Genomic DNA, 103,698 nt, shown 5'->3' with positions numbered 1-103,698 from the left:
GTGCAAACGCCACGCTTCTGGGGGCAGCCCTCCAGGGCCGGCACCTTGTTGCGCTTGGACGCCGGCTCGCGGCCCTTGGCGATCAACTGGTTAATGGTCGGCATATCTCATCCTGCTACGTGTTCAAAGCCCGGATTCCAGGGCTGGGATCGGGTCTGTCCATAAGAAAGCGCCGCTAAGGTGGTATGGAACCCTACCTTACGGACTGCTTATCCAGCACGCGGCCTAGGTGCGTGATTTCCGCACGGCGCCGCACGCGCCAGATTTTTACAGACGACCCGGCCCCGGAAGTCCGGAACCGCGAGAGCGCTCTCCTTAGAAGCGGCCTTCCCCCAAGTCAAGCGATTCTCCTGCGCCAAATCGTAAGAAAAACGCAGAGTTCCGGAATCTTCATGGCTACTCGGGCGGGATCGCAACTCTCGGCGTGCGCCGGTTTCGCCATCAGGGGTGAAAGCAAGGCCCGACTCCTCATGAATCCATCCCGAATCAAAACGGCACCCCGAAGGGTGCCGTTGCGACGCCTATATATAAAGAACCGAGTCGAGCCTCTCGGACATCGCGCAAGGCCCCCAAGGCGCGGATCAGGCGGCTCTCGCCGCCTGATCTTATTCCGCCGCCAGATCCGGCTTAGGCGCGGCCCCACCCTTGCTGCCCAGCGCCTGCCGGTCGCGCCCGGCCGCGATGGAGCGCAGACGGTTCATCACCGAGCCCGTGCCGGCGGGGATCAGACGGCCGACGATGACGTTCTCCTTCAGACCGGTCAGCATATCGTTCTTGCCGGCTGTCGCGGCCTCCGTGAGAACGCGCGTGGTCTCCTGGAAGGAAGCGGCGGAGATGAAGCTCTGCGTCTGCAAGGAGGCCTTGGTGATGCCCTGAAGCACCGGCAGGGCCACGGCCGGGCGTTCATCCACGGCCAGCTTGGCGTTCTCCTGCTCAAACTCCACCCGATCCACCAGCTCGCCGACCAGGAAGGTCGTATCGCCGGCTTCGGTGATCTCGACCTTCTGCAGCATCTGGCGGACGATCACTTCAATATGCTTGTCGTTGATCTTCACGCCCTGCAGCCGGTAAACATCCTGGATTTCGTTGACCAGATAATCCGACAAGGCCTCCACGCCCAGCACGCGCAGAATGTCGTGCGGCACGCGCGGACCATCCACCAGCGGATCGCCCAGACGGACATAATCCCCCTCCTGCACGGAGACATGCTTGCCCTTGGGGATCAGATATTCGGTCTCCTCGCCGGTCTCATCGTTCTTCACGATGATGCGGCGCTTGGCCTTGTAATCCTTGCCAAACTCCACGCGGCCATCGATTTCGGCGATGATCGCATGATCCTTCGGACGGCGCGCCTCGAACAATTCCGCCACGCGCGGCAGACCACCGGTAATGTCGCGGGTCTTGGAGCCTTCGCGGGGGATACGCGCCAGCACGTCGCCCGCCGCCACCGTGGCACCGGATTCGATCGACAGGATCGAGTCCGGCGACAGGAAGTACCGGGCCTCGGTGCCATTGGCCAGACGCAGGATCTCGCCGTTGGAGTCCTTCAGGAGCAGGCGCGGCCGCAGATCCGCCCCACGGGCCGACTGCTTATAGTCCACCACCACCTTGGAGGTGAGGCCGGTGACCTCGTCGGTCCGCTCCACCAGGGTCACACCCTCGATCAAGTCGGCATATTCCACGATACCGGCGCGCTCGGTGATGATCGGCAGGGTGTACGGATCCCACTCGGCCAGCTTCTGGCCACGCGCCACCTCCGCTCCCTCATCCACCAGCAGGCGGGCGCCGTAAGGCACACGGAAGCGGGCACGCTCGCGCTTGCCGGCATCCGTGAGGATGATTTCACAGTTACGGCTCATCACCACCGGCACGCCGGCGGAGTTGGTGACAACCGCGCGGTTGCGGATGACCACGGAGCCATCGTGGCTGGCCTCGACATTGGATTGCTCGGCGCCACGCTGAGCCGCGCCGCCAATATGGAAAGTACGCATGGTGAGCTGCGTGCCCGGCTCGCCGATGGATTGCGCGGCGATCACCCCCACGGCCTCGCCCACATTCACCGGCGTGCCGCGCGCCAAGTCGCGCCCATAGCATTTCGCGCAGACGGCGATCTTGGTGTCGCATGTCAGCACGGAGCGGATCTTCACCGTCTCGATACCCGCCTTTTCGATCTTCTCGGCATGCGCCTCCTCGATCAGCTCGTTGCGGGCCACGATGACTTCGCCACTATTATGGTCCACCACGTCCTCGGCCGCGGTACGGCCCAAAACGCGCTCGGCCAGGCTGGCGACAATCTCACCGCCATCGCGCACCGCGCTAACGGTCAGGCCACGCTCAGTGCCGCAATCATCCTCGATGATGATGCAATCCTGCGCGACATCGACCAGACGACGGGTGAGATAGCCGGAGTTCGCGGTCTTCAACGCCGTATCCGCGAGCCCCTTGCGGGCGCCGTGGGTGGAGTTGAAGTAATCGAGAACCGAGAGACCTTCCTTGAAGTTCGCGATGATCGGCTGCTCGATGATCTCACCCGAGGGCTTGGCCATCAGGCCGCGCATGCCAGCAAGCTGAGACATCTGGGCGGCGGAACCACGCGCACCGGAATGGCTCATCATCCACACGGAGTTGGTGGGCCGGCCCGCCTCCTGGCGCGAGATCTCCTTCATCATCGCGGTGGCGACGAGATCCTTACATTTCGACCAGGCGTCGACCACCTTGTTGTAGCGCTCGCCGGCGGTGATCAGACCGTCCTGATATTGCTGCTCATATTCGCGGACCTCGGCGAGGGTGGTGGACACCAGATTCGCCTTGGAATCGGGGATGCGCATATCGTCCTTGCCAAAGGAGATCCCCGCCCGCGCCGCGTGACGGAAGCCGAGCCCCATCATGCGGTCGCAGAAGATCACCGCCTCCTTCTGTCCGCAATGGCGGTAGACGAGGTCGATCACGTCCTGCACGTTCTTCTTGGTCAGCATGCGGTTGACGACCGAGAAGTTCAGGTTCGTGTTCAACGGCAGCAACTGGCCGATGAGCATGCGCCCTGGCGTGGTGACGACGATGGAGCTTTTCACCTCGCCATCGGCATTCATGTTCTTCATGCGGGCGCGGATCTTGCTGTGCAGCTTGAGCGCCCCGGCGGACAAGGCGAACTCGATCTCGCCCACGGAGCCGAAGGCCGGCGCCTCCTCGTCCTTGGCGGCCAGGAATTCCGGCGTCTCCAGCGACAGATAGTACAAGCCCAGAACGATGTCCTGGCTCGGCACGATGATCGGCTTACCGTTGGCGGGGCTGAGGATGTTGTTGGTGGACATCATCAGCACGCGGCCTTCCAGCTGCGCCTCGATGGAGAGCGGCACATGCACCGCCATCTGATCGCCGTCGAAATCCGCGTTGAAGGCGGTGCAGACCAGCGGGTGAAGCTGGATGGCCTTGCCCTCGATCAGGATCGGCTCGAACGCCTGGATGCCCAGACGATGCAGCGTGGGGGCGCGGTTCAGCATCACCGGATGCTCGCGGATCACCTCTTCGAGGATGTCCCACACTTCCGGGCGCTCTTTCTCCACCATGCGCTTGGCGGCCTTGATGGTGGTGGCCAGGCCGTATTTCTCCAGCTTGGCGTAGATGAAGGGCTTGAACAGCTCCAACGCCATTTTTTTCGGCAGGCCGCATTGGTGCAGCTTGAGTTCAGGCCCCACCACGATGACCGAACGACCGGAATAATCGACGCGTTTGCCGAGCAGGTTCTGGCGGAACCGGCCCTGCTTACCCTTCAGCATATCCGAGAGGGATTTCAGCGGGCGCTTATTGGTGCCGGTGATGGCGCGGCCGCGCCGGCCATTATCGAACAGCGCGTCCACCGATTCCTGCAGCATGCGCTTCTCGTTGCGCACGATGATGTCCGGCGCGCGCAGCTCCATCAGCCGCTTCAGACGGTTATTGCGGTTGATGACGCGGCGGTACAGATCGTTCAGGTCGGAAGTGGCGAAGCGGCCGCCATCCAGCGGCACCAGCGGGCGCAGCTCGGGCGGGATCACCGGGATCACGTCCAGCACCATCCATTCCGGATGGGTGCCGGATTCGAGGAAGTTCTCGATCAGCTTCAGCCGCTTGACCAGCTTCTTGCGCTTGGTCTCGGAATTGGTCTCCTTCAGCTCAAGCCGCATCTCGGCGCGCGTCTCGGCAAGGTCGATACCCATCAGGATGGACTTGATGGCCTCGGCGCCGATGCCCGCGCGGAACGCATCCTCTCCAAACTCATCCTGCTTGTTGAACATCTCGTCCTCGGAGATGAGCTGGTGCAGCTTGAGATCGGTCGTGCCCGGTTCGAGAACGATATAGCTCTCGAAATACAGCACCTTCTCGACATCCTTCAGGGTCATGTCGAGCATGGTGGCGATGCGGGACGGCAGGGATTTCAGGAACCAGATATGCGCGACCGGGGAGGCCAGCTCGATATGGCCCATGCGCTCACGGCGCACCTTGGCCAGCGTGACTTCCACGCCGCATTTCTCGCAGATGATGCCACGAAACTTCATACGCTTGTACTTGCCGCACAAGCATTCATAATCCTTGATCGGCCCGAAGATGCGGGCACAGAACAGGCCGTCGCGCTCGGGCTTGAAGGTCCGGTAGTTGATCGTCTCAGGCTTCTTGATCTCGCCGTAAGACCAGCTGCGGATCTGCTCCGGGGAAGCGATCTGGATCTTGATCTGGTCGAAGGACGCGGTCTGGCCCGCGTTCCCGAGAATCTTCATCAAATCATTCATTACGCAACATCCTTATCTTGGCCTGGCATCCTGCACTCGTTCCGGAACACCGGCCTCAAGAGGCCGACTGCTCCAGATCGACGTTCAGGCCCAAGGATTTCAGTTCCTTCAGCAGCACGTTGAAGCTTTCGGGGATACCGGCTTCAAAGTTATCCTGCTCGCGCACGATCGCCTCATAGACCTTGGTGCGGCCAGAAACGTCATCGGACTTCACGGTCAGCATTTCCTGCAACGTGTAGGCCGCGCCATAGGCTTCCAGCGCCCACACTTCCATCTCACCGAAGCGCTGACCGCCGAACTGCGCCTTGCCGCCCAGCGGCTGCTGGGTGACGAGCGAATACGGGCCGATGGAGCGGGCATGGATCTTGTCATCGACGAGATGGTGCAGCTTGAGCATGTACATATATCCGACCGTGACCTTACGCTCGAACGGCTCCCCCGTGCGGCCATCGATCAGCGTGCTCTGGCCGGAGACATCCACACCGGCCTTGGCCAGCATCTCCTCAATGTCCGGGATACGGGCGCCATCGAACACCGGGGTGGCGATGGGCACACCCTTGGTGACGTTACGGGACAGCTCGACCAGCGCATCGTCATCGAGATCCTTGATCTGCTCCTCGAAGATCTCCGCGCCATAGGCGAGTTTCAGCCGCTCCAGCAGTTCCTGGCGGGCTTCGCCGGTGCGGCGATACTCCTCCACCGCGCGGCCGATCTGCTTGCCAAGATTGGCGCAGGCCCAACCCAAATGCACTTCCAGGATCTGCCCCACATTCATGCGCGAGGGCACGCCCAGCGGGTTCAGCACGAGGTCAACCGCCGTGCCATCCTCCAGGAAGGGCATATCCTCCACCGGCACGACGCGGGAGACGACACCCTTGTTACCGTGACGCCCGGCCATCTTGTCGCCAGGCTGCAGCTTGCGCTTCACCGCCACGAACACCTTGACCATCTTCATCACGCCGGGAAGCAGCTCGTCGCCGCGCTGAAGCTTCTCGACCTTGCTTTCGAAGCGGTCCTGAAGCTTCTTCACGGCGGCGTCGAATTCGCGCTTCATCAGCTCGATATTCGCCATCACCGCATCGTCCTGCACGACGATGTTACGCCAGGCGCCGCGCGGATGCTCGGCCAGAACCTCGGAGGTAATGTCCGTGCCAGCCTTGAGCCCCTTGAAGCCAGACCCCGCGACCTGACCGATCAGCGCCTCGCGCAGACGGTTGAGGAAGGCACGCTCCTGAATGCCCTTCTCATCGTCGCGGTCCTTGGCCAGGCGCTCGATCTCGGCGCGTTCGATCGCCAGGGCGCGCTCGTCCTTGTCCACGCCGCGGCGGTTGAACACGCGCACATCGACGATGGTGCCGGACGTACCGGGCGGCAGCCGCAGCGAGGTATCGCGCACATCGGAGGCCTTCTCGCCGAAGATGGCACGCAGCAGCTTTTCTTCCGGCGTCATCGGGCTTTCGCCCTTGGGCGTCACCTTGCCAACCAGAATATCGCCCGGATTCACCTCGGCGCCGATATAGACGATGCCCGCCTCGTCGAGGTTGCGCAAAGCCTCCTCGCCGACATTCGGGATATCCCGGGTGATTTCCTCCTGACCCAGCTTGGTGTCGCGGGCCATCACCTCGAACTCCTCGATATGGATCGAGGTGAAGACGTCATCCTTGGCGATCCGCTCGGAGATCAGGATGGAGTCCTCGAAATTATAGCCGTTCCAGGGCATGAAGGCGCATAGCGCGTTCCGGCCCAGCGCCAGCTCGCCCAGCTCGGTGGAGGGACCATCGGCGATGATGTCGCCGGCGGCAACCCGGTCGCCCACCTTCACCAGCGGACGCTGGTTGATGCAGGTGCTCTGGTTGGAGCGCATATATTTACGCAGCCGGTAAATATCGACACCCTGGGTCATGCCATCCTCGCCGGTGGCCCGCACCACGATGCGGGCACCGTCGATCTGGTCGACAATTCCCGAACGCTTGGCGACGATGGTGGCGCCGGAATCGCGGGCCACGGCGGCTTCCATGCCGGTACCGACGATTGGCGCGTCCGAACGGATCAGCGGCACCGCCTGGCGCTGCATGTTGGAGCCCATCAGCGCACGGTTGGCGTCGTCGTTCTCAAGGAACGGGATCAACGCGGCGGCAACGGAGACGAGCTGCTTGGGCGACACGTCGATTGCGGTGACATCGTCGGGCTTGACCATCAAGAAGTCGCCATTGCGGCGCACGGAGACGAGGTCGTCCTTCAGTGTGCCGTCCTCGCCCTTATGAGCATCGGCCTGGGCCACCACCAGACGTTCTTCCTCCATCGCGGAGAGATACTTGTACTCCGGCTGCACCACGCCTTCCTGCACCAGCTGGTACGGGGTTTCGATGAAGCCGTACTTGTTCACCTTGGCGTAGGTGGCCAGCGAGTTGATCAGACCGATATTCGGGCCTTCCGGCGTCTCGATCGGGCAGATGCGGCCATAATGGGTAGGGTGCACGTCGCGCACCTCAAAGCCGGCGCGCTCACGGGTCAGACCGCCCGGCCCGAGGGCGGAAAGGCGGCGCTTATGCGTCACCTCGGAAAGCGGGTTGGTCTGGTCCATGAACTGGCTGAGCTGGCTGGAGCCGAAAAATTCGCGCACGGCGGCGGCGGCGGGCTTGGCGTTGATGAGGTCGTGCGGCATCACGCTGTCGATGTCGACGGAGCCCATGCGCTCGCGGATCGCGCGCTCCATGCGCAGCAGGCCGACGCGGTACTGATTCTCCATCAGCTCGCCGACGGAACGCACGCGGCGATTGCCGAGATTGTCGATGTCGTCGATCGCGCCGCGCCCGTCCTTCAGCTCATTCATGATCTTGAGGGTGCGCAGAATATCGTCCTTGCGCAGCACGCGCACGGTGTCCGGCACATCGATGCCCAGGCGCATATTCATCTTCACGCGGCCCACGGCCGAGAGATCATAGCGGTCGGCATCGAAGAAAAGCCCCTTGAACAAGGCTTCGGCGGTCTCGGAGGTCGGCGGCTCACCCGGGCGCATGACACGGTAGATGTCGATCAGCGCATCCTCGCGGTTGGCGTTCTTGTCCGCCGCCAGGGTGTTGCGGATCCACGGGCCGTTCTGCTGGTCGATGGCCAGCGTCGGCAGCTCGTCGATCCCCTTATCTTCCAAGGCCGTCAGCTTCTGCTCGGTCAGCTCTTCCCCGGCTTCGCCAAAAATCTCGCCCGTGTTGGGGTCGTAGATATCCTCCGCCAGGAAACGGCCGGCCAGATCGGCGCGGGCGACCAGCACATTCTTGGTTTTTTCCGCGATCTTGCGCACGGTGCGCGCGGTCAGCTTATCCTCGACCTTGGCGACAACCTCGCCGGTCTCGGCATCCACCAGATCCTCGATCAGCTTGACATTGCGGAAGGCCTCGGCCTCGAACGGGCGAGACCATTGCCCCTTCTGTTTGGTGAAGATCACCTTGCCATAGAAGAAATTCAGGATTTCCTCGGAATCCATCCCCTTGATCTCGCCGATCTCGACCGTCTCGCCCTTGGCCTCGCGTGCTTGGGCCAGCGCCTCGGTGGCGGCGGAGGGCAGCGCATAGAGCAGCGTGGTGACCGGCAGCTTGCGCTTGCGGTCGATACGCACATAGATCAGATCCTTGGCGTCGAACTCGAAATCGAGCCAGGAACCGCGATAGGGGATGACACGGGCGGTGAAGAGATATTTGCCCGAGCTATGGGTCTTGCCGCGATCATGGTCGAAGAACACGCCCGGCGAACGGTGCATCTGCGAGACGATCACGCGCTCGGTGCCATTCACCACGAAGGTGCCGTTATCGGTCATCAACGGCATGTCGCCCATATAGACAGGCTGCTCTTTAATGTCGCGGATGGAGCGCGCGCCGGTATCCTCATCCAGATCCCAGACGATCAGACGCAGGATCACCTTCAGCGGGGCGGCATAGGTCATGCCGCGCTGGATGCATTCCTCGACATCGTATTTCGGCTCTTCGAGCTCGTAATATACGAACTCCAGGCGCCCCCGCCCGGCGAAATCATCGATCGGGAAGACCGACTTGAACACTTCCTGCAAACCGGAATTGGTGCGCGCATCCGGCTTCACATTCATCTGCAGGAAGGAATCGTAGCTCGCCCGCTGCACGTCGATGAGGTTCGGCATCGGCGCGACCTCAGGGATACGGCTGAAGCTCTTGCGAATGCGCTTGCGGCTGGTGAAAGACCCTTTGCCAAAACCATTGATCGCGTTCATCGCATCACCCTCGGTCAGATTTGATCGTCGTCTAAAAAGCGTCGTCTTGTAAAAAACGGGTGGCAGGCGGCCACCAAAAGGTCACCGCCTGTCCCTTTATCCTATACGCGCCACGGCAATATCACGCCGGGACGGAAAGCGGGGTTACTTGACCTCGACAGTCGCGCCCTGCTCTTCCAGCGTCTTCTTGATGGTCGCGGCCTCATCCTTGGAGACATTCTCCTTGACGGTCTTCGGCGCACCCTCGACCAGATCCTTGGCTTCCTTGAGGCCCAGGCCGGTGATGGTGCGGATTTCCTTGATCACGTTGATCTTCTTGTCGCCACCGGCGGCGAGGATCACGGTGAACTCGGTCTGCTCCTCGGCCGGGCCAGCGGCGGCACCGCCACCAGCGGGAGCGGCGGCGGCAACAGCCACCGGCGCGGCGGCGGAGACGCCCCACTTCTCTTCAAGCAGCTTGGAGAGCTCGGCGGCCTCCAGCACGGTCAGCTTCGACAGCTCTTCAACGAGCGCGTTCAGGTCAGCCATTTAAAAAATCCTTCGATAAGATAGGCTTTGTTTGGTTCAATGCAAGGCCGCACCACGCGGCCCCGCGAAAAAGCGGCAAGCGAGCGATAGAATTCAGGCCGCCTCGCCCTTCTGGGAATCGGCATACGCCGAGAAGACCCGCGCAAGTTGTCCGGCCGGAGCCTGCAGAACGCCGGCCACCTTGGTCGCCGGGGCTTGGATGAGCCCCAGGATCTTGGCGCGCAGGCTGTCCAGGGACGGCAGCTCGGAGAGCGCCTTGATGCCGTCGGCATTCAGAACCTGATTGCCGAGGGCACCGCCCAACAGAACGAACTTGTCATTGGTCTTGGCGAAGTCGACGGCAACCTTGGCGGCGGCGACCGGGTCTTGCGACCAAGCCAGCGCCGTGGGCCCCTTCATCAGGGGCGCGATACCGTCGAACCGGGTTCCTTCGAGAGCAAGAAGGGCCAGACGATTCTTCGCAACCTTGAAGCTCACGCCCGCCTCGCGCATCTTGCGGCGCAGAACGGTCACATCCGCCACCGTCATCCCCTTGTTCTGGGTGACGACGACCATGGACGTGTCCGCGAACACCGCAGACAGCTCAGCGACGAATTCACGCTTCTCTATGCGATCCACATCCGTCTCCAACTTGATGGACAGCTTGGCGTTGCCGCCGCCCTGCCCAGGTTACCCAAGCAACCGGGACCATCCCGGCCGCTTTCGCCTGTCCTTTGTCAGAACCACCAAAACCTCGCCGCGAAGCGAAACATTGGCACCCCTCTACCGCGTGCGGGCGAACCCATTAAACCCGAAGGTGCATACGGTCTTGGACAGGTCGGGAGCCTCGCGGCCCCCTGCCCGTTCCGGCCCATGGGCCGGAACGTATCCTCAACCTCCGTCAGGCGACGGAGGAAACATCCACATGCACGCCGGGCCCCATGGTGGAAGAGAGCGCAACCTTCTGCAGGTAGGTCCCCTTCGCGCCCGTCGGCTTCGCCTTCTGGACAGCGTCGATCAGCGCCTTGGCGTTCTCGACCAGCTTGTCGGCCTCGAAGCTCGCCTTGCCGATGCCGGCATGGATGATACCGGCCTTCTCGGCGCGGAACTCAACCTGACCGGACTTGGCGGCGGTGATGGCGCCCTTCACATCCATGGTCACGGTGCCAAGCTTGGGGTTCGGCATCAGGCCGCGCGGGCCCAAGATCTTACCCAGCTTACCGACCACGCCCATCATGTCCGGGGTGGCGATGCAGCGGTCGAACTGGATGTCGCCAGCCTGCACCTTCTCAGCCAGATCGTCGGCACCCACCACGTCCGCGCCAGCGGCCTGGGCTTCCTCGGCCTTGGCGCCGCGAGCGAACACGCCCACGCGCAGGGTCTTGCCCGTGCCGTTCGGCAGCGAGATCAGGCCACGCACCATCTGGTCGGCATGGCGGGGATCGATGCCAAGATTGAGCGAGATCTCGATGGTCTCGTCGAACTTGGCGGTGGCGTTCTTCTTGGCCAGCGCCACGGCGTCGGTCAGGGCGTAGAGCTTGTTACGCTCAACGGTCGCGCGGGCGGCGTTCAGACGCTTGTCATGTGCCATCTTATCAGCCCTCCACCACGGTCAGGCCCATGGAGCGGGCGGACCCCGCCAGCATGCGCACGGCACCGTCAACATCGTTCGCGTTCATGTCCTTCATCTTGGTCGCGGCGATCTCGCGCAGCTGCGCGATGGTCACCTTGCCCACGGCCGCGCCCTTGCCCGGGGTCGTGGTACCCTTGTCGATTCCCGCCGCCTTCTTCAGGAAATAGGTGTTGGGCGGGGTCTTCATGATGAAGGAGAAAGTGCGGTCGGCAAACGCGGTGATCACCACCGGCACCGGCATGCCCGGCTCCATCTGCTGCGTGGCCGCGTTGAATTCCTTCACGAACTGCATGATGTTCAGACCGCGCTGGCCGAGCGCGGGACCCACCGGCGGCGAGGGATTCGCCTTGCCCGCGGGGATCTGCAGCTTGATATAGCCGACAATCTTCTTCGCCATTTCTGGCTCCTTTCATCCCATGAACAGCCGGAACATCCGACCGTCATTGGACCGCGGTTCTGGCGGCCGGGCACACCTGTCCCCTGCCTCCCGCGTTCCGAGGGGCGGAGCCTTAGCTCAACCCCCGGCTCCTGTCTAGCGCCTCTTGAAATTTTCCACTTAGATACAAGCCATGCAAAAACACACCGCCCTCATCGTCGTCGATCTCCAACCCGATTTCTGCCCCGGCGGGGCGCTCGCCGTGCCGGATGGGGACAGCATCGTGCCCTTGGTCAACGAGCTCGGCCAGTCTTTCGAGACCGTGGTGCTGACGCAGGACTGGCACCCGGCGGCGCATGTCTCTTTCGCGGCCAATCATCCCGGCAAGGCGCCGTTCGACAGCATCGACCTCCCCTATGGCCGTCAGGTTCTATGGCCCACCCATTGCGTGATGGACAGCCCCGGCGCCGCGCTGCATCCGGGGCTGAATATCCCCCATGCCAGCCTGATCATCCGCAAGGGCAGCCACAAGGACGTGGACAGCTATTCCGCCTTTCTGGAAGCCGACCGCGCCACCCGCACTGGACTGGATGGCTACCTCGCCTCACGCGGGATCACCGACTTATATATATGCGGCCTCGCGCTGGATTTTTGCGTGGCCTGGACGGCGGAGGATGCAAGGCGATTTGGCTTCGCCGCCGCCATCATCGAGGATGCGGCCCGCGCCATCAATCTCGACGGCTCCCTTGCCGCCGCCTGGACGGGGCTGGAAAAAGCCGGGGTCAGACGGCTGCACAGCTCAGATATTTTCAGCCATGCTTGACCATGTCTCATTGAGGGTGGCCGATTTCCCGGCGAGCCTCGCATTCTACAAGGCGGTTTTTCCGGTCCTGGGCATCACCCTGCTCTATGGCGACAATGCAACCTACGCCGGATTCGGCGTCGCTCCGGAGGCTTTCTTCTGGATCAACGCCTCCGGAACGCCGGGAACCGGCACCCATATCGCCTTCACCACGCGCGACCGCGACACCGTCGACACATTTTACCGCACGGCCCTGGCCGCCGGGGCCAGGGATAATGGCGCTCCAGGATTGCGGCCGCATTATCACCCGGATTATTACGGCGCCTTCGTGTTCGATCCGGATGGCTATAATCTGGAGGCCGTCTGCCATGCCCCTTGAACGGGCGACAGGCGGACGAGCAATAAAAAACCCCGCTCGCGCGGGGTTCTTCGTGATAAAACAGGCGTTCAGCCCAGGCTGATCTCGGAGACCTCGGGCCCCTTGGCGCCCTGAACCACGCTCATCTTCACCGACTGACCTTCCTGCAGCGGGGAAAGACCAGCCGTTTCCAGCGCGGTGGCGTGCACGAACACGTCCTTGCCGCCGCTCTCCGGGCTGATGAAACCGAACCCCTTGGTCGCATTGTACCATTTCACCACACCGACCATTTCCACCGCCGGGCCGGAAGGCTGCTGGCGGGGCGGACGCGGGGCACGGGGACGGTCGAAACCGCCGCCGCCGAAACCGCCGCCACCGCTACGCGGCGGGGGGGCCTCACCCTCGGTCACGGAGATGACTTGATTGACCTGACGGCCCTTCTGGCCCTGGCCAACGCGAATTTGCAGGATGGAGCCCGGCGTAACCGACTGGTAACCCGCGCTTTGCAGGGAATTGGCATGCAGGAACACATCGCCCGAGCCATCGGCCATCTCAACGAAGCCGAACCCCTTTTCGGGATTGTACCACTTCACCGTGGCCTTTGCTTCCGGTGCCGAGGAGGTCGCTCCAAACCCCGAGAAAGACGGCGGGAAGGAAGGAGCGTTGCCATAAAAATTATCGTCGTCGAAACCGCGACGGCGATTCTGCCGCTGCCGGTCATTTTTGGGGGGTCGCACTATAAAAACTGTCCTCTAAAAGACTTTTCGGGGCACCGGGCACAAGCCAAGCGCGAGCAGCATAAGGCAGCCCGTGACAGCCTTCAATCCCGAAATGCAACGCTAGCACGGGCATTTTGGCCAAAATACCCGCCTTTTTCGCATACCAAGCGGCCAAGCCCTGCGTTTACGCCACAAACCGCGCATCTGCCCGGCTAATCCACCGCTTGTTCCCCGGGCGGCCAACCCGTAAGAGCCGCGCCCATGGCCTTTCCCGTCACCAATCCCAGCCTCGCCAAAGCCCTCTCCCAACGCGGCTATGCCGACCCCACCGCGGTGCAGAGTGCCGTCCTGGCCCCTGAAACCAAAGAACGGGACCTGCTGGTCTCCGCCCAGACCGGATCCGGCAAAACCGTCGCCTTCGGGCTGGCGCTGGCCGACACCGTTCTGGGCGAGAGCGAGCGCATGCCCGCCACCCAAGCGCCGCTGGTGCTGGTCATCGCCCCGACACGCGAGCTGGCCTTGCAGGTGCATGCGGAACTCACCTGGCTTTATGAATTCACCGGCGCGCGGATTCTGTCCTGCGTCGGCGGCATGGATCCCCGCCGCGAGGCCCGGCTGCTGGCGGGAGGCTGTCATTTCGTGGTCGGCACGCCGGGGCGGCTGAAGGATCATATCGAGCGTGGCAATCTGCGGCTGGACGAGCTGGAAGCCGTGGTGCTGGACGAGGCGGACGAGATGCTCGATCTCGGCTTCCGGGAAGAGCTGGAATTCATCCTCGGCGCCGCGCCGCAGAGCCGGCGCACCTTGCTGTTCTCGGCCACCATCGCGCGCGAGATCGCGGCGCTCGCGCGTACCTATCAACAGAACGCCCTGCGGATCGACACCGTGGCCGCCAACCAGCCGCACGCGGACATCGAATACCGCGCCGTGCGCGTGGCCGGGCATGAGCTGGAAGGCGCGCTGGTGAATATCCTGCGCGCGCAGGATAGCCGGGCTTTGGTATTCTGCGCCACACGCGACAATGTGCGCACCCTGCACACGAACCTGGTGGCGCGCGGCTTCACCGCCGCCGCGCTGTCTGGCGAGCTTTCCCAGGCCGAGCGCAATGCCGCCCTTTCCGCCCTGCGCGAGGGCCGCGCCCAGGTGTGCATCGCCACCGACGTGGCGGCGCGCGGGCTGGATCTGCCGGACCTCGATCTCGTCATCCATGCCGATTTGCCAACCAACAAGGCCACCTTTCTGCACCGTTCCGGCCGCACGGGGCGCGCCGGGCGCAAGGGGGTCTCGGTGCTGCTGGTAGCGCCAATGCGCCGCCGCCGGGCCGAGATGCTGCTGCGCGAGGCCAATGCCGAGGCGATCTGGGTCGATCCCCCGACGAAGGAGGATATCCGCGCCAAGGACGAGGAGCGGTTGCTAAACCATGCATTGCTGCGGGGCACGCCCAGCGAAACCACCCTGGCCCTGGCCGCCAAGCTGCTGGAACGCGCCGCGCCGGACGCGGTCGCGGCGGCCTTCGTGACCTTGGCCCAGGCCAATCTACCTGTCCCGGCGGATGTGACCATCCTTCCACCGGAACCCACCCGCCCGGCCCGCGCGCCGCGCGCGGCCAATGGCGCGCGCAAGGAAACGGGCAATGGCACATGGTTCCGGGTGGCGCTGGGGCGCAAGCAAAACGCCGATCCGCGTTGGCTGGTTCCGCTGATTTGCAAGGCGGGTGGCATCACCAAGCAGGAGATCGGCAGCATCCGCATCTTCGACCGGGAGACGAAATTCGAGATCGCCCCGCATGTTGCACAGGCATTTGCCCATGCCGCCGCCGGGCAAGGCGAGGCGCGAATCGAACCCGCCGCCCCTCCCGGCGTGGCCCGGCCGCATTATGACGGGCCAGCCAAACCCGCCTTCAAGCCAAAATCCCCGGGCGACAAGGCGCCTAATGCCAAGCCCGGCGGCAAGCTGAGCGAACAGCAGCGGCGGCGGCGCAATCAAACCAAGAAATTCTAAACGGCGCGCCGCCGCCCTCACGGGGCCGGTGCCCCTCTTTTTGAACGCGCGCAAGATTTCAAGGGGTTGGGGCGACTTTCACAAGCGCCCCACCCGCCGTGAAAATCGTAAATGATTTCAGGCTATCGACTGACCAGCCCCTTGGAGCGGCGGCTCAGTCCAAGCCGCAAAGACTTTAATATTGCCGGAGCAGCGCCACCAGCCGGCCCTGCACGCGCACGCGTTCAGCCGGAAAAATCCGCGTCTCGTAATTCACATTGGCGGGCTCCAGGGCGATAGACTGCCCCTTCCGGCGCAACCGCTTCAGCGTCACCTCGTTCTCATCGACCAGCGCCACGATGATCTGCCCGTTATCGGCATTGTCTCCACGGCGGATGATGACCGTATCCCCATTCAGAATTCCGGCCTCGATCATCGAATCGCCCTCAACCGTGAGGGCGAAATGCTCGCCCCCGCCCAGCAGGGACATCGGCACTTCGACCGTTTCCTCATTGTCGCGCAAAGCCTCGATCGGCAGGCCGGCGGCGATCTTGCCATAAAGCGGCAGGGAAATGGCGCCTGCTTCCGCCGCCTCGGCACGCAAACCCGGCAGACGGGAGGAAAAATTACCCTGGATCACATTGGGCGCGAAGCCGCGCGCCTCCGGCTGGCGGGGGCTGAGATCCTGCGGCAGTTTCGTGACCTCCAGAGCGCGGGCGCGATGCTTGTGGCGGCGCAAAAACCCCCGTTCCTCCAGCGCCGAGATCAGCCGGTGAATGCCGGATTTGGAGCGCAGATCCAGCGCCTCCTTCATCTCCTCGAAGCTGGGGCTACAACCGGTCTCGCGCAGATGTTTGTCGATGAATAACAGCAATTCATGCTGCTTGGGGGTGAGCATCGAACGTCTCCGGGAATGAAAGCCTTTGGAAAAAAGCGTAAACTCACAGATGTTCTAGTTTAGTTCTCGTTTTCGCGTCAACCCTGTCAAGCCATGCCGAGGCGCAAAATCTCGACATTTTCACCCGCTTCCGCCGCGGGAGCATGCGCGGGGCGACGAATCAGCGCCTGAGCTCCAGCCAGGGCGAGCAACATGCCGGAATCCTGCACCCGCAGCGGTGTCGCCACCCAGCCAGCACCGTCGTACACCAAATGCGCGCGGACATAATCCTCCCGCCGGTCATTCGCCTTCATGGGCACCCCCAGCCGGGCCTGCTCCAGCACGGGCCCGGCCGTCGGCACCCCACCCAGCAGATCCATGGCACCCGCCAGGAACAAAACCGCGCAAACATAGGCTGAAACCGGATTGCCGGGCAGCCCCAGCACGGGCAGCCCATCGATGGCACCGAAGATCAGCGGCTTGCCTGGACGCATGGCGATTTTCCAAAAATCCAGCGCGAATCCCTGGCACTTCAACCCGGCCAGCACCAGGTCGTGCGCGCCCACGCTGGCCCCACCAGTGGTCACCAGCAGGTCCGCGCCGCGCGCCTCGGCCGCGCCAAGCGCCACCGCATCCTCGGTGTCTCTGGCGATGGGCAGCAACAGCGCCTCACCGCCCCAGGCCGAGACAAAGGCCGCCAGCAGCCCGGCATTGGCATTGACGATGCCCCCCTCCGGCACAGGCTCACCCGGCAAGGCGATTTCATCGCCAGTGCAGAGAATCGCAATACGCGGACGGCGATGCACGCAAAGCCAGGGATGCCCCGCCGCCGCCGCCACCCCGATATCGCGCGCGGAAAGCCGCTGCCCCGCCGGTAACACCTCGTCACCGGCGACGAAATCCTGCCCGGCGCGGCGTATATGCCGCCCCGCCCCGACAGGTTCGTTCACCAGAATATCCTCGCCCTCCACCAGGGTGTTTTCCTGGATCAGCACCGCATCCGCGCCCGCCGGCAGCACACTGCCGGTGAAAATCCGCACAGCCTCACCACCGCCGACACCGCCCGCGAAAGGATGCCCCGCCGCCGCCTGCCCGGTCACCCGCAGCCTGGCCCCCGCCCGCGTGTCATCCGCGCGCACCGCATAGCCGTCCATGGCCGAGAGATTGGCTGGCGGCACGGTAAAGCGTGCCACCACGGGCTTGGCCAGCACCCGCCCATGCGCCTGGGCCAGCCCCACCATCTCCACCGGCACCGGTTTCAGCGCGGCGAGAATCCTGGCCCGCGCTTCCTCGACGCTGATCATGCCCCGGTGCTCATGGCGCTGAAAACTCTCCGCTCTTGCCACCGCTCTTGCGGGTGAGACGTACCGCCTCGATGCTCATGCACCTGTCCACGGCCTTCATCATGTCATAGATGGTCAACGCCGCCAGGCTCACCGCCGTCAACGCCTCCATCTCCACGCCAGTGCGCCCGGTGGTGCGGGCGACGGCGACAATCTCCACCGAAGCTTCCTCCACCGTGAGGCCGACCGTTACCATGTCCAGCGGCAAGGGATGGCAGAGCGGGATCAGCTCGCCGGTTTTCTTCGCGCCCATGATGCCCGCGATCCGCGCCGCCGCCAGCACGTCCCCCTTGGCGGCTTGGCCGTCGCGGATCAGAGACGCGGTTTCGGGCTTCATCATCACCCGGCCCCTGGCCTCGGCCTCGCGCGCCGTGACCGGCTTGGCCGAGACATCGACCATCCGCGCCGCGCCATCGGCCCCAATATGGGTCAGGTCGCTCAATGTCCTAGCAGCGCGCGCACGGCGGTGCTCACATCATCCTGGCGCATCAGCGATTCGCCGACCAGGAAGCCTTGCACGCAGACCTTGCGCAGCCGCTCGACATCCGCATGGGTCTTGATACCGGATTCAGAAATCAGAAACTTGTTCGGCGGGCAGAGGCTGGAGAGCGTCTCGGTGGTGGCGATGTCCGTCACCATGGTTTTCAGGTTACGGTTATTGATGCCGAGCAAGGGGGTTTGCAGCAGCAGCGCGCGCTCCAGCTCCTGTTCCTCATGCACCTCCACCAGCACGTCCATGTCCAGCGCCCGGGCAAGCCCTTCCAGCTCGCGCGCCTTGGTGTCGTCCAGCGCCGCCATGATCAGCAGGATACAATCCGCCCCCATCGCGCGGCTTTCATAGATCTGATACTCATCCAGCATGAAATCCTTGCGCAGCACGGGCAGTTCCACCGCTTCGCGCGCCGCGCGCAGATGTTCCGGCGTGCCTTGGAAATATGTCTCATCCGTCAGCACGGACAAACAGGTCGCCCCCGCCGCCTCATAGGCACGGGCCAGAGTCGAGGGGTCGAAATCCGGACGAATCAGCCCGCCGGAAGGCGAGGCTTTCTTGATCTCGGCGATCAGGCCCGCCCGATCCTCGGCCGCCTTGTCCATCAGTGCCCTGGCGAAACCGCGTGTCTTGCCCGCATCCCGCGCCTCGGCCTTCAACTCGTCCAGCGGTTTCGCGGCCTGACGCTCGGCGACCTCCGCGCGCTTATGGGCACAGATCTTCGCCAGCACGTCGTCAACCATCATGTTCATATCTGCTCTCCGGACACACTCTTCAGCCGTTCAAGAACCGCCAGAGCCGTACCTTCATCAATTGCCTTCGCCGCCTGGGACACACCCTGGGGCAATGTCTCCACCCGCCCCGCCACCACCAAAGCGGCGGCGGCGTTCAGCAGCACCGTATCACGATAAGCCCCTTTTTCTCCGCGCAGCAGGGCCAGAAGCGCGTGAGCGTTATAGCTGGCATCGCCGCCCTTCAAGGCCGCCGAGGGGGCCGAAGCCAGCCCGGCCTCCATCGCCGTGACGCTAAACACCTCGATGCGGCCCGCCTTGAGGGAGACGACATCGTTCCTTCCCTCCAGGACCAGCTCGTCCATGCCGCCGCCATGCACCACCCAGGCGGATTCGGTGCCAAGGTCGCGCAGCGTCTCCGCCACCGGGCGCAGCCAAGCAGGATCATACACCCCCATCAGCTGGCGCGTCACCCCGGCGGGATTGGCCATCGGACCGGTGAGATTGAACAATGTGCGCGTGCCCAGCTCCACCCGCACCGGTGCGGCATGACGCAGCGCCGGATGGTGGCGCGGCGCGAACAGAAACACGCATCCCACATCGCGCAAAATCCCCGAAAGCCGGTCCAGCGGCGGCTCGATCGCCACGCCCAGGGCCGCCAGCACATCGGCGGCTCCCGAACGCGAGGACAGCGCCTTGTTGCCATGCTTGGCCACCGGCACGCCGCAGGCCGCCAGCACGAAGGTGGCGGCGGTGGAGATATTGAGGCTGGCGGCACCATCCCCGCCCGTGCCGCAGACATCGATGGCGCCTTCCGGCGCCTCGATCCGCGTCATGCGCTTGCGCATGGCGGTCACGGCGCCGGTGAGTTCCGGCACCGTCTCGCCGCGCACGCGCATGGCCATCAGCATCCCGCCGATCTGCGCCGGGGTGGCCTGCCCGTCCATCACCACGCCGAAGGCATCCTCCGCCTCGGCGGCGGACAAGCTTTCACCGCGGCCCAGCCGCGCCAATACCGGTTTAAGCGAGGTACTCACGCGCCAACCGGCGCCTTTACCCCCGCCAGACGCAGGAAATTGCGGAGAATATCATGGCCATGGGACGTGGCGATGCTCTCCGGATGGAACTGCACGCCATAAATCGGCAATTCCTCATGACGCAGCCCCATGACGATGCCATCCTCCGTCCAGGCGGTGGGCACCAGGCTGGCGGGCAGGCTGGAGCGCTGCACGATGAGCGAATGATAGCGCGTGGCGGTGAACGGGTTGGGCAGCCCGGCGAACACATCCGTATTATCGTGAAAGACCGGGCTGGTCTTGCCATGCACGGGTTCAGGGGCGCGCACCACCTGCCCGCCAAAAGCCTGCCCGATGGCCTGATGCCCCAGACACACGCCGAACAAGGGGATTTTCGCCTCGGCGGCGGCCTGCACCATGGGCAGGCAGATGCCCGCCTCGTTGGGCGTGCAGGGGCCAGGCGAGAGCACCACCGCCTCCGGCGCCATGGCCAGCACGTCCCGCGTGCTCAGCGCATCGTTACGTTTCACCACGCAATCGGCGCCAAGATCGCCGAAGAACTGCACCAGATTGAAAGTGAAGCTATCGTAATTGTCGATCAGAAGAATCATCGCTCAAACCTCCGGCGCGGCGACATAACGCACCGCATCCTCGGCGGCGCGGAACAAGGCCCGCGCCTTCTGCACGCTTTCCATATATTCGGCCTCGGCGTCGGAATCGGCCACCACGCCGACCCCCGCCTGCACATACATCTTGCCGTCCTTCACCAGAGCCGTGCGCAGGGCGATGCAGGTATCCATATCGCCATTGGCGGCGAAATAGCCGATGCACCCCGCATAGAGCCCGCGCCGCGAAGGCTCCAGCTCCTCGATGATCTGCATCGCCCGCACCTTCGGGGCGCCGGAGAGCGTGCCCGCGGGAAAACCGGCAATCAGGGCGTCCAACGCCTCCAAGTCCGGTTTCAGCTTGCCCTCCACGGTCGAGGAAATATGCATCACATGCGAAAACCGTTCGATGGCGAAGCTTTCCGCCACCCGCACCGAGCCGGTTTGGGAGACACGGCCGACATCGTTGCGGCCGAGATCGAGCAGCATCAGATGCTCGGCCCTCTCCTTCGGGTCGGCCAGCAGATCCTGCTCCAGCGCCACATCTTCCTCGGTGGTGGCGCCACGCTTGCGCGTCCCCGCCAGCGGGCGGATCGTCACCGTGCCCTCGCGCAGCCGCACCAGAATCTCCGGCGAGGAACCGACGGCCTGAAAAGCCCCAAAATCCAAGAAGAACAGGAAGGGGGCGGGGTTGATTCTGCGCAAGGAGCGATACAGCGCGAAGGGCGGTAAGGAGAACGGCGCCTCGAAACGCTGGGAGGGCACGATCTGGAAGGCATCGCCCGCGCGGATATAGTTCTTGGCCGTCTCCACAACGCCCAGAAACTCGTCCTTCTCCATGTTGGAGCTTTGCTCAATCGGCGCCAGCAGCCTGCCGGTGAGCGGCGGCACTGGTTTTTCCAGCGCCTGCGCCAGAGCGTTGAGCCTGGCCTCGGCGGTGGCGTAGGCCTGGGCGGCGTCCACCCCCGCGCGCGGATAGACCGGGGCGGCCAGCGTGATCTCATCCGTCACGCCGTCGAACACGATCAGCAGGCCGGGACGGGTGAGAATGGCCTCGGGAATGCCGAGCACATCCGGCTTTAACGCCGGCAGCTCCTCCATCAACCGCACCATGTCGTAGCCAAGATAGCCATGCAGCCCGCCAATGCCCGGCGGCAGCCCTTCCGGCACTTCAAGGCGCGTCTCGGCGATCAGGCCACGAAGATTTTTCAACGGCGCTTCCAGCACCTGGGTAAACGCCTCCGGCGCTTGCGCGGCGTCGCGGTTTACCGAGACCACGCCATGCTCGCATTTCCACACCAAGTCCGGCGCCATGCCGATGAAGGAATAGCGCCCGCGCGCCGCGCCGCCTTCCACGCTTTCCAGCAGGAAGGAATAAGGCTGGCCATGCGCCACCTTCAGGAAGGCGGCGACGGGGGTAAGCAAATCCGCGATCCCGTGACGCCAGACCAGCGCGCCACGGCCCTGATCATAGGCGGCGCGGAAAGTCTCGAAACGGTCTGGCGAAACGGCGTTCATATCATCCTGCTTACTGATAGAGTTGCGAAAATAGTTTCTGGTTCACTGTCACCTTGTCACGTGCCTGAAGCCCGGCCAGGAAACTCCCGCCCAGATCATCCTGCAAGGATTTATTGAGATTCTCCCGCAGCCGCGCATAGCCGGCCGGGTCGCTCTGCGGGGTCGGCTCCTGCACCTGGGTCAACACCGCCACGGTAAAGCTCGTGCTGTTATTGAGCATCGTCGCCTCACCCTGTTTCAAGCTGAACAGCACCGGCACCAATTGCGACGGTTCGCCCTGCGGCTGCGCCCCGCTGGTATAAGGCGGGCTTTGCGTGACGCTCAACCCATCCGCCGCCGCCGCCATATTCAGATTCGCACCGCTATTGACCGCATGCATCAGGTCGGCGGCCTTCACCTCGGCCTCGCGTTTTTGCTGCTGGCGTGTCCAGACCGCAAGCACATGCGCCCTGGCCTGGGCGAAAGGCGTCACCGCCGGGGCGGTCACATCCTGGACGGCCAGCGCGTAATAGCTGCCATCGGGCCCGCTCTGCAGTTTCGGCGCCTGACCTTTCGACGCCGCGAAAGCAGCCTTGACGATGGCGCTCTTCAACGCGTTCCCGCCGGGAATCGGCGCGGCGGCGCCATCCGGCGCATTGCCGTCGGCATCCAGCGTGCCTTCCACCGCAACCAGCCCGAGATTGCCAGGAAGCTGATTCAGCGGCGTCTGCCCGGCCAGCGCGTCCTGCAGCGCATCCAGATTTTTCGCCACCGCCGCCTGGGCCATCTGCAACTGCAATTGTCCCGTCACCTGCGTGGTGAGCTGCGCCTTGTCGGGGCCGCTCTGGCCGGTGGCGGTCACCTTGAACACATACATGCCCAGGCTGCCCGCGATCGGCCCCACCACCTCTCCCTTCTGGGCGGAAAACACCGCCTGCGCCAAGGAGGCTGAGGGAATCTGATCCTGCTGCATCTTGCTCAACGGCACCGGCGTGGCGTGATATTGCTTGGCCAGGGCCTGCATCCTGTCCCAGCTCGCCCCTTTCTGCCAGGCCGCCATGAGCTGCGAGGCATCGGCCAGATCCTCCACCGACAGCACCTCGGCGCTGCGCACCGGCACGCTGGGGCTGGTGGCCTCGGCACGCGCCACGGCGGCGTCGATCTGCGCCTGTGGCACGGTTTCATCTGGCGCCAGCAAAGCCGGCGACAAGATCACCACCTGCACCTTGCGATATTCCGGCGCGGTGAAATCCCCCTGATGGTTCAACCAGTAACGGTGCAGCACCGCGTCGGCGGGCGCGGCGGGTGCCGCCTGGGCCGCCACCGGGATATTCACGAGCGAGGCCGTGCGCTGCTCATCAAGCAGGGCGAAAATCGGGTTCAGCATGGTCTTGGGCACCGCCGCCCCATTGACCAGCGGCGTGATCAATTGCCGTTCGATCACCTCGTCCTTGATCTCGTCGATGAAACTATCCTGCGAGATGCCGTTCTGCGCCAGCAACTGGGTGAACTTGGCCTTGTCGAACACGCCATTGGTCTGGAAGGCCGGGATTGTGTCCAGCACCGCGCGCACGGCGGCATCGGGCACGCCCAACCCATATTGCACGGCGGCCTGGCGCAATATTTCTTGGCGGATGGCATCCGACAACGCCTGCTGGGCAAGCTGGCGCCGCACCATCTGGTCCGGCTGGCGCCCCTGCTGCTGATACTGGTTCAGCGCGCGCTGATACGCCGCCTGCACCACGCTGATATCAACGGGCTTGCCCGCGACCGTGGCCACGGCGGTGGGACTCCCCGTCAAAGTGAAGACGTTGGAAACGCCCCAAAAGACGAAAATCACAATGAGCAGCACGAAAAAAATCCGCGCCACCCAGCTTGCCATTAAATTCCGGACCCAGACCAGCATCGTCTCTCTTTACCCAAAACCGCCGCCTCTATAGCTAGGCGGCATGAACTGGGCAATTCAGAGGCTACGGTATACCGGCCGCGCGCCATTGCGCGGCATGCTCACGGCCGGTATCCCAAATGGCTCAATACAGCCCCTGCAAGGCAGCGGCATCGAGCACCTGACGGGCGGGGGCATGGGAGATACGGGCGCGCGGCGGGCGCGCCTCGGTGGCGGGTTTGACGCCGGAAACAGCCATGGCGCGCACCATCAGCAGCGACACGGCGGCAAGGGCCAGGATGGCCAGAAAGAACAGCATCCGAAATTCTCCTCTACTGGAAACAGCCTCAATATGCTGCGCCGCAGCATCGGAATAAAAGCGGTTTTGCTGCATGGCAGCAAAACCAAATCCTCAAGCAACGTGCAATATTAATCAGAAGGGAACGCGGCATGCGGCAACTTATTGCGGGCAACTGGAAAATGTTCGGCAAGCTGGCGGATGTTCCGGCCTATGCCAGCGCGGTTCTCGCCGCCCCCACGCATGTGGATCTGCTCGTCTGCCCGCCCTTCACCCTGCTGGACCGTTTTGCCGCGGCCCTGAAAGGCAGCCAGGTGGCGCTGGGTGGGCAGGATTGCCACGCCAATCCGCAAGGCGCACATACAGGCGACATCGCCGCGCCAATGCTGGCCGAGGTCGGCGCGCGCTATGTGATTCTGGGCCATTCCGAACGGCGCAACGACCATGGCGAGGCCAATGCCGTGATTCGCGCCAAGACGGAGGCGGCCATGGCGGCCGGGCTCATCCCCATTGTCTGCGTGGGCGAAACCGAGGCCGAGCGCGAAGCCGGCGAAGCCATGCAAGTGGTGCGCAGCCAACTTCAGCACTCCCTGCCCGCCGGATTCGCGGGCGTCGCGGCCTATGAGCCGGTCTGGGCCATCGGCACCGGGCGCACCCCCACGGAAACCGATATAACCGCCATGCATGCCGACATCCGCGCCGCCCTGCTGGCGCAGCTCGGGGAGGCGGGCGCGAAAATCCAGATTCTCTATGGCGGTTCGGTGAAACCCGGCAATGCCGCCAGCCTGCTCGCTTTGCCCGAGGTCGGCGGCGCGCTGGTCGGCGGCGCCAGCCTGAAGGCGGAGGATTTTCTGGCCATCGCCAATGCGGCACCGCGCGGTTGAACTATCCGCGCCCAGGCTCTAGAAGCGCGCCTGATTTTATTTTCCGGATTTTTCGATGATCAAGGTTCTTCTCGTGCTGCATGTGTTCGTCACCGTGGCGCTGATCGGTGTTGTGCTGATCCAGCGCAGCGAGGGCGGCGGTCTGGGTCTTGGCGGTGGCCAGGGCATGGGCAACTTCATGACCGGGCGCGGCACGGCGAACCTGCTCACCCGCACCACCGCCATTCTGGGCACGGCCTTCTTCGTGCTCTCCCTGGCGCTGGCACTGCTCTACAAGGGCAGCACCACCAGCGGCAACGCGGCGATCCTGAACGGCCCGGCCCCGGCATCCCCCTCGGCGCCAGCCCCCAGCGGCACACCGGCGGCCCCCGCCACGGCCCCCGCCGCCAACACGCCCGCCGTGCCTTCGCCCTCCTCCTTGCCGCAAACCCCGGCCGACGCCGTGCCCGCGCCGGCTACCCCCGCGTCTGGCAAGGCGCAGTAATACCGCGCGGCCCTCTTCTCTCCCTTGGCGCGACTCATGTAAGGTTGGATTCCATGACGCGGTTCGTTTTCATCACCGGCGGCGTGGTTTCGTCCCTCGGTAAGGGCATTGCCTCGGCGGCCCTCGGTTCCCTGCTGCAAGCCAGGGGTTATTCGGTCCGGCTGCGCAAGCTGGACCCCTATCTCAATGTCGATCCGGGCACGATGAGTCCCTACCAGCATGGTGAGGTGTTCGTGACCGACGACGGGGCGGAGACCGACCTGGATCTCGGCCATTATGAGCGCTTCACCGGCGTGCACGCCAACAAGGCGGACAATGCCACCACCGGCAAGATCTACTCCGAGGTCATCGCCAAGGAGCGCCGGGGCGATTATTTGGGCGCCACCGTCCAGGTCATTCCGCACATCACCGACGCCATCAAGGAAACCATCCTCAACCAGACGGATGGGCTAGATTTCGTACTGGTCGAGATCGGCGGCACGGTGGGCGACATCGAATCCTTGCCCTTCCTGGAGGCCATCCGCCAGCTTGGCAACGAGCTGACCCCGGCGCAGGCAATGTTCGTGCACCTGACCCTGGTGCCCTATATTCCCTCCGCCGGCGAGCTGAAGACCAAGCCGACCCAGCATTCGGTGAAGGAGCTGCAAAATGTCGGCATCCAGCCGCACATGCTGATTTGCCGCTGCGACCGTCCGATTCCGGAAAATGAACGTCGCAAGATCGCCAGTTTCTGCAATGTCCGCCCGGAAGCCGTGGTGCCCGCCCTGGATGTGGACACGATCTACACCGTGCCCATTTCCTACCATGAGGCCGGAATGGACCGGGAGGTGCTGCGCCATTTCGGCCTGCCCTTCGAAACCGAGCCCAACCTCTCGCGCTGGCGCGACATCATCGAGACCGTGCGCTTCCCCGAGGGGGAGGTGCGAATCGCGGTGGTGGGCAAATACACCAACCTGCTGGACAGCTATAAGTCCCTCGCCGAGGCGCTGGCCCATGGCGGCATCGCCAATAAGGTGAAGGTGAAGCTGGACTGGATGGATGCCGAGATCTTCGAGCAGCCGGACGCCGTGGAACAGCTGGAAGGCGTGCACGGCATCCTGGTACCGGGCGGCTTCGGAGAGCGCGGCAGCCAGGGCAAGATCGAGGCGGTGCGCTTTGCCCGCGAGCATAAGGTGCCGTTCCTTGGCATCTGTTTTGGCATGCAGATGGCCGTGATCGAATGCGCGCGCAATCTGGCGGGTATGGAGAGCGCCTCCTCCACCGAGTTCGGCCCCTGCGAAACCCCCATTGTCGGGCTGATGACCGAATGGGCGCGCGATAACGAGATCGAACGCCGCCGCGCGGACGGCGATCTGGGCGGCACGATGCGCCTGGGCGCCTTCCCGGCCATGCTCGCCCAAGGCTCGCTGGTGCGCGAGGTTTACAACGGCGCCGCCAATATCGAGGAGCGCCACCGGCACCGTTACGAGGTGAATATCCATTATCGCGACCAGCTTGAGGCGAAGGGGCTGCGCTTCTCCGGCCTTTCACCCGATGGGGTGCTGCCGGAAATCGTCGAATATCCCAGCCATCCCTGGTTCATCGGCGTGCAATATCATCCCGAGCTGAAATCCAAGCCCTTCGCGCCGCACCCGCTCTTCCGGGGGTTCATCGCGGCGGCGGTCAAACAGTCTCGGATGGTCTGAGACCTTCTCCACATGCCGCCTTTTCCGGGACAGGCGGCCAGTTCACGCAAGGCACGGAGGCGTTTCGGATATCCGGCTCTATTCCGCCGAATAGACCGAAACCCCCTCCGCCTTCAGCCCCGCCTCGTACTGGCGCGCATAGCGCTTGGCGAGCACGGCGCAGACCATGAGCTGCATCTGATGAAAAATGATAAGCGGCAGCACGATCAGCCCCACCGTGGAGGCGCTGAACAGCACGTTCGCCATCGGCACGCCCGTCGCCGCGCTTTTCTTGGAGCCGCAGAACACGATGGCGACCTCCTCCGGCTTGGCAAAGCCCAGCAGGCGGCTGCCAAAGGTGGTGATGAGCAGCACCAGGGCCAGCAGCACGGCATTGGCGACGACGATCTCGGCAAAACCAGACAACGGCAATTGATGCCATAGCCCGCGCATCACCGCGGCGCTGAAAGCCGTGTACACGACCAGGATAATCGAGCCACGATCAGTGATCTTCAGGATATTCCTGTTACGCGCGGCCCAATCGGCGATCCAGGGGCGCAACAGCTGACCGATGAGGAAAGGCAGCAATAATTCCAGAAACACCGCCCCCACACCGCGCAACCCGTCATCGCCGCCCCCCGCCCCTTGCGTGTTGAGCAGCAGGCCCGACATGAGCGGCGTCACGATCACGCCCAGCAGGGTCGAGAATGTGGCCGAACAAATCGCCGCCGGTACATTGCCATGCGCGATCGAGGTGAAGGCGATCGAAGATTGCACGGTGGAGGGCAGCAGCGAGATATAGAGCAGCCCCACCATCACGGCCGGGCTGATGAGATGCGGGAACAAGCCCCGGAACCCGAAGGCCAGGGCCGGAAAAATCACGAACGTGCTGAACAGGATGGTCAGATGCAGCCGCCAATGGGCCAGCCCCGAAATGACGGCCTCCCGCGACAGCCGCGCCCCCTGCATGAAGAACATCGCGGCGATGGCCAACGTCGTCAGATGGCTGAAAATAACGGCCCCGATGCCATGGCAAGGAACGATCGAGGCGACAATCACCGTCGCCACGATGGCCAAGGTAAAGCCATCAGGGAGAAACTGCATGATTTTCTTCATATGGGCCTCATAGACGCCCGGCTTGGCTCAACGAAAGCATGGCGATGGCGCCAAGGGGCGAAAAGCCCGGGCAGCAGCCATGCGCCCCATGCCCGGCTTGGCCCTCCCCCCCCCCCTCACCCGAGATTTTTCCGGGTGAAATCCAGATGGCGCGTCTCCTCGCCAAACCTCACCACCGCCTCGCGCGGCGCGCTCTCGGCCAGTATCGCCCCCCGCCGGATCACATAAAGCCGCTCCGCGCGCAAGCGGATCGCCTCCATCTCGTCCTCGGCCTGCAATATCACCAGATCCGCGCGGCAGCCTGGTTCCAACCCGTAGCCTTCGAGGGCCATGATCCGGGCGGGCACCTCGGTCACCGCGCCGAAACAGGCGTCGATCTCCTTCAGCCCGGTCAATTGCCCCACATGCAGCCCCATTCCGGCCACCTCCAGCATGTCGTGGCTGCCCAGGCTGTACCACGGGTCCATCACGCAATCATGGCCGAACCCCACGGGCACACCCGCCTGCATCAGCTCCTTCACCCGGGTCATGCCCCGCCGCTTCGGGTAGGTATCGTTCCGTCCTTGCAGGGTGATGTTGATCAGCGGATTGGCGATGGCGGCGATTCCCGCCTCGGCCATCAACGGAATGAGCTTCGTGACGTAATAATTATCCATCGAGTGCATTGAAGTGAGATGCGAGCCCGCCACCCGCCCAGCCATGCCATGACGCCGCGTTTCCGCCGTGAGCGTCTCAATATGGCGCGAGAGCGGATCGTCCGTCTCGTCGCAATGCATGTCCACCAACCGCCCCTCATCGGCGGCGATCCGCATCAATGCCTGCACCGAGAGCCGGCCATCCTCCATGGTGCGCTCGAAATGAGGAATGCCACCCACGACATCGAGCCCCATTTTCAACGCCTTGCGGAGATTTTCCTCAGATTTTCCATAGCGGTAGAACCCGTCTTGCGGAAACGCCACCAATTGCAGATCGATCCAGGGGGCGATGTCGCGCTTGAGCTGTACCAGGGCCTCCACCGCCAGCAGCCGGTCGTCGCACACATCCACATGGGAGCGTATGGCCAGCGTGCCGCGCGCGGCGGACCAATAGCAAAGCTTCCTGGCGCGCTCGTAAATCGCCTCCTGGGTGAGATGCGGTTTCAGCTCGCCCCAGAGGGCAATGCCTTCCAGCAACGTGCCGGAGGCATTCAGGCGCGGCAAGCCGAGCGACAGGGTGGAATCCATATGCACATGCGAATCGACGAAGGGCGGGCAAACCAGCCGGCCCGTGGCGTCGATCTCCCGTGCCGCCTGCCCTTGCAATGCCGCCCCCACCGCCGCGATCCGCCCCTGGCGCACCGCGATATCCACCCCCTTGCGCCCACCGGGCAGATTCGCGTTGCGGATGAACAGATCGTACATGGACTTCGCCTCAACTACCGGAAACCTCGCGCCAGCATGGCCTCCGGCTTGTTGCCGCGCAAGCGGCCTGCGACTACATGTTGCATATGCGCCGCGCCCTTTTTTTGCTCCCCGCCCTCGCCCTGGCCTCCTGCGCCCCGCTGGGCCGCCAGACATTCGCCCCCAACCCCGTGGGAGCGGACACGCAAAGCATCGCGGCGGCGGATGCCTTCAAGAACCGCATTCCCCTGGTCTCCATCCTGCCCGATACGCGGGATTTCCAGGCGCCGCTGAAAAGCGCCGTGAAGCAGGCCTTGGCCATCAAGCCGGACGCCAGCTTCGAGGTGATGGCCGAAGCCCCCGCCACCGGCAATCCCGATGCCGACGCCAAGACCCTCGCCGGCCTCGCGCCACAGGCCAAAGCCATCGCCAAATCCATCATCGCCGATGGCGTACCCGCCACACGTGTGAGTTCCGGCGCCAAGACCGCTGGGTTGGACGCGGTTATTCTCGTCTATGTGAAATGATCCTCGCGCCGCCCTTCCTGATGCCGGCCCTGCGCAGGCTGGACCCCGAACGCGCCCATACTCTTTCGCTCCTGGCCTTGCGCTGGGGGCTGGCCGGCCGGGACACACGGCCGGATGCGCCCATTCTCTCCACCCAGGCCTTTGGCCGATCTCTCAGCAACCCCATCGGCCTCGCCGCCGGGTTCGACAAGAATGCCCAGGCCGTCACCGCCCTGGGGCGGCTGGGCTTTGGCTTCGTGGAAGCGGGCACCGTCACACCGCGCCCGCAACCGGGCAACCCGCGCCCACGCCTGTTCCGCCTCACCGAGGACAAGGCGGTGATCAACCGCATGGGCTTCAACAATGCCGGTCTGGAGGCCTACATCGCCAATCTCAGGCAGGTCGACCGCAGCGCCCTGGTGCTGGGGGCGAATGTCGGCATCAACAAGGAAGGCGCCGATCCGGAACGCGATTACCCCGCCCTGGTCACGGCGGTCGCCCCTCATGCCGACTATATCACCATCAACATCTCCTCACCCAACACACCGGGCCTGCGGGATCTTCAATCCGAACAGCGCCTCGCCGCGATCCTCGAAGGCATCGCCAGCCCTAAGCCGGTCTATGTGAAAATCGCGCCGGATCTTTCGGAAGAGGGGCTGGAGGCGGTGATCGCGACCGCCATGCGGCACAATGTCGCCGGGCTGATCGTCTCCAACACCACCATCGCCCGGCCGGACAGCCTGAAAAGCCCGCTTAAGCGCGAAACCGGCGGGCTGTCCGGCGCGCCCTTGTTCGCCCCCTCCACCGCCATGTTGGCGCGAGCCTATAAGCTCGCGGGCAAACATCTGGCCTTCATCGGCGCGGGGGGCGTGTTCACGGCGGAAGACGCCTTGGCCAAGCTGCTGGCCGGCGCCTCTCTGGTGCAGATCTATTCCGGTTTCGCTTATCAGGGCCCCGCGATGCTGCCGAAGCTGAAGGCCGGGCTGGCCGGGCTGCTGCGCCAGCGCGGCTTCTCCAGCGTCTCCGAAGCGGTGGGAGCGGGTTTATGAGCGGTTTCGGCGCGCTGGCACGGCATTATGACGGGTTCATCGTCGATCTCTGGGGGGTGGTGCATGATGGCTTCACCCCCTATCCCGGCGTGCTGGATTGCCTGGAACGGCTGCGCGAGGCCGGAAAACGGGTGGTGTTTCTCTCCAACGCCCCGCGCCGTCCGCACGGCATCGCGCGCATGCTCGCCAGCATGGGGGTCACGCCAGATCTCTATGCGGGCATCATGTCCAGCGGCGAGGCGGTGCATCTGGGCCTCAAGGAACGTCCAGCGGAATTCGCCACATTGGGCAGACGGCTATATCATCTCGGCCCGCCGCGCGACCGGGACGTGTTCGACACACTGAATTACGAGGAGGCCGCGGCCCCGGAGGCCGCGGATTTCGTGCTGAATACCGGGCCAGACGATGAGCTTGGCCCTCATGACCCCGCGCTGTACCGCCCGGTTCTCTCCGCCTGCCTGCGCGCCGGGCTGAAAATGATCTGCGCCAACCCCGACCTCGAAGTGATCAAGGGTGGGGAACGCATCATCTGCGCGGGGTATCTCGCCCAGCTTTACGAGGCCGATGGCGGCCAAGTGATCCAACGCGGCAAGCCAGACGCCGCCATTTACCAGCCCACGCTGGACATGCTCGGCACCGTGCCCGCGCGCACCCTTGCCGTCGGCGATTCGCTGCGCACCGACATAGCCGGCGCCAAGGCCGCCGGCCTGGATAGCTGCTGGGTTCTCTCAGGCATCCATGCCGCGCAGCCCGCGCAAGCCCCCGCGGAGGCCGCCGCCTCCGGCCTGCATCCCGCCGCCATCCTGCCCGGCCTCTCGTGGTAGAAGGCGAAACAACGAAAAGAGAGAGGAAGATCATGAAAACAATTCTGATAACCGGCGCCACCGCCGGGTTCGGCGCCGCCTTCGCTCGGCGCTTCATCAAGGACGGCCATTGCGTTATCGCCACCGGACGGCGCACCGAGCGGCTGGGAGCCTTGAAAAAAGAACTCGGGGGCGATTTGTACATCGCGCCGCTGGACGTGACCGACAAGGACGCCATCGCCGGGTTCATCCCCTCCCTCCCATCGGCCTGGCAGCATATCGACGTGCTGGTGAACAATGCCGGGCTGGCGCTTGGCCTTGGTCCGGCCTGGGAGGCCGAACTCACCGACTGGGACACGATGGTGGCCACCAATGTCACCGGACTGATCCATATGACCCGCGCGGTCCTGCCGCAAATGGTGGAGCGCGATGACGGGCTGATCCTCAATCTCGGCTCCGTGGCCGGCGAATATCCCTACCCAGGCGGACATGTCTATGGCGGCACCAAGGCCTTCGTGCGGCAATTCTCGATGAACCTGCGCGCCGATCTGGTGGGCCGCAATATCCGCGTCACCGATATCGAGCCCGGCATGGTGGATGGCTCGGAATTCTCCCAGGTGCGCTTCGGCGGCGATGAAACCAAGGCCCGCTCGGTCTATCAAGGCACCAAATCACTGAACCCGGACGACATCGCCGAAACCGCCTCATGGCTCGTCTCCCTGCCCAAATACATGAACATCAACCGCATCGAGATGATGCCAACCTGCCAAGCCAGCGGCCCTTTCGCGGTGAAACGCGACTAGTCTGCCGAAGCCGAACGCCAGCGGCGTTGGACAGCGCCATGATGTGCAACGCCTATAGACAATTTTAAATTGTGTTAATAATCTAAAAACCACCATAGGTGGAACGATCATGGGCATCGCGCGCGTCAATTCCTTCGCATTTTCCGGGATCGAGGCACAGCGCGTCGAGATCCAGGTCCAGATTGCCTCTGGCCTGCCGGCTTTTCTCATGGTGGGACTTCCGGACAAGGCCGTGGGCGAAGCGCGGGAGCGTGTGCGCGCGGCGCTGACCTCCATGGGGCTCTCCCTGCCGCCCAAGCGGATCCTGATCAATCTCGCCCCTGCGGACATGCTGAAGGAGGGCAGCCATTTCGACCTGCCGGTGGCGCTGGCGGTGCTGGCCGCCATGGAGGTGCTGCCGGCCGAGGAACTGGCGGACTATGCCGCGCTGGGCGAGCTTTCCCTGGATGGCGGCCTGCACCCCACGGCGGGCGTGCTGCCCGCCGCCATCGCCGCCCAGGGGCGCGGTTGGGGATTGATCTGTCCGGCCGCGCAAGGGCCTGAAGCCAGTTGGGCCGGGGAGTTGAATATCCTTGCCGCCTCCGACCTGATCAGCCTGATCAATCATTTCCGGGGTACACAATTATTGAGCCCCCCGCCCCCCGGCGAGCTTGGCGCGGGCGCGTCCAGCCTGGATCTGGCGGATGTAAAAGGCATGGAAACCGCACGCCGAGCCTTGGAGATCGCCGCGGCGGGCGGGCACAACATGCTGATGATCGGCCCGCCTGGCGGCGGTAAATCCATGCTCGCCGCGCGCCTGCCCGGATTGTTGCCGGACCTCACGCCGCGCCAGGCGCTGGAGGTCAGCATGGTGCATTCCGTGGCGGGCATGCTGGCGAATGGCCGGCTTGTCACCCGCCCCCCCTTCCGCGAACCGCATTTCTCCGCCAGCCCCGCCGCCATCGCGGGGGGCGGCCTGCGCGCCCGGCCAGGAGAAATCTCCCTGGCCCATCGCGGCGTCCTGTTTCTGGATGAGATACCGGAATTCCCCCGCGCCACGCTGGAAGCCCTGCGTGCGCCGATGGAAACCGGCCAGACCACGGTGAGCCGCGCGAGCGCGCATGTCACATATCCGGCGCGCTTCCAGCTCGTGGCGGCGATGAACCCTTGCCGCTGCGGTTATCTGGGAGACGGCGCGCGTGAATGCGGCCGCGCGCCACGCTGCGGGGAAGACTACCAGAACAAGCTCTCCGGCCCGCTGCTGGATCGCATCGACCTGACGGTGGAGGTCTCCCCCCTTTCCCCCAAGGAGCTTGCCTGGGCACCGCCCGGCGACAGCAGCGCCACCGTGGCCGCCCGTGTGGCCCTGGCACGCGAGCGCGCCTTGGACCGTTTCGGGATGGATGGGCCGTCTCGCAACGCCGAAGCCCCTCCGGAGCAACTGCCCACCAGCCATGAGGCGCGCGGCTTTCTGGAGATCGCGGCGGAAAAATTACGGCTATCCGCGCGCGGGCAGATCCGTGCCTTGCGGGTTGGCCGCACCATCGCCGACCTCGCCGGGCAGAAAGAGACCCAGAAGACGCATATCGCCGAAGCGCTGAGCTATAGATACAAAATCCCCAGGCAGGCGATTCTGGAAAAATAGCCGCCCAGCAAGACGCCTCTCAGGCCGGCAGGATCGCCCGGATTTGCCGGCTGAAGGCTTCCGCCCCATGCTCCTCAACGAGTCGCTTCAGCGCGCCCACGCGCAACCGCGTCCACAGCTCCTCGTCGTGATAAAGCCGCGCGATGGCCGCCGCGAACGCGCCGGGCTTGTCGACAGGCACGGCCAGCAGCTCCTCCCCATCGCGCCAGCCCAGTTGTTCAGCCAGCAAGCTGGTAACCACGCAGGGCACCCCCATCGCCGCGGCTTCGTAGATCTTGTAAGGTGTGCCCGCTGCGAAACGTGTCGGCGCCACGAACAGCCGGGCCGTTTCATAAAGCGGCCTAGTCTCGGCGACTTCTCCCAAAAGCCGAACGGCCCCGCCCAGTTCAGCCAGCTCAAGCCCCGCCGCCAGATGCCCCGCCACGTTCAGCACCGGCGGCGTCTGCATCAGCCGGGCCAAAACGGGCTGGATATGATCCGCATAGAAATGCAGCGCATCCTCGTTTGGCGCGCCGGGTTGGTGAATGGCCCCGATGAACAGCAGCCCCTCCCGCGCGGCAAAGGCCGCCTGTGTCGGCTCCGGTACGCGCGAAGTGCCCAGCACCGCCACATTCCGCTGGCCCGCTCCGCGCAGCAACACCGCTTCCGCCTCACTCACGGCCAGGATTTTCAGCGTCTCCGGCAACCCGGCGAACTCCTCCATCAACGCTTTTGCGAAATCGAACGGCTTGCCCGCCAGCGCGGCCTGGGTCGCCTCACGCCGGCTTACCAGCGCCTCGGTATCCAAAATCACCGGCGCCCGCAGCCCGGCCTTGGCCAATGCGCCGCTCACCCGGCGTAGATTATGCGTGCGCGCCACCCAGACCAGGTCGTACAAATCCCGCCGCTCGGCCAGAAACGGCTCCAGCCCCATGAATGCACGGTCATACAGAATCTCCGCGCGTTCCGGCATATCCCCCAGCAGGCTCACCAGCTCGTAAGGCGCGCCATTGAGGGGGAAGACATGCACCTCATACCCCGCCGCATCGAGCGCGTGCACGATGTCATTGGAACGCACGAAGCCCGACCCCAGCCTGCGCAGCGGCACGGTGTCCTCCATGAACAAGAGGCGCTTGCGTCCCGGCCGGGCGCGAGCGCGCGGCAGATTCTGCTCCCCGCTCCGAGGTTGGGCGCGCAGAAACGCCTCATGCTTCGCGCGGAAAATCCGCCGCCCGCGCCGCATCAGCGCCATCGAGGCCTCCGACGTGGCGGCGCTGCCGAATTCCAGATGCTCCAGGGTCACGGCGGGGTCGTACAAAATCCGATAGCCCGCCTTGATCATCCGCGTGCAAAGATCGGCATCCTCGTAATAAGCGGGCATGAAATCCTCGTCGAACCCGCCAAGCCGTTTCACCAGATCCGCGCGGCACAGCAGGAACACCGCCGAGCCGAAATCCACCTCCCGCACGAAATTCGCCTCCGGCGCCAGCGGCGATGCCTCACGCAGATAGCCACTGGCGGTGCCGTCGCTCCAGATGATCGACCCCGCCTCCTGCAAGCGCCCATGGGTCCGCGTGATTTTACCACATACCGCGCCGGTGTCTGTCGCGTCTCGCAGCCGCCGCAACGCCGCCGCCACCGCGCCGTATCCTAGCTCCACATCGTTGTTCAGATAGAGAAGGGCCGGTGCGGCGACATGGGCCAGCGCTTGGTTGCAGGCCTTTAGAAAACCGGGATTTAACCCGTTGCGCAGCAGCACCGCGCCGCGAACATGTTGGCCGATATGGCGGGTTTCATCGACCGAGGCGTTATCCACGAAAATTAGCTGCATCGGCCCCGCGAAATTGCGCCGCAGCGAGGCCAGCCCGCGCATGGTCAGCTCAAAACGGTTATGCGCCACCATGATCACGGCCAGATCCGGCTTGCCCTTATAGGTGAAATCCAGCATCTGCCGGGCAAACAGCGCCAGATCCGCCCGTGCCTTGCGGATGAAGGCTTCGCGCGCGGGGTATTCCTCCAGCGCCTGGACCTGCGCCGGGGGGCTGTAATCCAGCCCCGCCGCCAGCCCCACCAGCCGCAAATGCGCGAAGGCATCGCGCAGCGCTCCGGAATTCAGATCGTCGCGCACGCCACGGTGCATGTCCCGGTAATAGGCCAGATCGATCTCCGCCGCCGGCTGACGCAGCTCGAAACAACCATGCTGGACGAATTGCTGATAGGCGTTGCGATACATTCCCGCCGCGATGGCGGCGGCAATGTCAGGATAACGCCGGCGATAGAAGGCTTCGGAGAATTGCGCCACGGGGTCGAAGGATTCAGGCGAGGGATTGGTAAGGTAGTGATGAATCGCGGCCACGTACCGGCCTTGCAAAATCTCCGCCTTCGCCGCCGGGTGATGCTCCACATACCAGCCCGGATCGAAATAGACCGAAGGCGGCAGCTCATCGCGGCCGGACCCTAGGCAAGCCAGGAAATGCGCATATGGTCCCGGCCCGTCGATTTCACCGTCCGTGACGCCCGAGGTCAGGGCCTGGGCGCGATAATAAGACGCATCGAACAGATAATGCCCGATCCGCCGCTCCCGCTGGCCGGATCTCAGATAATGGTCATAACGCCCGAAACAGCCATGGAGTTCGAGATTCTCCAGCGTCATGTCATCGTAAAGCTCGCCATAGAGCGCATCGTCGAACAGCCAATGCGGTGAGACGCCGCGCCAGCCATGCTGGCAATAATGATCGAACCCGCAAGCATAGCGGCCTGCCCGCACCAGTTCCGCCACATCCGGGTTGCGGCTGAGATAATAAGCCTCGTCGAACAAGGGGGATGGGCTATGGCTCAGCCGCGCGCCCACATGCAGATAATAATCCAACGCCGCCTCCGGCGGCTGCGCCGCGCACAAGGCGCGGGCATCGGCGTAATGATGCAGATACCAGCCCCGGTCGAATACCGCCCAGGCCGGTTTTACCGGGCAGTCTGGTTGCAGAAGCTCTTGAACAGGGCGGGGCATATTACCCGCATAGGTTGCAATTTGTTAATGTCAGGTCAAGCGGCTTCCGACAGAACCTTGTGGATGGCCCCGGTCAGGCGGGACAGATCTTCAGGTGAAATCGTAAAGGAAGGCGTCAGATACACAATGTCCCGGAAGGGGCGTATCCATACCCCTTCTTTCAACAATGTCTGACGCAGGGCAGGCGGGTCTTTGATGCCGTGCATCTGCACCACGCCGATAGCCCCCATCACCCGCACATCCTTCACCCCCGGCAAGTTCCGGCAGGGTTCCAGTTCACGCGCCAATTGCGTGGAAATCGCCGCCACCTGCACCAAGCGCGGCTCGGACTCGAACAGATCGAGCGAGGCATTGGCCGCCGCACAGCCCAGCGCGTGGGCCATGTAAGTGGGCCCATGCATCAAGGCCGTCATTGGGCTGTCCGAGAGAAATGTCTCGAACAGCCGGTCGGTGGCGATGGTCGCGGCCAGCGGGCTGGTGCCGCCGGTCAACGCCTTGGAGAGCGTGACGATATCCGGCATCACCCCGGCTTGCTCGAACGCGAACATCGCGCCGGTACGGCCGAATCCGGTAAAAATCTCATCGAAAATCAACGTCAGCCCATAATGGTCCGCCGCCACGCGCAAGCGTTGCAGCACCTCTGGGCCATGAAACACCATGCCACCAGCCCCCTGCACCAGCGGCTCCACGATGATCGCGGCAAGGGTTTTGTGGTGACGCTCCAGAAAGGCCTCGAACGCGGCGATGCTGGCCGCATCCTTCGGCAGCGGCACCACGGGGTTGTCCGGCAGCAACCCGGTGAACAGGCTGTGCATCCCCTCCTCCGGGTCGCAAATCGCCATCGTGCCGATTGTGTCGCCATGATAGCCGCCGGAAAATGCCAGGATCTTCGTGCGCCCGCGCACCCCCTGATTAAGCCGGGATTGCACGGCGATCTTGATCGCCACCTCCACCGCCACGGAGCCGGAATCGGTGAAGAACACCCGGTTCAAATCCCCCGGCATCAGCGCCGCCAGCCGGGTGGAGAGCCGATAGGCCGGCTCATGCGCCAGCCCGCCGAACATCACATGCGGCATGGCCTCCAACTGCGTCGCCACGGCCCGCCGGATATGCGGGTGGTTATAGCCATGACAGGCTGTCCACCAGCTTGCGATACCGTCGATCAGCTCGCGCCCATCCTCCAGGATGATGCGCGCCCCTTCCGTGCGGGCCACGGCCATCGGCAAGGGGGCCGTCCGCATCTGCGCGTAAGGCAGCCAGACATGGCGCCAGCCTTCTTCCAGCCATGACATCACGCGTGCGCCGGTTGCAGCCCCAGCTTGGAAAACAGCGCCTCGTCGTGCGGCACGGTGGCGTTCTTGGTGGTGAGCAGCTTCTCACCATGGAAAATGGAATTCGCCCCGGCCAGAAAGCAGAGGGCCTGGGCTTCGTCGGTCATTTTCTCACGTCCGGCGGAAAGACGCACATAGCTTCCGGGCATGGTGATGCGCGCGGCGGCAACCACGCGCACGAAATCGATGGGGTCGATCTTCTCGGCCTTCGCCAGCGGTGTGCCCTCCACCGCCACCAAAGCGTTGATGGGCACAGATTCCGGCGGGGTGGGCAGGCTGGCCAGCGTGGCGATCAGCCCGGCGCGATCGCTCTCATCCTCCCCCATGCCGACGATGCCGCCACAGCAGATATTGATGCCGGCATCGCGCACGGCGTCCAGCGTGTCCAGCCGGTCCTGATAGGTGCGGGTGGTGATCACCTTGCCGTAATATTCGGGTGAAGTGTCGAGATTGTGGTTGTAATAATCCAGCCCCGCATCCTTCAGTTTCCGGCTCTGGAAGGGATCGAGCATACCCAGCGTCACGCAGGTTTCCATACCCAGCGCCTTCACCCCCTCGATCATCTGGCAGACAGTGTCGAGGTCATGCTCCTTCGGGCTGCGCCAAGCCGCCCCCATGCAAAAACGCCCGGCCCCTTTTTCCTTGGCGGCGCGGGCCTCGGCCAGCACGGTCTCCACCGCCATCAGCTTCGAGGCCTTGGTGCCGGTTTCATAATCGGCGGCCTGGGGGCAATAGCCGCAATCCTCGGGGCAACCGCCGGTCTTGATGGACAGCAAGGTGGAGATCTGCACCTTCGTGGGGTCGAAATGCTCCCGATGCGCGCTCATCGCCCGGAACATCAGCTCCGGGAAAGGCAGCTCCAGCAGGGCCGCCACATCGGCACGGGTCCAGCGGGGGCGAATCTCGATATGGCTCTCAGGCACCTTGGCAAACTCCAAACGCGGCAATATCGGCCAGACTACCGCCAAGGCCGGGCGGATGGAAGGGCGACACAATCCGCCCTACATAGCGCGTCATGAATAGCTATTTCGTCACCGCCACCGGCACGGATATCGGCAAGACCTTCTGCACCGCCGGGCTGCTGCGCGCCAACCCAACCTTAAGCGCCATCAAACCCCTGCTCTCGGGCTATGAGGAGGAGCAAGCGGAAAGCTCCGATTCCGGGCAATTGCTGGCCGCCATGGGCCGGGAGGCGACCGGGGCGAATATCTCCGCCATCACGCCCTGGCGGTACAAGGCGCCGCTGTCTCCGGACATGGCGGCGGCCCGGGAAGGGCAAAGCATCGATTACGCGGCATTGCTGGGATTCTGCCGGGCAGAGCTGGCAAAGGGGCCAACGCTGATCGAAGGCGCTGGCGGAGCCGCCGTGCCGCTGACACCAACCAAGCTGACCGTGGACTGGATCGCGGATCTTGGTCTGCCGGTGCTGCTGGTCACCGGCAGTTATCTTGGCGGCATCAGCCATTGCATCACCACGGCGGAATTTTTGCTGCGGCGGCACATTTCGATCCATGCGGTTTTGCTGAATGAAAGCCCGCAAGCGCCAGTGCCGGAAGCGCAAACCCAGGCCACGCTGGAACGTTATCTGCCCTGCCGGATTTTTCCCGTGCGGCGCGACGCCGGCGCGGAGGATTTCAGGACGCTGGCATTATAGGCGGATATATACAGCGTCTTTCTGAAGTCGACGGAAAGTGGTGCCGGACCATGAAACCTTGAGCGGCCCCCTAGCCGCCAGAATACTCATGGCCGCGCCCAACCCCTTTTCGTTCCAAGACCGGCTCGATGGCGGGGGGCGAGGGCCTTGCGCTCAGCTCCTATAGGAGCCGTTAATGTCGATATAACCATGGGTTAGATCGCAGGTCCAAACCGTGGCGTGACCGTCCCCCAAGCCGACATCGACCGTGATCTCGATCTCCCGGCCTTGCATATGCTTCACAACCGGGGTTTCGTCATAGCCTGGCACAATGCCGCCGGCCTGCGCCATCCAGACGCCGCCCACGGCCACGCCGAGCTTATCCCGATCCGCCGGCTCGCCCGCCTTGCCCACGGCCATCACGATGCGCCCCCAATTGGCGTCCTCTCCCGCGATGGCGGTTTTCACCAGCGGGGAATTGGCGATGGCCATGCCGATCCGCTTGGCGGAAGCATGGCTCACCGCGCCCTCGACCTTGATGGTGACGAGCTTCTGAGCCCCCTCGCCGTCACGCACCACCATCATCGCCAGTTCGTGCAGCACTTCGTTCAAGGCACGGCGGAAATCCGCGAGCGCGCCGGGGTCTTCGGTTGGCTTATTGCCCGCCTGGCCGGTGGCGAAGAGCAGCACCGTGTCGGAGGTTGAAGTGTCGGAATCGATGGTGACGCAATTGAATGTATTCTCCACCCCCTTGGCCAGCATCGCCTGCAAGGCCGGAGCGGGAATGGCCGCGTCCGTGAAGATAAAGCTCAGCATCGTCGCCATGTCCGGCGCGATCATGCCCGACCCCTTGGCGATGCCGTTGATCCGCACCTCCACCCCGCCCAGCTTAGCGGTACGGGTGGCGCCCTTGGGGAAGGTGTCGGTCGTCAGAATGGCGCTGGCAGCCTCTGCGAAACGGTCCGCCATGAGATCCGCCTTCAGTTCCCCCATCACCGCGACAATTTTTTCAGCCGGCAAGGGTTCGCCGATCACGCCGGTGGAGGCCAGAAACACTTCGCCAGGGCCGGTGCCCAACGTGGCCGCGGCGGCCTTGGCGGTGGTTTCCACCGCGCGCGCCCCGGCCGCGCCGTTGAACACGTTGGCATTGCCCGCATTCACCACCAAGGCGCGGGCAGTGCCGCCGGGCAGCACCTGACGGCACCAGGTGACGGGCGCGCCCGGACATTGATTGCGGGTGAACACACCCGCGACCGTGGTCCCCTCGGCCAGTTCGGCCAGCAGCACGTCCGTGCGCCCCTTGTAACGGATCCCCGCCGCGGCGGTGGCCATGCGAACCCCCGCGATGGGCGGCAGCACCGGCATGGGAAGCGCCAAGGGAGAGACGGGAAGCTGGCCGGCCATGCTGGCTTGCGTCCGGTTTACTTAGCGCTGCTGGAAGACGCCGCGGCCGGCTTTTCCTGCGGCAGCGGTTTACCGTCGGCATCGAAGACCTGGATCTTCACTTGGCCGCGCACCTTGTTCAGCGTATCCTGCACCGCCTGATCGGCCAGCTTCTGGCGAATCTCCTGCTGCACGTCGGCCAGGGCCGGTGTCGGCGCGGTACGATGGCCCTCGCACAGGATCACATGCCAGCCGAACTGGGTATGCACCGGCGTCTTGGTGTACTCGCCCGTCTTCAGCGCGAAAGCGGCGTCGGCGAAGGAGGGCACCATCTCGTCCTTGGAGAACCAGCCCAACTGGCCGCCATTCTTGGCGCCGGGGTCGATGCTGTCCTTCTCGGCGAGCTTGGCGAAATCGGCGCCATTATTGAGCTGCTTGATAATGGCCTCGGCCTCGGCCTCGGTGGAGACCAGAATATGCCGGGCCTCGACCTGCTCTGGCCCCGGCTTGCCGGCATAATTCTGGTTGTAATAAGCCTGCACGGCGGTGTCGGTCACAGCCGCGACCACGGCTTTCTGCACATAGGCGTTTTCAAGCTGAACATTGGCGGCGGCCTTCATGCGCGCGGCCACGGCGGCATCCTTCTCCAGCCCCTCTTTCTGCGCGGCGATCAGCAGCGCCTTACGGTCCACCGCCTGGTTCACCAGCATCGGCAGAAGCTGGTCGGCGGGAAGCTTCTGCATCTGCGGCGGCAGATTCTGCGCGTCGGCCTGGATGTCGCTCAAATGGATCTTGATATTATTGACCGTGGCAACCACCGGGTCGGACGCCGCTGGCGAGGAAGCCTGGGTCTTGTCGGCCGACGGCGCGGTCTGCGCGAAAGCAGCCGGAGCCGCCAGGGCCAGAGAAAGAGCTAGGACGGAAAGCGTGGACAAATGGCGCATCTGTCGAACCTTATTCTGAGATGCGGCTCCTATGGGCCAAAGCCAGGCATCCGGCAAGGCTTGGCCCTTTTCCCGCCCAGGGTGTATGGGCGCGGCATGATCGTCCGTCCCCGCCCGGCCGGCCTCGGCCTGATCTTCGCCATGCGCGGCTCGATCTTGCCCGTGGTCGCCCCCAGACTCGTGGTTATCCTGCTGATTTCCGGCCTCGCGGTCTGGTTGCACCACGTCTGGCCCGGCTATTTCGGGGTGGATAGCGCCGCCCCCTTCACCCTGCTTGGCCTCGGCCTGCCCATTTTTCTCAGCTTCCGGAACAGTGCCTGCTACGACCGCTGGTGGGAAGGGCGCAAGCAGTGGGGAGCGCTGCTGGCCGAATCCCGCAATATATTAAGAAACATCCATGCGCTTTTGCCGGCGGACGATCCTCTGCGCCGTCCCGCGGCACACCGGGTGGGGGCCTTTGCCCATGCGCTGCGCGCGCATTTGCGCGGCAGCCAGGATCCCCCGCCCCGGGACTGGCTGCCCGCGGGCGGCTGGGTCAGACGCACGCATAACCGGCCCGGCACATTGCTGACCGAACTGGCCGAAATATTCGCCGGACGGCTGCGCGAAGGGCAAATCACCGACATCACCTACCGCCTGTTCTCCGACCATTTGTCGGTGATGAGCGACATCCAGGCCGCCTGCGAACGGCTGCGCGCCACCCCCATGCCCTTTGCCTATTCGCTGATGCTGCACCGCACGGTCTGGCTGTTCTGCCTGTTGCTGCCCTTTGGCTTGGTGGACACGCTGGGGCTGGGCACGCCCGTGATCACCGTCGTACTGGCCTATGCTTTCCTGGGGCTGGACGCGCTGGGCGAGGAGTTGGAGGAGCCATTCTCCACCGCCCCCAACGGATTGCCGCTGGATTCGCTGGTCCGCGCCATTGAGATCGCCGTGGCCGAGACGCTGGAAGAGCCCCTGCCCGAACCACTGCGGCCGGAGAATTTCATCCTGCCCTAAAGGCCGGATCATTTGACCCTGCCTGCCCTGGCGACTATGTCAGCCTCAGTCTCTTTACTGTAAGTGCGGATTTCGCCCCAATCATGTTTTCCAGCCTCGCCCGCGCCGTTTTCGGCTCAAGCAACGACCGCGCCCTGAAGAGCTTCAAACGCCGGGTTGCCGCCATCAACGCCCTGGAACCCCAGATGGCGGCGCTGGACGATGCGGCGCTGGCCGCCAAGACCCAGGAGTTCAAGGAGCGTTTTGCAAAAGGCGAAACCCTGGACAGCCTGCTGGAAGAAGCCTTTGCCGTTACCCGTGAGGCCGCCAAGCGCGTGATGGGCATGCGTCATTTCGACGTGCAGCTGATCGGCGGCATGGTGCTGCATGACGGACGGATCGCCGAAATGAAAACCGGCGAGGGTAAGACGCTGGTGGCGACCCTGGCTGTCTATCTCAACGCGCTCACCGGCAAGGGGGTGCATGTCGTCACCGTGAACGATTATCTTGCCACCCGCGACGCACAACAGATGGGGCAGCTCTACGGCTTTCTGGGCCTGAGCACTGGCGTGATCGTCCCCGGCGTGGAAGAGCCCGACCGCCGCGCCGCCTATGAGGCAGACATCACCTACGGCACCAACAACGAGTTCGGCTTCGACTATCTGCGCGACAACATGAAATACCGGCTGGAGGACATGGTCCAGCGGCCTTTCGCCTTCGCCATCGTGGACGAGGTGGACTCCATCCTCATCGACGAGGCCCGCACGCCGCTGATCATCTCCGGCCCCTCCGACGAGCCGACCGCCCTGTACGCCCAGGTGGACGCGGTGGTGAAGACGTTCCTGGCCAAGGGTCAGGTGGCCGAGGACGGCAAGCATGAATATTACGAGAAGGACGAAAAGGCCCGCACGGTGAACATGACCGAGCTGGGCGCCGAAACCGTGGAAGAGATGATGCAATCCGCCGGGCTGCTCACCGGCGGGCTGTACGACCGTGCCAATGTGCCGCTGGTGCATCATGTCCAGCAATCCTTGCGTGCCCGCACCTTGTTCTCCCGCGATGTGGATTACATCGTCCGCGACGGCAAGATTGTCATCATCGACGAGTTCACCGGCCGCATGCTGGAAGGCCGCCGCTATTCCGATGGCCTGCATCAGGCGCTGGAAGCCAAGGAAAACGTGGAGGTCCAGCAGGAAAACCAGACTCTGGCCTCCATCACCTTCCAGAATTATTTCCGCCTCTACCCCAAACTGGCCGGCATGACCGGCACGGCGATGACCGAGGCGGACGAGTTCGAAGAGATCTACAAGCTTTCCGCCGTCGAGATCCCCACCAACCTGCCGGTGGCACGCGACGACCAGGACGATGAGGTCTACCGCACCGCCGCCGAGAAATATGAGGCGGTGGCCAAGCTGATCCAGGAATGCCGGGAGCGCGGCCAGCCCGTGCTGGTCGGCACCACCAGCATCGAGAAGAGCGAGATCATCTCCCGCCTACTCAACGCCAAGGGCATCGAGCACAGCGTGCTGAATGCGCGCTTCCATGAGCAGGAGGCCAAGATCGTCGCCCAGGCGGGCGCGCCGGGGGCCATCACCATCGCCACCAATATGGCTGGGCGCGGCACCGACATCAAACTCGGCGGCAATTATGAGATGCGCTTGGCGCTGGAGCCCGACGCCGACCCGGCCATGCTGCGCGCCGAGATCGACGCCAACCATGGCAAGGTCAAGGAGGCGGGGGGGCTGTTCGTGATCGGCACGGAGCGCCATGAAAGCCGGCGGATCGACAACCAGTTGCGTGGCCGTTCCGGCCGTCAAGGCGACCCTGGCGCCTCGCGCTTCTTCCTGTCGCTGGAAGACGACCTCATGCGCATTTTCGGCTCTGAACGAATGGGCGGGATGCTGCAAAAGCTGGGGTTGAAGGATGGCGAGGCGATCATCCATCCCTGGATCAACAGGGCCCTGGCGAAAGCGCAGAAGAAGGTCGAGATCCGCAATTTCGACATGCGCAAGAACGTGTTGAAGTATGACGACGTGATGAACGACCAGCGCAAGGAGGTTTATGCCCAGCGTCGCGAGTTCATGAAGGCGGACAGCGTTGCCGAGGTCGTGAGCGAAATGCGCAACGACGTCATCGCCGCGATGGTGGAAAACCGCGTGCCGGAGAAAGCCTTCGCCGAGCAATGGCAGACCGCCGAGCTAACCGCCGACGCCAAGCGCGTGCTGGCGCTTGACCTGCCGGTCGAGGATTGGGCGGCGGAAGAAGGTATCGACGAGGTGCATCTGCGTGAGCGGATCGAACAGGCCGCCGCCGAGGCCACCGCCGCCAAGGCCGAGCAGTTCGGCCCGCAACTCGCCGCCTATATCGAAAAATCCGTGCTGCTCCAGACGCTTGACAGCGTCTGGAAGGAACATCTTCTGGCGCTGGATTATCTACGCCAAGGCATTGGGCTTCGCGGTTATGGCCAACGTGACCCGTTGAATGAATATAAGCGCGAGGCCTTCTCCATGTTCGCCGCGATGCTGGATGACCTGAAGGAACGCGTGACGCTGGCACTGGCGCATGTGGCGATCCAGATGCCCTCCGAACCGGAGCCTGAAACCATGCAGGAAACGCACCCCGAGCCGGGCGCGCTGCAAGGGGGACTTGCCCTGACGGAACCGACCATCCGCAATACCGACGCAACGCTGCCCGCTTATGGCGAAACCGGCGTGGACCCGGCCCGGCCGGAAACCTGGAGTGCCACGCCGCGCAACGCCCCCTGCCCCTGCGGCTCGGGCAAGAAATATAAATATTGCCACGGGAAGATGTAAATCATTTCGTTTCACAGCCTTCCCTAAGCCCAACGGTCCAACTCAAGGCTAGACATCTCTGCTTTTGCGGCGGTTTCAAACAAAAACCGGCAGAATTGAATGACATCATTCAACTGCAAGGCGGCAGGCTGGTGCCGCGCCTGCGTGACGATGCGTTTCACGCGCATGTTAGCCTCGGGTCGGGAAAATCCAGCATGATGCGAAGGCGGATTAGCCGCCGCTCAACACGTTCTCCTGAAACGATCGCAACGCAGCCGTTAAGCTGGGCTATGTCAGCGGCTTCAGTTTACGTAAGTCGAGGGTCGTGTCGCATAATAATGCCGGGTCTGGCGAGACGCCCGCCACGATCATCAACTTCGCCAACTTCATGTCACGGCCGTTATTCACCGTCACCGCGCCGGTGACCCGTCCTTCGGTCAAGCCGAACAACATATATTTGCCTCCTGCCGGATCGCCGCGCACGAGCCATTCATCCGCCTCATGTTTGCCCGCGACCTGAAAGTTGATGCCATACTGGTCGGTCCAGTACCAGGGCACCTCGAACGCTCCGCCTTCACCAGTAACCATTGCGCGCCCAGCCAATGCGCCCTGGTGAACGGCATTGGCCCAAGTTTCCTGACGTACCGCCGCCCCCAAAAAAGGCTGGAATTGCCGTGCAATATCGCCCGCGGCAAAAATTTCCTGCACTGAAGAACGGCATAATTCATCCACCAATACACCGTTATCCACCGCAAGCCCAGCTTCGCGGGCCAACCGATCATTGAGCTCCACACCAACGCCATAAAGAATCGACGAGCCAGAAACACCCCGGCCATCCGCCGCATGAAGATGGAACTGGCCGTCAGTTCCGCGCGTGGCCTCTGTCAACTCAACATTCAACTCGAACCTGACACCGTGCTGTTCATGCAGAATCCGCAAGATATTGGCGAGCGGTGGGGGCACGCCGCGCGTCATCAACCGTGACGCACGCTCCAGCACGGTTACAGCCAAGCCAAGTTGGGCGGCGCTGGATGCGGCCTCCAACCCTATGATGCCTCCGCCGACGACAAGCAGATGCCGTCCAGACACCAAGTTTTTTTGCAAGCCCTGGGCATCCCGCAACGTACGCAGAACATGCACGCCCTCGCCCAACGCATCGAGCAATGGATAGTGGCGCGCGGACGAACCTGTGGCCAGCAGCAGCTTATCGTATGACAATGTTTCACCGCTCGCCAGAACAAGGTGACGCGTTGCCGGTTCAATACGCTCAACCAAGGTCCCCAAGCGCGTCTCTATATTATGAGAGTCGTAATAATCAGCGGGGTAGATTGGACATAGACTGGTTCCAGGTGAAAGCAATACGCCTTTGGAGAGCGGTGGACGCTCATAAGGGGCATATGGCTCATCCCCAATAAGGATGACGCGTCCAGCAAACCCGGCGCCACGCATGGCGGCAACGGCGGCGGCGCCGGCGTGGCCGGCTCCGACCACGATATACACAGACTCGCTCATGCGCTCACCGGTTTCACATTGACCGAGGCCGCGCCAGCCAACCGTTCGCCGGTAGTGCGCCGTGTCGAACATACCGTGGCCCAGGCATGAGCATCCTGGTCACCGCGCCTTCTCATTTTGGTGATCGCGATGTCCGTCATCATGGCACAGCAGTCAGTTCAACAGACATATCAGGCTCCAGGGAGATTACAGGGCGAGCCCGCCGGCAACATGGCGAATGCCACGGATGCCGAGTCCACAATCCGCGTTAATCATGACGCCGCTCAGGGTACGATTATCCGTGCGCGAGGCGAGCATTACATAAGGAGCAACAAAATCTTCCGGGGCAGGGAAAAATTGCAACGGCAGAATTGCACGAATGGCCTCAGGCGAACGGGAATCCATGATCCGCATAGTCTCCTGACCAAGCGCCATGGGACCGCGCAGATCGCTGGCCATGCCGCTTGGCGCGACGGCATTCACCCGTACTTTCGGTGCCAGTTCGTAAGCAAGCTGCCGCACCACTCCCACCGCCGCATGTTTGCTGGCAGTGTAAACCGGCCCGCCGCCACCTGGGTAAAAGGCGGCATTGGAGAGGGTAAATATCATTGAACCTTCCGAGGCAATCAGCGCCGGCGCAGCGGCACGCGCACCGAGCAGATAACCTTTCACATTCACATCGAAAATTTCTCTGTAAGCCGCCTCCAGGCATTCCGGCTCCATACCAAGCAAGGACGCATTATGGTCCCAAATCCCGGCATTGCCGATAAATACATCCAGCCGGCCAAACTTCACCAGCGCCTCGTTGACGACGCGCTCATTGTCCGCATAGTTTCGCACATCACCCGCGACAGCCACCACCGCTTCCGGGAAATCCGTTTTCAGTTGCATCACTTTTTCGGGTGAGCGTTCCAACACGCAAAGCTTGGCCCCCTCGGCCACGAAACGCTCTACAATGGCGAGACCAAGGCCGGAGCCACCACCGGTAATAAAAACAACCTGTCCGGCCAGACGGCTCATGCCGCCACCCGTGCCGGCACAAGAACATAAATATTGCCATTGTCGATATTGACCTCAAAAGTAGCAAGATCGACGGTGGCGGGCTGGGTTAGTGCCTTGCCGGTCTTCAGGCAGAATTTCGCGGCATGAATCGGGCACTCCACCGTACAATCATCTTCCACATAACCATCCGATATCGATGCTTCGCCATGTGTGCAGCGATCGGCCAGCGCATAGAATTTTCCATCCTGATTGAAGACCGCGACCACCGGATCGACCTCGACCCTGCGGGCCTCGCCGGGCAACAACTCCGCCACGGCACAAACGAAAATTTTGTCCATCATTCTACTTCGCGTCAGGTTACAGGAAGATCGATATGTTGGCAGTCATCAAGACGAATTCGTCAAGTTCGAGATCGCGTCTTACGACAAGCCAACCATTGCCGTGACGTCGCAGCGTATCGTGCCGCGTACCGTAAAAAGTATGGTGATCACGCGCCTTGGCGGCACGGTGTACGATGTAATTACAAGACAGTTTCACCTCATCATTGTCTTGACCCGTGATACGGACATTAGCAATGAACCGGCGTGTCCGTGATTGCGGTTCCTCGGCCCAGGCCATGCCTGTTTCCAAACGCGCCACACGGCGCTCCAGCGTATATTTGTTGTCGTCAAAGATATAGGTGGTGGGTGGCACAATCCCGCGGCGGCGGTCGCGCGCTTGGGCTAATGTGTTCGTAGAAAGGGTATAGCGTACATCCTCCGACAGAAATTCCAGCCATTCACGGAAGCGGTGCTCATCCTGCAACGCCGCCTCCAGATACAAGAACCGCTCGACCTCATGCTGTAACTCCGGCGAGGTCTTGCACACATTAATGGGAGGATGCGTCTTGACGCTTAGGTCATCCATGGACCAGCTCCTTCTGGTATTCCTTGGTCTGACCTTCGATCTCATCCCAAGTCTCAGAGGTCATCATATCCATCCAACGTTGATAAAAACCGCGCGCCGCCGTTTCAGAAAAGGTATAGTTAGTCAGGCCCGGAATACCGTCTTTACGATATTCCTCGAACCCACGCCCCATCTGCACACAAAAATCCGTCTGCTTGGCTTTGTAGCCGCGCAACACTTTCTGCACTTCAACCCAATTTTCGGAGTCATCTTGTTCCAAGAATCCAGCGGGACCAAATGCACGGGCATGGCTAAGCTGAAGCGCCTCTTTCACTGCGCTCGGAGCGGCTTTATCGGCAATGCAAAATGCCCAGACCTCGATTTGATTTGGTCCCTTGGGATGCCAAACACGTAGGGTCTGTGTGCCGTTCAACCAGGAAAGGGTCGGAAACATGGTGTTATGACCCGCGAGGCGAAGCCCCCGCACGGAACCAAGACGGCGCTCTACTTCCGGATACGTCTCACGGAAATATTCAGAAACCTCCCCGCCAACCCACACATTCGCATCTGGTTTCTCCGTAAAAAAGAAGGCGCTGCCATGGCCGTTCTCGGAAAATTGCACGCCGCCGAGACCATTCGCCCAGGCCGGACGCTGCGTTTGGCCATCGCCCAACGGCTTGCCCTCAGACTTGTTTTCCGGCGTGGGCGTCAACACCTGAATGGCGGAGCCATGCGTGTAAGGCGCGTGATATTGGTCCGAGCAGAACTGCTCGGCGGCGAATTTCCAATTACAATCGATAACCCATTTATGGATTCCCCCAACAACTTCCGTACCATTTTCGCGACGGTCAAGGAAGCCATCCATGTACCAGGCCATATCGCCCAAATACTCTTCCAACGAAGGGGCGGTTTCATCCCAATTGCCAAAAATCAACCCCTTATAAATGGCCAAACGTGGCACCCGGATCAGGCCCCATTTTGATTTATCTAGGTTTTTTCGATACGCTTCCTGTTCCAAAGGCACAACGGCGAGCCCGCCTTCCAGGCCGTAACCCCAACCATGATAGGGACATGTGAACGCGCGGGTATTGCCGGAATCCGAGTGACAAAGCTTCATGCCACGATGGCGGCATTGATTGAGGAAAGCGGCGATGGAACCGTCTTTCTGCCTAATTACGATAACAGGATCTTCTCCCATATAGGTCGTAAAGAAATCACCAGCCTTGGGCATCTGTGATTCATGCGCCAGAAACAGCCAGGACCTGCCAAAGATACGTTCCAGTTCCAGATCATAGATCTCCTGGTCGGCATAAATCGCAGGCTTCAATGTCCCGTTATGGATATCAACGAACCGCCTGACATTGAGCTTGTCATCCATATGCTTTTTCCTCCACAAACCGGCCGTCTATTCTGGGAGCGGCCATGATCGAAGAGTTTCGTATCAATTGAACATGGTGAAGTGAAATATTTTGCAGCTTGTTCAGAAATAGATTTTACGTCTAATTTTCCGCATGGAACTTCGCCATCTCCGCTATTTCATCGCCGTCGCCGAGGAGCTAAGCTTTACGCGTGCCGCACAACGCCTGAATACCGCCCAACCATCGCTCAGCCAGCAGATCCAAGATTTGGAACGCGAAGTCGGCACACCGCTGCTCACCCGGACCAAACGCAATGTGGCGCTGACCGTGGCAGGACATGCTTTTCTAGACGCGGCACGCCTTACCTTGGCTCAAGCCCATAACGCCGTGGCCAATGCGCGGCGAGCCGCTGATCTGGAAGGGCATAAATTGACGGTTGGTTTCGTTCCGGCTGCTGAAATTAAGATATTTCCCGGCGTCCTCACGCTTCTGCGCGAGAGCTTTCCAAACCTGAACCTGCAACTACAGGCGCTTACCTCTCTGGAACAGCGCGTGGCACTGATACGCGGCGACATCGATATTGCCTTCATGCGCCAGCCCCTCAATGAGCCAGGACTGATGACAAAAACCGTACTCTCCGAGCAGGTTGTCGCCGTGCTGCCTGCCGACCACCCCTTGGCCAGCCAAGAAGAAATAAATCTTCATGAGCTTGCCTCAACACCTTTTTTGGAAATTTCTCCCCTGCATGGAGGACAGTTATTCGACACCATTCACGAGCATTTACGGGAAACAGGCTTGACGCTGAAAACTGTCCAGCAAGTGAAGAACGTTCTTACCTTATTTACCCTGATTGGGCTCGGGGTCGGATTCTCACTGATGCCCGATTATGCAGAGAGCCTGCTGTTTCGAAACGTCACCACAAGACGGCTAACGGGCAAGCCGATCGAGGTTGATCTCATCATGGCTTGGCGCGAGGACAATCAATCTTCCGAGGCTGCGCAGTTTTGTTCGTTGGTGAACTCATTCGCGACGAGTTATAATCGGTCCTGACCCGAAACGTGGCAACGGGCAATCGGCTGAAGCACCGCCTCACCGTCGCGACTCCGCAGTGGAACCGGCCCATCATTCCGACTATGGATCACAATATCGCTTTATCGACTATCAGGTCGAAACCTTAAAACCTGTTGCCCTTATCGCGATAAGTGGCAAGCGAAATCGCTCCGGCGACTCAAGGGTCGAGCCACTCTTCAGTCAAATGATCTGGCCGGTCACGTGGCAAACCCACTGGCAAACCGAAAACGCCGTCGCTGGATGCATCGACAGATTTCCATAATCCCGTCAGGCGATATTCACCCGCACTCCATCGCATTCGAGCGATGGACACGTGAAGCGAGCCAATCGTTCTCCACCAAATCAGGAAAAATCCACGATCAGCGCGCTTTACGATGTTGGCATCGGCGCGCCGCAATCGTGGCGCGCTATCAAGGACACCATCCTGTCGGTTATGACCGATCAGGAACAATCAGGCCGCGCTGAGTTTACGCGCCATCGCGGCCAGACGGATGGAAGCGTTGCTCGCGCCATAACCCTGATAACCATGACGCTCCACGAATTCAAAAAAGAACCGTTCCGCGAAATGCGGCAGATAGGCATGGAAAAAATCCCCGCCCGTATCATGATCGTAAAGAATGCCGTGGCGGCGCATCTCACGTAATTGAACATCGTCCAGCGCAAAACGGGCTTCCAGATCTTCATAATAATTCATCGGAATCGAAACCGGCGCCAGCCCCGCCTGTGCCGCCCGCGCGGTGGCAGCCTGCAAATCCGGTATCGCCACGGCGATGTGATGCACCCCCGCCCCCGCCCCGGCCGCCACGAAACGCGCGGTCTCGGTGGCGGGGCTTTCCGAGATATTCAACGGAATCCTCACGCTGCCCGAGGCATTCTCCATGGCGCGCGAACGCACCAGCCCGAAACGGTCGGCATAGTCTATCGCTGGTTCCGGCGCCAGATCAAACAAAGTCCGATAAAATAAAATGAAGCGGTCCATGGAGCCTGGATTGAGGGCTTGGGCGACATGATCGATTCTTGGTGTAACACCCGCCTCCGCCTGCACCGGCCCGGCCAGATCGAAATCCTTGCCCCACATCTGACGGGATGCCGCTTCGTCCACAAGATAGAGCAATGTGCCATCCGGTTCCCGCACGGCGGGAATGCGATGCTCCCCCGGGCCAGTGCGTTCCGCCCAGGTGGGACAAAGCAGCGCCTGGGCACGCGCCAGGGTGCGGGGCACGTCATCCACCTTCAAAGCCAGCGCGCAGACCGACGGACCATGCAGTACGAAATGCTCGGAGGCGGCACTGTCGGGTTCCGCGTTCAGTACGATATTCACCTCGCCCAGCCGGTATAAGGTCACCGCCTTGGAGCGGTGCTTCCCGGCTTGAACAAACCCCATCGCCATCAGATATTGCCCCAGCGCCAAGCCGGTGGGGGCATCCACCGCGAATTCCACGAACTCCACCCCGCCCAGTTCCGGCGGCTTGGGCAGCTCCACGCGCCCGGCCTCAGCCTCCACCCAGATCAGCGAACGCAACCCGTCCAGCGCCGTGGGCCGGGTGGGGCCGGCGCGGAAATTATCGTTGAAGATTTCCAGGCTCAAGGGGCCAGTATAGCCAGCCTCCAGCACGGCACGGGTAAAACCGACCACGTCAAAATCGCCCTGGCCTGGGAAATTCCTGTAATGACGGCTCCAGGACAACACATCCAGCGACAGCTTGGGCGCATCGGCCAATTGAACGAAAAAAATCTTTTCGCTTGGCACATACTCAATCCCCGCCAACGAATCCCCCAGCGCAAGCGTGTGAAAACTATCCAGCGCCAACCCAAGGGAAGGCAGACTGACGCGCTGCACCAACTCCCATGCCTGACGCCAGAATTTCACATGCGTGCCCCAGGCCAGCGCCTCATAGGCAATGCGCACATCGCGCCGGGCCGCCCGCCTGGCCAGCTCGGCCAGTTCGACCGTCAATTGTGCCGGGTTACCCTGCGCGTGCGGCTGCACATTGCTGCACAGCAACAGCAGATCCGTGCCCAGCTCCGCCATGACATCGAATTTACGTTCCGCACGCTCAAGATTGCGCTGGAACTGCGCCGGACCAAGCCCTTCGAAATCACGGAATGGCTGAAACATGAAGATCCGCAACCCAAGATCGTCCGCCATCCTGCGTACATCGCGCGGTGTGCCATCGAAACTCAGAAGATCCGCCTCGAAAATCTCCACCCCTTCGAAACCCGCCGCCGCCGCCGCTTCCAGCTTATCCGCCAATGTACCGGACAGTGACACCGTGGCGATGGATTTCGCGCTTTTTTTCAATGCGTTCACGGCAATTTCCTCCTGAGGAACATTATACATCATGACTTCCGGCCCGTCGCGGCAAAAACCGCTTGCAATGTTCTATTTAGTTAGTTACTAACTTGCACGACAAAAATAATCCAGCGCCCAGGCGCCGGGCAACGTCTTTTTTGAGTGTACCCTGCTCAGTCGATCCTTATTGCGGCGCTGCTTTTTCGTGCCGTGCGTTGGTTAGGAAATGTCCCATCATGAATCATGTTCCACCGGCCGCGACAGGCCCCATCCCCGCTCATGCCCGCGGCCAGATCCTGCTCGGCTTGATTGGCGAGGGCATTGGCCCCTCTCGCACGCCGCGCATGCAAATGGCCGAGGGTCAAGCGCAAGGTTTGGACATACGCTATGATCTGTTCGACCTCGCGCAAATGAAACTGGGTTTGGCGGATTTACCGAAACTGGTGAACGACATCGAAGCCGCTGGCTATGCCGGTGTGAATGTCACCCACCCGTGCAAGCAGGAAATCATTCCCCTGCTGCATGAACTCTCTCCTGACGCCAAGGCGCTGGGCGCGGTGAACACCGTGCTGTTCCGTGACGGCAAACGTATCGGCCATAATACGGACTGGTCAGGATTTTCAGAAAGCTTCAGGATCAGACTCAAAAATGCGGACCTCTCCCAGGCCGTGCAGATCGGCGCGGGTGGTGCTGGCAGTGCCGTAGCCTATGCCCTGCTGAAGCTTGGCGCCGCCAAACTCACGCTCATCGACGCCGATCTATCCCGCGCCGAGGCCCTAGCCCAGCGCTATATCTCGATTTTCCCCCATGCGGTCATCGAAGCCGCCCCCGCACCGGAAAAACCGATGCAAAGCGCCACTGGACTTGTGAACTGCACGCCAATGGGCATGGCGGCGCATCCTGGCCTACCTTTACCCGCCACCTTGCTGCGCCGGGATCTGTGGGTTGCGGAAATCGTGTATTTCCCACTTGAAACCGCGCTCGTGAAGACGGCACGCGCACTGGGGTGCCGGGTAAGCGATGGCGGCGGCATGGCCGTGTTCCAAGCTGTGGCGGCCTTTCGCCTGTTCACTGGGCGCGAACCTGATGCGCCCCGCATGCTGGCAAGCTTTACCGCTTGAGCGAAAGCCCTCTTTGAAACAAAAATTTTCTGAATTTTGGGAGTTGAACATGTCCGACATCACCACCAGCGGCACAAGAACCGCCACAGGTGCCACGCGCATCGGCCGGGTCCGGTTTTTCATGCTGGGTCTGGTCTGCGCGGCCGTGCTCGTGAATTATCTGGACCGTGCCATTCTCGGCATCGCCGCGCCGAGCATTCGCGGTGAGATGCATATCGACGCGGCCATGATGGGCGTTGTATTCTCCGCGTTTTCCTGGAGCTATTTCGCCGCGCAGATTCCCGTCGGCGCCATGCTGGACAGATTTGGAAATCGCATCATCTATTTCCTGGCACTGACCTTCTGGTCTCTGTTCACGCTGGCTCAAGGCTTTGTCAGCTCCGCCGCCGGGTTCATCGGGCTTCGCATCGGGCTTGGGTTTTCAGAAGCCCCCTGCTTTCCGGCCAACAGCAACATTGTCGGCATGTGGTTTCCACGCAAGGAACGCGCCCGGGCCATCGGCATCTATACGGCGGCCGAATATGTCGGGCTCGGGTTTCTCACACCCGTCTTGTTCTGGCTGCTGCAAAGCTTTGGCTGGGAGTCGTTGTTCATCGTCACTGGCGTTATCGGCCTTGTCGTCGCGGCGATCTGGATCGCCAAATACCGCGACCCCCATGAAAGCCACAGCGTGACCAAGGGTGAGCTGCACCATATCTCCGCCGGCGGTGGGCTGACCGGCAAAAACATATCCGGCGGCAAATTCCGATGGGCAGATGTTGCCGAGATGTTCCGCCACCGTCAGATCTGGGGGCTGCTGATTGGACAATTCGCGGTCTATTCCACCTTCATCTTCTTTCTGACCTGGTTCCCCACCTATCTGGCCAGCGCGCGCCACATGGGGTGGATCAAGGTCGGGTTCTTTGCATCCCTGCCTTATATCTCGGGTTTTTTTGGCATCCTATTCGCTGGCTGGCTCTCCGACATGCTGCTGCACCGTGGCGTCAAGCTCGGCACCGCGCGCAAGCTGCCGGTTATTTTGGGGCTGCTCGGCGCGTCCAGCATTATCGCCTGTAATTATGTCCGTTCAGATAATGTGGTAATCGCCATCCTGTCTTTCGCCTTCTTCTGCCAGGCAATGTCCTCTTCCGGTTGGTCCGTGCTGTCCGAGATCGCGCCCGCCGGTAAACTCGGCCTTGTCGGCGGGTTGTTCAACGCCGCCGCCAATCTTTCTGGCATCGTCATTCCCATCGTCATCGGCTTCATTGTTCAGGATACGGGTTCCTTCGTCGGTGCGCTGCTATTCGTAGGCGCCGTGGCCCTGATCGGCGCCTTTTCCTGGATTTTCGGTATCGGCGAATTAAAGCCGATCACGCTGAAGCATCACGGCTGATCTTCTCCGTCCACACCGTAAGGCCGGCTCCGCTTCGAGAACCGGCCTTACCTTTGCCCGTGCTCCACGATCTCTCCAACTCTTTACCGCCTTTCTCCATTGCGTTAGCGGCCATTCCGGTTATCGACACACAGATAACTGGGGGAGCACGCCATGATCTTCGAACTGCGCAGCTACAGACTAAAAACCGCCAAAGCGCTGGAATATCTACGCCTCTTCCAAAGCATGGGCGTGGAACAAGTAACCGCCCACCTGCCTCTGGGCGGTTATTTTCTGACAGAAGCAGGCATGCTGAACCAAATCCATCATCTCTGGATCTATAAAAACCTAGCCGAACGCGATGCAGCCCGCCAGAACCTCGCCAGCGATTCCGGATGGAACCAGGAGTTTATCCCCGCCGCCTTTCCCTTGATCGAACAGCAGGCCAATGCCTTCATGCGGCTGCATCAAGGCTCACCAAGCCTGGAAGAAGTTTGCGCGTCGCGACGGCGACCGCACCGGGCACAATCGCCCGGCACAATGCTTTTCGCCCAGCATTTGCTTACCCTCACGCACAGCACCGCACCGTTTCAAGTGGACGGGCTGCTAGGCCAATGGCAAATTGCCAACGGCCTGGGGGCAGGCAAGTTTGTCACGCTCGCCAAGGCCACGCAAGAACTGCCCCCCGTGCCCGTCGGCATTCATCTGCTGGGGCATGAGCTGATCCGCCCACTATCCCTCTCACCATTGCAATAGCGCCGGCCCCGCGCGAAGCGTTATCCTATCGCCCTCCCACGATAGGCCGCAGGAGGGCTACCAACACGTTGCGAGAAAAATCTATTGAAATAAGCCGGATCCTCAAAACCCAACTGATACGCCACCTCTGCCACGCTGAGGCCGGAATAGAGCAGACAACGCTTGGCCTCGACGATGATGCGCTCATGCAGCAACCGGGAAGCCGCCTTGCCCGCGCGCGCCTTGCAGGCCAAGTTGAGGCGCGCAACCGTTACCCCCAATGCATCCGCATAATGATCCAGTCGTTTCTGCGCCCGAAAATCCTGCTCCAACATGGCACGATAACGGGTCAACAGGCGATAATTGCGATCCATCCCCACCTCCACGTCCAGGGGAGCCTGCTCCAACCTAGCGGCATGAACCAATATTTGCAGGAACCAGGACGTAATCGCCTGCCGTCTCAACGGCGCGCGCCAGACAAACTCCCGCCGCAAATTTTCGAACGCCCCGCACAGAAACGCTAGCTGCGCCACATCTCTCAACGCCCGCACCGCCGGGCAGCCAAGTGTCGCCAACAATTCCGGCAGAACAAAAACCGGTTCAGAGAGGTAATCTGTCGATACCGTTATCACCTCTCCGTCGGTACCGGCGGCGAACTCCATATCGTGGACACTGGCCCGAGGAATCACAACCAGGGCAGGTGCCGCCACGTCATGACGCTCCTCTTCCATCCTGATCCATCCGCCCCCCTCGGTCACCAACAACATTTGCGCATGGTCGGGGTGGACATGTGTACGAATTGTCCAGTCATGCGCCACGCTGCGCTCACGAATTGGTTCCGCATGCAGGAAGTCCATATCCACGTCGGAATGCGGATCTCCGTAGAGATAGAAATGAGGAATGACGATATTTCCGGTCACGTTCATGCGTTTCATCTCCCCGCGCCAACATCGCGGCACCGTTGATTCGTGCAATAAAACCGGGCTTGCGTCCATTCCCGCCTGATGCATGGCTCCCTAGAGTGCACTGAAATATCGAGAAACGCCGGGGACATTGAAAATCCGTATGCTCGCAGAGACCAAAGAACCGCACAAAACACACAAGAGGGGAAACATTCATGACTGAACCATTATCAGCCGACACCTCATGCGACGTGCTTGTCATCGGCGCGGGGGCTGGCGGGCTGACCACCGCCATCACCGCACGCAAACATGGCCTCAATGTCATCGTGATCGAGAAAGCGCCGTTCTTTGGCGGCACCATGGCATTTTCAGGAGGGGTACTCTGGATTCCCGGAAATCACATCTGCCCACCCGGCCAACCGCGCGACACCCGCGCCAGGGCCCGTGAGTATCTCAAGCATGAGACTGGCAATCATTTTGATGCAAACGTCATCGATGCCTTTCTCGATCATGGGCCGGAAATGCTGGATTTTTTTCAGCGCGAGACAGAAGTGAAATTCATCCCCACGCTCTATCCGGATTACCATCCGGATGCGCCAGGCGGCGTGGATGTCGGGCGCTCCGTTCTCGCCGCGCCTTACGATGCTTCAACCTTGGGCAAGGAGCTGCACAGGTTACGGCCACCTTTGCGCAGCATCACCTTCATGGGCATGATGTTCAATTCCTCCAACGCGGACATCAAGCATTTCTTCAACGTCACCAAATCCGCCACCTCGTTTTTTTATGTCACACGGCGCCTCGCGGCTCACATGAAGGAAGTGCTGCGCCATGGGCGCGGCGTACAGGTCACCAGCGGCAACGCCTTGGCCGCGCGCCTGGCCAAGACAGCATTCGAGCTTGGCATTCCCATCCATACCAGCACCCCCGCCAGCACCTTGCTCTGGGAAGGCGGGCGTGTCACCGGCGCACAGATCGAAACACCGGCGGGTCTTGTCAGCCTCAAGGCCAGGCGTGCCGTTGTTCTCGCCGCCGGGGGATTTCCCCATGATAAAGCGCGCATCTCACAAGCTTACCCGCATGTCCGGCGAGGTGCTGCCCATCTTTCTCCGGTGCCGGCGGAAAATACTGGCGATGGCATCGCGCTGGCGGAAAATATCGGTGGACAGTTTACCATCGCCTACCCCAATGCCGCCGCCTGGATGCCTGTTTCCGCCGTACCCACCAACCATGGCCAGATCAGCGTCTTTCCGCATCTTCTGGATCGCTACAAGCCGGGCATTATCGCCATCGACGGGCAAGGCCAGCGCTTCACCAATGAATCCAACTCCTATCACGATGTCGGCGAGGCGATGATCGCCGCCGGAAACACGCTTTCAAAAAACGAGTTTTTTTTGATCTGCGACCATCGCGCGATCCGAAAATATGGGCTCGGCTTCGTCAAGCCAGCCCCCCTGCCGCTGGGCAAATATTTGCGCAATGGCTACCTCAAGCGCGGCGCAACATTGCATGAGATCGCCGAAGCCATCGGCGTCGATGCTCAAACACTCGAACAAACTATCGCTCGTTATAACGAAGGAGCCCGCAATGGGCAGGATCCCGAGTTCAAACGTGGCGGCACGGCATTCAACCGTTATCTAGGCGACCCGGAGCATCGTCCCAATCCCAACATCGCCCCACTGCGGCATGGCCCCTTTTATGCCTTGAAGCTGGTCATGGGCGATCTTGGCACGTTCGACGGGTTGAAAACCACTGTCGAAGGGCAAGTGATGAACAAAGATGGCATTCCCATTCCCGGCCTTTATGCGGCGGGGAACGATCAGGCCAGCATGATGGGCGGCAATTACCCAGGGGCAGGTATTACGCTAGGCCCCATCATGACTTTTGGTTACATCACCGGCCGGCATCTGGCCGCGACCCCCGGTGAATAAGGAAGAGTGACAACATGCAAGAAACAAGCAATATGGACTGGCTGGGCCTGACCGGGTGCGTTTGTGTGGTCACCGGAGCCGCAAGCGGCATCGGCCGGGAAACAGCGGATATGTTCGCGCGCGCTGGCGCCAGGGTTGCCTATCTCGACCTCAACGCCAAGGCTGCGATGAAGAATGCCGCCGCCTTGGCCAAGGAAGATGGCCAAACCATCGGGCTGGGCTTCGATGCTGGCCGCCCGGAAAGCATCGAAGCTGCCGCTGGCGCCATCCAAACACAACTGGGCCCGGTGGATATATTGGTGAACAATGCCGGCATCCTGCGGCCAGGCGACCTCGCGCATGTCGCGCTGGAAGATTGGGAAATGATGATGCGCGTGAATGTCACCGGCTATATGCTCTGCGCCCAGCAGTTTGGCCGCGCCATGCTGGCGCGTGGCCAGGGGGCGCTCGTGCATGTCGCCTCCATCGCCGCGTCGCAACCGCAGGCCTTCAGTGGCGCCTATAGCGCAGGTAAGGCGGCCGTGGCGATGCTCTCTCGTCAGCTTGCCTTTGAATGGGGTCCGAAGGGCGTGCGCAGCAACTGCGTCAGCCCCGGCATGATCCGCACCCCCTTAAGTGAAGCCTTCTATCAAGCCCCAGGCATCCTGGAAAAGCGCGCCTCCATCGTGCCAGCGCGGCGCGTGGGCATGCCTCAGGACATTGCCGAGGCGGTGCTGTTTCTGGCCAGCCCGCGCGCGGCCTACATTACCGGGCAGGAAATCGTGGTCGATGGCGGTTTCAGCCAAGCCTTGATGGGCTTTGCGCCGCGGCCGGGCTATTGAAGCAAGCCACGCATATAATCGAGACTTTCGATGATAGCCTGCTCGTCATTCTCATGGGCCGGATCAAGATAATCGATTTCCAGCGCCAGCAACCCGTCATAACCATGGCCACGCAACGCCGCGAAGATCGCTGGCAAATCGATCACCCCCTGGCCAAGCGGTACACTCGGCCAGAACGAAAAATCATGAGGATTGCCCGCGCGCGCGCGAACATCCTTCACATGCGTCGCGCGCGCGTAAGGGGCAAGCTTCAACGCCGCCTGCAGCGGGTCCTCCAGCAGGCGCAAATTATTCGCTGTATCCAGACACACACCCAGCCAAGGCGAGTTGATCTCCTCGATCAACTCCACCAACTCGTCCGCCAGAAGGTCGATATGATTCTCGATCGCCAGCACCACGCCAAACCTTTGGGCATGCGCCGCGGCATCGCGCAACAAAGGCAGCAAAGCCGCCTTATGGCTTGGCCATTCCGGCGGCCTCGTATGACGGCTGCCACAGCATATGCGCATCACCTTCGCGCCGAGCCTTGCCGCGATCTCCACATGATCCTTCAAGTCGTGCAACCGCTCCGGCGCCGCGCCGGAACAAAGCCCTGAAGGGTGCCCCCAGGCCCAGATCCGCTCGAACCCGAACCTGTCCAGCGTTTCACGCAAGTCCACCGCCGCAGCCAGAGACATACCGGGCAAGAAGCAAGATTCCAGGGAAACACCAGCAACCCCCAGCGCCTTGGCCCGCTCCAAGGCATCCTCCAGTGTCATTCTGGTGCCTGGGTCTCTTTCAATCCTTGGATAAATTTCTCCAAAATAACGGTGATAGCAATAAAAATCGATCGCTGGTCGCATGGGGCCTCACTTCCGCCAGAGCGTGGCCACCCCTTGGCAAGGAGCGGCCACACCAGGGATTACAACGTCGCTTTCAACTGCAAGCCAAAGACCCAGGCATTGGGAATATGCTTGTAGGAAAATGTGCCGGGATCCATGACATATTGCATGTTGGGATGGATAAGCAGCCAGGGTGTCGCCTGGACGCCATAACCAAACTCCAGCACGCCTTCACCGGTAGACAAATCCGTGAGGGTGCTGTTAGCGGCCTCCTTCGCATTCACCGCGCGCTTGTTGAGGATAGCGCGGACATAGCCGATGTCGAGAAAATCATGTGGCCTGGATTCAAAAGGCCCCTGCGCGATGAGCCCGCCCAGAACGGACCCCTGGAACAAGGCGGTCGTGGGATCTGAGTAGGAAACCATGGCAATGGCGATCAGCCCCCGCTTGGGTCCACCGAAACTCATCAGCATCTGATTGCCGATGGCATAGAAACCATAACGGCCACTGTGAACTTCATCGCTATTGGTCACGGATGCGGCGTCACTGGTATCGTAATAGGCACCAAGCTTGTACTCGCCAGGCAAACCGGAGATATCCGCCTTATAACCCGCTTCGATGGGAATCAGCGCGCCGGTGGAACCGGACATGCTAATCTTCAAGCCGTTATCCTTCTCGTAATAACCAGGATTCACATCGTAGGCGCCAGTCTGAATATAAAAAGACGGTGTCGGTGAAATCTTGATTCGCCCACCCCACTTAGCCGTGGGATAATCCGACCAGCCAGAGGAAGCCGGCAAATTTTGCGCATGCGCGCAGAAGCCGACGTTCTGGAAGTCGCAACCATCTGTAATACCGCCAAAATCATTGCCCATCGGGTAGAAACCGATCTTGGTATCGACAATACCCTGCGCGAATTTCTGCTCATAGGAGAGCTCCGTGAAGCGCAGCGTCTCACCCGCACCGTAGACTTCCTGCACGGCTAACCTGTTGCCGACGAAATCGGAGGAAACCGAGCGTCCTTCCCGCTGGTTGAAGCCAATATTCAAGGTTCCGCCTTGCAACCCGAACAACTTGCCAAGATCGGCCGCCACACCGAAACCCAATTGCTGCGCATAACCATTGCCTGTGCGGTTGCCCCCGGAAAACGCATCCGCGAATTCACCGACATAGAACCCCTTGAAGGTTAGTCCCGCATCCTTAAGCCGTGTCCGGCCGCCATTCCAATCTCCCGTCATTGTCGGACGCGTCAGAAAACTGTTGAGAAAAGAATTGCTCTGCGCATACGCGGCCGGCACCACGGACAGCAGCGCGGCACTGCCCAAAAACAATGTCCGCAATAGTCTGTTTTTCATAAACGACCCTCCCATTATTTGGTTTTCAGAACACACTTGACCCGTCCGGGTGCCACGCATGGCCCCGGTCCGTTTTTTTGCTTATTGGCGCAATGCCGCTTAGCTAGGCCGCATCGGCTTGTACAACGCCCAGCAACTTCGCTTGCAGCGCCTCATCAGCCGCCAACGCCTCGGCCGTGCCTTCATAGGCCACCTCGCCATTGACCAGCACCACGGCGCGATCCACGATGGACAGAACCGATTCCGCATGATGTTCGACAATGATCAAACTGGCCTTGCTGCGCAGCTTCACCACCGCCTCCATCACCTCCTTGACCACCGCTGGCGCCAAACCTTCGAACGGTTCATCAAGCAGAATGACACGGCTTGGCACCATCAGCGCCCTGGCCACCGCGACCATCTGCCGCTCCCCGCCGGACAGCGCCGAAGCACGGGACTTTGCCAGGATCTTCAACTTTGGAAACAGCTCATAAACCTCATCCAGCGTGGCGCCGCCAGGACGCATGGCCAGACGCAGATTCTCCAGCACCGTAAGGTTGGGGAACAATCTCCGGCCTTCCGGCACCAGGGACAGGCCACGGCGATTGATCTCGAAGGATTTCCTGCCGGCGATGTTTTTTCCGTCCAGGATCACCTCTCCACCGCTAATCTCGACAGCCCCCATCAGGCTCTTCAAGGTCGTGGTCTTACCGACGCCGTTGCGCCCCAGAATGGCCAACGCCTCACCCTCGCGCACCGTGAAGCTGACGCCATCGATGATCACGCTACCCGCATAACCGGCGGTGAGATTCTTCACCTCCAGCACCGGCTTGCCGGGCGCGCCGTGCGTATCCACATGTATCTCATGGGCGGCTTCCTTCTCCGCGCCGAGATAGGCGTTGATCACGGCTGGATTCGCCGCCACATCAGCGGGCTTGCCATCGGCGATCAACGCCCCTTGATGCAGCACGGTGATGCGGTCAGACAATGTGAGCACACGGTCCATGTCATGCTCAATCAACAGCACGGCATGCGCCTCCGCCAAGCGGCGGATCAACGCGCCCACCACCTGCCTGTCCGCCTGGGCCAGACCGGCCAACGGTTCATCCAGCAACAATAATTGCGTATCCGTGGCCAGGGAGATCGCAATCTCCAGCAAACGCTGCTCACCATGTGAAAGATTGGCGCAGATTTCAGAAGCGCGTTGATCCAGCCCCACGGCGGCCAGCAATGTCCAGGTCCGCGCATTGACATGATCGATCCGGTAAGCATCCGTCAGACGTTGGAGCAGGCTCAACTTCTGACGCCGCTGCACGGCAATGCGGACATTCTCAAAAGCGGTGAGATTCTTGAATACGCTGACAATCTGGAAAGAACGGCTTAACCCCAACCGCACGCGCTGATACGGTTTCAGCGACGTGATCTCCCGGCCGGCGAAACTGATCTTGCCTTCCGTCGGACGCAACAGCCCGGTAAGCAGATTGAAAAAAGTTGTCTTGCCCGCGCCGTTCGGGCCGATGAAGCTATGCAACTGGCAAGGCATCACATCCAGATCGATATTGCGCGCCGTATAAAGCGAGCCGAATCTGTTGGTGAGATTGCGCACGGTTAAAACCGGCTGGGACAGATCCATGCCCTTGGCGCTCGGCTGATAAGGCGCGATCACGTCCGGCCTGGCGGGAATTTCATTGCGCGTCAGCGTCCAGCGTGGCGTGCCGAACAAACGCTGCGCCAGTCCCTGAATGCCTTCGGGCGACGCCAGGGCAAAGCCCATGATGATCGGCGCGAAGATCAACCACCAATTGGCGGTGACAAGGGACAACCTGTCCTGTAACGTAACGAAGGCGATGGCGCCCCAGAGCGGCCCCAGAAATTGATGCACGCCGCCCAGCACCGTCATCAGCAGGGCATCGCCCGCATGTTCCCAGCCAAGATTGTCGGCATAAGCACCTTGCAGCAGCAGCGCCAGCAAGCCGCCCGCCAAGCCCACCACCACACCGCACAGGCAGAAGGCCGCCAGCTTGAGATGCGCGGTATTGTAGCCTAGGCAGGACATGCGCTGCTCATTGTCTCTCAAGGCCTGCAAGGCCCGCCCGAACGGCGCATGCGCCAACCGCCAAAGCAGCCCAACCACGGCCACCGCCACGCATAATGTAAATATATAAAGCCGCACAGGCGTGTTGAGGACACTCAGATGCACGTTCTGCAGCCCGTTTTCACCCCCGGTCAGCCCCGTCCATTTGAACGCGATTTCAAAGGCGATCTGCGATGCCGCGAGTGTCAGCAGCGAAAAATACAACCCCCGGCGGCGCAGGATCAGCAGCCCCAGCAGAAAAGCCAGCAACAGCGAGGCGACCAAGGCAAAACCCAGCCCTAGAAACTCATTATCGCCGGTATTCAGCATGAACACGGCCGTGAAATAGGTGGCGCAACCAAAAAACACCGAGGCACCGAACGGCACCAAACCTGTATAGCCCACCAGCATATTCACACCGAAACCATACAACACATAGATCACGATCTCGGTGAGTTTGCTCACCGGCATCCCCAGGCTGGGCGCGAAGATACCCAACACCACCAGCACGGCGGTCATGATCAAGACAGGGTTTTTCATTGCCGCGCTCATTCGAAACGCTCCCATTGCTCACCGAACAAGCCGCGCGGACGCAGCAACAGCACAACCGCCATCAATATATACATCGCCGCGGTAGAGGCTTCCGGCAGGAATTGAATGGTTAAGGCCTGCACCAATCCCACCGCCAGTCCGGCTACGATGGCTCCGGCATAGGACCCCAACCCCCCGATCGTCACCACCACGAAGGCCGGCATGATCGCATCCGTGCCCATGGTCGGCGCCACGGTCCAAATAGGCGCGGCCAACAATCCGGCAATGGCCGCCAGCAAACACCCCAGCCCGAACGTGCCCGTGAGCACATGCGGCAGATTGATGCCCAGCAACTGCACCATTTGCGGATCGCGCGAGCCCGCGCGCAGCACCCGCCCAAACGGCGTGAAACTCATGAACAGCCAGAACCCCACGAGAATTGCCACCGCGCACACCATGATGGCGATGCGGTAACTCGCGATAATGAAGGGGCCGGCAATGATCACACCATTCAGCCAGCCTGGCGCATTGAAAGGCTGCCCCTGTGCGCCCCAGCATGCACGAATGATCGCCTGCGCCAGCAGCGCCAGCGCGAAGGTCACGATCAAGCTTACGAGCGGCTCCTTGTCGTAAAGCCGCCTGATGAGCAAAACCTCCGTGATCATGCCGATCACACACACAATAGCCAGCGCCAGCGGTACCCCCCACCAGCCCATCAGATTGAACAAGGTCAGTGAAAAATACGCGCCAAGCGCAAAAAAAACGCCATGCGCGAAATTGACGATTCCGAGCAATCCAAAAATAATCGAGAGCCCAAGGGCTATGAGAACGTACAGAAACCCCAGTGCAAGGCCGTTGCCAGCCTGCATGATCATCATATCGAGCATGACGGAGATACTCCCTCTTTCTCCGTTAAAGCGGGGTCATATGGCAGGCACTATCCGCCGCCGTGCCAAAAGCTTTCGCCGCCGCCGCGTTATTTTCGGGAATTGATCGCAGGACATTGAAATAATCCCACCGATCAGGAATATCCTTCTTCACCCCCACGACCAGAAAACGATGCACAAGCTGGTTGTTCCATTTGTCGAAATGCACGGTGATGCCGCCATCTTCCTCATGCCAATTCTGCAAGGCATGAACGATGGCGTCCGGATCCGTGGAACCCGCCTTGTTGATCGCCTCGAACATGATCTTCGCGGCATACCAACCCATCCAAGCCTTATCCGCGGCGGGCTTGTTGTATTTGGCCTGATAGGCGTCGGCAAAAGCCTTGTCCGCCGGCGAATTGTTTGGATCCTTATAGTACCACAAGGTGGTATAAGTCCCCGCCACATTCTCCTTGCCCACGGCCCACAAATCCGTATCGCCCACCGCGATCTCGGTGAAGGGAATTTTGTCGCTCATGCCGAACTGCTTCCATTGCTTGAGGAAGTTCGACAAATCCGCCGAGGTCAGCCCGCCAATGATTAGATCCGGTTTGGCGGCGCGGATCTTGAGAATATAAGAGCTGAAATCGCTGCTGCCGAGCGGCACGGAATCATCGCCCGCGACGGTTCCGCCGATTCCATTCAGCAAACTCTTGAAAGATGAGGCAATATCCTGACCAAACGCATAGGCCGAAGTCAGGAAGTACCAGCGCTTGCCGATACTTTGCAGGTAAGGCAACATCGCCGAGGCTTGCACTGGCACCGGCGGTTGCAGCCGGAAGGTGTAGGGGTTGCATTTCACCCCGGTGATCTCCTGCGCCGCGGCGTTATTGATCAAGAACGGAATTTTATGCTGCCCGGCCACAGCTTCCTCGGCCAGCGCGCTGGAACTCAGTGACCCGCCCAGCAGCGCCACCACATTATTCTGCTGGATCAGTTGCAGCGCGTTCTGCGCAGCGCCTTGGGCGGAAGGTTCATCGACCCAGACCAACTCCGCCGGCTGCCCCAGCAATTGGTTGTTCAACTGCTCAAGCGCCATGAAGGTGCCCTGTTGCAGATATTGCGCCTGTACGGCGATGGAGCCTTCCTTCGCCTGCAACAACCCAACACGAATTGGCTGCGCGGCGCGCGCGACATGCGGCATCGCCAGAGTGGACATGGCGGCTGTACCGGCGGCGGTTCCCAGCAACCGCCTGCGGCCAACCGCAAAGGACGGATGGGTTTTAGGTTTTTCCATGATTTCCTCACTTTGATCTTTTATTTTGCTTGTGCCGAAGCGGCCTTCAGCTCCCCTTGGCTTGGGACGCCCGTTCAGTTATGAAACATCTATTTAGTTAGCTTTGGCAAGCCTCCCCCATCCGCTCTTGTCATTTATTCTGTCTTGTTCGCTAGCATAGATATGAATAAGAATACAATATAGAATTTGATTCCAGTTACGATTTACAACTAAAATATGAATTGGAATTGAATTCCAATATATAACTTGATACTTATATGCTCGGATAAATGGACATGGCGGCCCCGTTCGCCAGCCAAAAGAGGGGAAATGGACCACAACGCCACCACAGCAGCGCCCGCCTGGACATCAACCGGCCAGCATGAATGGACAGATGTGCTCGTCATCGGTTCGGGCGCGGCGGGGCTCGCCGCCGCCGTCACCGCCGCCACGCGCGGGCTTTCCGTGCTGGTGGCGGAAAAAGCGCCGCTGTTTGGCGGCACCACCGCGTTGTCCGGCGGCTGGCTCTGGATACCGCATAATCCGGCCGTCCGCGCCGCAGGTATCGAGGAGCCGGAAGAAGCCCCCCGCCTCTATCTGCGCGCCATCCTCGGCAACCAATATGACGACCGCAAGATCGACACTTACCTGAAAGCCGGGCCGCGAATGGCCGCCTTTTTCACCCAGAACACCGAGGTGAAATTTCTGCCAGGCACCGCCGCGCCGGATTTCCACGGCAACCATCCCAGCGCGGTCAAAGGCGGGCGCTCCATGGTCGCCGCCCCTTATGACGGTAAGGCCCTCGGGCCTCTTCTGTCCAGAATGCGCCAGCCAATTCCGGAAACGACCTTCCTGGGCATGGGGATCGCATCCGGGGCCGACCTCTACCATTTTCTGCACGCGACACGAAAGCCAAGCTCCCTGCTGCATGTTTCAAAACGCGTCGGCGAGCACCTGAAAGACCTGGCCCTGCATGGCCGCGCCATGCAACTCGTCAACGGCAACGCGCTCACTGCCCGGCTGCTGCGCTCCGCGGCCGACAAGGGCGTCATCCTGCGTGAAAATCTTGAGGCCACAAGCCTGACTCATGAAAACAACCGCGTCACCGGCGCCGTTCTGCAAAGCCCGCAAGGCGCGCTGCGCGTTACCGCGCGCCGTGCCGTGATTCTCGCCACCGGCGGTTTCCCGCACGACACGCTGCGCCAGCAGGCACATTTTCCCCATACGCGGACCGGCATGCCCCACGCCTCCGCCGCGCCTCTGGAAAATAATGGCGCCGGCATGCGCTTAGGCGAACAAGCCGGCGGTCATGTGCGAGAGGATTTGGTTGATTCCGGGGCCTGGGCTCCCGTCTCCCTGCCCCCGCGCCGTAACGGCACAATCGGACGCTTCCCGCATCTCGTCGACCGCGCCAAGCCCGGCCTCATCGCCGTCACCGCCACCGGCAAGCGCTTCGTGAACGAATCCGGCCCGTATCACGATTTCATGCGCGGCCTTTTCACCGTCATCCCGCCGGGCGAACCCGTGCAGGCCTGGCTGATCTGCGACAGCGTCTTTCTCCACCGCTATGGGCTGGGGGCGGCCAAGCCCTTCCCCGTTCCCAAAGCTTTTTATCTGAACAACGGCTATTTGAAGCGTGGCAAGACCATTGCGGACCTCGCCCTTGCCTGCGGCATCAACGCCCCCACGCTTGCCCAAACCATCGCCACCCATAATGCGGACCTGGCACGCGGCGAGGACAGCGCATTCGGCCGTGGCTCCACGCTCTTTCAGCGTGTCAGCGGCGACCCGGATATCGGGCCAAATCCCTGCCTCGCCCCCATCGCCAAGGCACCTTTTTATGCCGTGCGCATCGTCCCGGGCAGCCTCGGCACCTTCGCCGGGCTGGACACGGACGAACACGCCCGCGTGCTGGACGAAAACAACCAGCCCATCCCCGGTCTCTTCGCCGTCGGCAACGACATGTCGAGCATCATGGGTGGTCATTACCCCAGCGGCGGCATCACCCTCGGCCCAGCCATGACCTTTGGCTGGATCGCCGCCAATTTCATCGCCGATCATCAGGAAAGTTAGAATATGACCAAACGCTACGAACTTGCCACCCTCTCCATCCAGATGGGCAGCGCGCCAAAATTCATCCAAGGTGCCGAGGCTTATATGAAAGACGGCAAGGGCCGTCTGCTCGGCGCCTGGGTCTGCGATGTCGGCAGCCTCAACAAGCTTGCCATCCTGCGTGAATTCGAAGACGACGCTGAATTGCTGCGTGAACGCCAGCGCGGCCTCACCGCCGCCAACCCGTTCGGCGCGGCGGAATTCCTCACCCGGCTGGAGATGGAAAGCTACGCCCCCTTCCCCAACATGCCTCCCGTGGAGCCGGGCACTTTCGGCGCCATTTACGAAATCCGCAGCTATGTGCTGAAAACCGGCGGCCTGCTGCCCACCTTCGAAGGTTGGGGCGAGAAACTGCCCGAGCGCACGGCCGTCTCCCCGCTCACCATCGCGCTCTACGCGCTCGATGGCACGCCCCGCATCACTCATATCTGGCCCTACGCGGATGCCAATGCCCGCTTCGACAAACGCGCCGAATCCGTGGCCGCCGGCGCCTGGCCGCCACGCAGCGCGGTGTGGCTCACGCCTGAGATGAGCTCCGGCCTCTACGTGCCCACCGCCATCTCCCCGCTGCGTTAAAATTCAAGAAACAAAGGAAACGTCCCAATGAACCCGACCGCCTCCCTCAACGGCGCCACCTCTGTCATCGGCATTGTCGGCGATCCCATCGCCCAGGTGAAATCCCCCGCGGGCATGACCGCGGGCCTCACGGCCCGCGGGTTGAATTCCATCGTCGTGCCCTTCCACGTCACTCCAGGCGATCTGACGAATTTTGTCACCGGCATCTCGCTGGCCAAAAACGTCACCGGCCTCATCGTCACCGTGCCGCATAAATTCGCCTTCTATGAACTTTGCACCACCAGCTCCACCCGCTCCAGGCTCATGCGCACCGTCAACGTACTGCGCCGGAACGAGGATGGCGGCTGGCACGGCGATATTTTCGACGGCGAGGGCTTCGTTGCCTCCCTCATCCGTGGCGGTGGCGCGCCCCAGGGCAAGCGCGTGCTGCTGGTGGGTGCTGGCGGGGCGGGCAGCGCCATCGCCCTGGCGCTGCTGGATGCCGGCGTCGCCGAACTGGCGGTGCATGACGGCAACGCCGAGCGCCGCGACACCCTTCTCACCCAGCTTGGCCCTGTCGCCGGCGGCCGTCTTGTTCCCGGCAGCGCCGACCCGTCAGGGTTCGACATCGTGGTCAACGCCACCCCGTCCGGCATGCGCGCGGGCGATCCTCTGCCCGTCGACGTCTCCCGCCTGTCCCCCACCGCCTTCGCGGCGGATGTAATCACCGCCCCGCTGGAAACCCCTTTCCTGCAAGCCGCCAAGACGCTGGGCTGCGGCACCCGCACGGGCGTGGACATGTTCAACGGCGTCTGCGAACTGATGCTGGATTTCTACAGCCCGGCCGCCCGCGACACCCAGGCCGCCTGATATGCGCAAATACTCCCTCGCCCATCTCACGGTGCTCGACCTACCGCCTCCCGCAATGGTCGAAACCGCCCGCGCCGCCGGCTACACCCATGCCGGGCTACGCCTGCTGCCCGCCGCCCCCGGCGGCGTGTTCTACGACCTCGCCAACGACGCCGCGCTGCTGCGCGAAACCCTCGCCCGGCTGAAAGATACCGGCATCGAGATCTTCGATGTCGAAATCATCCGCCTCGGCCCGGATTTCCGGGTGGAAACCACCCTCCCCTTCCTGGACACCGCCGCCACCCTGGGCGCGCGCGCCGTGCTGGTGGCGGGGGACGACCCAGACCCCGCCCGCCTCGCCGCCAGCTACGCCGCCTTCTGCGAGGCCGCCGCTCCGCGCAACCTCACCGGAGATATCGAGTTCATGCCCTGGACCGAAGTGCCGGACATCGCCGCCGCCCGCCGCCTGGTGGAAGCCTCGGGCAACCCCGCCAATGCCGGTATTCTGGTGGATGCCCTGCATTATGGCCGCAGCCAGGGTGGTCCCAGCGCCGTCGCCGCCATCCCGCGCCATTTGCTGCATTACGGTCAGATCTGCGACGCCCCGGCGGAAATTCCCACCACCGTCGAGGGTCTCATCCACACCGCCCGGCAGGAACGCCTGCTTCCCGGCACGGGCGGCATCGACATTACCGACATGCTCCGCGCCTTGCCGCCGGATCTGCCGCTCAGCGTCGAACTGCCCAACGCCAAGCTCGCTCCCGCGCGCGGCCCGCTGAACTGGGCGAAGGACTGCCTGGCAGCCTCGAAGAAATTCGCCGAGGAGGCCCGCGCATGAAACCCGCCTACGATGTCATCGTGCTCGGCTCCGGCGCCGCGGGCATGGCCGCCTGCCTCTTCGCCCGGCTCAACGGCCTCTCCGCCCTGCTGGTGGAACGCACGGACCATCTCGGCGGCACCAGCGCCTTTTCCGCCGCCACCACCTGGGTGCCGGGCTCACTGCTGGCCGCCAGCGTCGGCGCCCCGGCGGACGATATCGAACACGCCCGGACCTTCCTGAACGAGACGGTCGGCAATCACTCCAGCGCCGCCATGCGCGATGCCTTCCTGCATTGGGGTCCACAGGCCATCGCCCGGTTGCAAAACGAAACCCAACTGCAATTCCGCGCCCGCCCCTCGCATCCGGATTATATCCAGGAAGCCCAGGGCGCCACCTTGTGCGGCCGTGCCCTGGAACCTTTGCCCTTCGATGGCCGCAAGCTGGGATCGCGGCTTACCCTCATTCGCCCGCCCATCCCTGAATTCACCATTCTCGGCGGGCTGATGATCGACCGGGACGACATCGCCCATCTTCTGAAGATGAAACAAAATCGCGAGAGCTTCCTGTATGCCGCGAAGCTGATCGCCCGTTACGGGATCGATCGCCTCACCCACAGGCGCGGCACCCGCCTGGTGATGGGCAATGCCATGATTGGCCGCTTGCTCGCCTCATTGGACGCAACCGGAGCGGACATCGTCACCCAAGCCGAGACAGAGGAGCTGCTGACGGAGGGGGGCTGTGTCATCGGTATCCGCCTGCGCCTTGAGGGCCGCTCCCACGACATCACGGCCAAGCGGGGCGTGGTGATGGCCACGGGGGGGTTTAATCGCCACCCCACCCGCCGCGCCGAAATGCTGCACCAACCCACCGCCGCCCATTCCCCCGGCGCGCCGGGCCATACCGGCAAGATCCACGATCTCGCCCTGGCGCTCGGCGCCCATTACGGTGAGGGCGGCATGGACAATGCCTTTTGGGCGCCTGTCTCCATCCGCCGCCGCGCGGACGGCACCACCGCCGTGTTCCCGCACTTCGTGCTGGACCGCGGCAAGCCTGGCACCATCTCGGTGAATGCGGCGGGGCGGCGCTTCGTGAATGAGTCCACCTCCTACCATCTTTTTGTCCGCGCCATGTATGAGTCCCACAAGAGTGTCCCCACCATCCCCACCTTCCTGATCGCTGATGCCGAGGCACTACGTAAATACGGGCTCGGCATGGTCCGCCCAGGCGGGCGCGGGCTGAAACCCTTCCTGGAAGACGGCTATCTGGTGGAAGCCCCCAGCCTCGCCGCGCTGGCGGGCAAACTCGGCATCGATGCCGCCGGGTTGGAGGAGAGCGTGAAACGCATGAACGAATTCGCCCGCACCGGGGTGGATACCGAATTCGGGCGCGGCACCACGGCCTATCACCGTGTAAACGGCGATGCCACGCATGGCCCCAACCCGAATATCGGCCCCATCGCCACCGCGCCCTTCTACGCGGTGCGGCTGCTGCCGGGCGATATCGGAGCCGCCACCGGCATGGTCGCCAACACCAGCGCCCAGGTGATGAAGCAAGACGGCACCCCCATCCCCGGCCTCTACGCGGTGGGGAACGACATGCAATCCGTCATGGGTGGCGTCTACCCGGCGCCGGGCATCACCATCGGCCCCGCCCTCGCCTTCGCTTATGCCGCCGCCGCGCATCTGACCGCCGGGCGGGCATAACGCGCGCCAGGGGTTACACATACATATCCGGGGTTACGGGGCGGCACCCTCTCCTTGCTGCCCCAGCCTCCACGTCCCACCGAAATAGGCCGACCCCAGGCTTGCGGCGGACAGCTCCGCGGCCGCCGCAAGCAAATCCGGCGCCAATGTCCGCAACCTGACCTCCGGCAGACGCATTGACGGCCCCGCGATGCTCAGCATCCCGATCGTCCGCGCCCCATCCCTCGTGCGGATCGGAGCGGAGATGGCGGACAACCCCGGCGCGGAGCTTTCATTCACCAGCGCATACCCGTCGCGCCGCGCGATTTCGATCTGCTTCAGCAAGGCCTGCACCGTCGTCACCGCATTGGGGCCCAATTGACGCGGATCGCCAAACCCTTGCCGGCTGACCAAGCGCACCGCCTCCTCATCCGACATGGTGGAAAGCCATGCATGGCCCGAGGAGGTGGAAGCCAGATGCGCCTCCGCCCCCGCATCGGGATCGTACCGGAATCCGGTCCGCGCCCCTTGCGCCTTGGCCACCCAGGTCAGGCGCTGATCGCTGACGATGGAAAGCCGCACCAGCTCCCCCGCCTTGTCCGCGAGATTGACCAGAACCGGCTGAGCGATGTCCAGAATGCCATTGAGCGAGAGAAAAATCTGCCCCAGCGCGGAGATCTTCAGGGTCAACCGATAAATTTCGGAAACCGGATCCTGCTCCACATAGCCCAGGCGGTTAAGTTCGGCCAGCAGCCGGTGCGCGGCACTACGCGGTATATCCAGCCTTTCGGCGATCACATAAAGCTGCAGGCCGCCCGGGCTGTGGGCCAGACATTCCAGAATGTTCAGGGCACGGTCGAGTATGGAAGACATACCCTGTTCCTTTCCAAATTTCAGGCGGGCTGGCAATCGCGCGCCGGCGTTATGGCCCGGCCGGTCCGCGCCGCTTCCAGCACGGCCAGGGTGGCGGCCAAGGTCGCCGCGCCATCCTCGCCGGAAACCAAGGGGAGCGCCTCCCGCCGCGCCACCCGGATAAAATGAGCCAATTGCAATGCCAGCGGATCCCCCGGCTCATAAGCCAGCGCCTCGGCGGTCAATGGATGCGTCCATCCCCGCTCGCCCGCATAATGCCAGCGGATCAGCCCTGGCAGTTCCAGCGCCGCCTCGGTGCCGCACAGACGGTAGCATTGGCCCCGATGGCGCGCGAAATCCTCATTTTCACCGGAAAGCTGGTCCCAGCACCAGGGAGAGGGCGTGGCATCGGAGAGCGTCAACGCCGCCAGAGCGCCGGAAACGAACCGCAGCAGCACCACGGCGCTATCCTCCACCGCGTATCCCCGCGCCGCATGGCTGGCAATGGCCTGCACGCTCTCGATCTCACCGCAAAGATAACGCAGCGCGTCGATGTCATGCACCAGATTGATCAGGACCGGCCCGCCCCCCGGCCTCGTGCGCCATTCGACATTGAAATAAGGTTCGGGCTTGCAGACGGTCACATCCGCGTTCACCGAGACCAACCGCCCCAGCCCGCCGCGCGCCAGCACCTCCTTCGCCGCGCGCAGCACCGGGTTATGCCGGCGAAAATGCCCGACCAGCAACGGCACATCCTTCTCGCGCGCCAGCCTGGCCAGGGCAAAAGCCTCCCCCACGTCATCCGCCAGCGGCTTTTCCACCAGCACGGCGATGTTTCTGGCGATGCAGGCCTTGGCCATATCCACATGCAGCGCATTCGGCGAGGCGATGATCACCGCATCCGGCCGCCATTCATCCAGCGCCCGCTCAAGATCCGCTTCATGCGCGACCCCCAGCGCCTCGGCCTGGGCCTTGGCCTGGGGGGCGGGGTCGATGATCCCCTTGAGCGCCGCCTCTGCTGGAATCGCCTGAATCAACCTAATATGCGCCTGACCGATAACACCGGCCCCGCACACCGCAATGGATAAACTGGACATGCTTCCCTCTTTTTTGACTTTAATTCAAATATAGAATTTAGTTTCATTATAAGGAATTTTACGCTCCAGGCAAACGCGGCACACCTCTTTTATGGTTTCTTCGCCTCCTTGACCTTGCCCTGGGATACATTGGCTCCCGCTCCGCGCGGCAAGGCGAGGGAGTCGGCAACCCCAATCAGGGACACAGCCGCCACCAACAAAAAAGCGATGCGGAAAGGCCAGGCCGGAGCCGCGCCCAGCGGCGCCATCGCCTCTCCCGCCCGCCAGGCAATGGCCCCCAGCGCCACGCCCAGCCCCATGGCGAGCTGAAACAAGGTGGAAAACAAGGTATTTGCCGCGGACATCGCAGGCTGGGGCACATCCGCGAATGCGATGGTGTTGAACGCGGTGAACTGCATGGATCTCGTGGCACCGCCAATGAACAAAATGGCACAGATCACCGGCACAGGCAGCAGCGGGCCAATCGCCGCGCAAGCCGCGATCGCCAGGGCATTGAACACCCCATTCACGATCAGAACCGGGCGGAACCCGAAACGACGCAGAACCTGGGTGGTCGCCATCTTCATCGTCAGATTGCCGGCAAACACCGCCATCAGCATCGCACCCGCGGCAAAGGCGCTGTAACCAAACCCAATCTGGAACATCACGGGCAGCAGGAACGGCACCGCGCTCACCCCCATGCGAAAGAGCGACCCACCCAGAATGGTCACTGAGAAACTCCTGAGCCCAAGCGGCGAGAGATCGAGCATCGGATGAGGAACGCGACGCAGATGCCGAACCGCCAGAACCAACAAGACACCCCCCAATCCAGCCAGCCCCAGGACGGTGTGCCAAGCTATTTCGGGGTCGCCGAACAGTTCCGCCATATACAGCAAGCAGAACAAGGCCGTGCCCGAAAACGCAAATCCCGGCCAATCGAACCCCACACCGCGCTCATGCCGTGTATCCGGCACGATCAACCAAGCCAGACCGCAAGCCACCACGCCAAGCGGCAAGTTGAGATAAAAAATCCACCGCCAATTGGCATATTCCACGATCCAGCCCCCCAAGGGCGGCCCCAGAACCGGCGCCACCAGGGCTGGCCAGGTCAGCATGGCGATCGCGTCGATCAATTTATCCTTCGGCGTCACGCGCAGCACCACCAGCCGTCCCACCGGCACCATCATCGCGCCGCCCAGCCCTTGCAGGATGCGCAAAATCACGAATTCAGGCAGTGTCCGCGCCAAGCCGCACAATAAGGACGCAATGGTGAACAGCAGGATCGCCAAGCCAAAAACCCGCCTGGCGCCAAACCTGTCCGCCATCCAGCCGCTCGCGGGAATAAAAATTCCCACCGCCAGCATGTAAGCGCTCACGCCGCTATTCAACGCCACGGGGCTGACGGAAAAGCTGCCCGCCATTTGCGGCACGGCCGGCGTGATTACGGTTGCGTCCAAATTCTCCATGAAAAACGTGCCCGCGACCAGCAACGCAACGGCGGTGAGCTTGGCCCCGCCACCTGAAACAGAAGTGTCTTGTGTCAGAATTTGTCCATCCTCACTGAAATCGCCCGTGAGGGCATCCATCCCATATGGAGAATCAGGCATATTCTGGATAAACGCAAGAACGTCAGGGCACCTGCCCTTCATGGCCGGGCGACAACATTCAACCGGTCCGGCCATCAGGCCGTTTCAGCCCCTCACCCCAGGCGCTGGAGGCATGACTGGAACTGTTCCGGCGTATCTATATCCTCCAGCACGCAGGTGCTGGCCACCTCCAGCCTGCACAAGGTCGCCATCCTGTCCTCCAGCAAGGACCGGGCACCTTCATCCCCGCGCAAACAAGACATGACGGCGAAATGGCGCCGCCCCCACAACACGGGGTTGCCAGGCCGTCCCTCGAATACCGGCTGCACAATGTCCCTTCCCGCTTCCGGCGCAAACGCCGCGCACAAGGCGCGCAGCGTGGCGGCGGTCACAAAAGGCATGTCCCCCAGGCAGATCAACGCGCCCGCGCAAGCTTCCGGCACAGCCGCCAGACCGGCACGCAGGCTGGCGGCTAGTCCCTCCCGGTAATCCGGCGCGTCAGCGCCCCTCACCGGAAGTCCCGCCGCCTCACGCGCCACAAGCTCCCGCTCATGGCCGGTGACCATGACCACCGGCCCCGCATCCGCCTCCACGGCCTGTTCCAGAACAGCGCGCAGAATGGTCTTGCCGGACGGCAAGCGCAGCAGCAGCTTGTTCCGCGCGCCCATGCGGCGCGACTGTCCCGCCGCCAGCACCAGAATGGCGATCCGGTGCCCCGCGCTCACACCCGCCGCCTTGCCGCGATAACCGCCGCGAGGATGGAAACGGCGATTTCCCCACCGCCGACGGCGCCGATATTCATCCCCACCGGCGCCTGGATACGCGCCAAGGCCGCCTCCTCCACGCCGCTGTCACGCAGCCGGGCAAGCCGCGCCGCATGGGTGCGCCGAGACCCCAGCGCGCCGACATAAAAGGCCGGAGACATGACCGCCTCGCGCAAAGCGGGATCGTCGAATTTCGGATCATGCGTGAGGGTGACCACCGCGCTGCGGGCATCCAACCTCAACAGGGTAAAGGCCATCCGCGGCCATTCGCGCAGCAGGCGCGTGCCAGGAAAACGCTCAGCCGTGCAAAAGGCCGCGCGCGGGTCCACCACCACGCAACCATACCCTGCCAGCCGCGCCATGGACACCAGGGTCTGAGCAATCTGCACCGCGCCGACAATGATGAGCCGGGGCGGCGGGGTAACGGGTTGGAGAAAATATTCCCCTTCATCGCGCACGACCAAATCCGGCTTGTCCTGCCCCAGCAAATGGGCGGCCGCCTCGGTCAATCCGGCGGGGGCTTCCGGCGAGGGCAGCAGCCAGGCTTCGTCTTCATCCAACCGCCGGGCCAGCACGACAGGCCGGCTTGCATCGGCCGCCTCCAGCAGCGCGGCGAATATCCCCGCTTCGAACCGCCCGACATGGATCTCAATCCGCCCGCCGCAGGCCAGCCCCACGGACCAGGCCAACTCATCCGCCACCCCGAAATCGAGCCGGGCCGGCCTGCCGGTTTTCAAAACCCCCTCGGCGGCTTCGCAAACCGCCCCTTCCACACAGCCGCCGCTCACCGCCCCCGCAATGGCGCCGGAGGCACTGATGGCCATGACACTACCCGCCGGGCAGGGCGCGCTGCCCCAACTGCGCAGGACCGTCGCCAGAGCCACCGCCTCACCGGCGCTGGCCCATTGCAGCGCCCGCCGCAGCGTCTGGAGCATCGCTCCTATCCCGCCGGCCGCATGAAATTCATGACGGTCTGGATAAATCCATCGAAATTATCCCAGGGGATCATATGCCCCGCATCCGGCACATGCGCGACGGTGATTTGGCCTGAGAGGGATTTCAGCTCCTCCTCATCCTCGGGCAGAATGACGCCGCCGCGCATGGCGACCATCAGCAAGGCCAGGCACGGAATATGCGGCACATCCTGATGAACATCTTCCGTATGGAAGCGCTCAAAGGTTTCCACCACGGCGGCCTCGTCGCAGGTATGCAGCCATTCGGCGCGCAATTGCAGCTGCTCTTGCGTCCAGGTGGGACAGAAGGCGCGCATCTCCTCGGCACTCATGCCTTTCAGCGATTGCCGGATGGACTCCACATACCAAGGCAGCTTGGCGGGATATTCACGCCGGCCAGGGCCGCTGACCGGCGGGTCCACCAGTACCATGCGGGCAATATTGGCGGGAGCGTTATGGCCCAACCGCAACGCGATGCGCGCCCCCATGGAATGACCGAGCACAATGCATTCCTTCAGCTCCAGCCCCGCGATGACGGCGGCGGCATCGGCGGCATAGCTGTCGAGATCATAGGCCAGATGCGGACCGGTTTCAGAAAGCCCCCGTCCGCGCACATCCAGCACATGGACATCGAAGCGCTCGGCCAGCGCCTCCGCCACGAACCCCCAGGTGATGGCCGGGCTCGTGATGCCTGGAATCAGTAAAAGCGGCTGCCCCTTGCCGCCATAACGCAGATAATGCTGGCGGATGCCGTTGGCCTGGATATTCGCGCCGTAAAGACATGCACCCATCTCAATAAGCCCCCGAGAGCAACGCGCCGGCACCGGGCACCACCGGCTCCAGTTTCAGCGCCTTCAACATTTGATAGGTCGTGGCGATGGCGGCGGAGATAACAGGTTTACCTGTCAGCGCCTCGACCTTGGCGACGGAAGCCAGGGACGGCATCTGCACGCAGGCGGAAAGCACGATCACATCGGCATCCTTATAATCCAGGCCGGAGACGATACCCGGCAGCCTGGCGGGATCGTGCCGGGCGACATCCAGATTGTCCGGGATCTCAAGCGCGATGGAATCCAGCACCTCGAACCCCTCATGGGCGATGTAATCCACCACCAGCTTGGTCAGCGGTTTCATATAGGGCGTGACCACCGCGATCTTCTTCGCCCCCATCACCTTCAGCGCCTCCACCAGTGCGCCCGCGCTGGTGACCACGGGAGCCGGATGGCCATTGGCCTCGGTGACCTTGCCCAGACGGGCCTGGGATTCACGATGATAACCCAGTCCCATGGACATGATGGCCACCAGGCAGGCATAGCCGAGAACATCCACCGCGGCATCGCTCAGCTCTTCCGCGCAGCGGTCGCTGTGCGCGTCCATCGCCGCCAGCTCTTCCTTCTTCACATGCTTCATGCGCATGCGCGCGGAATGAAAAGTGAAACGCTCCGGGCGGATCAGCTCGCGCGCGCACAGCATCGCCGGAATTTCCGTTTCCATGGTTGTGTTGGAGGAGGGCACGATCTGCCCGATTTTATAAATCTTGTTCATGGTCTCGATCAGTTTCAGTTCAGACGGGCCAGCAAATCGTCAAGGCTCAGCACCTCGCCGCATTTCTGCGCCATGTCAAAGAGGTTGGCCTCATGCGGACCGATGGCGCGGTCGCCCACGCAATCGGAAACGATAAAGGGGCGGAAACCGAGCTGCATCGCATCCAGCACCGAGGCACGCACGCAGCCGCTGGTGACACAACCCGCCACCACCAGGCTTTGAATCCCGCGCGAGGACAGCCAGGACGCCAGAGCGGTGCCGGCAAAAGCCGAGGGCACGGTCTTGCGCACCACATACTCCCCGCGCGCCGGCGCAAGCTCCGGCACGATCTGGCTTTGCGGGTTGCTCTCCGTAAGTTTCAGCAAACTCGGCACTTTTAGCGAGAAGATATTGGCATCCGCCCCGTCATCGGCAAAGACGATGCGGGTATGCGCGATTTTCCAGCCACGCCGGCGCGCTTGCGCCAGCAATGTTGTCGTGCGTGCGATGGCCGGCGGAATATTGCCACCGCCAAAAGCACCCGGGTCCGCGAAGCCATTCACGAAATCGACGATCAGCAGACCGATCCCACCGACGAGATCGATGGCGCCGCCAAAGCCCTGGCGCTGATAGATTTCAACCTCACTCATTATCTCATGCCTTTCCACCACCGGCGGGCAACACCTTGCCGGCCACCACCATCTCCTCGCCATCCAGCGTCACGGTGCAGTTGCGCATCGGAATATCGATATGGCAGGCGCACTCACGGGTGCCGCCCGCCTCGTTATTCGGCCCCATGGACCAGAGGAAATTCCCGGCAAAGGCGCGGCCATCCATGCCCGTGGTCGCCTCACGGTCATAAAGCGACAATACCGACCAGTGGGCGCGCTCCTGCAACCCCCAACCAATATGCGAGATAGCGTAGCTTTCGGGATCGTTGAAACTCGCCATATATTCGCTGAGCAAGTCCGCGTCGAGCCCGCCTTCGATCTTGGTGACATAGCCATTCTGGACAGTGAGTGTCACCGGCTCGGTCACATAGGATTTTTGCGGCAGCAATATATCCCCGCGGTCGAGCACGATGGTGCCTTGCGCCGTGCCCTCGTTGGACCAGGTGGCAAGAAACCCGCTCGGCCAATGGTCCCAGCGGCCTGGCTTGTCGGTAAAGCCATATTCTTCGAGAATCGGAAAATCCCCCAGCGCGAAGCGCACATCCGTCCCCGCGGTGGAGGTCACGCGCATCTCCTTGGCCGCGCGCAGGCGGGCGGAGGCCTTCAGCACGCGGGCCCGGTCTTCTTGCGTCGGCACCATGCGCACCAGCACTTCGGGCGGCTCCACGGCCAGCAGGATCTTCGTGCCGCCCGCCAGAATCTCGTGCTGCTCCTTGGAGAAAAGCAGAACCATGAGATCCAGCACCAAATCGCTCTCCTTCAACGCGGCAAGCGCCGCCTTGTTGCCCGTGAGCGGCGTGGTGCCGAAATAAGACAACAGATCGCGGGTGAGGGATTTCTCCCCATTCACCGGCGGCAGATCCAGCCGGTTGACGATGGCCCCCTTATGCTGGGCCGCGAGACTGGCCATGGCCAATGTCTGCGGATGCGTATTTGAGGAGGTGAGGATCGTTACACTTTGTCCGGCTTGAAGCTCGGATAAAGTCAGAACCTCCATCCAAGCCTCGAATAATTGCTTGTCACTCACGGGCATTCGGAAAACTCCCTTGTTTTCTCACTGAACCGCTCCACGGATCGCGGCGATATGGGCTGGCAGGTCTTTCCATCCCGGCTCCCCTGGCGCGAAGGTCTCGCGCAAATAGGCGATGAGATCGGCAAGCTGCCTGTCATTCAGCACCTTGCCGAAAGCGGGCATGGCGCCACCGCCGGGCAAGGCGGAGGAAGACCCGTTCAGGATCACGCGGATCAGATTATCCGGGGTCTTGGCGAAAAGATTGCTGTTGAGCGCCAGGGATGGGCGGTTGCCGAACATGAACGGCGCCTCCCCTTCATGACAAGCGGCGCAACTGCCGGAGAAAATCCGCCCCCCGGGCGAAGCGCCCGCCGTGGCGGTCAGGCGTTGGGCCGCCGCCTCGTCAAGCTGCGTGGCGCTGGCGGCTTCGGAGCGCGTGTCGAACGACGCAATATATTCGGCAATGGCGCGCACATCCGCATCCGGCAGATGCCGCATCTCCTCCACAACCGGCGCCATGGGACCGGCGGCGGGGCCATGGCGCGCGGAAAACCCGGTGCGCAGGTAATCGTAAACATCCTGTTCTGTCCAGGGGACAGGCGAACGCGACAGGCCGGAGAGCGCCGGCGCGTCCCAGCCTTCCGCCTCGCCGCCGCCAAGATAAGCGGTTTTGAGCCGCTCCGCCCCCAGCGCGTTACGTGGCGTGTGGCAAGCGCTGCAATGCCCCGCCCCCTCCACCAGATAGGCGCCGCGATTCCAAGCCGCGCTTTTCGTGGGATCTGGCGTGAACGGCGCCGTGCTGGCGAACAGCGTGTTCCACCCCGCCATCAGCCATCGCTGATTATAGGGGAATTTCAACGCGCTCGGCTGGGGCGTGCTGCGCACCGGCGGCAAGGACATGAGATAGGCATAAAGCGCCTGCATGTCGTTTTCGTCGATCTTCGCGAAGGAGGGGTAAGGAAAAGCCGGATAGAGATGCTTGCCGTCGCGGCCTATCCCCTCACGCATTGCCCGGGCGAAGGCCGGGTAAGACCAGGCCCCGATGCCGGTTTTCACATCCGGCGTGATGTTGGTGGTGACAATGGTGCCAAATGCCGTTTCCAGCTTCAATCCACCCGCCATCGGTGTGCCGCCGGGGGCTGTGTGGCAGACCGCGCAATCCCCCGCCGCCGCCACCAGGCGCCCACGCTCGATGGCGGCTTGGGAGAACAGCGCCACATCCGGCTTGGCAATTGGCGCAATGGCGGCCCGCACAGGCAACATGCCCGTGGCGAAGGCTCCCAGTGCCGCGCAGCCCGCCGCCAGCCCGGCAAGCGCCGACCCCTTTGCCAGCCGGCTCACGCGCCGCGCCCAGCCGGTCGCGGCTGGCCCCTTCCGGCCGGTCCGCGGCAGCGCCACCGGAACGGAAGGCGTCTCAAGCCCGGGAGACAGGGGCAAGGCCTCATCCAGCCGGGCCTTCACGCGCTCCGGCGTAAAGGGCAACTCGTAGAACCTCACCCCCGTGGCATCGTAAAGCGCATTGGCGATGGCGGCGGCACTGGGAACGGACGCCGACTCCCCCGCCCCCATGGGCGGCTGATCCTGCCTTGGCACCATCAGCACATCGACCTGCGGCATTTCAGGGAAAGTCAGGATCGGATAGCCGCCCCACTCCTTCGCCTCCACGCCGGTCTCATCAAACCGCACCTCCTCCTTCAGCGCGCGGCTGACGGATTGGATGACATTGCCTTCGATCTGATGGCGCACCCCGGATGGATTGACCATCATGCCGGAATCCTGCCCCACCACCACGCGCGTGACCGCCACTTGGCCGGTGGCGCGGTCCACCTCCACATCCGCGATCCACGCGCTCCAGGCCGCTGGCACGCCGGGAAAGGTGCCATGGACATATTGCGCGTAGGCAGCCCCGCGCCCGCGCAGAATCCGCGCTTGCGCATCGGCCTTCGCCGGGCCGGGCCGGGGCCGCCAGCCCGCGCGCTCGGCCACGGCCGTGAGCAAATCCTTCGCGCGTTCATCCGGCAGATGTTTCAGCCGGTAGGCGATGGGGTCTTCTCGCGCCGCCGCCGCCAGCTCGTCGATGAAGCAATCATGCGCGAAACTGTTGGGCATGGCGGAAACGCCACGAAACCAAGAGGCGCGGGCGATGGGGGCCATGTCATGGACCGTGATCTTCTTGGCGCCGTAATCATAAGGCGGCACGGAGGTACGGTCGCCCATCGGCACGGAGACCGGCATGGCGGGCACGATGCCGGTGAGCACCAGGCTCAGCAGCGGCGAGACATTGGATGGATAGCGCGTACTGAACTCATAGCCGCGCAAACTGCCATCCGCGTCGGCGGCACCGCGCACGTCCATGAGCTGGGCCGCCCCTTTCGGTTCCCAGACATGCTCTTGCTCACGGGTAAGCTGCACACGCACCGGGCGGCCTAATTTCAAGGTTAGCAAGGCGGCATCGCCGGACACATCGTCGGCGCAATTGCGGCCATAGCAGCCCGCCGCCTCATGCCGGACAATCTCGATCGCGCCTTCCGGCAAAGCGGTCAGCAGCGCGATATCCGCGCGCAGCATATGCGGGTTCTGCGTGCCGGACCAGACTGTCAGCCTGCCCTCGCGCCACGCGGCCACGGCACAGGATGGACCAATGGACCCGTGCATCTGGTAGGGCCACAGATAACGGCGCTGAAGATCGATCGGCGCCCCATCGAACGCGGCGCCAAGATCGCCGTCCTCGCGCACCACACGCGGAGAATCCGGGTTCTGGCGCAAGGCCTCCTCAATATCGGAAAGATCCGGCATGGGCGGCAGCGGCGCCCATTGCACCGGCAGCGCCTCGGCGATGGCCTGCGCCTGCTCCTCGCGCTCGGCCACCACGGCGATGAAATCGCCCTCGACCACCAGCTGCACGAAACCCGGCATCCCGGCCACCGCCTCGCGGTCGACCGCCAGCAGGCTGCGGCCAAAAAAGGGCCCATGGTCCCAGCCACCATAAGGCGGACGAACGACACGGCCATGCAGCATGCCGGGCACACGCACATCATGCACATAAACCGCCAGACCCGCGACTTTATCGGGAATATCCACGCGTGGCACATGAGCGCCAACGATTTTGTAGTCGGCCGGGTCTTTCACCCTCACGCCATCATCCAGATGCTCGCGCACGGCCTGGCCCGTCAGCAGTTCGCCATAGGCGAAACGCACATTGCCGCCCTCGGGGCCAAGCACCTGACCATCCTCCGTGCGCAGAGCCTCCGGCTCCACCCCGGCACGCAACGCGGCCAGGCGGATGAGAATCAGCCGCGCCTGCGCGGCGGCCTTGCGCAACGGCACAGCCGTGACCTGGATGGTCTCACTGGCGATCGTGGCACCTTGGTTGGGCACCTTGTCTGTGTCACCCAACACCATGGTGGCCTGGGCGAAAGGCAGATCCAGCTCCTCGGCGATGATCTGCGCAAGCGCGGTGCGGATGCCGGTGCCAAGATCCACATGGCCGCAATAGCCGGTGGCGCCCCCCGTCTCATCCAACCGCAAAAACAATTCGTCGGGCAGGTCCTCGATCTTCTGCCCCGGCCGGGCGGAGAGCCCCTTGGGGGCCATGCCAGCACGGACGATTTCAAGAAACCCCGTCATGGCATGCCCTCTTCCAGCACGACTCCGCACACACGGCAGGCGGCGCGCAGAATTTCCACATGCGCGCCACAGCGGCAAAGATTGAAGCGCAAGGCACGCTTGATCTCATCGAGCGTCCGCGCTCCCCCCGCATCCAACAACGCGCGCACCGTCATGATCATGCCGTTCAGGCAATATCCGCATTGCGCGGCCTGCTCCTGAACGAAAGCGTGCTGCACCTCGTCCAGCACACCGTCCTTCACCAACCCTTCCAGCGTGACGACAGGCAACGCCCCCACCTGCGAAACAGGCGTGCAGCAAGCACGCGCCGCCCGCCCGCCGATGAGCACCGTGCAGGCACCGCATTCCCCAAACCCACAACCATATTTTGGGCCGTTCAGCCGCAGATCGTTCCGCAGGACATGAAGCAGGGCCGTGCCCGGCGGCACGGCCACCTCGTGCCATGCGCCGTTCACCCACAACCCGATGGTCGGTGCCTCATCCATGCGTGGACCTTAAAGCCGATACGGCAACGCTCATGCACATTTATCCCAGCGGCACGCTCAGCGGGTCGTAGGAATAGACCCAGGCGGGATCCTCAGGCATTTTCAGCCATGTATTGGCATTGGAGATCGTCTGCACCTTGGTGGCGCGCTCCCGGCGCGTGCGTTCGTAAAGCTTGAACGCCTCCTCGTAATGCTCCAATCCCTGACCGGAGAGGCAGCGCATCAGCACGGTCGCATCCTCGATCGCCATGCAAGCCCCCTGGGCCATGTGCGGACGCATCGGATGGCAGGCATCGCCCAGCAGGCACAGCCGGCCGCGCGACCACAAGCTGAGCGGATCCCGGTTATAGAAAGGCCATTTGGTCACGGTGGTGGTGGCATTGATCAGCGCCGCCACGACGGGATGCGCATTGTCGCCGAACACCTCTTCCATCTCTTCCCGCGACGAATCGACAAAGCTCGTCCCATAGTCCCATGCCTGATCCGGCACGCCCGTGACATAATAATATTCGGACCCATCGCCCTTGGTATCATAGGCCATGATATGACGGGACTTCTCCCACCACCATTTCACGCACGCCTCGAATTCCAAGCCGCTGGCGCGCAGCTTTCCGACATTCACCAGCGCGCGGTGCCCCACCCAGCCGGAGTAACGCGGCTTCTCCGCGCCGAGCAAAACCTCCCGGATGGTGGAGTTAATTCCATCCGCCCCCACCACCAGCCGCGCGATATATTGAGCGCCATTCTCGAACTTCAGCAGCACCCCTTCCTCACGCTCCTCAAGCCCGACGAGGCGATGGTCGAAATGCACCTGGCTGTCCGGCAGCAGGCCCATCTGCACGGCATGCATGTCACCGCGATGAATGGTGATATAAGGCGCGCCATATTCCTTGAGCGCGAAATCCCCGAGCTTGATGCGCGACAGATAATCGCCGCTGCGCCCATCGCGGGAAAACCAATAATCCGGATGCGAGCCGATCTTGGACAACGCCTCCTCGATTCCAAGATGACGGAACACCTTCATGACATTCGGCCCGACATGGATACCAGCGCCCAGACGGTCGAACACCGGCGCCTGCTCGAACGCATGAACACTGAAACCCGCTTGATGCAGCAATGCCGCCGCCGCCGCGCCGCCGAGCCCGGCGCCAATCACCGCAATTTCGATTTTTTCAACCTGTTCCACGACAAACCTTCTTTTCCGAAAAACAAATCGCTGGCGATCAGCCATCATCCTTTTGTTTGTATACAAACAAAACTATGCAACGCAAAAAGTTTTTAGCATTTCAGACGGCAAGATAACGTTCCTGCAATCCTGTATCAGCCATCAGATTTTTCATCCCGCCGGACCAGACAATGCGTCCCTTTTCCATGATCACGGCATCGTCGGCGAGATATTCGGTGAAATGCAGATTTTGCTCGGCGAGCAAAACGGTGATGCCACGTTTCTTGAAAAGCTGAATCGCTTCCGCCATCTGCTCGACAATCAATGGAGAAAGCCCTTCGCTCGGCTCATCCAGCAATACGAGGCTCGGATTTCCCATCAAGGTCCGGGCGATGGTCAGCATCTGCTGCTCGCCGCCACTCATCGCGCCACCGCGGCGCGCGCGCATGCGGCCTAAATTCGGAAAAATCTCAAACAACTCCGCTTCCGTCCAGGCACGACCATCGCGCGCGCCCTGCCGGCCGATTTCAAGATTCTCCATGACCGTCAATTCAGCGAAAATCCGCCGTTCCTCCGGCACATAGCCAATGCCTTGCCGGGCGATCTTATATGGTTCGGCACCGGTAATATCCTTGCCGGAAAACCGCACCTGACCGCTGACCGGCCGGACCAGCCCCATGATGGATTTCAAGGTCGTGCTCTTGCCCGCGCCATTGCGGCCCAGCAAAGCCAGCACCTCGCCCCGCCGGACCGTGAAATCCACCCCTTGCAAAATGACGGCCTGGCCATAAGCCACCACAAGCTTTGAAATATCGAGCATCAATGCCCCCCGCTCGTGCGGCCCGTGCCAAGATAGATGGCGCGGACCTGTTCATTCGCCTTGATCTCCCCCCCCCGTACCCGCAGCGATCAGACGGCCTCGATCGAGAACCAAAATCCTGTCCGACACGTCGAACACAACATCCATGTCATGCTCGGTAAAAAGAACGGAAATTCCCGTTCTGGAAACAAGCCCGCGCACCAGCGCCATCAGCGCCGTCCGTTCGCCCGAAGCCATGCCCGCCGTCGGTTCATCCATCAGCAGGAGCTTCGGTTGTCCCGCCAGCGCAATGGCCAGCTCCAGCCGTTTCAGATCCCCATAAGCGAGAATCCCCGCCGCGCGCTCCGCCTGATCCCGCAGCCCGACCGTCTCCAGCAGGGTCTGCGCTTCATCCTTCAAAAGATCATTGGCACGCGCCCAAAATTTCCAGATCATGTTCCTGCGGGCCAGCAAGGCCATCTGCACGTTCTGCCGCACGGTCATGGAGGTGAAGGTCGCGGTGATCTGGAAGGTGCGCCCGACGCCAAGCCGCCAGATACGCCGGGCACCGATACCGGCGATCGACACGGCCTCCCCCTGCTCGCCCTTCAGCAGAATATTACCCCCACTCGGTGGAAACTGCCCCCCGACCATGTTGAAGCAGGTGGATTTTCCCGCGCCGTTCGGCCCAATCAACGCCAGCATCTCACCTTCGGCAACCTCGAAAGAGATGTCGTCCACCGCCATGACGCCACCAAAGGCCTTGCGCAGATGGTTGACCTGAAGGGTCTTTGTCATGTGCGCCATGCTCAACCCTTCCGCTTTCCGGCGGCAGCCCCAAGGCGTGCCCGCCAATGCTCGGCCGCGCCGCCGATACCTTGCGGAAACAGACTGACCATGAGGATGATCGAAATCCCGAGCAACATCGGCCAAACGTTGGTCGCCGCCTGCAAATAATCACGCAGCCCCGTATAGACCAGCGCCCCGACGACCGGGGCCGCCAAGGTCTGGATGCCGCCGAGCAGCACGACGATCAGCGCATCCACCGAATGCGAGACGCTGACATAGGTGGGAAAGACACTTCCCTTGGCAAACGCGAACAACCCGCCGGCAAGCGCGGCGAACGCACCGGAAATGGTGAAAGCGGCATGGCGCACCAACCCCACCGGAATGCCCGACGCCGAAGCGCGGGCCGGGGCATCGCGCGTCGCGCGCAAGGCAAAACCGAAAGGCGAAAACAGGATCCGGCGCAATAGCAGAACCCCGCCCACGCTCAATACCAGCACCAGGGCATAAAACCCGGCGGCGGACTCAAAGATGCTGTCCGGCCATAGATTCAGAATGCCGTTATCCCCGCCGGTCAAGGCCGTCATCTGCGTGGCCAGGGCCCAGATCACCTGCGCAAAGGCAAAAGTGAGCATGGCGAGATAGATGCCTGACAGACGGATCATGAAAACGCCCACCAGGGCAGCGCACACCCCAGCGACAACGACCCCCGCGGGGATCGCTTCCGACATCGGCAAATTCCAGGCGGAGGCCGTCAAGGCCGCCCCATAAGCCCCAAGACCAAACCAGGCCGCATGACCGAAACTCGGCATGCCGCCAGGGCCCATGACAAAATGCAGGCTCGCGGCGAACAGCATGGCGATCAGCGCATCCTGCATCACGGATAGCACATAACCCGTGTCGAAAACCGGCACCAAGCACGCCGCGACGAAAGCAGCGGCCCCCAGCCCGATCACCAGCCCGTCGGCACCGACCACAAGACGCGGCACATCGCCCACGCCACGCCCGCCACATCCGGCACGGCCAAGCAACCCGTTGGGCTTGAGCACCAAAACCACCGCCATGACGGCGAACACCGCGACCATGACATATTGCGGAATGACGATGGCGCCAAAAGTTTCCAAAACCGCGATGAGCAGGCTGGCGAGAAACGCGCCCGCGACACTGCCAAGGCCACCAATGACGACGATGACGAACGCATCGGACACGGCCGAGAGCGCCATTTGCGATGTGGCGGCGACCTGCGGCAAGGACAATGCGCCGGAAAGCCCGGCCAAGGCCGCGCCCAACCCGAATACGGTGGTGAACAGAATATTCTGGCGGATACCGAGCGCGCCGACCATCTCACGGTCCTCCGTGGCGGCGCGCACCAGCGCTCCCCAGCGTGTCCGGGTAAAGAGCAGCCACAACAACAGCAGCACCACCGGGCCGACAATCATCATCACCAGCGAATATAACGGGAAAAGCTGGCCGGAAACCGGAATCGTCTCCTGCATCCAGGGCGCGCGCGGCAAGGTGACAACCCGCGCCCCCCACAGCAATTGCACGACATTCCCCGCGATCAGCACAATGCCGAACGTCGCCAAGAGCTGATAAAGCTCCGGCACTTTATAAAGCCGGCGGAGAACGAACATTTCAATGCCCACCCCCAGCAGACCGATGAACACGGCGGTCAGCAGACAACCAAGAACAAAAGCCGGAACGGTCTGAGGCAGGTGCGACAGAACGACCCACCCCACATAAGCGCCCAGCATGTAGAGGCTGCCATGGGCGAAGTTCACGACACGGGTAACCCCGAAAATAACGGTCAGCCCCGCCGCCACCAGAAACAGCGAGGAGGCTGTTCCCAGGGCAGTCAAGATTTGAAAAAGGATCATCTGCGTTTTATGACTCAGCTCTTCGGGCGCAGTGTTTCCACGACCGCGTCGGGCGGAAGCACGCTGGCGCCATCGACATAGCGGAAATCGACCATCTTGCCCTTTCCGTTCTCTTGCGCCAACTTGCCGACAAAAGCGCCCAGCGTGCTTTGATGATCGATGGCGCGATACAGGCATTCGCCGAATGGCGTCGGGAAGCTCGCCCCCGCGAACCCCTGCTCCAGATCCGTCAGAGAGAGGCTGGCGCTGCGCTTGACGCCCGCCGCGATGGATTGAATGAGCGTATAACCGATCACCGCGCCCCAATCCGGGTCGTCCTTGAAATGGCTCTTATACATATCGACAAACGCGACATTGCCCGGCGCGGTATAGGCGGCACCAGGATAACCGGTGACAATCCAACCGTCGGGCGTATCGGATCCCAGGGAATCCAGATATTCCGGCTCACCCGTGATCAGCGAAACGACGGAGCGGTTCTTGAACAGCCCGGTGGTGTTACCCTGCCTCACGAAAGCGACGAGATCCGAGGCGAAGGTGGCGTTGAAAATGCCATCCGGCTCGGCGGCGGCCAGCGCCGCGACGGTGGCTGGCGCATCGATCTGATCAAGTGTTGGCCACTGCTCGGCAACAAAGGTGACATCCGGGCGCTTGGCCTTGAGCAGCCGCTTGAACGTGTCGACGGCGGAGGTGCCATAGGAATAATTCGGCGCCACCGTGGCCCATTTTTTGGCGGGCAGCTTGGCGGCATCGTCGATCATCATCGCCACGAGCATATAAATGGACGGCGTCAGGCGGAATGTGTTGGCGTTTCCGTCCTTCCAGGTCAGCGCGTTGCTCAATGCCTCACTGGCCACGTAAAGCGTCTTGGCATGCTTGGCGAAAGAGCTGAGCGCCAACCCGACATTGGACAAAAACCCGCCCGCCAGCATATTGACACGCTCGCTGCGCACCAGCTCGGTCGCGGCGCGAATGGCGTCTTGCGGGTTCGCGCCATCATCCTTCGTGATCAGCTTCAGCGGCCTGCCGCCCACCCCGCCCTTGGCGTTGATCTCCTCCACCGCCATGTTCATCGCATTGCGGTAGGGAATTGTGAATGTCGGAAATGTGGAATAGCTGTTGACCTCACCGATCACGATCGGATCGGCGCTCGCGGCTTTCGCGATATAAGGAACACTCAAGGAAGCCGCCGAGGCGGCCAAAAGATGACGACGCTTAAGATTCATATAAGCCTCCTAAAATAAAGCCGCCGCGCAATCCGCGCCGAGCGCGCGCCAGAACACCACGGTGCACCGGCACAGGCAAACCCATGAAACACGCCGCTCATGCGGCCATCGATGAAGACAGGCAGTTCCTCGCGGCGGGCGGCAACGAACCCACACCGGGAAATACCTCAATCGGCGCGCCCTATACGGGTGGCCATTCAGAAATGTCCGTCATTCTGATCCCCGCTTTTTACCACTCATCCCCATGCCGCATCATCTTGATGACGGCACGATCATATTATTCGTATACAAATGAGTAATCCCAGCCCTTGGCGCGCGTCAACCAACAATTTTGGGTGCGAACCGCTTTTTTACCCCCCACAAAACACAGACTGAACAAGCAGGTTTCACATACGGCTAAATATTAGCCAGCCAGGCTCAATTGAGCGTCATTTCCGTTAAAGCTTCTAAAAATCGCCGCGCCCCGGCCTGAAACAGGGCCGTCAAAGCCCGCGGGACCGGATGTCCATCCCCCGGCTGATCCCGCAAAACCGCTTTAGATGATCTTCTTTAACAGACCCAGCAATCTTTTCTGTTCCGCCTGGGTCAACGGCGCCAGCGTCTCTTCGGAAATCTGGATCGCGGCCTTCAGGCACTCCGCCGCCAGCGCCTTTCCCTCCAGCGTCAGAGACACCAGGATCTGCCGTGCATCGTTGGGGTCTGGTTCAGTCTGGGTAATCCCCTTGGCGCTCAGCCTGTCAATCACCCCCTTGACGGTCGCGGCATCCATGGCCACCAGGCGCCCCAGCTGATTCTGCGAACAATGCCCCAACCGGTCCAGCATATTGATCACCGAAAACTGCGTCGGCGTCACACCTGACGGGATCATGCCGCCAAAGAGAACCACATGGCGCTGCGTGGCCTGGCGTAAAATAAAACCGATCTGCTCTTCGAGCATATATTTTGGTTTTCGACTCGCGGCCTTGCTGGCACGGCTCGCCGCGCGGCGCACATCATCCGGCATCACCAAAACATCCCCATCACCCTGCGTGCGGCCTTTTTGCGCGATTCTCGCATGTTTGGGCAAGCGGACAGCCTGTATTTCCCGTCCCCGCGCCATCGCTCAAGGCCTTACGTCTGCATCCTTGGCCATGATTTTCAGCTTGCGCAGCAGGACGCTGCTCTGAGGCGTGGCGACATCGGCCAGGGTGTAACGGTCGAGAACCGCCAGAAGAGCGGCCAGCGCCTCGTCCAGAATCGATTCCAGCCGGCAGGCGCCACGAATCGCGCACCCTCCCCCCCCCTGGCATTCAGCCAGGGCCAAGTCCTGCTCCAACGCCCGCACGACATCGCCCAGGCCGATTTGCTCCGCCGGGCAGGCCAGCCGCAACCCGCCATGCCGACCCCGCAGCGTCTCCACCAGCCCAGCCTGCCCCAGACGATGCACCACCTTGACCATATGATTTTCGGAAATCTCATAGGCCTCGGCAATTTCAGCGATCATGGCCAGCCTGTCCGGCGCCAGCGCCAGATAAATCAAAGTCCGGAGGCCATAATCGGTGAACTTGGTGAGACGCATGGCCCATATTACCAAGCGCGGCGCCGCGCTTCAATGCGGCAGACGCTCGGTGAAAACCCGCTCCGCCGGCACCCCGCGCTCCATCGCCACGGCTTCAACCGCCTCCAGCATGGGTGGCGGCCCGCAAACATAAATATCCATCTCCGCGTCAGACTCGTCCAAATGCGCCGCCAGCGCCTGCGCCGCGTTACCCGCGAAGCCAGGCCAGCCAGGGCGCGCACGCCAAACCGCCCGCGTGATCCCAAGCTGTGGCAATGCCTGGCACAGCCCGCCAAACACCTCCTCCGCCAGCAATTCATCCTCCTGGCCGACAGCGTAAATCAGATGCACGGGGATCGTGTCCTGAAATTCCGCCATATGGCGGAGCATGGCCAGAATGGGGGCCAAACCGCAGCCGCCCCCCACCAGCACACGCCGCCGCGGGCTGGCTTCATCCAGCATGAACGCCCCCAGCGCGCCCCTCACCTGCAACTCATCGCCAGGCTTGGCGTCTTTCGCCAGCCAACCGGTAAAAGCGCCCCCTGGCACCAGCCGGATCAGAAAATCCAACCGCCCTTCCCAATTCGGCAAATTGGCCAGGGAATAAGCACGCCGCACCCCCGTGGCGGGAACGCATAATTCCATATACTGCCCAGGGATGAAATCCGCCCCCTGCCCCAATTCCGGATCCGGGAGCAGGTCTAAACTCAGCGCCACAATATCGGCCGCGACGCGCTCAATCCCGGCGATAAGCGCCGCACGCTCAGGCACCTGGTGCCGGCGAATCTGCTCCCCGGCATACGGCACCGCCACGGTTACATCCCCATCCGGCAGACAACGGCACAGCAGCACCCCGTCCGGCCCCGCAGGCAGGGCCTTCGCGTTATGCGGGCCCATCTGGTAGGCGCCTTCCACTATATGCGCGGCGCAGAGGCCGCAGCTTCCCTCCCGGCACATGGCGGGCGGGTAAAACCCCGCCGCTTGCGCCGCCGTCACAACGTCCTGCCCTGGCGCGCAAGGAAACTCCACCCGCGCCGAATCATTGGCGATCAAGATCACATTCATATCGGCCCTTCCTTCCGCCCTGGCACCGGCGCGCCCGGGACAATGAGGAGTGTTGTCACGATGCCTGGCGGGTCAGGGCGGCCTGAATATCGGCCCCTGCCGTGGTGATCGGCTGGATACCGAATTTTTCAACCAGCACGTCCAGCAAAGCCGGCGTCAAGAAGGCCGGCAGGCTGGGCCCCAACCGCACATTGCGGATCCCAAGCGCCAGCAAGGTCAGCAGCACGGCCGCGGCTTTCTGTTCGAACCAGGAAACGACCAGAGTTAACGGCAGGTCATTCACGCCGCAGCCGAAAGCATTGGCCAGCGCGGTTGCAATTTGAATGGCCGAATATGTGTCGTTGCATTGCCCAATATCCAGCAGCCTCGGCAATCCAGCGACTTCGCCATGCTCATGCATGTTGAACCGGTATTTGCCGCATCCCAAAGTGAGAAGCATCGTATCCTTGGGCGCTTGGTCGGCGAAATCCGTATAATAATTGCGCCCGGGCGCCGCGCCGTCACAACCGCCGATCAGGAAGAAATGGCGAATATCGCCTTTCTTCACGGCGTCGATCACCTTGTCCGCCACTCCCAGCACGGTATTGCGCGCAAAACCGACGAGAATGGTCTTCTCCGGCAAGGTTTCGGTAAAGCCCGGCATGGCCAAGGCGGCTCGCACCACCTGCGTATAGTCGGCATTGGCGATATGGCGGATGCCCGGCCAACCGACCGGCCCGGTGGTGAAAAGCCGGTTGCGGTAAGCCGGCTGCGGCTCAATCAGGCAGTTGGAGGTCATGACAATGGGCCCGGGGAAGGTTGCGAATTCCTGCTGCTGATCCTGCCAGGCCGTGCCATAATTTCCCGCCAGATGAGGATAGGCGCGCAACCCAGGATAACCATGGGCGGGCAGCATCTCACCATGCGTGTAGACATTGATACCTGTGTCCTTTGTGGCTTCCAGGATGGTCCACAGATCTCCCAGGTCATGTCCCGAAACCAGAATGGCCTTGCCCCGCACCGGCAAAATACGCACCGGGCTTGGCGTGGGCATGCCAAAACGCCCGGTATTGGCCGCATCCAGCGTCTCCATGACCGTGAAATTCAACCGCCCAAGCGCCAGGGTCTCGTCCAGCAACGCCTGAATATCGACAGGCTCGGTTGCCAGAAAAGCCAGCGCATGGGCCAAGCCCGCATAAATTTCATCGCGCGCCTCACCTAGAACCTCCGCATGATGCGCATAAGCCGCAACACCTTTAAGACCATATAAGAGCAACGCCCGCAGCCCGATCACATCCTCGCCCGCCAGATCCAGCCCCGCGCGGATAGAAGCGATATTCGCCTGAGCCAAAAGCCCCGCCAGATCCACGGCGGGTTGAAATTCCACAGCCTGGCTCAACGCCTCCAGCTCACCTCCGGCGGCGGCCACGGCAGCGCGCAACCGGTCCCGGATCCGCGCCGCCTCGGCGATCAGCCCGGTAAAAACCGCACGGTTGAAATTGACATTGGTAAGCGTGGTGAACAACGCATAAAGCGTAAAACTGTCCGCGGCATGATCCGGGGCCGCAACCTGGCGCAGGCGTTCGCTCAACTGGCCGATCCCTTTGAGCTGATAGATCAAAAGATCCTGCAAATCCGCCGTGGTTTCATCCTTGCCGCAGACACCCTTGGCGCTGGCACAACCGGAAAGACCATCCACCCGCGCCGTCTGCTCGCACTGAAAACAAAACATGTGGTTCATCCTCTGATGACAAGACCGTCCCAAAATGTGCTTGCCGGCACATAAGATGTATTTATTATGCATCTTTTTTGGCTCCCTTGATTCAGATCAAAACCCACCCAAAAGATACCCTCCGCGAAAATGCCCGTTGTAATATAAATTCAGGACGCAACGCCCCGCCTTATCCAAGCCACGCCCCATTCGAGCGGCAACAGCCACGGGCGATCCCGAACCAGACAAACCATCCACCCCAGGAACGCCCACTAAAACAAACAGGGCTATTCCACCGCCCCAGTCATGGCGGCCAGCACGGCCCCCAAAGCCATCGCCACGGCAGCCTGCACGGGATCGATCACAGGAATCCCCAAAGCCGCCTCCACCCCCGCGCGGTGCCGCGCCATGCCCGCACAGCCCAGCACGATGACATCGGCGCCATCCGCCATCAAACACCGCCCGGCTTTCGTCAAAACCACCAGCATATCCTCGGCACTGGCGCTCTCATCGACGGATCTGTTAATGGCACACTCCCCCGCGACACGGCTCTCAACCCCCATACGCCGCACATAGCGCCTATGCCGGGGCACCGACGCATCGGACAAGGCAATGACGCCCACCCGTTCTCCCCGTGTCATGGCCGTCAGGATGCCGCTTTCCTGAATCCCGAAAACCGGCTTGGATGTGACAGAACGGCAAACATCGATTCCCGGGTCGGAATAACAGGCGATCACGAAGGCATCGGCATCCGCCCTGCCGCGCACCAGGCCAGCCAGCGGCATCGCCACGCGCTCAACATCGCTCTGCGTCTCGATGCCGAACGGCCCCTCGGCCAATGTCAGGCATTCGATCGCAAGCCTTCCCGGCAGGCTGAACGACGCCAAGGCCCGCCTCAAACCATCCGTCACATCTTGGTTGGCATTCGGGTTGATCACGAGAATCGAACGGTTCATGCCCAAACCTCCATCAGCTTTTGGAAGACAGGCGATAATACTGGCTATTTTCGGGTGCGGTAAAATACCCATCGTAAAACCGCCTGACATAATCCTGCATGCCTTCGGACAGGGTTATCAACCCCCTCTCCGCATCGGTCCTTGGCCGGCTCAGCATTTCTTCAATCTCAGCCAAAACCTTGTCACGGTCGATATTCACGAACCGCCCCTGTTCATAAACGGTCTGGCCATTGATAATCGTGGCATCGACCGCGCTCGTCTTCGCCCGCTGAATGATCGCATCCAGAACCGGAATCAGATCGTCCTGATAGGGATAAAAAGCACGCTTATGATTAATGACCACGAAATCCGCATAACGGCCCGGCGCCAGGCGGCCTATCTGCCCGCCAAACGGCGTGGTCAAGGCGCCATCCTCCGTGACCATGCGAAGAACCTGCGGGCAAGTGGGGGGCATATCATCCATTCCCGGTGTGCGATGCGCCCTCAGAATCAACCGCATCTCCTGCAACATGTCCCGGTCGTCGTTCAGCCCCGCCTCATCGATACCGACGGCCAGACGCACATTTTTCTTCTCATAAAGATTCAACGGCGCCAAGCCGCTGCGCAGACGGAAATTGGAACTGCAATTATGGCAAACGCACACCCCCGTATGCGCGACAAGATCGATATCCTCCTCCGTCAGCCATACAGCATGGCCCAATGTCAGGCGCGGACTAAGCAGCCCCAGTTTTTCAAGATGCCTGACCGCCGTGGTTCCCGTCCTGCGCCGTGCATATTCCCTCTGATAGGGCGTTTCCAGAAGATGCATATGCATTGGCGCCCGATCACGTTGCGACCGGCTGACAATTTCAGACAAGGCCGTGTCGCTGCACCAGTGCAGATTGGCCGGCGCCAATTGAATCCTGGTGAGGCTTTGCCCCGCATTGGCGTCCACCAGCATATCGTAAAGCTTGAGATGGTCAGACAGGGAAATCTGCTTTGGCTTCAGAAAAGCCGCCATTCGCGCGGACAGCCCCTCCGGCAGGGTCGCCAGCAAGGCCTCGTCGCTGTCATAGACAAACAGATTCTGGTCCCTCACGGCATAAGAATACGAGGCCCGCATGCCTATATCCCGATACGCCTTCAGAATTTGCTGAGCCGTGCCAAAAATTTCCTCGATTGGCCCTGGCGTCCACCCATGAAGATGCTGCACGGTGGTAATACCGCTCGAGATCATCTCAAAAGCGGAATAAAGTGTGTCCAAATAACGCTCGACCGTGCGCGCTGAAAGTCTGCTGGCGAACCACAACTCCAGCGCATGATCCGGCGAGCCCAGTTGCAAGGGGGTCAGACCGACATGATGATGTGAATTCACAAACCCAGGCAAAATGATCTGATCGTCGGAACCAAGGATTTCAGCGCCAGGATTCTCCGCGAGAATTTCCGCAGCGTTCCCGATCTGACGAATGATACCGTCCTGGTGCAGGATAGCACCATCCTCAACGATCTCGGGCGTATGACGGTCATGAACACCACATACGATCCACTTCGCCTTCGCAATCTTCATGGCCACTGAACAATCTCCAACAATTTCCGTTACACGACAGACGAACGGCCCCTCGAAACGGGGCCGCCTGATCGTTGCGCCTGGTTCAACCAGCCACCACTGGCGATAGACCAACCATCTCGCGCAGATGCTCCCGACGGACCACCACGCCAATACCGACCAGATAAAACATCACGGCGGCGACCCAACCCTCAAACGGCGCCAGCCCCAGGCTCAACCCAACATTGGGGATCACATTGCCGGGAATTGAAAGCAGGATCGACACCATCACACCAAACAATAGCGCGGCAATGGCAACCCAGTTCGTTGTCTTCAAGGACTTCCACGCCACAACGCCGGACAAATCGCGCCGCACGCCAAACAACCTTGGCAAAATCAACACATCGATCGCCATGATGGTGGTCGCGGTCGGCACTGTCGAGGCACCGATACCGGCGACAATGAAAAAGACATCGACACTTGCCGCGGTCGCCATCCAAGCGGAAAGCAGGCACCCGCCAACGACCAAAACCGCGATTGAATAATAACGCTTCATATTGAAGACATTCGTCATCGCATTGATCGACTCATAGAGATTCATGTCGTTCAAGGCGAACTGGGAAATCAAGATAATGATCGCGGCCAGCGGCGCGGATCCAAACAGGCAATGCATGATCAGTTGCGCCTGCTCCGACGGGCTGGATGCCGCGGAGCTAAGCCCCATCAGCCAACCCGCGACGGGAAACAGAAACAGACCGATTATATAGGAAACAATCATCGGCAACGCGACACGCATGAAATCAGGTCGGGAGAAGCGCCACACATCGGGCTCATTGCCGTAGGCTCCCGCGCCAATCACCATTGTCGCCGTCGCCATGATCGAGGTCGTATCGGCCATTTTCGGCGTGGCCCAGATAACGCCGGACGGTGTGGTCATGAACGTGCTGACAAGAGCATAGACCGCCACGAACAAAATCACCGGCGCCACGAACCTGCCGAATGCGCCAATTCCCTTGAAACCGATGATATTATTCACCGCCATCAGCACCGTGAACAAAACCCCCAGCAAAATGGCCGAGACAGTAAGCCACGGGACAATGCCTTGCAAAAGCTGGCCGGTATAAACCGCTTGGAATGAATACCAGCCGCTGCCCATGATGATCAGAAACATTGAAACCAGGATGGAGCCAAGCTTGCCAAACACGGCACGCGCCAGGAAAGGCTGCATCTGCCCCGTGACAGCCCCCAGATAACCAGCCAATACGCCATAAATACACAGCCCGATCGTGCCAATGCCGCATCCATACAGAAGATCCAGAAACGGCTGGCCCGATTGCTGAGCGGAAAAACCAATAAACATGCCGCCCAGGCTGGTTTGCGTGGCAAGCCATAACAACCCCATCCCCAGCGCTCCCCGCCGCTCGTTCAGCGGAACGACATCATAGGCAAGATCGTAGGAAAGCGCTTCTCCCACATCTTCTTCATGTACGATCTCAGCTTTATCCTGCATATCTGTCTCCATCGGGCAAAAACGAAAGATTCAATTCAAGAAATGGAAAACTGGACATCACCTCGCCTCGCATGCTTCGGCCAGGCACCGGTCCAGCCGCAACAGCGACCCGAACAAAACCGAAGCACCCAGCGCGATGTCTCCGCTCTCCGCCCATTCTTCCTGGCAATGGCTGCGCCCGTCGCGGCAGGGCACAAACAGCATCGCCGCCGGGGCAATCTTCCTGATCCAGGCGGCATCATGACCAGCACCGGACACCATGCGCGGCGGCGCGACACCAAGAGCCAAAGCCTCCATTTCCAACAAACCGCACAACGCCTCATCGAATAGAGCCGGTGGGTTATCCGACAATCTCCTGATTTCACCACCATCTGTTTCGACAGCCTCCGCGAGGATTCCGCTGAACGTCTCCATATCCTCGCGTTCTGACGCACGGGCATCGACCAGCATGGTCACCTGGCCCGGCACCACATTCGCGGCATTGGGCTCCACCCGCATCTCGCCAACCGTTGCGGTAAAATGCCCTCCCTTCGAGGACAAAGCAGTTGCCGCCTCGCGCACGGCCAGAACGATGCGCGAGGCTTCCACCAGCGCATCCGCCCGGTTGGCCATCGGGGCCGTCCCCGCATGATCAGGCCGCCCCCGCATCGTCACGGCAAAACGCGTCAGCCCCGCAACCGCGCTGACGACACCGACATTTTGCCGCCGCGCCTCCAAAACAGGCCCCTGCTCTATGTGCAATTCCAGAAATCCACGTATATCGCGCCTTGCCACAGCTTTTCCCGGCGTTCCGCCCGCTTCACGAATTGCCTCGCGCAACGTGCGCCCACCCACCTCGCGGCTCAGCCAATCATCCGGCAATTCGCCGATCATGCCCCGGCTGCCGACACAGGACACTCCAAAGATCGAAACCTCCTCCGAGAGAAAATCCACGACCTCCAGATCATGAGCCAGCTCGATCCCGCGTTCCTCCAATATGCGCGCCACCTCAAGCCCCGCGACAACGCCGGCAATGCCGTCGAAGCGCCCACCTTCAGGCACGGTGTCCGAGTGCGAACCGATCATCAGCACCCCGGCATCGGGGTTACACCCCATGCGCCGCCCGATGAGATTGCCAGCCTCGTCGATCCTGGTTTCCAACCCAGCTCCCCGCATACGTCCGGCAAGCCAGGCTCGTCCCTCGGCGTGCAAGGGTGTGAAGGCTCGCCTGGTCCAGGGGCGGCCAGGTTCGGTCAACGCCGCCAAGGCCGCGATATCCTCGCCGATGCGCCCTGCTTTCGCCGGCAGATTGCTCATGCCCGCGCCCTTGTATACGGCACGGACAGCGGCGGGCGCACAAAGCGCCCACGCCCAGGAGCCGCCACCACCTGGGATCCGTCGAACACCAACTCACCCCGCGAATAGCTACCCGCCACACGCCAAGGTAGCTTCATACCGTCATAAGGCGACCAACCAGACACGCTGTTGCCTCTTTCCGCCGCCTCATAAAGCCAAGGTTCCGGCGTCAACACGGCGATATCCGCGTCCCGCCCGACGCTCAGCGCGCCTTTGACATGATCGATGCGGAAATGCCGTGCCGGATTCGCGGCCATCAGCTTCGCCGCCCAGGTCAACGGCACCCCCCGCTCCTGCGCTCCCTTCACAAAGAGCGGCATCATCGTCTCCAACCCCGGCAAGCCGGATGCGTTGGCAAGCATGTCCGGCTTCGTCTTGCGGTCCAGCGACCAGCTTACATGATCGGTGGACAGCAACGTGACATTGCCTTTGACAACTTGCCGCCACAGCCCTTCAACCTCGGCGCGCGGGCGCAAGGGCGGGTTGCATTTGGAACGTCCCCCCAAGCGTTTCGCGTCGCTCTCTTCATCCAGAGTCAGATAATGGATCAAGCATTCCGCCGTCGCCTCATGGCCCTGGGCACGGTACGATGCCGCGATCTCATATCCACGCGGCAAGGAACAATGAACAACATGCGCTGGGCATCCGGTCGCCGCGCCTATTTCATAAATTTCCGCCATCGCCAGCAATTCGGTCAATGGCGGACGAGAGAGCCCATGCGCGGTATAATCGGTGATGTTCGCCGCCTTCACCTTTTCCATGGCCCAGCGGACATATTCATCATGCTCATTGTGAACCCCAGCCGCCAGCCCGGTCCGCGCGACCTCCTCAAAGCATGCCGCCATCAATGGCGCGGGAATACGCGGGAAACGCTTCGGGTCGGTCCCGAAGGTGGAAAATTTGTAGCCCGCGACCCCCGCCGCCGCCTGCTCGGCGATCCGCGCCGGGCCTTCCAAAGGATCTATGGTGCCATAAAGCGCGAAATCGACACGCGCCTGCGCGGCGGCATGAGCGCTCTTGCGTGCAACCGCCTCGGCCGAACAAACAAGGTGCCCTTCGTCATAAGGCATATCGACAATGGTGGTCACACCACCCGCCGCCGCGGCACGGGTGGACCAGATGAAATCCTCCGTATCCTTCTGGCTGAGCGAATGCACCTGCGCATCGATCGCGCCGGGCAGAATGAGCGCGCCCTTAACCCACATTCCCCAAGTAAATCGCTGATTTTGCTGTCAGGATCTCAATATTTCCGATATAAATCATGGTGTTGATGGCCGTGAGGGGCGCGTTTGATGGATCACCCAGAGGGTGCGGGTTCGA

Annotated in this window: 88 protein-coding genes and 1 pseudogene; 26 read left to right on the top strand and 63 right to left on the bottom strand. The window is 62.0% G+C overall.

Features of this window, described 5'->3' with window-relative positions; translation table 11 throughout:
• The 7 genes and pseudogenes from AB7D48_RS11000 to rplK all read right to left on the bottom strand — a co-directional run.
• Positions 1 to 104 (bottom strand): annotated as a pseudogene (locus tag AB7D48_RS11000) (30S ribosomal protein S12); the annotation flags it as partial.
• Positions 105 to 605: 501 nt separating this feature from the next.
• Complete coding sequence (gene rpoC / locus AB7D48_RS10995; RefSeq protein ID WP_427978890.1) at positions 606 to 4,766, bottom strand: DNA-directed RNA polymerase subunit beta'; 4,161 nt, start codon at positions 4,764 to 4,766, stop codon at positions 606 to 608.
• Positions 4,767 to 4,821: 55 nt separating this feature from the next.
• Entirely contained in the window at positions 4,822 to 9,006 is a 4,185-nt protein-coding gene (rpoB, locus tag AB7D48_RS10990) for a DNA-directed RNA polymerase subunit beta (RefSeq protein WP_427978888.1), read from the bottom strand.
• Between the two features lie 144 nt (positions 9,007 to 9,150).
• Positions 9,151 to 9,534, bottom strand: a complete 384-nt coding sequence (rplL, locus tag AB7D48_RS10985; RefSeq protein WP_427978886.1) for a 50S ribosomal protein L7/L12 — start codon at positions 9,532 to 9,534, stop codon at positions 9,151 to 9,153.
• Positions 9,535 to 9,627: 93 nt separating this feature from the next.
• The gene (rplJ, locus tag AB7D48_RS10980) at positions 9,628 to 10,152 is read right to left on the bottom strand and encodes a 50S ribosomal protein L10 (RefSeq protein WP_427978884.1); all 525 of its coding nucleotides are present in this window, start codon (positions 10,150 to 10,152) and stop codon (positions 9,628 to 9,630) included.
• A gap of 262 nt (positions 10,153 to 10,414) precedes the next feature.
• Entirely contained in the window at positions 10,415 to 11,104 is a 690-nt protein-coding gene (gene rplA / locus AB7D48_RS10975; RefSeq protein ID WP_427978881.1) for a 50S ribosomal protein L1, read from the bottom strand.
• 4 nt (positions 11,105 to 11,108) lie between these two features.
• On the bottom strand, positions 11,109 to 11,543 hold the full coding sequence (rplK, locus tag AB7D48_RS10970; protein ID WP_427978879.1) for a 50S ribosomal protein L11: 435 nt from the start codon (positions 11,541 to 11,543) through the stop codon (positions 11,109 to 11,111).
• A 172-nt stretch (positions 11,544 to 11,715) separates the two neighbouring features.
• Here rplK and pncA point away from each other — a divergent pair, with 172 nt between their 5' ends.
• Positions 11,716 to 12,345, top strand: a complete 630-nt coding sequence (pncA, locus tag AB7D48_RS10965; RefSeq protein ID WP_427978876.1) for a bifunctional nicotinamidase/pyrazinamidase — start codon at positions 11,716 to 11,718, stop codon at positions 12,343 to 12,345.
• A 16-nt stretch (positions 12,346 to 12,361) separates the two neighbouring features.
• Positions 12,362 to 12,703: a VOC family protein gene (locus AB7D48_RS10960; protein ID WP_427978873.1), complete on the top strand. Its 342-nt coding sequence runs from the start codon at positions 12,362 to 12,364 to the stop codon at positions 12,701 to 12,703.
• 68 nt (positions 12,704 to 12,771) lie between these two features.
• On the opposite strand, the gene AB7D48_RS10955 is transcribed toward AB7D48_RS10960, so the two are convergent.
• Positions 12,772 to 13,419, bottom strand: a complete 648-nt coding sequence (locus AB7D48_RS10955; protein WP_427978870.1) for a cold-shock protein — start codon at positions 13,417 to 13,419, stop codon at positions 12,772 to 12,774.
• A gap of 243 nt (positions 13,420 to 13,662) precedes the next feature.
• Here AB7D48_RS10955 and AB7D48_RS10950 point away from each other — a divergent pair, with 243 nt between their 5' ends.
• Positions 13,663 to 15,402 carry a DEAD/DEAH box helicase gene (locus AB7D48_RS10950; protein ID WP_427978867.1) on the top strand — a complete coding sequence of 580 codons (1,740 nt, stop codon included), beginning with the start codon at positions 13,663 to 13,665 and terminating at the stop codon, positions 15,400 to 15,402.
• 175 nt (positions 15,403 to 15,577) lie between these two features.
• On the opposite strand, the gene lexA is transcribed toward AB7D48_RS10950, so the two are convergent.
• The 9 genes from lexA to AB7D48_RS10905 all read right to left on the bottom strand — a co-directional run bounded on the left by lexA (position 15,578) and on the right by AB7D48_RS10905 (position 24,144).
• On the bottom strand, positions 15,578 to 16,279 hold the full coding sequence (gene lexA, locus AB7D48_RS10945) for a transcriptional repressor LexA (RefSeq protein WP_427978864.1): 702 nt from the start codon (positions 16,277 to 16,279) through the stop codon (positions 15,578 to 15,580).
• Between the two features lie 86 nt (positions 16,280 to 16,365).
• Positions 16,366 to 17,562: a molybdopterin molybdotransferase MoeA gene (locus AB7D48_RS10940; RefSeq protein ID WP_427978861.1), complete on the bottom strand. Its 1,197-nt coding sequence runs from the start codon at positions 17,560 to 17,562 to the stop codon at positions 16,366 to 16,368.
• A 10-nt stretch (positions 17,563 to 17,572) separates the two neighbouring features.
• Entirely contained in the window at positions 17,573 to 18,043 is a 471-nt protein-coding gene (gene moaC, locus AB7D48_RS10935; RefSeq protein WP_427978858.1) for a cyclic pyranopterin monophosphate synthase MoaC, read from the bottom strand.
• On the bottom strand, positions 18,040 to 18,843 hold the full coding sequence (gene trpC, locus AB7D48_RS10930) for an indole-3-glycerol phosphate synthase TrpC (protein ID WP_427978855.1): 804 nt from the start codon (positions 18,841 to 18,843) through the stop codon (positions 18,040 to 18,042). Before trpC ends, moaC begins: the two co-directional genes overlap by 4 nt.
• A complete protein-coding gene (gene trpD / locus AB7D48_RS10925; protein ID WP_427978852.1) occupies positions 18,840 to 19,859 on the bottom strand; it encodes an anthranilate phosphoribosyltransferase in 1,020 nt (339 codons plus the stop codon). Before trpD ends, trpC begins: the two co-directional genes overlap by 4 nt.
• A complete protein-coding gene (locus AB7D48_RS10920) occupies positions 19,856 to 20,449 on the bottom strand; it encodes an anthranilate synthase component II (protein ID WP_427978849.1) in 594 nt (197 codons plus the stop codon). Before AB7D48_RS10920 ends, trpD begins: the two co-directional genes overlap by 4 nt.
• 3 nt (positions 20,450 to 20,452) lie before the next feature.
• Entirely contained in the window at positions 20,453 to 21,961 is a 1,509-nt protein-coding gene (trpE, locus tag AB7D48_RS10915) for an anthranilate synthase component I (RefSeq protein WP_427978846.1), read from the bottom strand.
• A 10-nt stretch (positions 21,962 to 21,971) separates the two neighbouring features.
• Entirely contained in the window at positions 21,972 to 23,846 is a 1,875-nt protein-coding gene (locus AB7D48_RS10910; RefSeq protein ID WP_427978843.1) for a SurA N-terminal domain-containing protein, read from the bottom strand.
• A gap of 124 nt (positions 23,847 to 23,970) precedes the next feature.
• Positions 23,971 to 24,144, bottom strand: coding sequence for a hypothetical protein (locus tag AB7D48_RS10905; RefSeq protein WP_427978840.1), 174 nt, complete (start codon positions 24,142 to 24,144; stop codon positions 23,971 to 23,973).
• A gap of 131 nt (positions 24,145 to 24,275) precedes the next feature.
• Here AB7D48_RS10905 and tpiA point away from each other — a divergent pair, with 131 nt between their 5' ends.
• From tpiA to AB7D48_RS10890, 3 genes are read left to right on the top strand one after another with little or no spacing between them, the layout of a single operon-like run.
• Positions 24,276 to 25,007 carry a triose-phosphate isomerase gene (tpiA, locus tag AB7D48_RS10900; RefSeq protein ID WP_427978837.1) on the top strand — a complete coding sequence of 244 codons (732 nt, stop codon included), beginning with the start codon at positions 24,276 to 24,278 and terminating at the stop codon, positions 25,005 to 25,007.
• 55 nt (positions 25,008 to 25,062) lie between these two features.
• Entirely contained in the window at positions 25,063 to 25,491 is a 429-nt protein-coding gene (gene secG / locus AB7D48_RS10895; protein WP_427978834.1) for a preprotein translocase subunit SecG, read from the top strand.
• Between the two features lie 53 nt (positions 25,492 to 25,544).
• Complete coding sequence (locus tag AB7D48_RS10890) at positions 25,545 to 27,176, top strand: CTP synthase (protein WP_427978831.1); 1,632 nt, start codon at positions 25,545 to 25,547, stop codon at positions 27,174 to 27,176.
• A gap of 78 nt (positions 27,177 to 27,254) precedes the next feature.
• Here AB7D48_RS10890 and AB7D48_RS10885 read toward each other — a convergent pair whose 3' ends face one another.
• Together AB7D48_RS10885 and AB7D48_RS10880 are read right to left on the bottom strand one after the other, a co-directional pair.
• Positions 27,255 to 28,259, bottom strand: a complete 1,005-nt coding sequence (locus AB7D48_RS10885; RefSeq protein ID WP_427978828.1) for a bile acid:sodium symporter family protein — start codon at positions 28,257 to 28,259, stop codon at positions 27,255 to 27,257.
• A gap of 128 nt (positions 28,260 to 28,387) precedes the next feature.
• A complete protein-coding gene (locus AB7D48_RS10880; protein ID WP_427978825.1) occupies positions 28,388 to 29,671 on the bottom strand; it encodes an amidohydrolase family protein in 1,284 nt (427 codons plus the stop codon).
• Between the two features lie 86 nt (positions 29,672 to 29,757).
• On the opposite strand from AB7D48_RS10880, the gene AB7D48_RS10875 reads away from it, so the two are divergent.
• From AB7D48_RS10875 to AB7D48_RS10855, 5 genes are all read left to right on the top strand, one after another.
• The gene (locus AB7D48_RS10875; protein ID WP_427978823.1) at positions 29,758 to 30,177 is read left to right on the top strand and encodes a hypothetical protein; all 420 of its coding nucleotides are present in this window, start codon (positions 29,758 to 29,760) and stop codon (positions 30,175 to 30,177) included.
• Positions 30,174 to 31,205: a quinone-dependent dihydroorotate dehydrogenase gene (locus AB7D48_RS10870; RefSeq protein ID WP_427978820.1), complete on the top strand. Its 1,032-nt coding sequence runs from the start codon at positions 30,174 to 30,176 to the stop codon at positions 31,203 to 31,205. Before AB7D48_RS10875 ends, AB7D48_RS10870 begins: the two co-directional genes overlap by 4 nt.
• Entirely contained in the window at positions 31,202 to 32,029 is an 828-nt protein-coding gene (locus AB7D48_RS10865) for a TIGR01459 family HAD-type hydrolase (RefSeq protein ID WP_427978818.1), read from the top strand. Before AB7D48_RS10870 ends, AB7D48_RS10865 begins: the two co-directional genes overlap by 4 nt.
• Before the next feature lie 29 nt (positions 32,030 to 32,058).
• On the top strand, positions 32,059 to 32,811 hold the full coding sequence (locus AB7D48_RS10860; protein WP_427978893.1) for an SDR family NAD(P)-dependent oxidoreductase: 753 nt from the start codon (positions 32,059 to 32,061) through the stop codon (positions 32,809 to 32,811).
• Positions 32,812 to 32,920: 109 nt separating this feature from the next.
• Positions 32,921 to 34,435, top strand: coding sequence for a YifB family Mg chelatase-like AAA ATPase (locus AB7D48_RS10855; RefSeq protein WP_427978815.1), 1,515 nt, complete (start codon positions 32,921 to 32,923; stop codon positions 34,433 to 34,435).
• 19 nt (positions 34,436 to 34,454) lie between these two features.
• On the opposite strand, the gene AB7D48_RS10850 is transcribed toward AB7D48_RS10855, so the two are convergent.
• The 3 genes from AB7D48_RS10850 to bioB are packed head-to-tail and all read right to left on the bottom strand — an operon-like array spanning position 34,455 to position 39,675.
• Positions 34,455 to 37,421 carry a glycosyltransferase gene (locus tag AB7D48_RS10850; protein WP_427978812.1) on the bottom strand — a complete coding sequence of 989 codons (2,967 nt, stop codon included), beginning with the start codon at positions 37,419 to 37,421 and terminating at the stop codon, positions 34,455 to 34,457.
• Positions 37,422 to 37,456: 35 nt separating this feature from the next.
• Positions 37,457 to 38,713 (bottom strand): adenosylmethionine--8-amino-7-oxononanoate transaminase, encoded by a 1,257-nt coding sequence (locus tag AB7D48_RS10845; protein WP_427978809.1) that lies wholly within the window; start codon positions 38,711 to 38,713, stop codon positions 37,457 to 37,459.
• Positions 38,713 to 39,675 (bottom strand): biotin synthase BioB, encoded by a 963-nt coding sequence (bioB, locus tag AB7D48_RS10840; RefSeq protein ID WP_427978806.1) that lies wholly within the window; start codon positions 39,673 to 39,675, stop codon positions 38,713 to 38,715. Before bioB ends, AB7D48_RS10845 begins: the two co-directional genes overlap by 1 nt.
• 92 nt (positions 39,676 to 39,767) lie before the next feature.
• Between bioB and bioD the strand changes: the two genes are divergently transcribed.
• Complete coding sequence (gene bioD / locus AB7D48_RS10835; protein ID WP_427978803.1) at positions 39,768 to 40,406, top strand: dethiobiotin synthase; 639 nt, start codon at positions 39,768 to 39,770, stop codon at positions 40,404 to 40,406.
• A gap of 153 nt (positions 40,407 to 40,559) precedes the next feature.
• Here the strand turns inward: bioD and argJ are convergent, their stop codons facing one another.
• Both argJ and AB7D48_RS10825 read right to left on the bottom strand, forming a co-directional pair.
• Positions 40,560 to 41,789 (bottom strand): bifunctional glutamate N-acetyltransferase/amino-acid acetyltransferase ArgJ, encoded by a 1,230-nt coding sequence (argJ, locus tag AB7D48_RS10830; RefSeq protein ID WP_427978800.1) that lies wholly within the window; start codon positions 41,787 to 41,789, stop codon positions 40,560 to 40,562.
• A 17-nt stretch (positions 41,790 to 41,806) separates the two neighbouring features.
• Positions 41,807 to 42,712 (bottom strand): peptidylprolyl isomerase, encoded by a 906-nt coding sequence (locus AB7D48_RS10825; RefSeq protein WP_427978797.1) that lies wholly within the window; start codon positions 42,710 to 42,712, stop codon positions 41,807 to 41,809.
• Between the two features lie 96 nt (positions 42,713 to 42,808).
• On the opposite strand from AB7D48_RS10825, the gene AB7D48_RS10820 reads away from it, so the two are divergent.
• Both AB7D48_RS10820 and secA read left to right on the top strand, forming a co-directional pair.
• Entirely contained in the window at positions 42,809 to 43,711 is a 903-nt protein-coding gene (locus tag AB7D48_RS10820) for a bestrophin family protein (protein WP_427978794.1), read from the top strand.
• An 83-nt stretch (positions 43,712 to 43,794) separates the two neighbouring features.
• The gene (gene secA / locus AB7D48_RS10815) at positions 43,795 to 46,503 is read left to right on the top strand and encodes a preprotein translocase subunit SecA (protein ID WP_427978791.1); all 2,709 of its coding nucleotides are present in this window, start codon (positions 43,795 to 43,797) and stop codon (positions 46,501 to 46,503) included.
• Between the two features lie 23 nt (positions 46,504 to 46,526).
• Here secA and AB7D48_RS10810 read toward each other — a convergent pair whose 3' ends face one another.
• The 6 genes from AB7D48_RS10810 to hcaE form a co-directional block, all read right to left on the bottom strand.
• Positions 46,527 to 46,664 (bottom strand): hypothetical protein, encoded by a 138-nt coding sequence (locus AB7D48_RS10810; RefSeq protein ID WP_427978788.1) that lies wholly within the window; start codon positions 46,662 to 46,664, stop codon positions 46,527 to 46,529.
• A gap of 106 nt (positions 46,665 to 46,770) precedes the next feature.
• Positions 46,771 to 47,994, bottom strand: a complete 1,224-nt coding sequence (gene hcaD / locus AB7D48_RS10805; RefSeq protein WP_427978785.1) for a 3-phenylpropionate/cinnamic acid dioxygenase ferredoxin--NAD(+) reductase subunit — start codon at positions 47,992 to 47,994, stop codon at positions 46,771 to 46,773.
• 186 nt (positions 47,995 to 48,180) lie between these two features.
• Positions 48,181 to 48,993 (bottom strand): 3-phenylpropionate-dihydrodiol/cinnamic acid-dihydrodiol dehydrogenase, encoded by an 813-nt coding sequence (hcaB, locus tag AB7D48_RS10800; protein ID WP_427978782.1) that lies wholly within the window; start codon positions 48,991 to 48,993, stop codon positions 48,181 to 48,183.
• Entirely contained in the window at positions 48,990 to 49,316 is a 327-nt protein-coding gene (hcaC, locus tag AB7D48_RS10795; protein WP_427978779.1) for a 3-phenylpropionate/cinnamic acid dioxygenase ferredoxin subunit, read from the bottom strand. The genes hcaB and hcaC overlap by 4 nt, the downstream gene beginning before the upstream one ends.
• Positions 49,317 to 49,332: 16 nt before the next feature.
• On the bottom strand, positions 49,333 to 49,881 hold the full coding sequence (gene hcaF, locus AB7D48_RS10790; protein WP_427978776.1) for a 3-phenylpropionate/cinnamic acid dioxygenase subunit beta: 549 nt from the start codon (positions 49,879 to 49,881) through the stop codon (positions 49,333 to 49,335).
• The gene (hcaE, locus tag AB7D48_RS10785) at positions 49,874 to 51,238 is read right to left on the bottom strand and encodes a 3-phenylpropionate/cinnamic acid dioxygenase subunit alpha (RefSeq protein WP_427978773.1); all 1,365 of its coding nucleotides are present in this window, start codon (positions 51,236 to 51,238) and stop codon (positions 49,874 to 49,876) included. Before hcaE ends, hcaF begins: the two co-directional genes overlap by 8 nt.
• Positions 51,239 to 51,371: 133 nt before the next feature.
• Here hcaE and AB7D48_RS10780 point away from each other — a divergent pair, with 133 nt between their 5' ends.
• Complete coding sequence (locus AB7D48_RS10780) at positions 51,372 to 52,268, top strand: LysR substrate-binding domain-containing protein (RefSeq protein ID WP_427978770.1); 897 nt, start codon at positions 51,372 to 51,374, stop codon at positions 52,266 to 52,268.
• Between the two features lie 178 nt (positions 52,269 to 52,446).
• Here the strand turns inward: AB7D48_RS10780 and AB7D48_RS10775 are convergent, their stop codons facing one another.
• Both AB7D48_RS10775 and AB7D48_RS10770 read right to left on the bottom strand, forming a co-directional pair.
• The gene (locus AB7D48_RS10775; RefSeq protein WP_427978767.1) at positions 52,447 to 52,740 is read right to left on the bottom strand and encodes a hypothetical protein; all 294 of its coding nucleotides are present in this window, start codon (positions 52,738 to 52,740) and stop codon (positions 52,447 to 52,449) included.
• Positions 52,741 to 54,600, bottom strand: a complete 1,860-nt coding sequence (locus tag AB7D48_RS10770) for a bifunctional sugar phosphate isomerase/epimerase/4-hydroxyphenylpyruvate dioxygenase family protein (RefSeq protein WP_427978764.1) — start codon at positions 54,598 to 54,600, stop codon at positions 52,741 to 52,743.
• Between the two features lie 218 nt (positions 54,601 to 54,818).
• Between AB7D48_RS10770 and AB7D48_RS10765 the strand changes: the two genes are divergently transcribed.
• The 3 genes from AB7D48_RS10765 (at position 54,819) to AB7D48_RS10755 (ending at position 57,810) form a co-directional block, all read left to right on the top strand.
• Complete coding sequence (locus tag AB7D48_RS10765) at positions 54,819 to 55,703, top strand: shikimate dehydrogenase (RefSeq protein ID WP_427978761.1); 885 nt, start codon at positions 54,819 to 54,821, stop codon at positions 55,701 to 55,703.
• Positions 55,704 to 55,752: 49 nt separating this feature from the next.
• Positions 55,753 to 57,075: an MFS transporter gene (locus tag AB7D48_RS10760; RefSeq protein ID WP_427978758.1), complete on the top strand. Its 1,323-nt coding sequence runs from the start codon at positions 55,753 to 55,755 to the stop codon at positions 57,073 to 57,075.
• 153 nt (positions 57,076 to 57,228) lie between these two features.
• On the top strand, positions 57,229 to 57,810 hold the full coding sequence (locus AB7D48_RS10755; RefSeq protein ID WP_427978755.1) for an NIPSNAP family protein: 582 nt from the start codon (positions 57,229 to 57,231) through the stop codon (positions 57,808 to 57,810).
• 20 nt (positions 57,811 to 57,830) lie between these two features.
• On the opposite strand, the gene AB7D48_RS10750 is transcribed toward AB7D48_RS10755, so the two are convergent.
• On the bottom strand, positions 57,831 to 58,715 hold the full coding sequence (locus AB7D48_RS10750; protein ID WP_427978752.1) for a helix-turn-helix domain-containing protein: 885 nt from the start codon (positions 58,713 to 58,715) through the stop codon (positions 57,831 to 57,833).
• A 191-nt stretch (positions 58,716 to 58,906) separates the two neighbouring features.
• Between AB7D48_RS10750 and AB7D48_RS10745 the strand changes: the two genes are divergently transcribed.
• Both AB7D48_RS10745 and AB7D48_RS10740 read left to right on the top strand, forming a co-directional pair.
• Positions 58,907 to 60,619, top strand: coding sequence for an FAD-dependent oxidoreductase (locus AB7D48_RS10745; protein ID WP_427978749.1), 1,713 nt, complete (start codon positions 58,907 to 58,909; stop codon positions 60,617 to 60,619).
• 14 nt (positions 60,620 to 60,633) lie between these two features.
• Entirely contained in the window at positions 60,634 to 61,440 is an 807-nt protein-coding gene (locus AB7D48_RS10740) for an SDR family NAD(P)-dependent oxidoreductase (RefSeq protein WP_427978746.1), read from the top strand.
• Here AB7D48_RS10740 and AB7D48_RS10735 read toward each other — a convergent pair.
• The 5 genes from AB7D48_RS10735 to AB7D48_RS10715 all read right to left on the bottom strand — a co-directional run bounded on the left by AB7D48_RS10735 (position 61,434) and on the right by AB7D48_RS10715 (position 68,363).
• Positions 61,434 to 62,198 carry a sugar phosphate isomerase/epimerase family protein gene (locus AB7D48_RS10735; protein ID WP_427978743.1) on the bottom strand — a complete coding sequence of 255 codons (765 nt, stop codon included), beginning with the start codon at positions 62,196 to 62,198 and terminating at the stop codon, positions 61,434 to 61,436. The two genes, AB7D48_RS10740 and AB7D48_RS10735, sit on opposite strands and share 7 nt — an antisense overlap.
• A 143-nt stretch (positions 62,199 to 62,341) precedes the next feature.
• The gene (locus tag AB7D48_RS10730) at positions 62,342 to 63,616 is read right to left on the bottom strand and encodes a carbohydrate porin (protein WP_427978741.1); all 1,275 of its coding nucleotides are present in this window, start codon (positions 63,614 to 63,616) and stop codon (positions 62,342 to 62,344) included.
• A 103-nt stretch (positions 63,617 to 63,719) separates the two neighbouring features.
• The gene (locus AB7D48_RS10725) at positions 63,720 to 66,209 is read right to left on the bottom strand and encodes an ATP-binding cassette domain-containing protein (protein ID WP_427978738.1); all 2,490 of its coding nucleotides are present in this window, start codon (positions 66,207 to 66,209) and stop codon (positions 63,720 to 63,722) included.
• 8 nt (positions 66,210 to 66,217) lie between these two features.
• Positions 66,218 to 67,087 carry a branched-chain amino acid ABC transporter permease gene (locus AB7D48_RS10720; RefSeq protein WP_427978735.1) on the bottom strand — a complete coding sequence of 290 codons (870 nt, stop codon included), beginning with the start codon at positions 67,085 to 67,087 and terminating at the stop codon, positions 66,218 to 66,220.
• Between the two features lie 25 nt (positions 67,088 to 67,112).
• Entirely contained in the window at positions 67,113 to 68,363 is a 1,251-nt protein-coding gene (locus tag AB7D48_RS10715) for an ABC transporter substrate-binding protein (protein ID WP_427978733.1), read from the bottom strand.
• A gap of 309 nt (positions 68,364 to 68,672) precedes the next feature.
• Between AB7D48_RS10715 and AB7D48_RS10710 the strand changes: the two genes are divergently transcribed.
• The 5 genes from AB7D48_RS10710 to AB7D48_RS10690 are packed head-to-tail and all read left to right on the top strand — an operon-like array spanning position 68,673 to position 74,381.
• Positions 68,673 to 70,415 (top strand): FAD-dependent oxidoreductase, encoded by a 1,743-nt coding sequence (locus tag AB7D48_RS10710; protein ID WP_427978731.1) that lies wholly within the window; start codon positions 68,673 to 68,675, stop codon positions 70,413 to 70,415.
• A 3-nt stretch (positions 70,416 to 70,418) separates the two neighbouring features.
• Positions 70,419 to 71,030, top strand: a complete 612-nt coding sequence (locus AB7D48_RS10705) for an NIPSNAP family protein (RefSeq protein ID WP_427978729.1) — start codon at positions 70,419 to 70,421, stop codon at positions 71,028 to 71,030.
• Positions 71,031 to 71,057: 27 nt separating this feature from the next.
• Positions 71,058 to 71,879, top strand: coding sequence for a shikimate dehydrogenase family protein (locus tag AB7D48_RS10700; RefSeq protein WP_427978727.1), 822 nt, complete (start codon positions 71,058 to 71,060; stop codon positions 71,877 to 71,879).
• 1 nt (position 71,880) lies between these two features.
• Positions 71,881 to 72,696 carry a sugar phosphate isomerase/epimerase family protein gene (locus AB7D48_RS10695; RefSeq protein WP_427978724.1) on the top strand — a complete coding sequence of 272 codons (816 nt, stop codon included), beginning with the start codon at positions 71,881 to 71,883 and terminating at the stop codon, positions 72,694 to 72,696.
• Complete coding sequence (locus AB7D48_RS10690) at positions 72,693 to 74,381, top strand: FAD-dependent oxidoreductase (protein ID WP_427978722.1); 1,689 nt, start codon at positions 72,693 to 72,695, stop codon at positions 74,379 to 74,381. Before AB7D48_RS10695 ends, AB7D48_RS10690 begins: the two co-directional genes overlap by 4 nt.
• Positions 74,382 to 74,414: 33 nt before the next feature.
• Here AB7D48_RS10690 and AB7D48_RS10685 read toward each other — a convergent pair whose 3' ends face one another.
• The 16 genes from AB7D48_RS10685 to AB7D48_RS10610 all read right to left on the bottom strand — a co-directional run bounded on the left by AB7D48_RS10685 (position 74,415) and on the right by AB7D48_RS10610 (position 92,760).
• The gene (locus AB7D48_RS10685) at positions 74,415 to 75,233 is read right to left on the bottom strand and encodes an IclR family transcriptional regulator (protein WP_427978719.1); all 819 of its coding nucleotides are present in this window, start codon (positions 75,231 to 75,233) and stop codon (positions 74,415 to 74,417) included.
• Positions 75,234 to 75,253: 20 nt separating this feature from the next.
• Positions 75,254 to 76,309, bottom strand: a complete 1,056-nt coding sequence (locus AB7D48_RS10680; RefSeq protein ID WP_427978716.1) for a Gfo/Idh/MocA family protein — start codon at positions 76,307 to 76,309, stop codon at positions 75,254 to 75,256.
• A gap of 89 nt (positions 76,310 to 76,398) precedes the next feature.
• Positions 76,399 to 77,895, bottom strand: a complete 1,497-nt coding sequence (locus tag AB7D48_RS10675) for an MFS transporter (RefSeq protein WP_427978713.1) — start codon at positions 77,893 to 77,895, stop codon at positions 76,399 to 76,401.
• Positions 77,896 to 77,987: 92 nt separating this feature from the next.
• Positions 77,988 to 78,599, bottom strand: a complete 612-nt coding sequence (locus AB7D48_RS10670; RefSeq protein WP_427978710.1) for a nucleotidyltransferase family protein — start codon at positions 78,597 to 78,599, stop codon at positions 77,988 to 77,990.
• The gene (locus tag AB7D48_RS10665; protein WP_427978708.1) at positions 78,596 to 79,573 is read right to left on the bottom strand and encodes an XdhC family protein; all 978 of its coding nucleotides are present in this window, start codon (positions 79,571 to 79,573) and stop codon (positions 78,596 to 78,598) included. Before AB7D48_RS10665 ends, AB7D48_RS10670 begins: the two co-directional genes overlap by 4 nt.
• A gap of 5 nt (positions 79,574 to 79,578) precedes the next feature.
• Positions 79,579 to 80,382 (bottom strand): alpha/beta fold hydrolase, encoded by an 804-nt coding sequence (locus tag AB7D48_RS10660; protein WP_427978705.1) that lies wholly within the window; start codon positions 80,380 to 80,382, stop codon positions 79,579 to 79,581.
• A 1-nt stretch (position 80,383) separates the two neighbouring features.
• Entirely contained in the window at positions 80,384 to 81,136 is a 753-nt protein-coding gene (locus AB7D48_RS10655; protein WP_427978703.1) for a maleate cis-trans isomerase family protein, read from the bottom strand.
• Between the two features lie 14 nt (positions 81,137 to 81,150).
• Positions 81,151 to 81,765: an isochorismatase family protein gene (locus AB7D48_RS10650; RefSeq protein WP_427978701.1), complete on the bottom strand. Its 615-nt coding sequence runs from the start codon at positions 81,763 to 81,765 to the stop codon at positions 81,151 to 81,153.
• A 4-nt stretch (positions 81,766 to 81,769) separates the two neighbouring features.
• On the bottom strand, positions 81,770 to 82,819 hold the full coding sequence (locus AB7D48_RS10645; RefSeq protein ID WP_427978698.1) for a 2,5-dihydroxypyridine 5,6-dioxygenase: 1,050 nt from the start codon (positions 82,817 to 82,819) through the stop codon (positions 81,770 to 81,772).
• Positions 82,820 to 82,840: 21 nt separating this feature from the next.
• Positions 82,841 to 86,425, bottom strand: coding sequence for a molybdopterin cofactor-binding domain-containing protein (locus tag AB7D48_RS10640; RefSeq protein WP_427978696.1), 3,585 nt, complete (start codon positions 86,423 to 86,425; stop codon positions 82,841 to 82,843).
• Positions 86,422 to 86,910, bottom strand: coding sequence for a (2Fe-2S)-binding protein (locus tag AB7D48_RS10635; RefSeq protein WP_427978693.1), 489 nt, complete (start codon positions 86,908 to 86,910; stop codon positions 86,422 to 86,424). The genes AB7D48_RS10640 and AB7D48_RS10635 overlap by 4 nt, the downstream gene beginning before the upstream one ends.
• A 40-nt stretch (positions 86,911 to 86,950) precedes the next feature.
• Positions 86,951 to 88,096, bottom strand: coding sequence for an FAD-dependent monooxygenase (locus AB7D48_RS10630; RefSeq protein ID WP_427978691.1), 1,146 nt, complete (start codon positions 88,094 to 88,096; stop codon positions 86,951 to 86,953).
• 100 nt (positions 88,097 to 88,196) lie between these two features.
• Entirely contained in the window at positions 88,197 to 88,895 is a 699-nt protein-coding gene (locus AB7D48_RS10625; protein WP_427978688.1) for an ABC transporter ATP-binding protein, read from the bottom strand.
• Between the two features lie 51 nt (positions 88,896 to 88,946).
• Positions 88,947 to 89,672, bottom strand: coding sequence for an ABC transporter ATP-binding protein (locus tag AB7D48_RS10620; protein WP_427978685.1), 726 nt, complete (start codon positions 89,670 to 89,672; stop codon positions 88,947 to 88,949).
• Positions 89,673 to 89,683: 11 nt separating this feature from the next.
• Positions 89,684 to 91,519: an ABC transporter permease gene (locus AB7D48_RS10615; protein WP_427978683.1), complete on the bottom strand. Its 1,836-nt coding sequence runs from the start codon at positions 91,517 to 91,519 to the stop codon at positions 89,684 to 89,686.
• A 32-nt stretch (positions 91,520 to 91,551) separates the two neighbouring features.
• Positions 91,552 to 92,760 (bottom strand): ABC transporter substrate-binding protein, encoded by a 1,209-nt coding sequence (locus AB7D48_RS10610; protein WP_427978680.1) that lies wholly within the window; start codon positions 92,758 to 92,760, stop codon positions 91,552 to 91,554.
• Positions 92,761 to 92,843: 83 nt separating this feature from the next.
• Here AB7D48_RS10610 and AB7D48_RS10605 point away from each other — a divergent pair, with 83 nt between their 5' ends.
• Positions 92,844 to 93,059, top strand: a complete 216-nt coding sequence (locus AB7D48_RS10605) for a hypothetical protein (protein ID WP_427978678.1) — start codon at positions 92,844 to 92,846, stop codon at positions 93,057 to 93,059.
• 236 nt (positions 93,060 to 93,295) lie between these two features.
• On the opposite strand, the gene AB7D48_RS10600 is transcribed toward AB7D48_RS10605, so the two are convergent.
• The 9 genes from AB7D48_RS10600 to AB7D48_RS10560 all read right to left on the bottom strand — a co-directional run bounded on the left by AB7D48_RS10600 (position 93,296) and on the right by AB7D48_RS10560 (position 103,583).
• A complete protein-coding gene (locus tag AB7D48_RS10600; RefSeq protein WP_427978675.1) occupies positions 93,296 to 93,763 on the bottom strand; it encodes a MarR family winged helix-turn-helix transcriptional regulator in 468 nt (155 codons plus the stop codon).
• Between the two features lie 99 nt (positions 93,764 to 93,862).
• Positions 93,863 to 94,318: an Rrf2 family transcriptional regulator gene (locus AB7D48_RS10595; protein WP_427978673.1), complete on the bottom strand. Its 456-nt coding sequence runs from the start codon at positions 94,316 to 94,318 to the stop codon at positions 93,863 to 93,865.
• Between the two features lie 30 nt (positions 94,319 to 94,348).
• Complete coding sequence (locus tag AB7D48_RS10590) at positions 94,349 to 95,362, bottom strand: FAD-binding oxidoreductase (RefSeq protein WP_427978670.1); 1,014 nt, start codon at positions 95,360 to 95,362, stop codon at positions 94,349 to 94,351.
• 55 nt (positions 95,363 to 95,417) lie between these two features.
• Positions 95,418 to 97,073 carry a hydroxylamine reductase gene (gene hcp / locus AB7D48_RS10585; RefSeq protein WP_427978668.1) on the bottom strand — a complete coding sequence of 552 codons (1,656 nt, stop codon included), beginning with the start codon at positions 97,071 to 97,073 and terminating at the stop codon, positions 95,418 to 95,420.
• Positions 97,074 to 97,339: 266 nt separating this feature from the next.
• Entirely contained in the window at positions 97,340 to 98,008 is a 669-nt protein-coding gene (locus AB7D48_RS10580) for an aspartate/glutamate racemase family protein (protein ID WP_427978666.1), read from the bottom strand.
• A 13-nt stretch (positions 98,009 to 98,021) separates the two neighbouring features.
• On the bottom strand, positions 98,022 to 99,554 hold the full coding sequence (locus AB7D48_RS10575; protein ID WP_427978664.1) for an amidohydrolase family protein: 1,533 nt from the start codon (positions 99,552 to 99,554) through the stop codon (positions 98,022 to 98,024).
• 85 nt (positions 99,555 to 99,639) lie between these two features.
• A complete protein-coding gene (locus AB7D48_RS10570; protein WP_427978662.1) occupies positions 99,640 to 101,043 on the bottom strand; it encodes a cytosine permease in 1,404 nt (467 codons plus the stop codon).
• 57 nt (positions 101,044 to 101,100) lie between these two features.
• Positions 101,101 to 102,339, bottom strand: a complete 1,239-nt coding sequence (locus AB7D48_RS10565) for a Zn-dependent hydrolase (protein WP_427978660.1) — start codon at positions 102,337 to 102,339, stop codon at positions 101,101 to 101,103.
• Positions 102,336 to 103,583: a dihydroorotase gene (locus AB7D48_RS10560; protein WP_427978658.1), complete on the bottom strand. Its 1,248-nt coding sequence runs from the start codon at positions 103,581 to 103,583 to the stop codon at positions 102,336 to 102,338. Before AB7D48_RS10560 ends, AB7D48_RS10565 begins: the two co-directional genes overlap by 4 nt.
• Between the last annotated feature and the right edge of the window lie 115 nt (positions 103,584 to 103,698).

Origin of the sequence: Acidocella sp., assembly GCF_050253495.1 — a bacterium.
In the GTDB taxonomy this organism is placed as follows: Bacteria; Pseudomonadota; Alphaproteobacteria; order Acetobacterales; family Acetobacteraceae; genus Acidocella.
Note: the sequence above shows the minus strand (reverse complement) of the source record. Positions and strands in the feature narration are given on the sequence as shown.

Bases quoted from the DNA above. Each gene is read 5' to 3' on its own strand.
- hcaE (WP_427978773.1), bottom strand. From the start codon at position 51,238: ATGGATGACAAGCTCAATGTCAGGCGGTTCGTTGATATCCATAACGGG.
- AB7D48_RS10675 (WP_427978713.1), bottom strand. From the start codon at position 77,895: ATGCCTGATTCTCCATATGGGATGGATGCCCTCACGGGCGATTTCAGT.
- AB7D48_RS10665 (WP_427978708.1), bottom strand. From the start codon at position 79,573: ATGCTCCAGACGCTGCGGCGGGCGCTGCAATGGGCCAGCGCCGGTGAG.
- AB7D48_RS10825 (WP_427978797.1), bottom strand. From the start codon at position 42,712: ATGCGCCATTTGTCCACGCTTTCCGTCCTAGCTCTTTCTCTGGCCCTG.
- AB7D48_RS10700 (WP_427978727.1), top strand. From the start codon at position 71,058: ATGAACCCGACCGCCTCCCTCAACGGCGCCACCTCTGTCATCGGCATT.
- AB7D48_RS10755 (WP_427978755.1), top strand. From the start codon at position 57,229: ATGATCTTCGAACTGCGCAGCTACAGACTAAAAACCGCCAAAGCGCTG.
- AB7D48_RS10640 (WP_427978696.1), bottom strand. From the start codon at position 86,425: ATGACGGGGTTTCTTGAAATCGTCCGTGCTGGCATGGCCCCCAAGGGG.
- rplL (WP_427978886.1), bottom strand. From the start codon at position 9,534: ATGGCTGACCTGAACGCGCTCGTTGAAGAGCTGTCGAAGCTGACCGTG.
- rpoB (WP_427978888.1), bottom strand. From the start codon at position 9,006: ATGAACGCGATCAATGGTTTTGGCAAAGGGTCTTTCACCAGCCGCAAG.
- AB7D48_RS10855 (WP_427978815.1), top strand. From the start codon at position 32,921: ATGGGCATCGCGCGCGTCAATTCCTTCGCATTTTCCGGGATCGAGGCA.
- AB7D48_RS10880 (WP_427978825.1), bottom strand. From the start codon at position 29,671: ATGTACGATCTGTTCATCCGCAACGCGAATCTGCCCGGTGGGCGCAAG.
- secA (WP_427978791.1), top strand. From the start codon at position 43,795: ATGTTTTCCAGCCTCGCCCGCGCCGTTTTCGGCTCAAGCAACGACCGC.
- AB7D48_RS10920 (WP_427978849.1), bottom strand. From the start codon at position 20,449: ATGATTCTTCTGATCGACAATTACGATAGCTTCACTTTCAATCTGGTG.
- hcaB (WP_427978782.1), bottom strand. From the start codon at position 48,993: ATGAGCCGTCTGGCCGGACAGGTTGTTTTTATTACCGGTGGTGGCTCC.
- AB7D48_RS10580 (WP_427978666.1), bottom strand. From the start codon at position 98,008: ATGAACCGTTCGATTCTCGTGATCAACCCGAATGCCAACCAAGATGTG.
- AB7D48_RS10950 (WP_427978867.1), top strand. From the start codon at position 13,663: ATGGCCTTTCCCGTCACCAATCCCAGCCTCGCCAAAGCCCTCTCCCAA.
- AB7D48_RS10680 (WP_427978716.1), bottom strand. From the start codon at position 76,309: ATGTCCAGTTTATCCATTGCGGTGTGCGGGGCCGGTGTTATCGGTCAG.
- AB7D48_RS10910 (WP_427978843.1), bottom strand. From the start codon at position 23,846: ATGCTGGTCTGGGTCCGGAATTTAATGGCAAGCTGGGTGGCGCGGATT.
- AB7D48_RS10870 (WP_427978820.1), top strand. From the start codon at position 30,174: ATGATCCTCGCGCCGCCCTTCCTGATGCCGGCCCTGCGCAGGCTGGAC.
- AB7D48_RS10730 (WP_427978741.1), bottom strand. From the start codon at position 63,616: ATGAAAAACAGACTATTGCGGACATTGTTTTTGGGCAGTGCCGCGCTG.
- AB7D48_RS10760 (WP_427978758.1), top strand. From the start codon at position 55,753: ATGTCCGACATCACCACCAGCGGCACAAGAACCGCCACAGGTGCCACG.
- AB7D48_RS10765 (WP_427978761.1), top strand. From the start codon at position 54,819: ATGAATCATGTTCCACCGGCCGCGACAGGCCCCATCCCCGCTCATGCC.
- AB7D48_RS10845 (WP_427978809.1), bottom strand. From the start codon at position 38,713: ATGTCATGGCTGGAAGAAGGCTGGCGCCATGTCTGGCTGCCTTACGCG.
- AB7D48_RS10750 (WP_427978752.1), bottom strand. From the start codon at position 58,715: ATGAACGTGACCGGAAATATCGTCATTCCTCATTTCTATCTCTACGGA.
- hcaF (WP_427978776.1), bottom strand. From the start codon at position 49,881: ATGGATGACCTAAGCGTCAAGACGCATCCTCCCATTAATGTGTGCAAG.
- AB7D48_RS10715 (WP_427978733.1), bottom strand. From the start codon at position 68,363: ATGGAAAAACCTAAAACCCATCCGTCCTTTGCGGTTGGCCGCAGGCGG.
- AB7D48_RS10850 (WP_427978812.1), bottom strand. From the start codon at position 37,421: ATGCCCCGCCCTGTTCAAGAGCTTCTGCAACCAGACTGCCCGGTAAAA.
- hcaD (WP_427978785.1), bottom strand. From the start codon at position 47,994: ATGAGCGAGTCTGTGTATATCGTGGTCGGAGCCGGCCACGCCGGCGCC.
- secG (WP_427978834.1), top strand. From the start codon at position 25,063: ATGATCAAGGTTCTTCTCGTGCTGCATGTGTTCGTCACCGTGGCGCTG.
- rplA (WP_427978881.1), bottom strand. From the start codon at position 11,104: ATGGCACATGACAAGCGTCTGAACGCCGCCCGCGCGACCGTTGAGCGT.
- AB7D48_RS10560 (WP_427978658.1), bottom strand. From the start codon at position 103,583: ATGTGGGTTAAGGGCGCGCTCATTCTGCCCGGCGCGATCGATGCGCAG.
- bioD (WP_427978803.1), top strand. From the start codon at position 39,768: ATGAATAGCTATTTCGTCACCGCCACCGGCACGGATATCGGCAAGACC.
- AB7D48_RS10890 (WP_427978831.1), top strand. From the start codon at position 25,545: ATGACGCGGTTCGTTTTCATCACCGGCGGCGTGGTTTCGTCCCTCGGT.
- AB7D48_RS10570 (WP_427978662.1), bottom strand. From the start codon at position 101,043: ATGCAGGATAAAGCTGAGATCGTACATGAAGAAGATGTGGGAGAAGCG.
- AB7D48_RS10725 (WP_427978738.1), bottom strand. From the start codon at position 66,209: ATGAAAAACCCTGTCTTGATCATGACCGCCGTGCTGGTGGTGTTGGGT.
- AB7D48_RS10655 (WP_427978703.1), bottom strand. From the start codon at position 81,136: ATGAACAAGATTTATAAAATCGGGCAGATCGTGCCCTCCTCCAACACA.
- hcaC (WP_427978779.1), bottom strand. From the start codon at position 49,316: ATGATGGACAAAATTTTCGTTTGTGCCGTGGCGGAGTTGTTGCCCGGC.
- tpiA (WP_427978837.1), top strand. From the start codon at position 24,276: ATGCGGCAACTTATTGCGGGCAACTGGAAAATGTTCGGCAAGCTGGCG.
- AB7D48_RS10695 (WP_427978724.1), top strand. From the start codon at position 71,881: ATGCGCAAATACTCCCTCGCCCATCTCACGGTGCTCGACCTACCGCCT.
- rplK (WP_427978879.1), bottom strand. From the start codon at position 11,543: ATGGCGAAGAAGATTGTCGGCTATATCAAGCTGCAGATCCCCGCGGGC.
- AB7D48_RS10590 (WP_427978670.1), bottom strand. From the start codon at position 95,362: ATGAATGTGATCTTGATCGCCAATGATTCGGCGCGGGTGGAGTTTCCT.
- AB7D48_RS10620 (WP_427978685.1), bottom strand. From the start codon at position 89,672: ATGACAAAGACCCTTCAGGTCAACCATCTGCGCAAGGCCTTTGGTGGC.
- AB7D48_RS10740 (WP_427978746.1), top strand. From the start codon at position 60,634: ATGCAAGAAACAAGCAATATGGACTGGCTGGGCCTGACCGGGTGCGTT.
- rpoC (WP_427978890.1), bottom strand. From the start codon at position 4,766: ATGAATGATTTGATGAAGATTCTCGGGAACGCGGGCCAGACCGCGTCC.
- AB7D48_RS10820 (WP_427978794.1), top strand. From the start codon at position 42,809: ATGATCGTCCGTCCCCGCCCGGCCGGCCTCGGCCTGATCTTCGCCATG.
- AB7D48_RS10650 (WP_427978701.1), bottom strand. From the start codon at position 81,765: ATGAGTGAGGTTGAAATCTATCAGCGCCAGGGCTTTGGCGGCGCCATC.
- AB7D48_RS10625 (WP_427978688.1), bottom strand. From the start codon at position 88,895: ATGCTCGATATTTCAAAGCTTGTGGTGGCTTATGGCCAGGCCGTCATT.
- AB7D48_RS10745 (WP_427978749.1), top strand. From the start codon at position 58,907: ATGACTGAACCATTATCAGCCGACACCTCATGCGACGTGCTTGTCATC.
- AB7D48_RS10575 (WP_427978664.1), bottom strand. From the start codon at position 99,554: ATGAAGATTGCGAAGGCGAAGTGGATCGTATGTGGTGTTCATGACCGT.
- AB7D48_RS10710 (WP_427978731.1), top strand. From the start codon at position 68,673: ATGGACCACAACGCCACCACAGCAGCGCCCGCCTGGACATCAACCGGC.
- AB7D48_RS10865 (WP_427978818.1), top strand. From the start codon at position 31,202: ATGAGCGGTTTCGGCGCGCTGGCACGGCATTATGACGGGTTCATCGTC.
- AB7D48_RS10905 (WP_427978840.1), bottom strand. From the start codon at position 24,144: ATGCTGTTCTTTCTGGCCATCCTGGCCCTTGCCGCCGTGTCGCTGCTG.
- hcp (WP_427978668.1), bottom strand. From the start codon at position 97,073: ATGTTTTGTTTTCAGTGCGAGCAGACGGCGCGGGTGGATGGTCTTTCC.
- AB7D48_RS10595 (WP_427978673.1), bottom strand. From the start codon at position 94,318: ATGCGTCTCACCAAGTTCACCGATTATGGCCTCCGGACTTTGATTTAT.
- AB7D48_RS10600 (WP_427978675.1), bottom strand. From the start codon at position 93,763: ATGCCGGATGATGTGCGCCGCGCGGCGAGCCGTGCCAGCAAGGCCGCG.
- AB7D48_RS10645 (WP_427978698.1), bottom strand. From the start codon at position 82,819: ATGCCCGTGAGTGACAAGCAATTATTCGAGGCTTGGATGGAGGTTCTG.
- AB7D48_RS10720 (WP_427978735.1), bottom strand. From the start codon at position 67,087: ATGCTCGATATGATGATCATGCAGGCTGGCAACGGCCTTGCACTGGGG.
- argJ (WP_427978800.1), bottom strand. From the start codon at position 41,789: ATGGCCGGCCAGCTTCCCGTCTCTCCCTTGGCGCTTCCCATGCCGGTG.
- AB7D48_RS10610 (WP_427978680.1), bottom strand. From the start codon at position 92,760: ATGAATCTTAAGCGTCGTCATCTTTTGGCCGCCTCGGCGGCTTCCTTG.
- AB7D48_RS10660 (WP_427978705.1), bottom strand. From the start codon at position 80,382: ATGGGTGCATGTCTTTACGGCGCGAATATCCAGGCCAACGGCATCCGC.
- AB7D48_RS10735 (WP_427978743.1), bottom strand. From the start codon at position 62,198: ATGACACTGGAGGATGCCTTGGAGCGGGCCAAGGCGCTGGGGGTTGCT.
- AB7D48_RS10690 (WP_427978722.1), top strand. From the start codon at position 72,693: ATGAAACCCGCCTACGATGTCATCGTGCTCGGCTCCGGCGCCGCGGGC.
- AB7D48_RS10875 (WP_427978823.1), top strand. From the start codon at position 29,758: ATGCGCCGCGCCCTTTTTTTGCTCCCCGCCCTCGCCCTGGCCTCCTGC.
- AB7D48_RS10940 (WP_427978861.1), bottom strand. From the start codon at position 17,562: ATGATCAGCGTCGAGGAAGCGCGGGCCAGGATTCTCGCCGCGCTGAAA.
- AB7D48_RS10685 (WP_427978719.1), bottom strand. From the start codon at position 75,233: ATGTCTTCCATACTCGACCGTGCCCTGAACATTCTGGAATGTCTGGCC.
- lexA (WP_427978864.1), bottom strand. From the start codon at position 16,279: ATGCTCACCCCCAAGCAGCATGAATTGCTGTTATTCATCGACAAACAT.
- trpC (WP_427978855.1), bottom strand. From the start codon at position 18,843: ATGAACATGATGGTTGACGACGTGCTGGCGAAGATCTGTGCCCATAAG.
- AB7D48_RS10780 (WP_427978770.1), top strand. From the start codon at position 51,372: ATGGAACTTCGCCATCTCCGCTATTTCATCGCCGTCGCCGAGGAGCTA.
- AB7D48_RS10635 (WP_427978693.1), bottom strand. From the start codon at position 86,910: ATGGATGAGGCACCGACCATCGGGTTGTGGGTGAACGGCGCATGGCAC.
- trpE (WP_427978846.1), bottom strand. From the start codon at position 21,961: ATGAACGCCGTTTCGCCAGACCGTTTCGAGACTTTCCGCGCCGCCTAT.
- AB7D48_RS10885 (WP_427978828.1), bottom strand. From the start codon at position 28,259: ATGCAGTTTCTCCCTGATGGCTTTACCTTGGCCATCGTGGCGACGGTG.
- AB7D48_RS10705 (WP_427978729.1), top strand. From the start codon at position 70,419: ATGACCAAACGCTACGAACTTGCCACCCTCTCCATCCAGATGGGCAGC.
- pncA (WP_427978876.1), top strand. From the start codon at position 11,716: ATGCAAAAACACACCGCCCTCATCGTCGTCGATCTCCAACCCGATTTC.
- AB7D48_RS10605 (WP_427978678.1), top strand. From the start codon at position 92,844: ATGAAACACGCCGCTCATGCGGCCATCGATGAAGACAGGCAGTTCCTC.
- AB7D48_RS10565 (WP_427978660.1), bottom strand. From the start codon at position 102,339: ATGAGCAATCTGCCGGCGAAAGCAGGGCGCATCGGCGAGGATATCGCG.